At 68.9% G+C, this 112,913-nt stretch carries 114 protein-coding genes, 2 tRNA genes, 1 other RNA gene and 1 pseudogene (2 of these 118 only partly in view); 51 read left to right on the top strand and 67 right to left on the bottom strand.

The genetic code is table 11. The annotated features are described in order from the left end of the window. From ACIA58_RS09415 to ACIA58_RS09385, 7 genes are all read left to right on the top strand, one after another. Positions 1-265, top strand: partial view of a hypothetical protein gene (locus tag ACIA58_RS09415; RefSeq protein WP_396403099.1) — the final stretch only. 1,199 nt of this gene lie to the left of the window's left edge; 265 of the gene's 1,464 nt are visible here — the last part of the coding sequence; its start codon lies beyond the left edge, outside the window; the stop codon is at positions 263-265. Continuing rightward, positions 265-1,080 (top strand): hypothetical protein, encoded by an 816-nt coding sequence (locus ACIA58_RS09410; RefSeq protein WP_396403098.1) that lies wholly within the window; start codon positions 265-267, stop codon positions 1,078-1,080. Before ACIA58_RS09415 ends, ACIA58_RS09410 begins: the two co-directional genes overlap by 1 nt. Beyond that, positions 1,068-1,814 (top strand): cytidylyltransferase domain-containing protein, encoded by a 747-nt coding sequence (locus ACIA58_RS09405; protein WP_396403097.1) that lies wholly within the window; start codon positions 1,068-1,070, stop codon positions 1,812-1,814. Before ACIA58_RS09410 ends, ACIA58_RS09405 begins: the two co-directional genes overlap by 13 nt. Before the next feature lie 38 nt (positions 1,815-1,852). Beyond that, positions 1,853-2,689 (top strand): methyltransferase domain-containing protein, encoded by an 837-nt coding sequence (locus tag ACIA58_RS09400; protein WP_396403096.1) that lies wholly within the window; start codon positions 1,853-1,855, stop codon positions 2,687-2,689. 83 nt (positions 2,690-2,772) lie between these two features. After that, positions 2,773-3,117 carry a DUF485 domain-containing protein gene (locus ACIA58_RS09395; protein ID WP_396403095.1) on the top strand — a complete coding sequence of 115 codons (345 nt, stop codon included), beginning with the start codon at positions 2,773-2,775 and terminating at the stop codon, positions 3,115-3,117. Between the two features lie 29 nt (positions 3,118-3,146). Beyond that, on the top strand, positions 3,147-4,763 hold the full coding sequence (locus ACIA58_RS09390) for a cation acetate symporter (RefSeq protein WP_396403331.1): 1,617 nt from the start codon (positions 3,147-3,149) through the stop codon (positions 4,761-4,763). Positions 4,764-4,945: 182 nt separating this feature from the next. Further along, positions 4,946-8,524 (top strand): discoidin domain-containing protein, encoded by a 3,579-nt coding sequence (locus ACIA58_RS09385; protein ID WP_396403094.1) that lies wholly within the window; start codon positions 4,946-4,948, stop codon positions 8,522-8,524. A 789-nt stretch (positions 8,525-9,313) separates the two neighbouring features. Here ACIA58_RS09385 and ACIA58_RS09380 read toward each other — a convergent pair. The 4 genes from ACIA58_RS09380 to ACIA58_RS09365 form a co-directional block, all read right to left on the bottom strand. Continuing rightward, on the bottom strand, positions 9,314-11,038 hold the full coding sequence (locus ACIA58_RS09380; protein WP_396403093.1) for a DUF222 domain-containing protein: 1,725 nt from the start codon (positions 11,036-11,038) through the stop codon (positions 9,314-9,316). A gap of 133 nt (positions 11,039-11,171) precedes the next feature. Further along, positions 11,172-11,591 carry a MarR family winged helix-turn-helix transcriptional regulator gene (locus tag ACIA58_RS09375; protein ID WP_396403092.1) on the bottom strand — a complete coding sequence of 140 codons (420 nt, stop codon included), beginning with the start codon at positions 11,589-11,591 and terminating at the stop codon, positions 11,172-11,174. 53 nt (positions 11,592-11,644) lie between these two features. Then, a complete protein-coding gene (gene asnB, locus ACIA58_RS09370) occupies positions 11,645-13,486 on the bottom strand; it encodes an asparagine synthase (glutamine-hydrolyzing) (RefSeq protein ID WP_396403091.1) in 1,842 nt (613 codons plus the stop codon). Positions 13,487-13,614: 128 nt separating this feature from the next. Beyond that, the gene (locus ACIA58_RS09365; RefSeq protein WP_396403330.1) at positions 13,615-14,052 is read right to left on the bottom strand and encodes a hypothetical protein; all 438 of its coding nucleotides are present in this window, start codon (positions 14,050-14,052) and stop codon (positions 13,615-13,617) included. A 53-nt stretch (positions 14,053-14,105) separates the two neighbouring features. Between ACIA58_RS09365 and ACIA58_RS09360 the strand changes: the two genes are divergently transcribed. Together ACIA58_RS09360 and ACIA58_RS09355 are read left to right on the top strand one after the other, a co-directional pair. Then, positions 14,106-14,603 carry a hypothetical protein gene (locus ACIA58_RS09360; RefSeq protein WP_396403090.1) on the top strand — a complete coding sequence of 166 codons (498 nt, stop codon included), beginning with the start codon at positions 14,106-14,108 and terminating at the stop codon, positions 14,601-14,603. 157 nt (positions 14,604-14,760) lie between these two features. Further along, positions 14,761-15,345 (top strand): peptidase inhibitor family I36 protein, encoded by a 585-nt coding sequence (locus ACIA58_RS09355; RefSeq protein ID WP_396403089.1) that lies wholly within the window; start codon positions 14,761-14,763, stop codon positions 15,343-15,345. Positions 15,346-15,398: 53 nt separating this feature from the next. On the opposite strand, the gene acs is transcribed toward ACIA58_RS09355, so the two are convergent. After that, positions 15,399-17,333: an acetate--CoA ligase gene (gene acs, locus ACIA58_RS09350; protein WP_396403329.1), complete on the bottom strand. Its 1,935-nt coding sequence runs from the start codon at positions 17,331-17,333 to the stop codon at positions 15,399-15,401. Between the two features lie 262 nt (positions 17,334-17,595). Between acs and ACIA58_RS09345 the strand changes: the two genes are divergently transcribed. Then, entirely contained in the window at positions 17,596-17,739 is a 144-nt protein-coding gene (locus ACIA58_RS09345) for a hypothetical protein (protein WP_396403088.1), read from the top strand. Here ACIA58_RS09345 and ACIA58_RS09340 read toward each other — a convergent pair whose 3' ends face one another. Beyond that, a complete protein-coding gene (locus ACIA58_RS09340) occupies positions 17,740-18,183 on the bottom strand; it encodes a MarR family winged helix-turn-helix transcriptional regulator (protein WP_396403087.1) in 444 nt (147 codons plus the stop codon). It abuts the gene before it with no gap. A gap of 56 nt (positions 18,184-18,239) precedes the next feature. Next, positions 18,240-18,593 carry a winged helix-turn-helix transcriptional regulator gene (locus ACIA58_RS09335; protein ID WP_396403086.1) on the bottom strand — a complete coding sequence of 118 codons (354 nt, stop codon included), beginning with the start codon at positions 18,591-18,593 and terminating at the stop codon, positions 18,240-18,242. 71 nt (positions 18,594-18,664) lie between these two features. Here ACIA58_RS09335 and ACIA58_RS09330 point away from each other — a divergent pair, with 71 nt between their 5' ends. The 3 genes from ACIA58_RS09330 to ACIA58_RS09320 are packed head-to-tail and all read left to right on the top strand — an operon-like array spanning position 18,665 to position 20,545. Continuing rightward, complete coding sequence (locus tag ACIA58_RS09330; RefSeq protein WP_396403085.1) at positions 18,665-19,267, top strand: NAD(P)-dependent oxidoreductase; 603 nt, start codon at positions 18,665-18,667, stop codon at positions 19,265-19,267. A gap of 45 nt (positions 19,268-19,312) precedes the next feature. Further along, on the top strand, positions 19,313-19,987 hold the full coding sequence (locus ACIA58_RS09325) for an SIS domain-containing protein (RefSeq protein ID WP_396403084.1): 675 nt from the start codon (positions 19,313-19,315) through the stop codon (positions 19,985-19,987). Positions 19,988-19,993: 6 nt separating this feature from the next. Continuing rightward, positions 19,994-20,545 carry an AAA family ATPase gene (locus ACIA58_RS09320; protein WP_396403083.1) on the top strand — a complete coding sequence of 184 codons (552 nt, stop codon included), beginning with the start codon at positions 19,994-19,996 and terminating at the stop codon, positions 20,543-20,545. A 9-nt stretch (positions 20,546-20,554) separates the two neighbouring features. On the opposite strand, the gene ACIA58_RS09315 is transcribed toward ACIA58_RS09320, so the two are convergent. After that, positions 20,555-21,313 carry a GntR family transcriptional regulator gene (locus tag ACIA58_RS09315; protein ID WP_396403082.1) on the bottom strand — a complete coding sequence of 253 codons (759 nt, stop codon included), beginning with the start codon at positions 21,311-21,313 and terminating at the stop codon, positions 20,555-20,557. Positions 21,314-21,514: 201 nt separating this feature from the next. Between ACIA58_RS09315 and ACIA58_RS09310 the strand changes: the two genes are divergently transcribed. After that, entirely contained in the window at positions 21,515-22,462 is a 948-nt protein-coding gene (locus ACIA58_RS09310) for a glutathione S-transferase family protein (protein WP_396403081.1), read from the top strand. Here ACIA58_RS09310 and ACIA58_RS09305 read toward each other — a convergent pair. Next, entirely contained in the window at positions 22,459-23,040 is a 582-nt protein-coding gene (locus tag ACIA58_RS09305; RefSeq protein WP_396403080.1) for a TetR/AcrR family transcriptional regulator, read from the bottom strand. The genes ACIA58_RS09310 and ACIA58_RS09305 overlap by 4 nt on opposite strands. Before the next feature lie 49 nt (positions 23,041-23,089). Between ACIA58_RS09305 and ACIA58_RS09300 the strand changes: the two genes are divergently transcribed. Beyond that, positions 23,090-23,761, top strand: coding sequence for a haloacid dehalogenase type II (locus ACIA58_RS09300; RefSeq protein ID WP_396403079.1), 672 nt, complete (start codon positions 23,090-23,092; stop codon positions 23,759-23,761). On the opposite strand, the gene ACIA58_RS09295 is transcribed toward ACIA58_RS09300, so the two are convergent. Then, positions 23,743-25,032, bottom strand: coding sequence for an SLC13 family permease (locus ACIA58_RS09295; protein WP_396403078.1), 1,290 nt, complete (start codon positions 25,030-25,032; stop codon positions 23,743-23,745). The two genes, ACIA58_RS09300 and ACIA58_RS09295, sit on opposite strands and share 19 nt — an antisense overlap. Positions 25,033-25,048: 16 nt before the next feature. Beyond that, the gene (locus tag ACIA58_RS09290) at positions 25,049-25,495 is read right to left on the bottom strand and encodes a CBS domain-containing protein (RefSeq protein WP_396403077.1); all 447 of its coding nucleotides are present in this window, start codon (positions 25,493-25,495) and stop codon (positions 25,049-25,051) included. A gap of 250 nt (positions 25,496-25,745) precedes the next feature. On the opposite strand from ACIA58_RS09290, the gene nhaA reads away from it, so the two are divergent. The 3 genes from nhaA to ACIA58_RS09275 are packed head-to-tail and all read left to right on the top strand — an operon-like array spanning position 25,746 to position 28,385. After that, entirely contained in the window at positions 25,746-26,960 is a 1,215-nt protein-coding gene (gene nhaA, locus ACIA58_RS09285; RefSeq protein WP_396403076.1) for a Na+/H+ antiporter NhaA, read from the top strand. Positions 26,961-27,012: 52 nt separating this feature from the next. Beyond that, positions 27,013-27,456: a phage holin family protein gene (locus ACIA58_RS09280; protein WP_396403075.1), complete on the top strand. Its 444-nt coding sequence runs from the start codon at positions 27,013-27,015 to the stop codon at positions 27,454-27,456. Continuing rightward, positions 27,453-28,385, top strand: coding sequence for an alpha/beta fold hydrolase (locus ACIA58_RS09275; protein ID WP_396403328.1), 933 nt, complete (start codon positions 27,453-27,455; stop codon positions 28,383-28,385). The genes ACIA58_RS09280 and ACIA58_RS09275 overlap by 4 nt, the downstream gene beginning before the upstream one ends. On the opposite strand, the gene ACIA58_RS09270 is transcribed toward ACIA58_RS09275, so the two are convergent. The 6 genes from ACIA58_RS09270 to nth are packed head-to-tail and all read right to left on the bottom strand — an operon-like array spanning position 28,348 to position 32,845. Beyond that, on the bottom strand, positions 28,348-28,992 hold the full coding sequence (locus tag ACIA58_RS09270; RefSeq protein WP_396403074.1) for a hypothetical protein: 645 nt from the start codon (positions 28,990-28,992) through the stop codon (positions 28,348-28,350). The two genes, ACIA58_RS09275 and ACIA58_RS09270, sit on opposite strands and share 38 nt — an antisense overlap. A gap of 1 nt (position 28,993) precedes the next feature. Next, entirely contained in the window at positions 28,994-29,479 is a 486-nt protein-coding gene (locus ACIA58_RS09265; RefSeq protein ID WP_396403073.1) for a SigE family RNA polymerase sigma factor, read from the bottom strand. A 42-nt stretch (positions 29,480-29,521) separates the two neighbouring features. Further along, positions 29,522-30,694 (bottom strand): MarP family serine protease, encoded by a 1,173-nt coding sequence (locus ACIA58_RS09260; protein ID WP_396403072.1) that lies wholly within the window; start codon positions 30,692-30,694, stop codon positions 29,522-29,524. Further along, entirely contained in the window at positions 30,691-31,470 is a 780-nt protein-coding gene (locus tag ACIA58_RS09255; protein WP_396403071.1) for an NUDIX hydrolase, read from the bottom strand. The genes ACIA58_RS09260 and ACIA58_RS09255 overlap by 4 nt, the downstream gene beginning before the upstream one ends. After that, positions 31,467-32,072 carry a TlpA family protein disulfide reductase gene (locus tag ACIA58_RS09250; RefSeq protein ID WP_396403070.1) on the bottom strand — a complete coding sequence of 202 codons (606 nt, stop codon included), beginning with the start codon at positions 32,070-32,072 and terminating at the stop codon, positions 31,467-31,469. Before ACIA58_RS09250 ends, ACIA58_RS09255 begins: the two co-directional genes overlap by 4 nt. Continuing rightward, a complete protein-coding gene (gene nth, locus ACIA58_RS09245) occupies positions 32,069-32,845 on the bottom strand; it encodes an endonuclease III (protein ID WP_396403069.1) in 777 nt (258 codons plus the stop codon). Before nth ends, ACIA58_RS09250 begins: the two co-directional genes overlap by 4 nt. 248 nt (positions 32,846-33,093) lie before the next feature. Between nth and ACIA58_RS09240 the strand changes: the two genes are divergently transcribed. Next, positions 33,094-33,771 carry a Crp/Fnr family transcriptional regulator gene (locus tag ACIA58_RS09240; RefSeq protein WP_130386963.1) on the top strand — a complete coding sequence of 226 codons (678 nt, stop codon included), beginning with the start codon at positions 33,094-33,096 and terminating at the stop codon, positions 33,769-33,771. A 661-nt stretch (positions 33,772-34,432) separates the two neighbouring features. Here the strand turns inward: ACIA58_RS09240 and ACIA58_RS09235 are convergent. From ACIA58_RS09235 to ACIA58_RS09215, 5 genes are all read right to left on the bottom strand, one after another. Beyond that, the gene (locus tag ACIA58_RS09235; RefSeq protein ID WP_396403327.1) at positions 34,433-35,374 is read right to left on the bottom strand and encodes a type IV toxin-antitoxin system AbiEi family antitoxin domain-containing protein; all 942 of its coding nucleotides are present in this window, start codon (positions 35,372-35,374) and stop codon (positions 34,433-34,435) included. Between the two features lie 397 nt (positions 35,375-35,771). Next, on the bottom strand, positions 35,772-36,539 hold the full coding sequence (locus ACIA58_RS09230; protein ID WP_396403068.1) for an MBL fold metallo-hydrolase: 768 nt from the start codon (positions 36,537-36,539) through the stop codon (positions 35,772-35,774). Then, on the bottom strand, positions 36,536-37,441 hold the full coding sequence (locus ACIA58_RS09225; protein WP_396403067.1) for an NUDIX hydrolase: 906 nt from the start codon (positions 37,439-37,441) through the stop codon (positions 36,536-36,538). Before ACIA58_RS09225 ends, ACIA58_RS09230 begins: the two co-directional genes overlap by 4 nt. Positions 37,442-37,478: 37 nt before the next feature. Then, positions 37,479-37,940 (bottom strand): RidA family protein, encoded by a 462-nt coding sequence (locus ACIA58_RS09220; RefSeq protein ID WP_396403066.1) that lies wholly within the window; start codon positions 37,938-37,940, stop codon positions 37,479-37,481. Continuing rightward, on the bottom strand, positions 37,937-38,098 hold the full coding sequence (locus ACIA58_RS09215; RefSeq protein ID WP_165553378.1) for a DUF4177 domain-containing protein: 162 nt from the start codon (positions 38,096-38,098) through the stop codon (positions 37,937-37,939). The genes ACIA58_RS09220 and ACIA58_RS09215 overlap by 4 nt, the downstream gene beginning before the upstream one ends. A gap of 84 nt (positions 38,099-38,182) precedes the next feature. On the opposite strand from ACIA58_RS09215, the gene ACIA58_RS09210 reads away from it, so the two are divergent. From ACIA58_RS09210 to ACIA58_RS09195, 4 genes are all read left to right on the top strand, one after another. Next, positions 38,183-39,133 (top strand): ArsA-related P-loop ATPase, encoded by a 951-nt coding sequence (locus ACIA58_RS09210; protein WP_396403065.1) that lies wholly within the window; start codon positions 38,183-38,185, stop codon positions 39,131-39,133. Beyond that, complete coding sequence (locus tag ACIA58_RS09205; protein WP_396403064.1) at positions 39,130-40,251, top strand: ArsA family ATPase; 1,122 nt, start codon at positions 39,130-39,132, stop codon at positions 40,249-40,251. The genes ACIA58_RS09210 and ACIA58_RS09205 overlap by 4 nt, the downstream gene beginning before the upstream one ends. An 89-nt stretch (positions 40,252-40,340) precedes the next feature. Beyond that, the gene (gene lon / locus ACIA58_RS09200) at positions 40,341-42,692 is read left to right on the top strand and encodes an endopeptidase La (RefSeq protein ID WP_396403063.1); all 2,352 of its coding nucleotides are present in this window, start codon (positions 40,341-40,343) and stop codon (positions 42,690-42,692) included. 200 nt (positions 42,693-42,892) lie between these two features. Continuing rightward, a complete protein-coding gene (locus ACIA58_RS09195) occupies positions 42,893-45,229 on the top strand; it encodes a penicillin-binding protein (RefSeq protein ID WP_396403062.1) in 2,337 nt (778 codons plus the stop codon). 42 nt (positions 45,230-45,271) lie between these two features. Here the strand turns inward: ACIA58_RS09195 and ACIA58_RS09190 are convergent, their stop codons facing one another. After that, entirely contained in the window at positions 45,272-45,739 is a 468-nt protein-coding gene (locus tag ACIA58_RS09190; protein ID WP_396403061.1) for a GatB/YqeY domain-containing protein, read from the bottom strand. Between the two features lie 32 nt (positions 45,740-45,771). Between ACIA58_RS09190 and ACIA58_RS09185 the strand changes: the two genes are divergently transcribed. The 9 genes from ACIA58_RS09185 (at position 45,772) to ACIA58_RS09145 (ending at position 52,413) form a co-directional block, all read left to right on the top strand. Next, positions 45,772-46,725, top strand: coding sequence for a metallophosphoesterase (locus ACIA58_RS09185; protein WP_396403326.1), 954 nt, complete (start codon positions 45,772-45,774; stop codon positions 46,723-46,725). 9 nt (positions 46,726-46,734) lie between these two features. After that, a tRNA-Pro gene (locus tag ACIA58_RS09180) sits at positions 46,735-46,811 on the top strand. A gap of 67 nt (positions 46,812-46,878) precedes the next feature. Continuing rightward, positions 46,879-48,138: a J domain-containing protein gene (locus ACIA58_RS09175; RefSeq protein ID WP_396403060.1), complete on the top strand. Its 1,260-nt coding sequence runs from the start codon at positions 46,879-46,881 to the stop codon at positions 48,136-48,138. Positions 48,139-48,148: 10 nt separating this feature from the next. Next, positions 48,149-48,769 (top strand): lipoyl(octanoyl) transferase LipB, encoded by a 621-nt coding sequence (lipB, locus tag ACIA58_RS09170; protein WP_396403059.1) that lies wholly within the window; start codon positions 48,149-48,151, stop codon positions 48,767-48,769. A gap of 9 nt (positions 48,770-48,778) precedes the next feature. After that, entirely contained in the window at positions 48,779-49,258 is a 480-nt protein-coding gene (locus ACIA58_RS09165; protein ID WP_396403058.1) for a hypothetical protein, read from the top strand. Then, entirely contained in the window at positions 49,251-49,949 is a 699-nt protein-coding gene (locus ACIA58_RS09160; RefSeq protein ID WP_396403057.1) for a carbohydrate-binding family 9-like protein, read from the top strand. The genes ACIA58_RS09165 and ACIA58_RS09160 overlap by 8 nt, the downstream gene beginning before the upstream one ends. Positions 49,950-50,003: 54 nt before the next feature. Continuing rightward, positions 50,004-50,936, top strand: a complete 933-nt coding sequence (locus ACIA58_RS09155) for a hypothetical protein (RefSeq protein ID WP_396403056.1) — start codon at positions 50,004-50,006, stop codon at positions 50,934-50,936. A gap of 90 nt (positions 50,937-51,026) precedes the next feature. After that, positions 51,027-51,782 carry a CoA transferase subunit A gene (locus ACIA58_RS09150; RefSeq protein WP_396403055.1) on the top strand — a complete coding sequence of 252 codons (756 nt, stop codon included), beginning with the start codon at positions 51,027-51,029 and terminating at the stop codon, positions 51,780-51,782. A 1-nt stretch (position 51,783) separates the two neighbouring features. Next, the gene (locus ACIA58_RS09145; RefSeq protein WP_396403054.1) at positions 51,784-52,413 is read left to right on the top strand and encodes a CoA transferase subunit B; all 630 of its coding nucleotides are present in this window, start codon (positions 51,784-51,786) and stop codon (positions 52,411-52,413) included. Here the strand turns inward: ACIA58_RS09145 and ACIA58_RS09140 are convergent. Next, positions 52,403-53,611, bottom strand: a complete 1,209-nt coding sequence (locus ACIA58_RS09140) for an alpha/beta hydrolase family protein (protein WP_396403053.1) — start codon at positions 53,609-53,611, stop codon at positions 52,403-52,405. The two genes, ACIA58_RS09145 and ACIA58_RS09140, sit on opposite strands and share 11 nt — an antisense overlap. Before the next feature lie 87 nt (positions 53,612-53,698). Here ACIA58_RS09140 and ACIA58_RS09135 point away from each other — a divergent pair, with 87 nt between their 5' ends. Beyond that, positions 53,699-54,601 carry a carbohydrate kinase family protein gene (locus tag ACIA58_RS09135; RefSeq protein ID WP_396403052.1) on the top strand — a complete coding sequence of 301 codons (903 nt, stop codon included), beginning with the start codon at positions 53,699-53,701 and terminating at the stop codon, positions 54,599-54,601. 230 nt (positions 54,602-54,831) lie between these two features. Here ACIA58_RS09135 and ACIA58_RS09130 read toward each other — a convergent pair whose 3' ends face one another. After that, complete coding sequence (locus ACIA58_RS09130) at positions 54,832-55,509, bottom strand: NUDIX hydrolase (RefSeq protein ID WP_396403051.1); 678 nt, start codon at positions 55,507-55,509, stop codon at positions 54,832-54,834. Positions 55,510-55,586: 77 nt separating this feature from the next. Here ACIA58_RS09130 and ACIA58_RS09125 point away from each other — a divergent pair, with 77 nt between their 5' ends. Beyond that, the gene (locus tag ACIA58_RS09125; protein ID WP_396403050.1) at positions 55,587-56,585 is read left to right on the top strand and encodes an SPFH domain-containing protein; all 999 of its coding nucleotides are present in this window, start codon (positions 55,587-55,589) and stop codon (positions 56,583-56,585) included. A 58-nt stretch (positions 56,586-56,643) separates the two neighbouring features. Then, positions 56,644-57,519 carry a hypothetical protein gene (locus ACIA58_RS09120; protein WP_396403049.1) on the top strand — a complete coding sequence of 292 codons (876 nt, stop codon included), beginning with the start codon at positions 56,644-56,646 and terminating at the stop codon, positions 57,517-57,519. A gap of 17 nt (positions 57,520-57,536) precedes the next feature. Here ACIA58_RS09120 and ACIA58_RS09115 read toward each other — a convergent pair whose 3' ends face one another. Then, positions 57,537-58,283, bottom strand: coding sequence for an SDR family oxidoreductase (locus ACIA58_RS09115; protein ID WP_396403048.1), 747 nt, complete (start codon positions 58,281-58,283; stop codon positions 57,537-57,539). 102 nt (positions 58,284-58,385) lie between these two features. Between ACIA58_RS09115 and ACIA58_RS09110 the strand changes: the two genes are divergently transcribed. Next, on the top strand, positions 58,386-59,225 hold the full coding sequence (locus ACIA58_RS09110; protein ID WP_396403047.1) for a helix-turn-helix transcriptional regulator: 840 nt from the start codon (positions 58,386-58,388) through the stop codon (positions 59,223-59,225). Here the strand turns inward: ACIA58_RS09110 and ACIA58_RS09105 are convergent. From ACIA58_RS09105 to ACIA58_RS09030, 16 genes are read right to left on the bottom strand one after another with little or no spacing between them, the layout of a single operon-like run. Beyond that, the gene (locus ACIA58_RS09105) at positions 59,174-60,088 is read right to left on the bottom strand and encodes a hypothetical protein (RefSeq protein WP_396403046.1); all 915 of its coding nucleotides are present in this window, start codon (positions 60,086-60,088) and stop codon (positions 59,174-59,176) included. The two genes, ACIA58_RS09110 and ACIA58_RS09105, sit on opposite strands and share 52 nt — an antisense overlap. Then, positions 60,088-61,065 carry a hypothetical protein gene (locus tag ACIA58_RS09100; protein WP_396403045.1) on the bottom strand — a complete coding sequence of 326 codons (978 nt, stop codon included), beginning with the start codon at positions 61,063-61,065 and terminating at the stop codon, positions 60,088-60,090. The genes ACIA58_RS09105 and ACIA58_RS09100 overlap by 1 nt, the downstream gene beginning before the upstream one ends. A gap of 53 nt (positions 61,066-61,118) precedes the next feature. Next, complete coding sequence (locus ACIA58_RS09095) at positions 61,119-62,264, bottom strand: glycosyltransferase (RefSeq protein WP_396403044.1); 1,146 nt, start codon at positions 62,262-62,264, stop codon at positions 61,119-61,121. 12 nt (positions 62,265-62,276) lie between these two features. Continuing rightward, positions 62,277-64,925, bottom strand: coding sequence for a glycosyltransferase family 4 protein (locus ACIA58_RS09090; protein ID WP_396403043.1), 2,649 nt, complete (start codon positions 64,923-64,925; stop codon positions 62,277-62,279). Next, entirely contained in the window at positions 64,922-66,223 is a 1,302-nt protein-coding gene (locus tag ACIA58_RS09085) for a nucleotide sugar dehydrogenase (RefSeq protein WP_396403042.1), read from the bottom strand. Before ACIA58_RS09085 ends, ACIA58_RS09090 begins: the two co-directional genes overlap by 4 nt. Before the next feature lie 25 nt (positions 66,224-66,248). Further along, complete coding sequence (locus ACIA58_RS09080) at positions 66,249-67,457, bottom strand: acyltransferase family protein (RefSeq protein ID WP_396403041.1); 1,209 nt, start codon at positions 67,455-67,457, stop codon at positions 66,249-66,251. A gap of 4 nt (positions 67,458-67,461) precedes the next feature. Continuing rightward, positions 67,462-68,514 carry a non-hydrolyzing UDP-N-acetylglucosamine 2-epimerase gene (gene wecB, locus ACIA58_RS09075; protein WP_396403040.1) on the bottom strand — a complete coding sequence of 351 codons (1,053 nt, stop codon included), beginning with the start codon at positions 68,512-68,514 and terminating at the stop codon, positions 67,462-67,464. 2 nt (positions 68,515-68,516) lie between these two features. After that, the gene (locus ACIA58_RS09070) at positions 68,517-69,518 is read right to left on the bottom strand and encodes a Gfo/Idh/MocA family protein (protein ID WP_396403325.1); all 1,002 of its coding nucleotides are present in this window, start codon (positions 69,516-69,518) and stop codon (positions 68,517-68,519) included. A gap of 2 nt (positions 69,519-69,520) precedes the next feature. Continuing rightward, positions 69,521-70,612, bottom strand: a complete 1,092-nt coding sequence (locus ACIA58_RS09065) for a DegT/DnrJ/EryC1/StrS family aminotransferase (protein ID WP_396403324.1) — start codon at positions 70,610-70,612, stop codon at positions 69,521-69,523. Further along, a complete protein-coding gene (locus tag ACIA58_RS09060) occupies positions 70,609-71,220 on the bottom strand; it encodes an acyltransferase (RefSeq protein ID WP_396403039.1) in 612 nt (203 codons plus the stop codon). Before ACIA58_RS09060 ends, ACIA58_RS09065 begins: the two co-directional genes overlap by 4 nt. Continuing rightward, positions 71,217-72,410, bottom strand: a complete 1,194-nt coding sequence (locus ACIA58_RS09055; protein WP_396403038.1) for a hypothetical protein — start codon at positions 72,408-72,410, stop codon at positions 71,217-71,219. Before ACIA58_RS09055 ends, ACIA58_RS09060 begins: the two co-directional genes overlap by 4 nt. Beyond that, the gene (locus ACIA58_RS09050; protein WP_396403037.1) at positions 72,403-73,161 is read right to left on the bottom strand and encodes a hypothetical protein; all 759 of its coding nucleotides are present in this window, start codon (positions 73,159-73,161) and stop codon (positions 72,403-72,405) included. The genes ACIA58_RS09055 and ACIA58_RS09050 overlap by 8 nt, the downstream gene beginning before the upstream one ends. Further along, positions 73,158-74,480 (bottom strand): glycosyltransferase, encoded by a 1,323-nt coding sequence (locus tag ACIA58_RS09045; RefSeq protein ID WP_396403036.1) that lies wholly within the window; start codon positions 74,478-74,480, stop codon positions 73,158-73,160. Before ACIA58_RS09045 ends, ACIA58_RS09050 begins: the two co-directional genes overlap by 4 nt. After that, the gene (locus ACIA58_RS09040) at positions 74,477-75,571 is read right to left on the bottom strand and encodes a glycosyltransferase (RefSeq protein ID WP_396403035.1); all 1,095 of its coding nucleotides are present in this window, start codon (positions 75,569-75,571) and stop codon (positions 74,477-74,479) included. The genes ACIA58_RS09045 and ACIA58_RS09040 overlap by 4 nt, the downstream gene beginning before the upstream one ends. Before the next feature lie 3 nt (positions 75,572-75,574). Continuing rightward, a complete protein-coding gene (locus ACIA58_RS09035) occupies positions 75,575-76,393 on the bottom strand; it encodes an ABC transporter ATP-binding protein (protein ID WP_350853156.1) in 819 nt (272 codons plus the stop codon). Further along, the gene (locus ACIA58_RS09030) at positions 76,380-77,246 is read right to left on the bottom strand and encodes an ABC transporter permease (RefSeq protein WP_396403034.1); all 867 of its coding nucleotides are present in this window, start codon (positions 77,244-77,246) and stop codon (positions 76,380-76,382) included. Before ACIA58_RS09030 ends, ACIA58_RS09035 begins: the two co-directional genes overlap by 14 nt. Before the next feature lie 1,203 nt (positions 77,247-78,449). Here ACIA58_RS09030 and ACIA58_RS09025 point away from each other — a divergent pair. Next, a complete protein-coding gene (locus ACIA58_RS09025) occupies positions 78,450-79,439 on the top strand; it encodes a helix-turn-helix domain-containing protein (protein WP_396403033.1) in 990 nt (329 codons plus the stop codon). Positions 79,440-79,490: 51 nt separating this feature from the next. Here the strand turns inward: ACIA58_RS09025 and ACIA58_RS09020 are convergent, their stop codons facing one another. Continuing rightward, positions 79,491-80,597, bottom strand: a complete 1,107-nt coding sequence (locus ACIA58_RS09020; RefSeq protein WP_396403032.1) for an aspartate-semialdehyde dehydrogenase — start codon at positions 80,595-80,597, stop codon at positions 79,491-79,493. Continuing rightward, complete coding sequence (locus ACIA58_RS09015; RefSeq protein WP_371406551.1) at positions 80,594-81,862, bottom strand: aspartate kinase; 1,269 nt, start codon at positions 81,860-81,862, stop codon at positions 80,594-80,596. Before ACIA58_RS09015 ends, ACIA58_RS09020 begins: the two co-directional genes overlap by 4 nt. Positions 81,863-82,093: 231 nt before the next feature. On the opposite strand from ACIA58_RS09015, the gene ACIA58_RS09010 reads away from it, so the two are divergent. Further along, positions 82,094-82,417, top strand: coding sequence for a metalloregulator ArsR/SmtB family transcription factor (locus ACIA58_RS09010; RefSeq protein ID WP_363882823.1), 324 nt, complete (start codon positions 82,094-82,096; stop codon positions 82,415-82,417). Positions 82,418-82,451: 34 nt separating this feature from the next. Further along, entirely contained in the window at positions 82,452-83,045 is a 594-nt protein-coding gene (locus ACIA58_RS09005) for a dihydrofolate reductase family protein (RefSeq protein ID WP_396403031.1), read from the top strand. Here ACIA58_RS09005 and ACIA58_RS09000 read toward each other — a convergent pair. After that, the gene (locus tag ACIA58_RS09000; RefSeq protein ID WP_396403030.1) at positions 82,928-84,139 is read right to left on the bottom strand and encodes an MFS transporter; all 1,212 of its coding nucleotides are present in this window, start codon (positions 84,137-84,139) and stop codon (positions 82,928-82,930) included. The genes ACIA58_RS09005 and ACIA58_RS09000 overlap by 118 nt on opposite strands. 88 nt (positions 84,140-84,227) lie before the next feature. On the opposite strand from ACIA58_RS09000, the gene dinB reads away from it, so the two are divergent. Further along, a complete protein-coding gene (gene dinB, locus ACIA58_RS08995; RefSeq protein ID WP_396403029.1) occupies positions 84,228-85,421 on the top strand; it encodes a DNA polymerase IV in 1,194 nt (397 codons plus the stop codon). Here dinB and ACIA58_RS08990 read toward each other — a convergent pair. The 9 genes and pseudogenes from ACIA58_RS08990 to ACIA58_RS08950 form a co-directional block, all read right to left on the bottom strand. After that, positions 85,418-85,549, bottom strand: coding sequence for a hypothetical protein (locus ACIA58_RS08990; protein ID WP_396403340.1), 132 nt, complete (start codon positions 85,547-85,549; stop codon positions 85,418-85,420). The genes dinB and ACIA58_RS08990 overlap by 4 nt on opposite strands. Before the next feature lie 49 nt (positions 85,550-85,598). After that, positions 85,599-85,895: pseudogene (locus ACIA58_RS08985) on the bottom strand (GNAT family N-acetyltransferase); the annotation flags it as partial. Then, positions 85,895-87,310 (bottom strand): serine/threonine-protein kinase, encoded by a 1,416-nt coding sequence (locus tag ACIA58_RS08980; RefSeq protein WP_396403028.1) that lies wholly within the window; start codon positions 87,308-87,310, stop codon positions 85,895-85,897. The gene ACIA58_RS08980 and the pseudogene ACIA58_RS08985, both read right to left, overlap by 1 nt. 21 nt (positions 87,311-87,331) lie before the next feature. After that, positions 87,332-87,955, bottom strand: a complete 624-nt coding sequence (locus ACIA58_RS08975; RefSeq protein ID WP_396403027.1) for a hypothetical protein — start codon at positions 87,953-87,955, stop codon at positions 87,332-87,334. A gap of 33 nt (positions 87,956-87,988) precedes the next feature. Beyond that, positions 87,989-88,633, bottom strand: coding sequence for a DUF5063 domain-containing protein (locus ACIA58_RS08970; RefSeq protein WP_371406543.1), 645 nt, complete (start codon positions 88,631-88,633; stop codon positions 87,989-87,991). Then, positions 88,626-89,225: a recombination mediator RecR gene (gene recR / locus ACIA58_RS08965; RefSeq protein WP_360143871.1), complete on the bottom strand. Its 600-nt coding sequence runs from the start codon at positions 89,223-89,225 to the stop codon at positions 88,626-88,628. The genes ACIA58_RS08970 and recR overlap by 8 nt, the downstream gene beginning before the upstream one ends. A gap of 1 nt (position 89,226) precedes the next feature. Next, a complete protein-coding gene (locus tag ACIA58_RS08960) occupies positions 89,227-89,937 on the bottom strand; it encodes a YbaB/EbfC family nucleoid-associated protein (RefSeq protein ID WP_396403026.1) in 711 nt (236 codons plus the stop codon). A 260-nt stretch (positions 89,938-90,197) separates the two neighbouring features. Beyond that, complete coding sequence (locus ACIA58_RS08955; protein ID WP_396403025.1) at positions 90,198-93,386, bottom strand: DNA polymerase III subunit gamma and tau; 3,189 nt, start codon at positions 93,384-93,386, stop codon at positions 90,198-90,200. 104 nt (positions 93,387-93,490) lie between these two features. After that, complete coding sequence (locus ACIA58_RS08950; RefSeq protein ID WP_396403024.1) at positions 93,491-94,129, bottom strand: uridine kinase; 639 nt, start codon at positions 94,127-94,129, stop codon at positions 93,491-93,493. A gap of 57 nt (positions 94,130-94,186) precedes the next feature. Here ACIA58_RS08950 and ACIA58_RS08945 point away from each other — a divergent pair, with 57 nt between their 5' ends. Beyond that, complete coding sequence (locus tag ACIA58_RS08945; protein ID WP_396403023.1) at positions 94,187-95,002, top strand: nucleotidyltransferase domain-containing protein; 816 nt, start codon at positions 94,187-94,189, stop codon at positions 95,000-95,002. A 12-nt stretch (positions 95,003-95,014) separates the two neighbouring features. On the opposite strand, the gene ACIA58_RS08940 is transcribed toward ACIA58_RS08945, so the two are convergent. Together ACIA58_RS08940 and ACIA58_RS08935 are read right to left on the bottom strand one after the other, a co-directional pair. Further along, a complete protein-coding gene (locus tag ACIA58_RS08940; RefSeq protein ID WP_396403022.1) occupies positions 95,015-95,182 on the bottom strand; it encodes a hypothetical protein in 168 nt (55 codons plus the stop codon). 72 nt (positions 95,183-95,254) lie between these two features. Further along, on the bottom strand, positions 95,255-96,880 hold the full coding sequence (locus tag ACIA58_RS08935; RefSeq protein WP_396403021.1) for a long-chain fatty acid--CoA ligase: 1,626 nt from the start codon (positions 96,878-96,880) through the stop codon (positions 95,255-95,257). Between the two features lie 163 nt (positions 96,881-97,043). Here ACIA58_RS08935 and ACIA58_RS08930 point away from each other — a divergent pair, with 163 nt between their 5' ends. From ACIA58_RS08930 to ACIA58_RS08920, 3 genes are read left to right on the top strand one after another with little or no spacing between them, the layout of a single operon-like run. Next, the gene (locus tag ACIA58_RS08930) at positions 97,044-97,520 is read left to right on the top strand and encodes a MarR family winged helix-turn-helix transcriptional regulator (RefSeq protein ID WP_396403020.1); all 477 of its coding nucleotides are present in this window, start codon (positions 97,044-97,046) and stop codon (positions 97,518-97,520) included. 2 nt (positions 97,521-97,522) lie between these two features. Then, entirely contained in the window at positions 97,523-97,921 is a 399-nt protein-coding gene (locus ACIA58_RS08925) for an SRPBCC family protein (RefSeq protein WP_396403019.1), read from the top strand. 33 nt (positions 97,922-97,954) lie between these two features. Continuing rightward, positions 97,955-98,806 (top strand): alpha/beta fold hydrolase, encoded by an 852-nt coding sequence (locus ACIA58_RS08920; protein WP_396403018.1) that lies wholly within the window; start codon positions 97,955-97,957, stop codon positions 98,804-98,806. On the opposite strand, the gene nadE is transcribed toward ACIA58_RS08920, so the two are convergent. Together nadE and ffs are read right to left on the bottom strand one after the other, a co-directional pair. Beyond that, complete coding sequence (gene nadE / locus ACIA58_RS08915) at positions 98,799-99,617, bottom strand: ammonia-dependent NAD(+) synthetase (protein WP_396403017.1); 819 nt, start codon at positions 99,615-99,617, stop codon at positions 98,799-98,801. The genes ACIA58_RS08920 and nadE overlap by 8 nt on opposite strands. A 28-nt stretch (positions 99,618-99,645) precedes the next feature. Then, an RNA gene (ffs, locus tag ACIA58_RS08910) (signal recognition particle sRNA small type) lies at positions 99,646-99,742 on the bottom strand. A gap of 142 nt (positions 99,743-99,884) precedes the next feature. Here ffs and ACIA58_RS08905 point away from each other — a divergent pair. Then, positions 99,885-100,700, top strand: a complete 816-nt coding sequence (locus tag ACIA58_RS08905; RefSeq protein WP_396403016.1) for a TIGR03620 family F420-dependent LLM class oxidoreductase — start codon at positions 99,885-99,887, stop codon at positions 100,698-100,700. Here ACIA58_RS08905 and ACIA58_RS08900 read toward each other — a convergent pair. Then, on the bottom strand, positions 100,677-101,201 hold the full coding sequence (locus ACIA58_RS08900; protein ID WP_396403015.1) for a GNAT family N-acetyltransferase: 525 nt from the start codon (positions 101,199-101,201) through the stop codon (positions 100,677-100,679). The two genes, ACIA58_RS08905 and ACIA58_RS08900, sit on opposite strands and share 24 nt — an antisense overlap. A 67-nt stretch (positions 101,202-101,268) precedes the next feature. On the opposite strand from ACIA58_RS08900, the gene ACIA58_RS08895 reads away from it, so the two are divergent. Beyond that, positions 101,269-101,356 (top strand) — tRNA-Ser (locus tag ACIA58_RS08895). Between the two features lie 94 nt (positions 101,357-101,450). Here the strand turns inward: ACIA58_RS08895 and ACIA58_RS08890 are convergent. From ACIA58_RS08890 to ACIA58_RS08880, 3 genes are read right to left on the bottom strand one after another with little or no spacing between them, the layout of a single operon-like run. After that, positions 101,451-101,960 carry an AAA family ATPase gene (locus ACIA58_RS08890; protein WP_396403014.1) on the bottom strand — a complete coding sequence of 170 codons (510 nt, stop codon included), beginning with the start codon at positions 101,958-101,960 and terminating at the stop codon, positions 101,451-101,453. 22 nt (positions 101,961-101,982) lie between these two features. Next, positions 101,983-102,648: a response regulator gene (locus ACIA58_RS08885; RefSeq protein ID WP_396403013.1), complete on the bottom strand. Its 666-nt coding sequence runs from the start codon at positions 102,646-102,648 to the stop codon at positions 101,983-101,985. Then, a complete protein-coding gene (locus ACIA58_RS08880) occupies positions 102,645-103,448 on the bottom strand; it encodes a sensor histidine kinase (RefSeq protein WP_396403012.1) in 804 nt (267 codons plus the stop codon). The genes ACIA58_RS08885 and ACIA58_RS08880 overlap by 4 nt, the downstream gene beginning before the upstream one ends. 130 nt (positions 103,449-103,578) lie before the next feature. On the opposite strand from ACIA58_RS08880, the gene ACIA58_RS08875 reads away from it, so the two are divergent. From ACIA58_RS08875 to ACIA58_RS08855, 5 genes are read left to right on the top strand one after another with little or no spacing between them, the layout of a single operon-like run. Next, positions 103,579-104,286, top strand: coding sequence for an ABC transporter ATP-binding protein (locus tag ACIA58_RS08875; protein ID WP_396403011.1), 708 nt, complete (start codon positions 103,579-103,581; stop codon positions 104,284-104,286). A 44-nt stretch (positions 104,287-104,330) separates the two neighbouring features. After that, on the top strand, positions 104,331-106,613 hold the full coding sequence (locus tag ACIA58_RS08870; protein ID WP_396403010.1) for an FtsX-like permease family protein: 2,283 nt from the start codon (positions 104,331-104,333) through the stop codon (positions 106,611-106,613). A gap of 33 nt (positions 106,614-106,646) precedes the next feature. Beyond that, the gene (locus tag ACIA58_RS08865; RefSeq protein ID WP_396403009.1) at positions 106,647-107,399 is read left to right on the top strand and encodes a RibD family protein; all 753 of its coding nucleotides are present in this window, start codon (positions 106,647-106,649) and stop codon (positions 107,397-107,399) included. After that, a complete protein-coding gene (locus ACIA58_RS08860) occupies positions 107,396-107,869 on the top strand; it encodes a nucleotidyltransferase domain-containing protein (protein ID WP_396403008.1) in 474 nt (157 codons plus the stop codon). Before ACIA58_RS08865 ends, ACIA58_RS08860 begins: the two co-directional genes overlap by 4 nt. Before the next feature lie 4 nt (positions 107,870-107,873). Further along, positions 107,874-108,623, top strand: coding sequence for a class I SAM-dependent methyltransferase (locus ACIA58_RS08855; RefSeq protein ID WP_396403007.1), 750 nt, complete (start codon positions 107,874-107,876; stop codon positions 108,621-108,623). An 81-nt stretch (positions 108,624-108,704) separates the two neighbouring features. On the opposite strand, the gene ACIA58_RS08850 is transcribed toward ACIA58_RS08855, so the two are convergent. The 5 genes from ACIA58_RS08850 to ACIA58_RS08830 all read right to left on the bottom strand — a co-directional run. Then, positions 108,705-109,001 carry a hypothetical protein gene (locus tag ACIA58_RS08850; protein ID WP_396403006.1) on the bottom strand — a complete coding sequence of 99 codons (297 nt, stop codon included), beginning with the start codon at positions 108,999-109,001 and terminating at the stop codon, positions 108,705-108,707. 28 nt (positions 109,002-109,029) lie between these two features. After that, entirely contained in the window at positions 109,030-109,818 is a 789-nt protein-coding gene (locus ACIA58_RS08845; RefSeq protein ID WP_396403323.1) for a nitroreductase/quinone reductase family protein, read from the bottom strand. A gap of 604 nt (positions 109,819-110,422) precedes the next feature. Beyond that, entirely contained in the window at positions 110,423-111,334 is a 912-nt protein-coding gene (locus ACIA58_RS08840) for a carbohydrate ABC transporter permease (protein ID WP_396403005.1), read from the bottom strand. Next, entirely contained in the window at positions 111,327-112,265 is a 939-nt protein-coding gene (locus ACIA58_RS08835; protein ID WP_396403004.1) for a carbohydrate ABC transporter permease, read from the bottom strand. Before ACIA58_RS08835 ends, ACIA58_RS08840 begins: the two co-directional genes overlap by 8 nt. Beyond that, positions 112,262-112,913, bottom strand: partial view of an extracellular solute-binding protein gene (locus tag ACIA58_RS08830; RefSeq protein ID WP_396403003.1) — the 3' portion only. It continues 623 nt past the right edge of the window; only the last 652 of its 1,275 coding nucleotides appear in the window; its start codon lies beyond the right edge, outside the window — the gene reads right to left on this strand; the stop codon is at positions 112,262-112,264. The genes ACIA58_RS08835 and ACIA58_RS08830 overlap by 4 nt, the downstream gene beginning before the upstream one ends.

Here is a 112,913-nt window from a genome sequence, read left to right as displayed (position 1 = left end):
GGCGGCGATGGCCGGGATCACCCTGCCGGAGCAGGAGTTCTCGCCGGACGAGGTCGTCCGTCCGCGTGGCAGTGCCGAACAGTTGACCACCGTGGCCCGGCTCGCCGACGAACTGGCGCACGCGAGCGCTCGCGCGATCCTCTTCGAGGGCACCGTCAGCGGCATCCGCCGGTCGCTTCCGTACCGCGTCGGTCACGCCGTCCTCAACCCGGCTCGCGTCATCCGCCGTCGCCTCAAGCGGGTACTGCGCAAGGTGCGGCGCTGATGCACCACGCCAACCACTTCTACGGGCACGCCAACATCATGGCGGCGTACGCCGGGCTCTCGAAACCACCGCGGATCTGGGGCTACCTGCAGCACGGCTGGAACATCCTCGACGGCTTCGCCCACGGCACGAACTTCGCGCCGGGGATGCCGAAGTTCGTCTGGTCCGACAGCGTCCGCCGGCGCGGGCACGCGCTCGGCCTGCGCAACTACTCGGTGATCGGCTCGGTCTGGCTGTACCTGCTCAAGGTCCACCCCGAGCTGGCCACCCCGGCGAAGCGTGCCAAGGGCACCATCTTCTATCCGTTCCACGGCTGGGAAGGCCAGCACGTGCTCGGCGACCACGGCCGGATCGTTGCCTCGATCAACGAGCACGAGACCGGCCCGGTCACCGTCTGCCTGTACTGGAACGAGTACGACAAGCCCGCGATCCGCAACGTCTACAAGGACGCGGGGTTCCGGGTCATCACGCACGGCTACCGCGGCCTGCACTGGCGCCGTACCAACGCCAAGTTCCTGGTCAACCAGCTGCGCGAGCTTCGCAAGCACGAGCGGGTGGCGTCCAACCGGCTCAGCTCCGCCGTTCTGTACGGCGCCTCGCTCGGCCTGCAGCCGGGGGTCTACGGTGATCCCATGGTGCTGGAGAACGAGCACCCGTCGTTCGGCGGCCAGGCGCGGATCAAACGGCTGTGGCCGGAGCTCGACCAGCCGTTCGTCCCGCCGGCGGTCGCGCGCGAGTTCACCGACACGGAGCTGGGCGTCGACCATGTCGCCGGTCCGGCTGAGATCCGGGAGATGTTCCGATGGAACACCTGAAGATTGGCATCATCACGCAGGTCCGCGTGACCAGCACACGGCTACCGGCCAAGGTGCTGCTGAGCGTCGCCGGCCGTTCGTACCTCGAGCACCACCTCGACCGGCTGAGCCGCACCGGTCTGCCCGTGATCGTCGCGACCACCACGAACGTCCACGACGACCTCGTGGTCCAGGTGTGCCAGGAGGACGGCATCCCGGTGTTCCGCGGCAGCGAGGACGACGTACTGAGCCGGTTCGCCGGCGCTGCCCGGGAGCACGAGCTGGACGCGATCGTCCGGGTGACGTCGGACTGCCCGCTGATCGACCCGGAGATCGTTGCCGCGGGCGTCGACCGGTGGCGGGCCGAGAACGACCTCGACCTGTACATCTCGAACTGCCTGGAGCGGACCTACCCGCGCGGCATGGACTTCGAGATCTTCTCCACCGCCCGGTTGTACGACGCGGAGGCGAAGGCCACGCTCAAGGCGGACCGCGAGCACGTCACGCCGTACCTGCACCAGAACCGGTCCGGCGAGATGCGGTTGCTGAATCTGCCCTGGTCGGGCGGCTCCGAGAACGCGGCGCAGTACCGCCTCACGCTGGACACCGCCGACGACTGGAAGTTGCTCGACGCCCTCATCGAGGACTTCGACGCGCCCCGGCTCGGCTGCGCCGAACTGGTCGCGATCCTGGACGCACACCCGGAGCTGGCCGCGCTCAACGCACACATCGAGCAGAAGAAGCTCGGCGAGTGACAGCACGCAGCCCGCTCACTACGGCATGATTTACGGTGATGACCACCGATGATCCAGCTGGGGACGCCGCGGACACCCCGGCCAACGGCGCGCACGCGACGCGGGCGAAGTCGTTCGGCGCCGTCGCGTCGGCGTACGACGTGGGCCGGCCGACGTTCCCGCTCGAGGCGCTGACCTGGATCCTGGGCCCCGGGCGCGGACTCCAGGTGCTCGACCTGGGGGCCGGCACCGGCAAGCTGGCCGCGGTCGCGGCCGAACTCGGGCACGACGTGATCGCGGTGGACCCGTCGCAGGAGATGCTCGAGGTCTGCCGCCGGCGATCCGGCATCGACACGATGGTCGGCGCCGCGGAGTCGATCCCGCTCGCGCACGCCTCGGTGGACGCGGTGATCGTCGGGCAGGCGTTCCATTGGTTCGACCACGCCCGCGCGCTGCCGGAGATCGCCCGGGTCCTGCGGCCGAACGGCGTCCTGGGCCTGCTCTGGAACAACGCGGACACGGTCGTTCCGTGGGTCCGCCGGATCTTCCAGGTGATCCAGGGCGACGGCGTCGGCGGCAGCGACCGGTTCGACCCGGTCCCGATCCTCGACCAGTCGAGCCTGTTCACCCCGCCCGAGTTCGCCCGCTTCCGGCACTGGCACGACCTGAACCGCGAGGGCCTTCGGCAGCTGGCCCAGTCGCACTCGCGGGTCGCCGTACTCAAGGACACCCGGCGCGACCAGGTCCTGGACCAGATCGAGCTGATCTACGAGCACACCGCCCGGCCCCCCGAGGCCCTGCGGATGCCGTATTTCACCGACTGCTTCCGGGCTCATCCCAGCGAGTTCGCCAACTACCGCCGTACCGTCGACGGCCCGGTCGCACCGCATCTCTAGAAACGTTTTGATTGCGGTAGGTCACAAATCGGCGACTTGCGGCTAACGTGCACCTGTTCGTGTCGCGGGCAAAAGGGGATCTGATGGACGACCAGGCGGTGCGCGAGCGGGATGCCCGCGCGTACGAGGCTGTGCACGAGGCGGCCGATTTCACCGAGCTGAAACGGCGCTACCGGAACTTCGTGGTGCCGTGGACCATCGCCTTCATGGCCTGGTACCTGGCCTACGTCGCCTGCAACAACTGGGCCCGCGGCTTCATGAGCCACCGGATCGGCGACAGTCACATCAACGTCGCCCTGATCTTCGGGCTGCTGCAGTTCGTGTCGACGTTCGTGATCGCCGCCCTGTACGGCCGGTTCGCCAACCGCAAGCTCGATCCGCTGGCCCACGGCCTGAACGCCAAGTACAAGAGGGAGCGCCGCCGGTGAACTCGCTTCTCGTCCCCCTGGCCATTCCGATGGCAGCAGAGCCGGGCAACCGGGCGCTGACGATCTCGCTGTTCAGCGCGGTCGTTGCCGTGACGCTGTACATCACCTGGTGGGCGTCCCGGCAGAACAAGACCGCAGCCGACTACTACGCCGGCGGCCGCTCGTTCAGCGGCGCGCAGAACGGCCTGGCCGTCTCGGGTGACTACATGTCGGCCGCGTCGTTCCTCGGCATCTCCGGCCAGATCGCCCTCTACGGGTACGACGGCTTCCTGTACTCGATCGGGTTCCTCGTCGCCTGGCTGGTGGCACTGCTGCTCGTCGCCGAACTGCTGCGGAACTCGGGCCGCTTCACGATGGCCGACCAGCTCGCGTTCCGGATGAAGCAGCGTCCGGTCCGTACCGCGGCCGCCACGTCGACGATCGTGGTGTCGATCTTCTACCTGCTGGCCCAGATGGTCGGCGCCGGTTCGCTCGTCGGGCTGCTGCTCGGCGTGAAGAGCGAGGGCCTCAAGGCCGCCGTCATCGTCCTGGTCGGCGCGCTGATGATCATCTACGTGACCATCGGCGGTATGAAGGGCACCACGTGGGTTCAGATCGTGAAGGCCGTGCTGCTGATGGCCGGCACCGTCGTGATCACCTTCCTGGTGCTGCTGAAGTTCCACTTCAACCTCTCCGACCTGCTCGGCTCGGCCGCGGCCAAGTCGGGCCACGGCGAGTCGTTCCTGCAGCCCGGCCTGCTGTACGGCAAGGACCTCACCGGCCAGATCGACTTCCTGTCCCTCGGCCTGGCGCTGGTCCTCGGTACGGCGGGTCTGCCGCACATCCTGATCCGCTTCTACACCGTGCCCGACTCGCGGTCCGCGCGGCGCTCGGTGCAGTGGGCGATCGGCCTGATCGGCGTGTTCTACCTGATGACGCTGGCCCTCGGGTTCGGCGCGGCGGCGCTGCTCGACACCGGCAAGGGTTCGGCGGTGGCCGAGTCCAAGGGCAACGTCGCGTCGCCGCTGCTGGCCGAGTCCGTGGGTGGTGGCGCCGGATCCACCGGCGGGGCGATCCTGCTGGCGCTGATCGCGGCGGTCGCGTTCGCGACGATCCTCGCGGTGGTTGCCGGTCTGACGCTGACGTCGGCGTCGTCGTTCGCGCACGACCTCTACGCGAACGTGATCGCGAAGACCAAGCCGTCCGAGAAGAGCGAGCTGCGGGTGGCGCGGTTCGCGGCGATCGGGATCGGTGCGGTCGCGATCGCGCTGGCCATCCCGGCGCAAAAGCTGAACATCGCGTTCCTGGTCGCGCTGGCGTTCGCGGTCGCGGCCTCGGCGAACCTGCCGGCGCTGCTGTTCAACCTCTTCTGGAAGAAGTTCAACACCGCGGGCGCGACCTGGAGCATCTACGGCGGCCTGATCTCGGCCGTCGTACTGGTGGTGTTCTCGCCGGTCGTGTCCGGCAAGCCGACGTCGATGATCACGAGCACCGACTTCCACTGGTTCCCACTGTCGAACCCAGGCATCGTGTCGATCCCGCTCGGCTTCCTCTTCGGCGTTCTCGGCACGTATCTGGGCCGGGACAGGTCCAGCGAGCAGCGGTACAACGAGCTCTCGGTCCGCGCGCTCACCGGCGCCGGTGCGGAGGGCGTCGCCAAGCACTGACGTACCTCCGGAAGGCCCGGCTCGCATCGCGCGAGCCGGGCCTTTCGTCGTTTCCGAACCGTTGACGCCCGCGTAGTGGTGCCGTAACAATGAGCCATCGCCGCGCAAGAAATGAGCAACTCAGCGAAAGTTTTGAACTCCTGCGTGGTGGTTCTTCCCTGTCCCGCCCACCAGGAGAGCCCATGCGTATTCCGAGATGGCGGTTGCTGACCGCCCTGCTGGCTGCGAGTCTCGCGGCCGCACCACTCGTCCGGCCGGCGCCCGCCGCGCGGGCCGCCGTACTCGCCGGACCCAACCTCGCCGCCGGCAAAGCCGCCTCGGCCAGTAGCAGCACCCAGACCTACGCCGCGCCGAATGTGACGGACGGCAACCAGGGCAGCTACTGGGAGAGCGCGAGCAACGCGTTCCCGCAGTGGGTCCAGGTCGACCTCGGCTCGTCGGTCGCGACCAACCAGGTCGTGCTCAAGCTGCCGACCGCCGACTGGGCCGCCCGCGACGAGACCCTGGCGGTCCAGGGCAGCGTCGACGGGCAGAACTTCACCGACCTGTCCGCATCCGCGGCGCGCGCGTTCAGCCCGCCGAGCAACACCGTGACGGTCAACTACGGCACGGCGACCACGCGGTACGTCCGGATCCGCATCACCGCGAACACCGGCTGGCCGGCCGGGCAACTGTCCGAGCTCGAGGTCTACGGTCCGGCGACCGGTGACACCCAGGCTCCCACCGCCCCGGGCGGCCTGGCCTTCACCGAGCCCGGTGCCGGGCAGATCCGGCTGACCTGGAATGCGTCGAGCGACAACGTCGGCGTCACCGGGTACGACGTCTACGCGAACGGTCAGCTGCGCACCAGCGTGGCCGGCAACGTGCTCACGTACACCGACAACCAGCCGGCCAACGTGTCCGTGTCGTACTTCGTCCGCGCGAAGGATGCTGCGGGCAACCAATCGGCGAACAGCGGGGTCGTGACCCGGAACGGCAGCGGCGGTCCGGGCAGCAATCTTGCGCTGCACAAGCCGATCACTGCTTCCGGCTACACCTTCACCTACGTACCGGCGAACGCGAACGACGACGACGTGACGACGTACTGGGAGGGCAACGCCAACCCGGCGACGCTGACGACGCAGCTCGGCGCGAACGCGGACCTCAGCTCGATCGTCGTCCGGCTCAACCCCGACGCGGCATGGGGCGCCAGGACGCAGACGTTCTCGATCCTCGGTCGCGAGCAGAGCGCCTCCGGGTTCACCACGATCGTGCCGAGTGCGGCGTACAACTTCGCTCCGGGCTCCGGCAACAGCGTCACGATCCCGGTCAGCGCCCGCGTGGCCGACGTACGGCTGAACTTCACCGGGAACACCGGCGCCCCGGCCGGCCAGGTCGCTGAGCTACAGGTGCTCGGCGTACCGGCGCCGAATCCGGATCTCACCCTGTCGGGAGTCAGCTGGACGCCGACGTCGCCGGTCGAGACCGATGCGATCACGGTCCGCGCGACGGTCAACAACGGCGGTACAGCGGGCTCCGCGGCGACAGACGTGAACTTCTACCTCGGCGGGACGAAGGTCGGTACGGCGGCGGTCGGCGCACTCGCGGCCGGCGCGTCGACGACGGTCAGCGCATCGATCGGGACGCGGGACGCGGGGTCGTACGCGTTGAGCGCGAAGGTCGACGAGGCCAACTCGGTGATCGAGCAGAACGAGGGGAACAACACCGCCGCCGCTTCCGGACCCCTTGTGGTGACGCCGGTGGCGAGTTCGGACCTGGTCGCGTCGGCGGTCAACTGGACGCCGGGCAACCCGTCGGCGGGCAACTCCGTCGCCTTCTCCGTTGCTCTGCGCAACCAAGGCAGCGTCGCCTCTGCGTCTGGTGCGCACGGGATCACGCTGACGGTGCTGAACGGGTCGACCGTGGTCACGACGCTGACCGGTTCGTACAACGGCGCGATCGCCGCCGGTGCGACCACCCCTGCTGTTGCGCTGGGCAACTGGACGGCGGCGAACGGGCGCTACACGGTGCGGGTCGTGCTGGCCGACGACGCGAACGAGTTGCCGGTGAAGCGGACGAACAACACCAGTGAACGGCCGCTGTTCGTCGGTCGTGGCGCGAACATGCCGTACGACCACCTCGAGGCAGAGGACGCCTCGGTCGGCGGTGGCGCGGCCGTGATCGGACCGAACCGGACCATCGGCGACCTCGCCGGTGAGGCATCCGGGCGGCGGGCGGTGACGCTCAACTCGAACGGCGCGTACGTCGAGTTCACCACGCGGGCTTCGACGAACACGCTCGTCACGCGCTTCTCGATGCCGGACTCCGCCGGTGGCGGCGGCCAGAGCTCGTCGATCAGCGTGTACATCAACGGCACCTTCGCGAAGACGCTGCCGCTGACCTCGAAGTACGCCTGGCTGTACGGCGCGGAGGCGTCGCCGAACAACTCGCCCGGGTCGGGACCGGCGCGGCACATCTACGACGAAGCCAACCTGATGCTCGACCAGACCTATCCGGTCGGCACGAAGATCCGGCTGCAGAAGGATCCGTCGAACGGCACGACATACTCGATCGACTTCATCGACACCGAGGCGGTCTCGGCCATCGCGAATCCGGGTGCCGGGTTCGTGACGCCGGCCGGGTTCACCCAGCAGGACGTGCAGAGCGCGCTGGACCGAGTGCGGCAGGACACGACGCTGCAGGGCGTGTATCTGCCGGCCGGTGAGTACCAGACGTCGTCGAAGTTCAACGTCTACGGCCGGGCGATCCGCGTGGTCGGCGCCGGGCCCTGGTTCACGCGGTTCGTGGCGCCGCAGAACCAGTCGAACACCGATGTCGGGTTCGACTCGCAGTCGTCGGCGAACGGGTCGACGTTCAGCGGGTTCTCGTACTTCGGGAACTACGACAGCCGCAACGACGGGCCCGGGAAGGTGTTCAACTTCGCGGGTACGTCGAACATGACGATCGACAACATCTGGATCGAGCACCAGATGTGCCTGTACTGGGGCGCGAACACCGACAACTCGGTGATCAAGAACTCGCGCATCCGGGACACGTTCGCCGACGGCATCAACATGACGAACGGATCGGCCGGTAACACCGTCAGCAACAACGACGCACGCTCGACCGGAGACGACAGTTTCGCGCTCTTCAACGCCACCGACAACGGCGGCGGCGAGGTCCGGGACAACGTCTTCGAGAACCTGTCGGCGTCGCTGACGTGGCGGGCGGCAGGGTTCGCGGTGTACGGCGGGACGAACAACATCTTCCGGAACCTGTACGCCGCGGACATGCTCACGTATCCCGGGATCACCATCAGTTCGCTGGACTTCGGCATTCCGATGAACGGCTTCGGGGCGACACCGCCGACGGTCTTCGAGAATGCTTCGGTCGTGCGGTCCGGCGGGCATTTCTGGGGCAATCAAGCCTTCCCCGGCGTGTGGATCTTCTCGGCGTCGAAGATCTTCCAGGGAATTCGCGTCAATGATCTCGATGTCGTCGATCCGACCTACAGCGGAATCATGTTCCAGACGAACTACGTCGGCGGACAGCCGCAGTTCCCGGTCGCGGACACCGTCTTCACCGACACCACAATCTCCGGAGCCCACAAATCCGGCGACGCCTTCGACGCCAAGTCCGGCTTCGGAATCTGGGCCAACGAGCTCCCCGAACCCGGCCAAGGCCCAGCCGCAGGCTCCGCCACCTTCAACAACCTAACCCTCACCAACAACGCAGTAGACATCCAAAACACAACCACCACCTTCACCATCCACCGCAACTAGCCGCTCTCCGGCCACGACGGAAGCTCCCGGGAGTGCGCACCCCACCCCACGCGTGCGCACTCCCCCGGCGCCAGGCGTCCGCACCCCCGGAGCCCGAGCCCCGGCGCGGAGCCCGAAGCGGAGGCCCGGGCCCGGAGCCCGAAGCGGAGGCCCGGGCGCGGAGCCCGAAGCGGAGTCGTGGTTGCACGGTCAAGAGGCGCCGGGGTGGTCAGAGGGCTGCGAAGGCTGGGGGCCGGCGTCGGCTTCGCTTGTGTGTCGGGACCCCATACGGCCAACCGTGCCGCCTCCGCGAGCGTCACCTCCCCGCCCGTGGGTCCGACCCGAGGCGCGAGGCGCGAGGCGCGAAGCACGAAGCGCGAGGCGCGGACTCGGAAAAGCAGAACACAGGCACGCATCCCGGAACGCGGAGCAATCGCTGAACGCGAAGCGCGGAGCCCAGAACGCGGAACGCGGAACGTGGAACCAGGTGCGAGGCGCGGCGCCGACCGCCGGAACACCAAGCCCACAACGCACAGTCCGAACCGTCCAACCGACCAGCCCGCAGCACGGAACCCGGAACCCAGCGTGCGAGCCGTGCAGCCGGCCGACCGGAACACCGAGCACGGAGCCCGCGACCCCCGGAGTACCGCCCGCAACACCAAGCACGGAGCCCGCGACCCCCGGACTACAGCCCGCAACACCAAGCACGGAGTCCGCGGCCCCGGGAGTACGGCGCGGAACGCGAGGGTGGAGTCCGGGGCCTGGGGTGTGGCGCGGAGCGGGGCCGGGCTTGGGGTGCGGCGCCGTGGGTCAGAGGGTTGCGAAGGGTGGGGGGACATCGGCTTCGGTTGTGGTGTTGGGGCCCCAGACTGCGAACCGTGCTGCCTCCGCGAGGGTTACGTCGTCGGACTTCCAGCGACTGGGCCGCAATCCGCTCGCAGAGGCTGCGGGCATAGGTGTCCCGCCCCACGGCTCGGGTGTTCGCCGCGCAGTTCGGGGGTCTGGGGTGGCGGTGGACGCGAGCGCATCGCCTGGACGATGGGCCCGTGCGAAGCCGCGAGTCGATGGCTCAGGTGCTCGGGCTGATCGCCTAGGGCGGTGAACCAGTGGCGGATCGGGGCATGATGGATCCTCGACCGGCGGTTGGGGTGCGTCGGCGCGGGCCGGTGGTCGGAATACCCGAGGGGAGGGAGGGTCTGCCCAGCCGGGGCGGGCGACATTCACGACGCCGTCGAGGATCGTGATGCGCCAGTGGCCGGCGTGGAGGTCGGTGTGGTGGCGACGGCACAGCAGCACAAGGTTCGAAACCTTGGTCTCGCCGCCGTCGATCCAGGAGATCAGGTGGTGCGCGTCGCACATGACGGGCGGAGCTCCGCACACGACGCAGCCGCGGTCACGGGTGTTCAGAGCGCGGCGGATCCCCTTGGTCACAAGGCGTTCGGCGCGGCCGACGTCGAGCGGCTCCGATGTCGAGCCGAGGACGACCGGGATGACCTTCGCATCGCATGCCAGCCGCCGGATGGCGGCCGCGGACAGTCCGCTGTTGTAGACCGTCTGCCCGATCGCGTCCGCGGTGGCTGCCTTCAGGTCTTGCAGGTCGATGGTCACGGTGATGTTCGCCTTCGCCCCGAATCCAGGCACCACATCGTCACCCGCCCGATGATTGTTCGCGCCAGTCCCCGCGCCTTCGCCCGTGCCCGGCGCCGCGCTGTGCCCGGCGCTGTCCCCGGAGCCGGCCGCGGTGTTTTCGTTGGCGGACTTCGGTGCTGTCGGCCGGGGGATGGTGGGTGAGGAGACACCTGCGTCGAGGGCGGTTGCGGCGAGGGTCAACGCGGTGCTGAGAGCGTCCGCCTGACGCTTCTCGCGGGAGCGCGGGTCAGGGTCGCCCTCCAGGGTTTTGCGGGGACGGGCGCCGGCGACGATCAGGGCACGGAGGAGTTCGGCGTTCTCGTTGGCGAGGTAGCCCCTGAACTTCACGCCGCGGTCGGCGTTGGTCAGGGTGAGGGATTCGCGGGCGGAGGCCTTCTGCTCCTCGGGCTCGGGGCCGTCGGTGTCGAGGATGTCGCGTGCCTGGACGGCGGCCTTGCGGAGCTCGGCCGGCGGGAGGTAGCGGGCGAGGCGAACCAGCTCCTGTTCGGCGCACTCGAGGTCGGCGACTGGGACGGTTGACGGTGCTTTCTCGAGCTCTAGCACAATCGCTTCGGCTTGCGCAGGCCGCAACATCACCTCGGCCTGACTATCCTCCAGCGGTCCGTCCACTGGGAGGGCTGCGCTGACGGCGGCGTACTTCGGAAGGGCGTTGGCCAGTGCGACGTCCCGGCGGGCGCGCTGGTGGTCGAGGCGGTAGCGGTACTCGATGAACTGGACCGTGTCCCGCGCACCGACGCGCTCCGCGTGGCCGGTCTTGTCCAAGGCGGCGACCAATCGCAGCCGGTACGTCTCCTGGCGGGCGAGGTCTGCGTGGTTGTGGTCGAGGGCGAGCAGGAGCTCGTGCTCGCTCATCAGCTCGGGTGGCCGCTCGTCCAGCAGTTCCATGCACCAAAGCCTAGCCGCGGCCTCCGACAGTTTTCAAAGCCAGATCCCTTGAAAACAAGGGATCTGGCTATCCACACTATCGAACGGCCTGTGGATCTTGCCCTAGGCAACCAGAGCGCCGGTCGGGTCGGCGCTAAAGGTCCTTGGCCATGCGGGACAAGGCTTCGCCGGCCTTGAGGACCAGCGCTTGGTCTGCTTCGGGGAGGCGGTTGAGGAGGTTGGCCAGTTCGTCGGCGGCTTGCTGGCCGGAGGCTTGGACGGTGGCGGCGCCGGCCTCGGTGAGGACGACGGCGGTGGCGCGGCCGTCGACCGGGTCCGGCTCGCGGCGTACCAGGCCCGCCTCCTCCAGCGCCGCGACCGTCGTGGTCGCGGTGGGCTGCGAGCAGGGGACCCGGCTGGCGATCTCCCCGATCCGGATCGGTTGTTCGTCGGCGATCAGCATCAGCGCCAGGAACTGCGTCGGATGCATGACCGCGGTGGTCCTGCTCCGGCGCAGGTGCCTGACGATCCGGTGCATGCTCACCAGGAGTAGCAGAGTCTCCGCCGCCGCCATGTCGATCACCTCCGAGGGGAAGCGCCATCCTGGCACAGGCAGCCAAACAACTCCTACAGCGAGAGCCTGATGTCGGGCTGATACAGGTCGAGCCAGGTCGCCAGCGATAGCGTCTGCTCCAGCAGCCGCCGGGCGGTTCCGTCGGCTGATCGAGCCAGTCGATCGGCGTTCTCCCGGTCCACCAGCTCGAACACCGGGTGCCGATCCGCCTCCAGTTCAAGCACCTGCGCCGCCAGCGCCTCGACGTACGCCGGATCCTGGGTCTGCGGGTACGGCGACTTCCGCCGATCCACCACCGACTGCGGGAGTACGTCGCTGGTCGCCGCCCGCAGCAGGCTCTTCTCGTGCCCGTCGAACGTCTTCAGCGACCACGGAGTGTTGTACACGTACTCCACCAGCCGGTGATCGCAGAACGGGACCCGCACCTCCAGCCCGACCGCCATGCTCATCCGGTCCTTGCGGTCGAGCAGGATCCGCACCATCCGGGTGAGGTGCAGATAGCAGACCTTCCGCATCGCCCACTCGTCGTCGGACTCCCCGTCGAGCCGCCGGACCTCGCTCACCGCCTCGGCGTACCGGTCCCGCAGATGCCCGCCGAGATCAAGCTGCTTCAGCACGTCCTTGCGCAGTGCGTGAACCTGACCGCTCTCCCGCCGCGACAGCGCATAGGCGATCCACGGGAACATCGGCCGGTTCCGCACCTCGGGATCGTGGAACCACAGGTACCCGCCGAACACCTCGTCCGCCGACTCGCCCGACAGCGCGACCGTCGACTGTTCCCGGATCGCCGCGAACAGCAGGTACAGCGAATTGAAGATGTCACCGCCGAGCGGGGCATCGTTCGCGCGGATCACCTTCCGCCGGATGTCCGGATCGGTGAGTACGGCGTTGTCCAGCACGATGTCCGAGTGCTGCGAGTGCACCAGGTCCGCGACGTCATGCACGTACGGCGTGTCCGGCGTACCGCGGAGCTCCGTCGGCTGGAAGTTCTCCTCCTGCCCCACGAAGTCGACCGCGAAGCTGCGGACCTTCTTCCCCTCTTCCGCCAGCTGGCCCGCCGCGAGCGCCGTGATCGCGCTGGAGTCGAGCCCGCCCGACAGCAGCACGCACCGCGGCACGTCGGCGACGAGCTGCCGGCGGGTGATGTCGTCGAGCAGCTCCCGGATGTGCGCGACCGAGGTGTCCTGGTCGTCGGTGTGCTGCCTGGTCTCCAAGCGCCAGTACGTACTGCGGTGGATCCCGGCGCGGTCGACCGTGACGACGGTGCCCGGCTCGACCTCGAACATCCCGGCCCACAACGACTTGCCCGGCGACTTCGACACGGTGAGCAGCTCGCGCAGCCCTTCGACCTCGACGACGGCCGGTACCGCGGGATTCGCCAGGATCGCCTTCGGCTCGGAACCGAACAGCACGCCGTCCGCGGTCGGGTAGTAGAAGAACGGCTTGATGCCCATCCGGTCGCGGACCATCACCAGGGTCTCGGTCCGCGGGTCCCAGATCGCCAGCGCGTACATCCCGTTCAGCCGCTCCGCGAACGCGATGCCCCACTCGACGTACGCGCGGAGCACGACCTCGGTGTCCGAGTCGGTCGTGAACGCGTGCCCGCGGCGGCGGAGCTCGTCGCGCAGCTCGGTGTAGTTGTAGACCTCACCGCTGTAGACCATCCCGAGCGTGGTCGTCCGGCCGTCGTGGACGACCTCGGTGGTCATCGGCTGCTCGCCGCCTGGGAGGTCGATCACCGCGAGTCTGCGGTGCCCGAGCGCGACGTGCGGCGAGTACCAGGTGCCTCTCGCGTCCGGCCCGCGACACGACATCGTCTCGGTCATCGCGTCGACGACCTCCCGCTCCGCGCCGAGGTCCTGCCGGTACGCCACCCACCCGGTGATGCCACACATACGGTCGCTCCTCTCCTCGCGAGATGCATTCCACTCCAATGTATTTCTCGCGATGAGTGACACAAGCGATCGTTTCCGTGACCAAGCTCTCAGCCTCGTCCGCCGCTGTCGGGCCTAAGCTGGCCGGTTCAGAGATGTACCGCGAGCACGCCGAGCGCGAACGCTGATCCGGCCAGGCCGAGCATGGTCGTCGCGAGGACGATCAGGCGGCGTTGAAGCGCCGGCAGCTCCGCCGCGGTCGCGAACACACGCTGCGGCCAGTGGCGCCAGGACACGTACCAGAAGATCCCGCTCGCGATCAGCAGCAGCAGACCCTTGACCGCGTGGATCCACCAGTCGTCGTGGTCGATCACCAGCATCACCACCCCGGTGAGCGCGATCGCCCCGATCAGCCCGACCACCTTCCACCGGTTGCCCGAGGCAATCACCGCCGTGAGCTGCTCGCGGGCGTCCCCGTCCGCCCCGAAGTACCGCTTCAACTTCGGCTGCACCACGAACAACGAGTAGGCCATCCCGCCGACCCAAGCCGCAGCCAGCCCCGCATGAACAATCGCAAGCACGGCCATCACTCCACGACGGTAAGCCCCACCCGGGGTCCATTCCGTGAAAGGGTCGCGCGGTGGATGAGATACAGGTATTCCATCGCAGCGGCCAGTGGTGCCCCGGCCGGCGGGTCGGAGATGTTGTCGCCTACGACGTCAAGATCCTGCCCGAGTATCAGGTGCCCGGCCGACCCACCGTCGACCGCAGCTACCTCCTCCTCGACGACGGCATCCAACTGACCAAGCCGGCCGTCTTCGAGGGCCCGGTCGAGGGCTGGTGGTACGTCGACCTCGTCGAGATCGAGCACACCGACACCGGCCTGCTGGTCCACGACCTGTACGTCGACCTGCTGTTCCCACCCGCCGCCAACCGCTACCAAATCCTCGACCTCGACGAATTCGCCGACGCCCTCCGCACCGGCCAGATCACACCCGCCCAGTGCGCCACCGTCCTCGACCAGACCCAACGCTTCATCAACCGGTACCTCCGCGGCGAGGAGGAGGGCCCCGTCGGCGAGTCTCAGGCCTTCCCACCCCCGGAGATAGTCACCCTCGAACAGCTTCCGGCCTTCTGAGGAGGCCGGGCAGAGTTCGAACCGATTCGAAGTCATCTCGGTCGGCTCGAACCGCTGTTACGGTCACGTCCTTCCAGCAAGGCTTCGTCACCGTCCGGGCATTGCCTGCTGGTCAGGGTTTCTGACCATCGCGCACAACTCGAAGGACGAAGTACGCATGCGCAAGTTGATCGCAGGAATCGTGACGCTCGCTTCGGCCGCGGCACTGACAGTGGCGGCGGTGGCTGTCAGCGGGTCCGCTCAGGCGGACCAGCACCCGGCAGCCCAGCACCCGGGAGCCCAGTTCGCCGGCCAGGTAAGGGCGGCGGGACTGTCGGCGGACCAGGCCAGCGCCTTGCAGGCGACCGTCGACCGTGAGGTCGCCGCGACGGGCGGCAAGCAGGTGGCGGCCAACGAGGTCGAATGGAACGGCGGCAAGACCGTCGTCCCGCTCCCAGGCGAGTCGTCGGTACGCAACCTGGCAGCACCTCGCGGCACCATGTACCGGTGCCCGTACCACTACATGTGTGTCTACACCGGCGCGCGCTTCGCCGGGACGATGCACATGCTCTACCACTGCCGCGAGTACGCCACCCCCTACACGATCCAGTCCTGGGTGAACAACCAATCCAAGGGCACTCGGGCCGAGTTCCGGCACTATTACCACGCGCCGATCTATCAGACGCCAGGCGCGCCGTCGTACGACACCCTGATCGACAAGAACCTGACGCGCTCGACGTACTACATCAAGCCCTGCAACTGAGCACAGCGACAGAAACCCCCGGCTCGGCCGGGGGTTTCTGTCGTTCGGACGGGTCAGTCTTCGTCGGACTTGCCGGCTGCCAGGTTGGTTTTGATGAGGTCCATGACGGTGGAGTCGGCGAGGGTCGTGACGTCGCCCACCTCGCGGTTCTCGGCTACATCGCGCAGCAGGCGGCGCATGATCTTGCCGGAGCGGGTCTTGGGCAGCTCCGAGACGACCATGATCTGGCGTGGCTTGGCGATGGGCCCGATTTCCTTGGCCACGTGGTTGCGGAGCTCCTGGACCACGTCAGGCCCGCCGTCCCCGGCTTCGGAGCGCAGGATCACGAAGGCGGCGATCGCCTGGCCGGTGGTCGGGTCGGACGCGCCGACGACGGCGGCCTCAGCGACCTTCGGGTGCGAGACGAGGGCGGACTCGATCTCCGTCGTCGACAGGCGGTGACCCGACACGTTCATCACGTCGTCGACGCGGCCGAGCAGCCACAGGTCGCCGTCCTCGTCCTTCTTCGCGCCGTCGCCGGCGAAGTACACGCCCGGCCAACGCGACCAGTACGTGTCGATGAAGCGCTGGTCGTCGCCCCACAGCGTCCGCAGCATCGCCGGCCACGGCTTGGTGATCACGAGGTACCCGCCGGACCCGTCCGGCACCGAGTTGCCCGCGTCGTCCACCACGTCGACCGACACGCCCGGAATCGCCCTCATCGCGGCACCCGGCTTGCCCGCGGTCACGCCCGGCAGTGGCGAGATCATGTGCATCCCGGTCTCGGTCTGCCACCAGGTATCGACGACCGGCGCCTTGTTCCCGCCGATGTTCTCCCGGTACCAGACGTAGGCCTCCGGGTTGATCGGCTCGCCGACCGACCCGATCACCCGCAGCGTCGACAGGTCGAACTTCGCCGGGATGTCGGCGCCCCACTTCATGAAGGTGCGGATCGCGGTCGGAGCGCAGTACAGGATCGAGACCTTGTACTTCTGGACGATCTCCCACCAGCGGCCCTGGTGCGGGGTGTCCGGGGTGCCCTCGTACAGCACGGAGGTGGTCGCGTTCGCGAGGGCGCCGTACACGATGTAGCTGTGCCCGGTGACCCAGCCGATGTCGGCCGCGGTCCAGTACACGTCGGTGTCCGGCTTGAGGTCGAACACACCCCACTGCGTGTACGACGTGCCGACCAGGTAGCCGCCCGTCGTGTGCAGGATGCCCTTCGGCTTGCCCGTGCTGCCCGACGTGTACATCACGTACAGCGGGTGCTCGGCGTCGAAGGCCTCGGGCGTGTGGTCCGCCGACTGCTTGCCGACGAAGTCCTCCCACCAGAGGTCGCGGCCGTCGGCCATCGCGGTCTCCTGGCCGGTGCGCTTCACGACGAGCACGTTGCGCACGTCGGGGCAGTCCTCCAGCGCGGCGTCCACGGCGGGCTTGAGCGCGGCCGGCGCGCCGCGGCGGTAGCCACCGTCGGAGGTGATCACGACCCGCGCGTCGCAGTCCAGGATCCGGTCCTTCAGCGCCTCGGACGAGAAGCCGCCGAAGATGACCGTGTGCGGAGCGCCGATCCGGGCGCAGGCGAGCATCGCGACCACGGTCTCGGGAATCATCGGCATGTAGATGGCGACGATGTCGCCGGGCTGCACGTTCAGCTCGAGCAGCGCGTTGGCCGCCTTGCTGACCTCGTCCTTGAGCTGGGCGTAGGTGATCTCACGGGTGTCACCCGGCTCGCCCTCGAAGTAGTACGCGACCTTGTCGCCGAGACCGTTCTCGACGTGCCGGTCGACGCAGTTGTACGCCGCGTTGAGCTTGCCGTCGGCGTACCACTTCGCGAACGGCGGGTTGCTCCAGTCCAGCGTCTCGGTCGGCTCGGTGGCCCAGGTCAGCCGCTTGGCCTGCTCGGCCCAGAACCCCTCGAGGTCCGCGGCGGCCCGGTCGTACGCGTCCGCCTTGAGGTTCGCGCTGGCGGCGAGCTCGGCCGGCGGCTCGAACCTGCGCTCCTCGTGCATCAGGTTCGACAGCGCCTCAGACTGGGCCTCGGGCTTGGGTGACTCTGCATTCGTCACGTCGACGACTCCTCCTCGCTGGCTTCGGCGCGCTGGAGCGCCCGCTACCTTTCTACCAACGCCGACCCCCGACACGGAACCGCAGTATCGCCAAGACGCTTCGAATCTGCGCCGAAGACGCCCGATTCCGGGTCCGGCGGGCGAGAAATTCGTCGTCCGGCGGAACCACGGAGGCCGAGCGCGCATCGGAGCTGATGTGAATGCGATGGAGCCGAGCCGTCAGCTGCCGAGTCCTCTCAGCGAGGAGCCGCGGAAGATCTCCCGGGCCGCTCGGCGGCGGGTGCACGCTCGCGAGCTGCGGGTGCGGCGGACCCAGCAGGCGGCTCGCGCCCAGCTGCCGAACGGGTAGCTACTGCTCCTGGTGGTAGGCCAGGACCTTGGTGAGGATCGCGCTCAGACGGGACCGGTCGGTGGCCGAGAGCGGCGCGAAGATCTCCTCCTGCGCCTTGCCGACCAGATTCGTGAGCCGCTTGTACTGGCGCTTGCCGGCCGTGGTGATCGTGATGATGTTGCGCCGGGCATCGGCCGGGTCCGGGCTCCGTTCGACGTACCCGTCGCCCTCCAGCTCGTTGAGCGCGGCAACCACATCGCTGCGGTCGATACAGCTGCGCCGCCCGAGCGCCGCCTGGCTGGCCGGCCCGAACTCCACCAGCGTCGCGAGCAGCCGGAAGTGGTACGCCCGCGCACCTCCGGCAGCGAACGACTCGGTGACGATCCGGTGCGCCTGGGCCGCACTCTGGGTCAGCAACCAACTCGGCAACTGGGTCAGGGCGTTCGGAGTCTGCTCGTCCACCCGGGCAGTCTAAGCGCAGACAGGTTCGTCCCCGGTGACCCCAGCGTTGGCGCTCCCTACGATTCGCGGGCGTCCAGGAGCTCGTCCCAGTGGTCCTCGGCCCAAGTGCAGAACTCCCGCAACGGCTCGAGCAGGCTGCGGCCGAGGCCGGTCAACTCGTACGTGACACGCCGTACCGGCGCGGCGCACTCCGTCCGTCGGACGAACCCGTCACGCTCCAGCGAGCGCAGCGACTGGGTCAGCACCTTCGGGCTGACGCGGGCCAGCGGCACGCGCAACTCGGAGTACCGCCGCGGGCCGTCCTCCAGGCAGCGAAGGATCAGGCCCGCCCACTTGTCGCCGCCGACCCGGACAGGCAGCAGCGTCGACGGGCAGATCTCCTCGAACATATCCGCTCTGAGCGCCTCCACACCTACCAAGGTATCCAATCGGTAACCACGGTCCCGCCTACGGTCGCCGTACCTAATTCGAGGAGGTTGCGGTGAGCAAGATTCTGGTGATCGGCGCGCGGGGGCGGGCCGGGGCGGCAGCTGTGGAGGAGGCCTTGGCGCGGGGGCATGAGGTGGTCGGGGTCGCCCGCGCGGCGGCGGAAGGCGTGGTCGTCGGGGACGTGACCGACGCGGTGCGTGTCGCGGAGCTTGCGGTGGGGTACGACGCGGTGATCGCGGCCGTGTACGACGGTGGGAGCGACCCAGGCGTGTTCTTTCCGACGGCGGCGCACGCGCTGGTCGAGGGGCTCTCGAAGGCTGGTGTGAACCGGCTGGTGTGGGTCGGCCTCGCGTCGATCCTCCCGACTGCCGACGGGACGTTGCTGATGGATACCGAGGGATATCCACGGGAGTACCGGTCGTTCTTCCTCGCGCATCAGGCCGCGCTGGATGTGTTCGCGGCGTCCCCGCTCGATTGGGTCTCGATCGCTCCGGCCGGGGATTTCGACCGCGCCGATCCGGCCCGTCGCGGCCGGTACCGCGTCGTACCGGCGGACGCCGGCGGGCGGATCTCGTACGCCGATCTCGCGGTCGCGCTCGTCGACGAAGTGGATCACCCGGCGAATCACGGCACCGCGATCGGAGTAGTGGTCTAGACGGGGTCCTCGCGGGTTGCGGAGCGCGGGCGATAGGTTCGGCGTATGGCTGGGGCTGAGGAGTACTTCGGGAAGGCGCTGGCGATCGCGCATCAGGCAGCCGAGACGCAGCTGGGGGCGGTCCGGGTGGCGGCGGGGCTGGTCGTGGAGGCGCTCGCCGGCGGGAAGCGGTTCTGGGTGTTCGGTACCGGGCACAGCCACACGCTGGCCGAGGAGCTGTACGGGCGCGCCGGCGGGCTGGCCGACGTACGCGCGATCCTCGAGCCGGGGCTGATGCTGCACGAAGGGTTGCAGAAGAGCTCCCTGCTCGAACGGCTGCCCGGGCTGGCCGCAGTACTGCTGGAGATCAATCAGCTGGAGTCCGGCGATGTCGTACTCATCGCATCGAATTCCGGGCGGAACGCAGTACCCGTCGAGTTCGCTCTCGGTGCACGCGAGCGGGGTGCGCAGGTGATCGCGCTGACGTCGATGGCGCACACCACCTCGACCGCCTCGCGGGCTCCGGGTGGGCAGCGGTTGTTCGAGACCGCTGACGTGGTGATCGACAACTGCGGCGTACCGGGCGACGCGCTGATCGACGTCGACGGCAGCCCGGAACGGACCGGCGCCACCTCGACGATGGTCGGGGCGATGCTCGTGCAGGCGCTGACCGTCGAAGTTGTCACCCGCCTGGCCGAACGCGGCGAAACTCCGAACGTTCTGCGCAGTCTGAACGTCTAGGCAGCCATGAGGCAGTTCCTTCTGCAGATGTCCGGCGCTCCGGGATCCGGGAAGTCCACGATCGCGCGCCACGTCGGCTCGCGGTACGGCGCGGCCGTCGTGGATCTCGATGTCATCAGGAGCGCGGTGCTCGACGGCGGCGTGCCCGTCGAGGCAAGCGGCCGGGTCGCGTACCCGGTCGTGTACGCGCTCACACGAAGCTTCTTGGACCAGGGTTTGAGCGTGGTGATCGACAGCCCCTGCGGGTACGACGAGATCCTCGAGACCGGCCGTGCGATGGCCGATGAGCGGGGCGCCGCCTACAAGTACGTGGAATCCCACACGGACGACCTCACCCTGCTCGACCAGCGCCTCAACTCCCGAATCCCGTTACGGAGCCAACGCCGAGCCATCAACCTGCACGCCGTAGACGCAGGCGACACAGACACCGACGGCGAACAACTCTTCCAAACCTGGCTCCAACGAACCAAACGCCCCGCCGACGGCTACCTACAGGTCGACGCAGCCAAGCCGATAGACCTCATCATGACGGAGATCGAGACCTACCTGGAGCTCTAGGCGAGAGCCTCAGGTGGCGCGGTAGGCGACGGTGATGTCGTAGCGGTCCGAGCGGTAGACCGAGCGGCCGAATTCGATGACCTGGTCGGTGGCGGTGCGGGGGGCCGAGGTGATGATGAGGCAGGGGGTGGAGTTGTCGATCTCGAGGAGTTCGGCGTCGTGCGGCTCGGGTGGGGCGGCGACGATGGAGGCGGAGACCATGCCCAGCGTCACGCCGTACCGGCTGGAGAGCTCGGTATAGAGGGACTTCTCGGCGAAGTCGATCTCGTCGAGGCCGGGGTAGCGCTGCAGCGAGAGGGCGGTGCGCTCGATCGCCATCGGGTCGCCGTCGGCGGTGCGGAGGCGGACGAGGTGCAGGACAGGGGTGCCGATCGGCTCCTCGAGTTCGCGGGCGAGGCCCTCGTCGGCGGCGCCGACGCGATGCTCGAGGACCTTGGCGCCGGGCTGGATGCCGCGGTTCATCATGTCCTGGCTGAAGGACGAGGCGAGCATCCGCGACGGGCGGGGCTCGGCGACGAAGGTGCCGCCGCCGGGGCGCCGGTTGGCCAGGCCCTCGGCCACGACCCGGTCCACTTCCTGGCGGACGGTCATCCGGGCCACGCCGAAGCGCTCGGCCAGGACGCGCTCGGACGGCAGCACGGTGCCGACGGCCAGCGAGCGGGTGAGGTTCTCCAGAATCTCGCGAATCTGGTCACCCTTCGGACGGTCGGGCCGCAGCTCGGTAGGGAGCTCGGCGAGATCGCCGGGGTTGTTCCGTGGGCGGGCCATGAGGTCTCATTATCCCTGGGAATCTGCCCGGCAAACCGGTTGCCGGGGTACGCGGGCCGCGGCGAGTCGCACCGCGCAAGACGTCCGCGACCACTCTGTCATGAACGACCTTGTCAGCCCGACTGTAACGTCCAGTGCCGCCTCACGGCCAGTGACGATCCACAGCCTCAGCCAATTCCCAGCAGGGGTAGTTTTGTCGTTATGGCCCCGGGACAGATCGTGCAGCAGACGTCGTCGACCGGCGAGTGGAAGCGGCAGGGCAACAGATTCACCGGCCGGATCACCCGGGACTCCACATCGGCGCCGGGCGAGGGTCCGGACGAGCACGATCGCTGGCCGGTCGAGCCGGGACGGTACCGGTTGGTGGTGAGCCTGGCCTGCCCGTGGGCGCACCGCTCCGTCATCGTCCGCCGGCTGCTCGGCCTGGAGGACGCGATCAGCCTGGCGGTCGTCGACCCGATCCGTGACGAGCGCGGCTGGCGCTTCACCCTCGACGCGGACGACAGCGACCCCGTGCTCGGCATCAAGTTCCTCTCCGAGGCGTACCTGCGCACCGACCCGGCGTACGACGGCCGCGTGACCGTGCCCGCGATCATCGACACGTTGACCGGCGACGTCGTCACGAACGACTACCCCCAGATCACACTCGACCTATCCACCGAGTGGACCGACTTCCACAAGCCCGGCGCGCCGCAGCTGATCCCACCGGACCGCCAGGAGATGGATGTCCTGATCGACGAGATCTACCGCGACGTCAACAACGGCGTCTACCGCTGCGGATTCGCGACCGGCCAGGAGGCGTACGACGAGGCGTACGACGCCCTGTTCGCCCGCCTCGACGTACTGGAGGCACGGCTGCAGAACCGGGAGTACCTGCTCGGCGACACGCTCCGCGAGGTGGACATCCGGCTGTTCACCACGCTCGTCCGCTTCGACGCGGTGTACCACGGTCACTTCAAGTGCAACCGGCAGAAGCTGACCGAGTTCCCCAACCTGTGGGCGTACGCGCGCCGCCTGTACCAGCGCCCGGGCTTCGGTGAGACGGTCGACTTCGACCAGATCAAGCGGCACTACTACGCGACCCACAACAACATCAACCCGACCGGCATCGTCCCGAAGGGCCCCGATCCGCGGGTCTGGACCAGCTAGGCGGCGAGTGCGGCCATCGCGGCGCCGACCGCGGCCTTGAGCTGGGCCCGCGTCGCGCCCGACCGCGAGCGCAGGTTCACCGCGTAGGCGAGCAAGGTCATCAGCTCGGCCGCACCGTCGACGTCGGTCCCCGAGCGCAACTCACCGTTGCTCTGAGCAACCGTCAGCGCGGCCGCCAGGGAATCACGCAGTACGGCGTGATGCTCGGACAGCACGACCCGTACGGCGTCCGGCGGGCTCTCGGCGTTCGCGTTCGCCATCATGCAACCCCAGCCGGCGTACTCCCCCGACAGCCGCAACCGCAGCAGCCGGTCGAAGAACGCGCGCACCGCCGTCAGCCCGCGACCGTCCGCGGCCAACTGGTCGAACATCGGCCGCGACCGGTGCTCGAGGTAGCGCCGGGCCGCCGCCGCGTACAGCTCGTCCTTGCCGCCGAACGCGTTGTAGAGACTCGACCGGCTCAACCCGGTCGCGGCGACCACGTCCTGGATCCCGGTCGCCGCGCTCCCACGGCGCCAGAACAGCTGCTCGACGGTCGCCAGCGCTTCCGCCTCGTCGAAATGTTTGACATCGGGCATACCCGGCATCATATCTTGGAACGACCGATCCAAGATATGAGGAGTCCTGATGATCGACGTACTGGTGCTCGACGTCAACGAGACCCTGACGGACATGGAGCCGCTGCGGGACGGGTTCGAGGCCGTCGGCCTGCCCCGGCACAGCCTCGACGCCTGGTTCGCGGCAACCCTGCGGGACGGGTTCGCGCTGACCGCGGTCGACGCCTACGCCGACTTCCGCGCGCTCGCCGCCGAGCTCCTGGAGGCACAGCTGATCGCGGCCGGGATCGACCCCAACGACGAGACGATCGCGAGCGTGCTGTCCGGATTCACCCGGCTCCCGCTGCACCCCGACGTCGAACCAGGGCTGCGCCGGATCCACGAGGCCGGCATCCGCATCGTCACCCTGACCAACGGGTCGGCGGCGATGTCGAAGCAGGTCTTCGAGAAGGGCGGGATCATGCCGTTCCTCGAGCACCGCCTCGAGGTGGCCACACCGCAGCGCTGGAAGCCGCACCCGGGCGCCTACCGGTACGCCGCCGAGGTGTGCGGAGTTCCGGTGGAGCGGATGGGGCTCGCCGCGGTCCACCCGTGGGACATCGACGGCGCCCGCCGGGCCGGCCTGCAGGGGTTGTACGTCGACCGCCGCGGAACGCCGTACCCGAAGTCGTTCCTCGCACCGGACGTCGTCGCACCCGATTTCGAAGCGCTGGCAGATGCCCTTCAGGAGAAGGCGAAGTAGCGCAGCCAGAGGTACGGTGCGGCGACCAGGATCGTGATCGCGGTCATCACCACGCCCTTGCGGGTGAACGCCCAGAAGCTGATCGGGGACCCGGCCCGCAGCGCCAGACCGATCACGACCACGTTCGCGCTGGCGCCGACCGCGGTGGCATTGCCGCCGAAGTCGGCGCCGATCGCGAGCGCCCACCAGAGCGCGTGGGCCTGTCCCGGATCGGCGATGCCTTTGGTCAGCTCAAGTACGACGGGACTCATCGTCGCGACGTACGGGATGTTGTCGATCACGCCGGACAGGATCGCGGAGACGACCAGGATCAGCATCGTGGCCAGCAGGGCGTGCCCGGAGATGACCGAGCCGAGCCGATCCGCGAGGTTCGCGATCACGCCGGTCTTCACGAGGGCGCCGACCATCACGAACAACCCCGCGAAGAACAGCAAGGTCTGCCATTCGACCGCGGACATGTAGTGCCGGGTCGGCACCTTCGAGATCAGCACCAGCACACCGGCTCCGAGCAACGCCACGATCGACGGCTCGATATGCAGGAACGAATGCCCGACGAAGCCGACGAACACGACCAGCAGGACGGCTCCGCTCTTGATCAGCAGCCTCCGGTCCTCGATGGCCTCCCGCTCGTTGAGCCGCATCACGTCGTTCACCCGCTCGGGATCGACCGCGAACGAGCCCTTGAACAGCCACGGCAGCACCAGGCAGAACACGACCAGCTCGATCACGACCAGCGGCGTCAGGTTCAGCAGGAAGTCGTTGAAGGTCAGGCCCGACTTGCTGCCGATGATGATGTTCGGCGGATCACCGATCAGGGTCGCGGCGCCGCCGATGTTCGACGCCATCACCTCCGCGATCAGGAACGGGACCGGGTCGATGCCGAGTCGGTCGCAGACCAGCAGCGTGACCGGCGCGATCAGCAGCACCGTGGTCACGTTGTCCAGGAACGCGGATGCCGTCGCGGTGATCAGGGTCAGCAGGATCATGATCCGCAACGGCGATCCCTTGGCCCGCTTGGCCGCCCAGATCGCGACGTACTCGAAGACGCCGGTACGGCGCAGCACGCCGACGATCACCATCATCCCGAACAGCAGGAACACGACGTTCCAGTCGATGCCGGTGTCCGCGGAGTAGAACGCGTGCTCGGAATCGGTCACCCCGAGTGCGAACAGCACCCCGGCCGCACCGAGCACCGCGAGCAGTTTGTGCGTCCATTCGGTCGCGATCAGCACGTAGGCGATCACGAACACCGCGACGGCGACGACCGTCATCCGGCCGTCCCGCGCGTCAGTGCGGAGTGACAGCCAGCTCGAGCAGGCGGGACGCCGTGACCGCGCCGAGGATGTGCCGGTCCCGGACGACGACCACGAGCGGGCTGCGCAGCCGTGCCATCACGGCGGCGATCTCCAGGATCGTGTCGTCGTGGTTGACGACCGGGATCTCCCGCGGTTCGGCCGGGAGCAGCTTCCGGACGGTCAGCCCGGCCAGCTTGTCCGCGACCCGATCGGCCAGCGACTCGTCGATCACCCGGGCCAGCGAGGGGTCGTCCTGGACGTACGACGGAACCAGGAAGCGGACCACCTGCGAGGCCGGCAGCACACAGCACGGGCTTCCGTCGGCCTGCGCCACGATCAGCCCGGGCAGCCGGTGCGACGCGAGCAGCTCCACCGCCTGGCGGGCGTCGTCGTCCAGCCCGACCACCGGGAAGTCTTCGGCTATCTGCTCTCCGTGCACGCTCGCAGCGTACGCCGGGTCCGCGTGATCCGGTGATGTCTCTCACAGGGCTCTGGCACCTCTCAGGGCAACTGCAGCGGACTCGTGCCCGGCGAGGGCACGAGTTTGCCGACCAGACTTCCCGGCGCACCGCGCCCAACCCTGCCGCAACAAGCTGTCCGGGGCAAACACCACCCGTTAGAATGTGGGCTGGTGCGCCGGGAAGTCTGGTCGGCATTCCGACCGACCGACCCCGAATGAAGGGCCGTCCATGAGCGAGCACCCACGGATCCGGCAGCGCAAGCGCGCCTTCCCGCGCATTCTCGGCCGCGAGCGAGCCTTTCTCGCCGAGACGTTGCGCGCCGAGACGACCGGCGGGCTGTTGCTGCTCGCGGCGGCTGTGATCTCTCTCGTCTGGGCGAACTCGCCGTGGCAGGACGGGTACCACCACCTGCGCGACGCCCAGCTCGGTCCGCTGACCGTCGAGGCCTGGGCGTCGGACGGCGCGCTGGCGTTGTTCTTCTACCTGGCCGGCGTCGAGCTGAAGCGCGAGCTCGTGGTCGGCACGCTGTCGAAGCTCAACGAGGCCGTCGTGCCGGTGGTCGCCGCCGTCGCCGGAATGGTGCTTCCGGCAATCATCTACTTGATCACCAACCTGGTCGCGGCGGACGGCAAGCCGCACGGCTGGGCGGTGCCGACCGCGACCGACATCGCGTTCGCCCTGGCCGTGCTGGCAATCGTCGGGTCCTCGCTGCCGAGCGCGCTGCGCGCGTTCCTGCTCACGCTTGCGGTGGTGGACGACTTCGGCGCGATCCTCGTCATCGCGGTGTTCTTCTCGCACGGATTCCACCTGCTCTGGCTGCTCGCCGCGGTCGCCCTGATCGCGCTCTGGTACTTCCTCCAGCGGCGACGCGTCCGTACGCCGTTCCTGTACGTCCCGATCGCACTCGCGACCTGGTGGTTCATGCACGAGTCCGGGATCCACGCGACCATCGCCGGCGTCGCGCTCGGGCTCGTGACGCGCGTGGTCGCGGATCCGGGCGAGGAGCACGCGCCGGCGGAGCGGATCGAGCACAGGTTGCGCCCGTGGTCCGCGGGCGTCGCCGTGCCGGTGTTCGCGCTCTTCGCCGCGGGCGTGACGCTGAGCGGGACCGCCGTGCATCAGATGCTGACCGACCCGGTCGCGATCGGCGTGGTCGCCGGGCTGCTGGTCGGCAAGTCCATCGGAGTGTTCGGTGGGTCCTGGCTGACCGCACGATTCACGCGAGCCGAGCTGAACTCCGACCTGGCCTGGCGAGACGTCGCCGCGGTGTCGGTGCTGGCCGGCATCGGTTTCACCGTCGCGCTGCTGATCGCACAGCTCGCGTTCGGATCGGACGCTGCCCAGGTCGAGCGCGCCAAGGCCGCCGTACTGGTCGCCTCGGTGCTGGCCGCGCTGATCGCCGCGCTCCTGCTGGCTCGCCGAAACCGCGCGTACGCCGATTGACCACGGGTACGGACTGTAGTGTCGGGCTACGGACGTGTGGGAAGGAGTTGCGATGTCGATGGGGCAGAACGGGGACGAGCCCACGGTCGGCCAGCTCGTCGCGAATGCCAGCAAGGAACTGTCCAGCCTGGTCCGCAGCGAGCTCGAACTCGCCAAGACCGAGCTGAAGAAGACCGCGGTCGCGGCCGGGACCGGAGCCGGGATGTTCGCGGCGGCCGCGTTCCTGGCGCTGCTCGCAGTCATCCTGCTGTGCATCTCCGCGGCGTACGGCCTGACCGCGGCCGGACTGCACCCGGCCATCGCGTTCCTGATCGTGGCCGGCGCCTTCCTGCTGATCGGCGCGGTCCTGGTCTTCATCGGGATGCGGGCGCTGAAGAGCGCGAAAGGCCCGCAGCGGACGATCGAGACCTCGAAGGAGTCGGTCGAGGCGCTCAAGGCGATCGGCAAGGGCGACGACGAGCACGTGGCCCTGCCTGAGCCGGGCGTACGGCGCTGAGCCCGGCCGGTGTCGTCGACCTGCTGGTCGACGGCCCCTGGTCGCACTCGCTGGTCGCGGCCAACGGGGCCCGGTTCCATGTCGCGGAGTGCGGCGCGGCGGACGACCCGCTCGTCCTGTTCCTGCACGGCTTCCCGGAGTTCTGGTGGGCCTGGCGGCACCAACTGCCGGTGGTCGCGTCCGCCGGCTACCGCGCGGTGGCGATGGACCTGCGCGGGTACGGCGCCAGTGACAAGACGCCGCGTGGCTACGACCCGTACACCGCGGCGGCCGATGTCTCCGGTGTGATCCGCTCGCTCGGCGCCACCGATGCCGTGGTCGTCGGGCACGGCTGGGGAGGCTTCATCGGCTGGTCAGCCGCCGTACTGGCACCCCGGCAGATCCGCGGACTGGCCGCGGTCTCGGCGCCGCATCCGCTCGTGCTCGCCCGCGCGGGCAGGGCCAAGGCGTTGAGCCGGACGGCTTGGTTCCAGCTGCCGATCCTGCCGGAGCGTCGGTTGCTGGCTCAGGACGGCGCCCACATCGAGGGCCTTCTCCGCGCCTGGGCCGCGCCGGACGGCACGTTCCCCGACGCGGAGGCGTCTCGCCGCTATCGCGCCGCGCTCCAGGTGTGGCCGGCGCCGCACTGTGCCCTCGAGTACCACCGCTGGTTCGCCCGCTCACGACTCCGGCCGGACGGCCGCAAGTACTCGAGCCGGATGCGTACGCCGATCGCCGTACCCGTCCTGCAGGTCCACGGCGCACAGGACGCCGCGATCTCCCCCACAGCGACCACTCCGCCGCATCTGGTCACCGCACCACTGCGCTACGAACTCGTCGCGCCGGCCGGCCACTTCCCCCACGAGGAGACGCCGGAGCTGTTCAACAGCCTGGTCGTGGACTGGTTGAGCGCTACCAGCTCTCTGAATGCTCCGCCAGGGTCGCCGTGACCACCCAGTAGGTGCGCTCCTTCTCGACGCGGTACTTCGCGGTCTGCCAATGCTTGCAGTCGTGGAAGAGAGCTACGTCGGCCTCGGCATGGTCGCCCTTCTCGACCACGTCGAAGATCTGAACCACCCCGACCCGGCTGTCCCGGCAGGTCGGCGCGGCCGGTGGCATATCCCCGTGGAACTGGATCGGTGCGGCTGTGCGAACCAGCCGTGTCATCAGCGCCCGCTGAGCGGCGGAGATCGGCGGGCCTTTGCGCGCATGCTCCTTCCCGACGTCGGACAGGTCGAGCACGATCACCGATCGCCAGCCCGCCGGCGGCCTCACCGTCCGGAGCATGTGGTCAAGCGCGGCGCCCCAGATCTGTGCGTCGTCCTTGGCCGTCCGGGCCGCCGGGGTGGCAGCCGGCTGTTCGGGTGCAGCGGCCCCGATCCGGCTGACGCCGTACAGGACTCCGGCCAGGACCGCGAGGACGGCGGCCGCCGCCAGCAGCACCGGAAGCCGGCTGGGACGCTTCGTTGCTGCGGGCAAGCGATCGACCAAGGCCTCGCGGTCGGCGAAGGTTTCGCGGAGCAGCTCGCCGAGCTCGTCGTCGGTCAGCTTGGGCATGTCAGTTCGCCTCCTCGGAGGACAGGTTGTCGCGTAGGGTCGCCAGGGCGCGGGCGGCGTTCGAGCGGACGGTGGCGGGGGCGACGCCGAGGATCCTGGCAATTTCCTGGTCCGGAAGATCCTCGTAATACCGCAGGGCCAGGACCACGCGCTGTTTGCGCGGCAGCCTGGCGAGCAGTTGCCAGGTCGCGTCGCGCTGGGCCTGCCGAACACCGAGGTCGTCGTCTGTCGGTCGTTCGATCGGTTCGGCCAGTGGCACTTCACGGTTCTTCAGCAACCGACGCCAACCGAGGTACTCGTTGACCACCATGGTCCGCAGATACGCCTCAGGATGCTCGAGTTCGCCGATCCGGTCCCACTGCCGATGAGCCCGCGCCAGCACGGACTGGACGAGGTCCTCCGCGTTGTGCGTGCTGCCCGACAGCATCAGCCCGAGGCGCAGCAGCCGACGCTCGGTCGACCGCACCACCTCGTCCAGCGAAGTCACCGTCACACCCCTTCAATGCGGCGTACGGCGCTCAGTGTTGCATCAGGTGCAGGATTGGGTGGAGACCTCTTGGGTGGCGGTGGTGCCGTCGCGGGCGTCGTCGGAGACCTGTTCGGCGGTGAGGACGTAGCCGGTCCGGTTGTCCTCGACGGAGGCGGCGAAGACCACGCCGTACACCGTGCCCTTGGCCGACAGCAGCGGGCCGCCGGAGTTGCCCGGGCGGACCGACGCCCAGATCGAGAACGCGTCGCGGGTGACCGTCCTGTCGCCGTAGATGTCCGGGCCGCGGAGGCGTTCCTCGGACCGGATCCGGGCCGGCTCGGAGTCGAACGGACCGTTCTCCGGGTAGCCGAGCACGACCGCCGAGTCGTCCGCCTTACCGGCGAAGTCGAAGGTCAGCGGCTGCTCTTTCAGGTTGGGCACGTACAGCACCGCGATGTCGGTCTCGGGGTCGAACACGACGACCCTGGCGTCGTACTTCTTCCCGTTCACCTCGACCGATGGCGAGCTGACCCCGGCGACGACGTGCGCGTTCGTCATCACACGCTGCGGGGCGTACACGAACCCACTGCCCTCGAGGCCGCGCGAACAGCTCGCGACGCCGGTCACCTTGGCGATCCGGGTGTACGCCGATCGCACCGGCTGCTGCCGCGCGATCGCGCTGTCCGGGGGCTGCGTCTCCCGGATCCGCTCCGGCACGAACGGGTCGAGGAACCGCGGGAACAGGTCGGTGTTGACGACGTCGTTGAACGACTGCAGCGCCCGGTCGGCGCTGTTCGGCAGGAAGTCGTCGACCTTGGCCAGCACCTGCGACCCGCGGACCGCCGACGTCACGCTCGGGATCCGCGCCCCGCTCACCGCGACGCCGAGCACCCAGGCCACGATCAGCACCGACGCGGCCGCCAGCGCGGCGCCGCCGAGCGCGTCGAGGAACCGGATCGGTTTCCAGGACAGCCGGTTGCGCACCCTGGTGCCGAGCATCGCGCCGAGCATCCGTCCGAGCGCGGCCAGTCCGACCACGAGCACCAGCGCGGCGAACGACACCGTCACGCTCGGCGAGAAGTGGTCGAGCACCTTGGGCACTCCCCAGACGCCGATCGCGGCGCCGCCGAGCAGGCCGAGCGTGGCGCAGGCCCCGAGCACGAACCCTTCGACGTACCCCGAGATCGCCACCAGCGCCGCGGTGCCGAGCACCGCCCAGTCGAGCCAGCTCATTCCACGCCTTCCGACTTGTCACCGTGCGCCTTGTGCGCGCCGCCGAGATCGTGCTCGATGGCGGTCATCCGCCGCACGTCCTCGGGCCGTCGCCCCTCGCTCCGCCAGGCCGCCTCGACCAGTCGGTCGGGCAACGGTACGACGACCGAGGGGTCCCAGTCGCGGTGCCATCCACCGAGCAGGAGCAATTTATCCAGCAAACCGGCCGTGAACCCCCAGATGTAGAGGTCGCCGACGACGAACGCCGGGCCGGTGAACCCGGACGGGTGCAGGCAGCTGATCCGGTTCGCCGGGTCGGCGAGCGCGCTGATCGGCACCTCGTGCACCGACGCGACCTCGGCAGGGTCGACCACGGCGACCGGCGACGGCTGCTGCCACCAGGCCAGCACCGGCGACACGCCGAAGTTGCTCACCGGCACCCAGAGCGCCGGCCAGATCGCGAACGGCACGACGCCGGACGGGTCCAGCCCGGTCTCCTCCTCGGCCTCCCGCAACGCGGTCCGGACCAGACCTTCGTCGCCGGTCCCGTCCTCCGGATCGGCGCCGCCACCCGGGAAGGCCATCTGCCCGGCGTGCTTGCGCAGAGTCCAGGCCCGCTCGGTCAGCAGCACCTCAGGCCCATCGTTGCCATCGGCAAGCAAGATCAGGACCGCGGACTTCCGGACCGACGGATCGTCCGGCGGCAGGAACCGCGACAGCACGGTCGGGTCCACGTCCTCGGACGCCTTCGCCAACGGCCGCAGCCAGTCGGGGATCCCGACGTCGCCGAACATCATGACGTCAGTTCCTTCACCAGCTGGTCGAGCTGCTGCTGCGAGGTGAGTACGCCGCGATGGACGAACGCGACCGCGCCGTCCGTGTCGACGAACGCCGTCAGCGGCGGACCGCCGACCTTCAACGCGCGCTGGATCGCCTTGTCCCGATCGACGAGGTGCGGATACGTCAGCCCTTCGTCGGTCGCGAACTTCACCGCCAGCTCCGGCCGCGGGTCGTCGTAGTCGATGCCCAGCATCTGCACCTTGCCCGACTTCGCCAGGGCGGCCAGGTACGGCGCTTCGTCGCGGCACGGACCGCACCACTGCGCCCACACGTTGATCACGAGCGGACCCCGCAGGTCCGCGAGCCGGATGTCCGGACCGCTGCCCAGACACGGCAGGGTGACGTCCGGCAAGGCGCCGGTGGCCGGCGGTTTCGACGGCGTCGACGGGCAGGCCGGCAGCTTGTCCGCGCCTGCGACGGCACTCCGGCTCGTCGACGGCTGACCGCCGTCACCGGCTCGCTCCGATCCACACGCCGCCAGTGTCGCCGACAGCACCAACGCAACCGCCCCGGCGATCAACGGTGCGCGGCGGTACGGCGTACCGGATCGGGGCTTCACGCCGGGACCTTCACCAGCTTCGCGGCGACCTCGGGGTTGGTCGGGCCCGCGCCGTACGACGGGCACCACTGGGCGATCGGGCAGGCGCCGCAGGCCGGCTTCTTGGCGTGGCAGCGGCGGCGGCCGTGGAAGATCAGCCGGTGCGACAGCATCGTCCAGTCCTTCTTCGGGAACAGCTCGCCGATGATGTGCTCGACCTTGACCGGGTCGTCCTCGGTCGTCCAGCCGAACCGGCGGACCAGCCGGCCGAAGTGCGTGTCGACCGTGATCCCCGGGACGCCGAACGCGTTGCCGAGGACCACGTTGGCCGTCTTCCGCCCGGTGCCCGGCAGCTTCACTAGCTCGGCGAGCTTGCCCGGCACGACGCCGTCGTACTCGTCGACGAGGGCCTGGCCGAGCTTCATCACGCTGTTGGTCTTGGCGCGGAAGAAGCCGGTCGGCTTCAGGATCGCTTCCATCTCGTCGCGGTCGGCCTCGGCGTACGCGCTCGCGGTCGGGTACTTCGCGAACAGGGTCGGGGTCACCTTGTTCACCGTCACGTCGGTGGTCTGGGCCGACAGGATCGTGGCCACCAGCAACTCGAGCGGGGTGGTGAAGTCCAGCTCGCAGTGGGCGTCGGGGTAGGTGTCGGTGAGCACCTTGTGCATCTTCCGGGCCCGGCGGACGAGCTGGGTGTGGGTCTCGTCGACGAACACCGGGGCCTTGCGGGGGAGGTTCAGCGAGACCGTCGGGAGGGCTCCCGGGACTGGTTCCGCGACAAGCGGGAATGGCATGCAGGCCAGCCTACGTCCGCCCGCCGACAGCCGATCCGCCAGCACGAACCGGACCGTGCGAGCGGTGGGGTGACGGAGGGTGCCGAGGGACACACTGTGTGGTGCTCCGGCGAGTCGAGGCGAGCCTACGTGGCGGTGCCGACACCCGAGGGGCTACGGTTTTGGGGCGACCGGGTGTGAACGACCCGGTGCCGGACGGGGTCGATCCCCGGTCCGCAGTCGTGGTCGAAGGTCCTAGGAGGCCCAAAGTGGATGCCGCAGTGCTCCGACAGGCACCGCTGTTCAGTCAGCTCGACGACGAGGCGGCCGACGCCCTGGCCGCATCGATGACCGAGAGCCGGCTGCGCCGCGGCCAGGTGCTGTTCCACGAGGGCGATTCCGGTGACCGGCTGTTCGTCGTGGTCGAGGGCAAGGTCAAGCTCGGCCGGACCTCCGCCGACGGCCGGGAGAACCTGATCGCCGTCCTCGGGCCCGGCCAGATGTTCGGTGAGCTGTCGCTGTTCGACCCAGGACCGCGGTCCGCCACCGTCACCGCAGTCACCGACGCCCAGCTGATGTCGCTGACGCACGACGAGCTGCTCCGCTGGCTGGACGGCCGCCCCGCGGTCGCGCGCGGCCTGCTGCTGCAGCTGGCCGGCCGGCTGCGCAAGGTCTCCGACGTGGTGGCCGACCTCGTCTTCTCCGACGTACCGGGCCGCGTCGCCAAGGCCCTCCTGGACCTGGCCAGCCGCTTCGGCCGCACCGCCGACGACGGCGTCCACGTCCACCACGACCTCACCCAGGAGGAGCTGGCCCAACTGGTCGGCGCCTCCCGCGAGACCGTCAACAAGGCCCTCGCCGACTTCGCCTCCCGAGGCTGGGTCCGCCTCGAGCCACGCTCCGTAGTACTCCTGGACGTCGACCGCCTCCAACGCCGAGCCCGCTAACCCACCCCACCGCGACCCCCCGCCGTACCCACCCCGCCGTACCCACGCGCGGCACGCCCGGCACCCGCCGTACCCAGGCGCAGCACGCCCGGCACCCCGCCCGCGGGGCACCCCGCCGTACCCGTACCCGCCCCCGCCGTACCCACGCGCGCACCACCGGCCCCCGCCCTACCCACGCGCAGCACCCCCGGCACCCCGCCCGCGAGGCGCCCCGGCCCTACCCACGCGCAGCACGCCCGGCACCCTGCCCGCGGGCGCCCCGCCGCGCCCTCGGCCGCCGTAGCCGCCCCCGCCTCGCCCGCCGCCGCCGTACCCACGCGCAGCACGTCCGGCACCCCGGCCCGCGGGCGCCCGGCCGTACACACACCCGCTCGCCCGGCACACCGCCGTACCCACGCGCGGCACCGCCGGCCGCCGCCGTACCCGGGCGCGGCACGCCCGGCACCCCGGCCCCCGCCGTACCCGCCCGCCCTTCCCTCGCCCCCGGCCCAGACGTCCCCCCCCGTTTCCCGGCCCAGACGTCCCCGTTTCAGGGGCCAACCCCGGAGTTTGTGGGTTGCGGAGCCTGATTCTGGGTCCGCAACCCATCTGCTGAGGGGTTGGCCCCTCAGACGGGCGACCGAGCTGGTGAAGGTGGCGGGCGGGCGGTGTGATTGTGGGGTCAGGCGGTACGGCGGGAGCGGGCGAACGCGCCGCGGATCTGGGCGGCGGTGCGGGCCGGGTGGTCGAGATCGGCCCAGATAGTCCGGACGACCTGAAGACCGAGCCCCCGGAGCCGGTCCTCGCGGGCCTTCTCTCGGATGAGTGCGTCCGGCGTTCCCCCGGAGTACTTCGTCAGGCCGTCGAACTCGACCACGGTCTCGTACTCGGGGAACGCGAAGTCGACCCGCCCGATGAACCCCTGCGAGTCCTCGAAGACGAACTGCGGAACCGGCGCCGGCAGGCCGTGATTGTGCATGAGGACGCGGAGCCGCGACTCGCCGACCGACTCCGATCGGGCATCACTGAAGCTGATTGCCGCTCGGGCGGTCGGACTGCCGGGCCAGAACTCGGTCACTTTGAGGAGTCTCAGCAACTCGTCCTCGCCGATGCCGTGATCGCGCAGTGCGGCGTCGGTGACAACCACGGCCGCCTCGAAGGACGCCGTACATGCCGTTTCGAGCACCGAACGGGCGAGACGCGTGGCAACCAGACCGTCGAGCTCCGTGAGATCGTCCGCGGTTAGCCCGCCGCGGTGGTACCGGATGTCTGCCACCCGGCCGGTGTGCCTGCGCGCGTCCAGCCGAGTGACATGCACCTCCGACAGGTCGAGACCCCAGATCGGAAGCGCGTGCAGGACCAGGGCGGACTGGTGGCTGACGGCAACGGATCCGGGCCGCAACGAGTTCATCACCGCATGCACCAAGCGCCGGTACCGGACGAGTTGGGCATGCCATACCGGCAAACCGCTCAGATCCACGGCCTCGGCGTACTGGCCGTAGCGGATGCGCTCCCACTGACCGGCACGGGTCCGATCCCGCACCTCCTGCGGTGTGTATCCACAGGCCAACGCCTGGTTCCGCCCGAATACCCCGCCCTGTCGCGCGGCGACCAGCTTCAACATCGGATTCACCGCCCCAGGATCGCGCGCGCCGCCCTCCCCCGCTCCCCCCTCAACCCAACCTGTGGAAAACCTCCCCGCCCCATCCCCACGCAATCTGAGGGGCCGACCCTTCAGTTGATGGGTTGCGCAACGAGATCCTGGGTCCGCAACCCACAAACTCCGGGGTTGGCCCCTGAGACGGGCGCCGAGGGCGGGGCGAGTGGCGGGGCGCGCGGGGGCGAGTGGCGCGGGGGGCGGGGGGCGCGGGCGGGCGCGGGGGGGCGGGCGCGGGGGGGCGGGCGCGGGGGCGGGCGCGGGGGGCGGGCGCGGGGGGAGCGGGGGCGAGCGGCGGGCGCGCCGGGGGCCAGTGGCGGGGGCGGGCGCGGGCGGCGGGCGCAGGGGCGCAGGGGTGCGGGGGTTATCCGGTTAGGTAGTCGAGTTGGGCTTGGACTGAGCGGGTGGCGGCGGGCCAGAGGGATTGGTCTACGTCGGCGTAGACGTGTTCGACGATTGCCTCGGGGGTGGTGTGGCCTTCGGCGATGGCGGCGCGGACCTGGTTCAGGCGTTCCTGGCGGTGGTCGAGGTAGTAGGTGAGTACGGCGGCGGGGTCGTCGATGACGGGGCCGTGGCCGGGGAGTAGGCGGGCTACCCCGGCTGGGGAGTTGGCGAAGGCGCGGAGGCGGTCGAGGGAGTCGAGGTAGGGGCCTAGAGCACCGTCGGGGTGGGCGACGACCGACGTACCGCGGCCCAGGACGGTGTCGCCGGTGAGTAGGGAGCCGTCCTGGGGGAGCCAGAAGCAGACCGAGTCGAGGGTGTGGCCGGGCGTCGGGAGGACCTCGATGCGCAGGCCGTCGGCGGTGATCACGTCGCCCTCGCTCAGCCCGTGGGCGTGATCCGTCGGGATGCGGAAGGCGGGGTCCACCGCGCGTACGCCGCAGCCGGCCCGGTTGGCGAACCAGGCGGCGCCTTCGGAGTGGTCGGGGTGCTTGTGCGTCAGCAGTACGACGGCCACCTTGCCGGCGGCTTCCAGGACCGCGGTGAGGTGCTCCTCGAGCATCGGGCCGGGGTCGACGACGACCGAGCGCTCCCCGTCGGGCGCCTTCAGGATCCAGGTGTTGGTGCCGTCCAGCGTCATCGGGCCCGGGTTCGCGGCGAGGATCAGGCTCGCGTAGTCGGTGACTCTCATGTGGTCTCCAGATAGGCCTGGTCGCCGTCGACCCGGACCGTGGGCAGGATCGACCGCATCTCACGTCCGCCGGCCGCGGCCAGGATCGCCGGCACGTCGGCGTACTGCGAGAGGTCGTGGCAGCAGATGTACGTCGGGGGCAGCATCAGCATCTCGTCCGCGTCGACGGCGGCGACCGCGTCCGCCGGGCGGATCCAGGTGACCTGGTCGGACTCGCTCGTCACGTCGCGGGTGACCTGCCCCTTCGGGAGCGCCGCGACGAAGAACGCGGTGTCGTACCGCTTGGGCTCGAACTCCGGCGTGATCCAGTGCGCCCACGCGCCCAGCAGGTCGGCCCGGAGCAGCAGCCCGCGGCGCTGCAGGAAATCGGCGAACCCGAGCTGACCGGCTTCCAACGCCACCCGATCGGCTTCCCAGTCCGCGCCGGTGGTGTCGCCGACGACGGTCTCGACGGACGGGCCGGCGAGCAGGACGCCGGACTCCTCGAACGTCTCGCGTACCGCGGCGGCGACATAGGCGGCCGCCAGCTCCGCGGAACACCCGAGCCGGGCGGCGAAGTCCGCAGGCGGCGGACCTGACCAGGAGTCGGCGATCGCCGAGTCGGCCGGATCGACCCGCCCGCCCGGAAACACCGTCATTCCGGCGGCGAACGCCATGGTCCGCTGCCGCCGCAGGAGATAGACCTCCGGCCCACCGGCACCTTCCTGCCCGACGGGCGTCTCCGGCCCACCGGCCGCTCCCGCACCAGCCTCCTGCCCGACGGGCCTCTCAAGCGGTGCGTCGCGGAGGAGGATGACGGTGGAGGCGGGCCGGGGGTCGACCGCCGTACGGGTGCCGCGGGCGTACTCCAGTGCGACCTCGGCCATCCGGCCGGTCATCAGCTGCGACTTCAGGTCTCGCATCACCGGCCGGACCTCCGAGGTGCGCTCGGGCGGCGGATCAGCCGACCTCGACGATGAGTTCGACCTCGACCGGGGCGTCGAGGGGCAGGACGGGTACGCCGACCGCGCTGCGGGCGTGCTGCCCCGCCTCGCCGAACACCTGGCCGAACAGCTCGGAGGCGCCGTTCGCGACCTGGGGCTGACCGGTGAAGTCCGGCGTCGACGCGATGAACGCGACCGCCTTCACGATCCGCTTGACGTTCGCCAGGTCGCCGATCTCGGCCTTGACCGCGGCCAGGGCGTTCAGCGCGCACTGCTGGGCGCACTCGCTGGCGACCTCGGGGGTGACGGAGTCGCCGACCTTGCCGCTGGCGATCAGCGTGCCCTCGCGCAGCGGCAGCTGACCGGACGTGTAGACGAGGTCACCGGTCCGGACCGCCGGCACGTAGGCGGCGACCGGCTTGGCCACCTCGGGCAGCTTCAGGCCGAGCTCGGCGAGCTTCTCCTCGGGGTGGCTCATTTGTCCTCGATCTCCCGCTTGAAGTAGGCGACCAGGTTCTCCGGGTTCAGCCCCGGGACGACCTGGACCAGCTCCCAGCCGTCCTGGCCGAAGTTGTCCAGGATCTCCTTGGTCGAGTGGACCAGCAGCGGCGCGGTGAAGTACTCGAACTTCTTCATGCAGGGGACTCTACTGATCCCTTCCCCGCCCCACCGCCCCGGTCAGGAACGATGTGTCCTGGACCACGTCCTACCCTGGGACCTATGGCGCGACTGCACGTGGTCACCGGTAAAGGGGGGACCGGGAAGACGACTGTTGCGGCCGCGATGGCTCTTTCGCTGGCCGACGAAGGTAAGCGGGTGCTGCTCTGCGAGGTCGAGGGCCGCCAAGGGCTCGCCCAGCTCTTCGACGTACCTCCCCTGCCGTACGTCGAACGCCGGATCGCGCAAGGCCCCGGCGGTGGCGAGGTGTTCGCGCTGGCCGTGGACGCCGAGGCCGCGCTGCTGGAGTACCTGGACATGTACTACCACCTGGGCCGCGCCGGGAAGGCCCTCGAGAAGGTGGGCGCGATCGACTTCGTCACCACGATCGCGCCCGGGCTCCGCGACGTACTGCTCACCGGCAAGGTCTACGAGGCGACCCGCCGCAAGGCGCACGGGAAGCTCGCGTACGACGCCGTGGTGCTGGACGCCCCGCCGACCGGGCGGATCGGACGCTTCCTCAACGTGAACCACGAGGTCGCCGGACTGGCCAAGGTCGGACCGATCCGCAACCAGGCGGACGCGATCATGGGCATGCTGCGCTCGGACGTGACGCGGATCCACCTGGTCACGCTGCTCGAGGAGATGCCGGTCCAGGAGACGCTCGACGCGGTCGATCAGCTCGAGAAGCTCGACCTGCGCGTCGGCTCGATCGTGGTGAACATGGTCCGCAACAGCCCGCTCGACGACGATGCGCTCGCCCTTGCGGTGAAGGAGAAACTGCCCACCGCCGAGCTGACCAGGGGCCTCAAGGCAGCCGGGATCACGATCGGCGCCGACCTGGTCGAGACGCTCGCGACCGAGGCGCACGACCACGCCATCCGGGTCGGGCTCGAGCGCGAGAACCGCGACCGAATAGATGCCCTGGGCAAGAATGTGGTCGAGCTGGAGCTGCAGCCCGAGGGCATCGACCACGGCGCCCTGTTCGATCTGGCCGAGGAGTTGCGGGCATGACCGAGCTCGACCTGGATGCACTGATCGACGATCCCGACACGCGCATCATCGTCACCTGCGGCGCCGGCGGGGTCGGCAAGACGACCACGGCGGCAGCGCTGGGCCTTCGGGCCGCGGAGCGCGGGCGGAAGGTCGTCGTACTGACGATCGACCCGGCGCGGCGGCTGGCCCAGTCCCTCGGGCTGACCGAGCTGGACAACACCCCACGGGCCGTGGCCGAGGTCGACGCCGCGAACGGCGGGCGGCTGGACGCGATGATGCTCGACATGAAGCGGACGTTCGACGACGTCGTACTGCAGCACGCGACGCCGGACAAGGCGGAGCAGATCCTCGCGAACCCCTTCTACCAGGCGCTTTCGTCGTCGTTCGCGGGCACGCAGGAGTACATGGCGATGGAGAAGCTCGGGCAGCTGCACAAGCAGGCCGAGCAGTCCGGCGACTGGGACCTGATCGTCGTCGACACCCCGCCGTCGCGGTCCGCGCTGGACTTCCTGGACGCGCCGGAGCGGCTGGCCTCGCTGCTCGAAGGGCGCTTCCTCCGGTTGCTGCTGGCGCCGGCGCGCGGACCGTTCAAGCTGATGTCGGCCGGGGTGAACATGGCGATGTCGGTGCTCAACAAGGTGCTCGGCGCGCAGGTGCTGACCGACGTACAGACGTTCGTCGCGGCGTTCGACACGTTGTTCGGCGGCTTCCGGCAGCGGGCCGAGAAGACGGTCGCCCTGCTACGCGAGCCACACACGTCGTTCCTCGTCGTGGCCGCACCGCAGAACGATGCGCTGCGCGAGGCGTCGTACTTCGCCGAGCGGCTGCGGGCGGAGGGAATGCCGCTGGCCGGCGTCGTGCTGAACCGGGTGACGAACTCGGAGGCCACCGAATTGTCGGCGGAGCGGTCACTCGCTGCGGCCGAGAAGCTCGAGGAAGCGGACAAGTCGCCCCTCGCGGCCGCGGTACTGCGGTTGCACGCGGACAAGATGCAACAGGTCGTCGGCGAACACCGCCGGGCCGACCGCTTCCGCCGCGGGCACCGCGCGATCCGGACCGTCGAGGTGCCGGCGCTGGCCGACGACGTGCACGACCTGACTGGTCTACGCCAGATCGGCGAACTGCTCACCGCGTGATTCGTTTCACCCTCAGCGAACGCCGGGAATGACCTGGTCGGGTCCATGGTTGAGCCTGTCAGACTCAACTTGGAAAAGGGTGTGACAGCGTGACCGATACGTTGAATCTTCCGGTACTGCCGCTGGACGACGTCGTGGTCCTGCCGGGAATGGTCGTGCCGGTCCGACTCGCCGACAGCGAGGCCCGGGCGGCCATCGACGCCGCGCAGGCCGCGGGTCAGGACCAGGTCCTCCTGGTGCCGCGGCTGGACGGAAAATATGCCACTGCCGGGACGCTCGGTGAGATCGAGCAGATCGGCCGGCTGCCGGGCGGCGCCCAGGCGGCCGTGATCCGCGGGACCCAGCGGGTCCGCATCGGCGCCGGGACCACCGGCCCGGGTGCGGCGCTGTGGGTGGGCGCGACGGTGATGCACGAGATCACCGACGACCGCTCCGTCGAGCTGGCCCGCGAGTACAAGACCCTGACCACCTCCGTGCTGCAGCGACGCGGCGCGTACCAGGTCATCGACTCCATCAAGCAGGTGGACGACCCGTCCGAGCTGTCCGACCTGGCCGGCTACGCGTCGTACCTGAACAACGAGCAGAAGTCCTGGCTGGTCGAGAACGCGAACGTGTCCGAGCGGCTGGAGAAGCTGATCGGCTGGGTGAAGGACCACCTCGCCGAGCTCGAGGTCTCCGAGACGATCCAGAAGGACGTCCAGGAGGGCATGGAGAAGCAGCAGCGCGAGTTCCTGCTGCGCCAGCAGATGGCCGCGATCCGCAAGGAGCTGGCCGAGCTGGACGGCAAGGCCGAGTCCGAGGAGGAGGACTACCGGGCCCGCGTCGAGGCGGCCGACCTGCCGGAGCACGTCGCGAAGGCGGCGCTGGCCGAGGTCGACAAGCTGGAGCGGACCGCGGAGCAGTCCCCCGAGGTCGGCTGGATCCGCACGTGGCTGGACACCGTTCTCGAGCTGCCGTGGAACGAGCGGACCGAGGACAGCTACGACATCCGCGAGGCGCGGGCCGTGCTGGACGCGGACCACGCCGGTCTGGACGACGTGAAGCAGCGCATCACCGAGTACCTGGCCGTACGGCGTCGCCGCGCGGACCGTGGTCTCGGGGTGGTCGGTGGACGCCGCAGTGGCGCCGTACTGGCCCTGGTCGGTCCTCCTGGTGTGGGTAAGACCTCGCTGGGTGAGTCCGTGGCGCGTGCGATGGGCCGCAAGTTCGTCCGGGTCGCCCTGGGCGGTGTGCGGGACGAGGCCGAGATCCGCGGTCACCGGCGTACGTACGTCGGTGCGCTGCCGGGCCGGATCGTCCGGGCCATCACCGAGGCGGGTTCGATGAACCCCGTCGTGCTGCTGGACGAGATCGACAAGGTGGGTGCGGACTACCGGGGTGACCCGACGGCCGCCCTGCTGGAGGTCCTGGACCCGGCGCAGAACCACACCTTCCGGGACCACTACCTGGAGGTCGAGCTGGACCTGTCCGACGTGGTCTTCCTGGCCACGGCGAACGTGCTGGACTCCATCCCGGCGCCGTTGCTGGACCGGATGGAACTGGTGCAGCTGGACGGGTACACCGAGGACGAGAAGGTCATCATCGCCCGTGACCACCTGCTCCCGCGTCAGCTGGAGCGGGCGGGCCTGACGGCGGACGAGGTGGCGATCGAGGACTCGGCGCTGCGGGTGCTCGCGGGTGAGTACACCCGGGAGGCCGGCGTACGGCAGCTGGAGCGGTCGATCTCCCGCGTGCTGCGGAAGGTGACGGCGAAGCTGGCGCTGGGCGACGAGCTGGGCAACCTGACGATCGGCGGGACCGATCTGAAGGAGTACCTGGGTTCGCCGAAGTTCACTCCGGAGTCGGCCGAGCGTACGGCGCTTCCGGGTGTGGCGACCGGACTGGCGGTAACCGGTGCGGGTGGTGACGTGCTCTTCATCGAGGCGTCGCTGGCCGACAAGGAGACCGGCCCGACCGGGGTCACCTTGACCGGCCAATTGGGCGACGTGATGAAGGAGTCGGCGCAGATCGCCCTGTCGTACCTGCGCTCGCACGGTGCGGAGCTGGGTCTGCCGGTGAGCGACCTGGCCGAGCGCAACACTCACATCCACGTACCGGCCGGTGCTGTCCCGAAGGACGGACCGTCGGCGGGTGTGACGATGACGACCGCGCTGGCGTCGCTGCTGTCCGGACGGCCGGTCCGTTCGGAGGTCGCGATGACCGGTGAGGTGTCGCTGACCGGGCGGGTGCTCCCGATCGGCGGGGTGAAGCAGAAGCTGCTCGCCGCGCACCGGGCCGGGCTGACCACGATCCTGATCCCCAAGCGGAACGAGCCGGACTTGGAGGACGTGCCGGCGTCCGTGCTCGCGGAGCTGACCGTCCACCCGGTGAGCGACGTCCGTGAGGTGCTGGAGCTGGCCCTGGAGCCGGCCGAGGTACAGGCACACCAGTACGCCGCATAACGCAGTACGGCATCAAAGAGAAGGGCCCGGGCGAGATCGCTCGGGCCTTCCTCCTTTTGGATGAACTTTGTCCAGCCAGTGTGACCGATGTCATAAGCGCAGCGGTAACCCAAACAGGCGATCCCGTAGTCTCTATAACCATGCGCGTGAGGGAGAAGGGCGACCGGGGAGTCGTCCAATCTGTGGTTCTGTTTCTCGGGGTGAGCGTGTTGTCGGGGGCCTTGGCCGCCGGTCTCGCCATCCCCTTCGCCGGCCTCGCCGGGTTCACCACAGAACAGACCTCCAACACCCTGCAGGACCTGCCGCAGCAGTTCGACGAGGTGCCGCTCAAGCAGAAGAGCACCATCCTGGCCGCGGACGGATCGGTGATCGCGACGCTGGCCGAGCAGAACCGGGTGCCGGTCAAGCTGGCCCAGGTCGCGCCGATCATGCAGAAGGCGATCGTCGCGATCGAGGACGACCGGTTCTACGAGCACGGCGCGCTCGACCTCAAGGGCACGCTGCGCGCGCTGCTGCAGAACCAGTCCGCCGGCTCCGTGCAGCAGGGTGGTTCGAGCATCACCCAGCAGTACGTGAAGATCAGCCTGGTCGAGAAGGCGAAGACGCCGGAAGAGGTCGCGGCCGCGACCGCCGACAACTACCAGCGCAAGGTCGCCGAGCTGCGGTACGCGATCGCCGTCGAGAAGCAGTACTCGAAGCAGGAGATCCTGGAGAAGTACCTGAACCTCGCCAACTTCGGCGACGGCGCGTGGGGCATCCAGGCCGCGGCCCAGCACTACTTCTCGGTGAACGCCTCCCAGTTGACGCTGCCGCAGGCCGCGATGCTGGCCGGCCTGGTGAAGAACCCGACCGGCTACGACCCGACCAACGACGCCAAGCGGGCCAAGGACCGCCGCGACGTGGTGATCAAGCGGATGCTCGAGCTGCACGTCATCTCGGTCTCGCAGGCCAACTCGGCGCTGAAGACCCCGGTCATCGACCCCAACAAGGTCCGCTCGAACAAGCTCGGCTGCGGGAACGGGCCGTACCCGTTCTACTGCGAGTACGTCGTCTCCGAGCTCGAGAACAACACGGCGTTCGGGAAGACGAAGACCGACCGCGCGAACTACCTGAAGACCGCCGGCCTGACGATCCGGACGTCGCTCGACCCGAAGATCCAGGCGGACGCGCAGCGCTCGATCGACACCCACTCGAACCCGACCGACCAGGCGATCGCCGCGATCACGATCGTCGAGCCGGGCACCGGCCTGGTGAAGGCGATGGCGCAGAGCCGCAAGTACGGCAGCAAGCGCGGGCAGACGGCGTACAACTACAACGCTCCCAAGACGTACGCGGGCGGGTACGGCGGATTCCAGAACGGCTCGACGATGAAGGCGTTCACGATCGCCGCGGCGATCCAGAAGGGGATCCCCCTCACCTACAAGATCAACTCGCCGAGCCCGATCCACCTGGGCGGCAAGACGTTCAGCACCTGCAACGGCCCGTACAAGATCCAGGGCAGCTACGACCCGCAGAACTCGACCAGCAACGTCCCCGACCCGACGATGGTCCAGGCGGCGCAGAAGTCGACCAACACCTACTTCCTGCAGCTCTCGCAACGGACCGGTCTGTGCCCGATCGCCAAGATCGCGGCCTCACTGGGCATGTACAACGCCCAGTCGCTCCAGCCGCTTCAGCAGGTCCCGTCGATGACACTGGGCGTCGACCTGGTCACGCCGCTCCAGCTGGCCGGCGCGTACGCCGCCTTCGCCGCGCGCGGCATGTACTGCAACCCGTGGGTGGTCACCTCGGTCAAGGACTCGGCGGGGAAGTCGATCAACACTCGCGGCGCGGACTGCAAGCAGGCGTTGGCGCCCGAGGTCGCCGACGGCGTCAACGCGGTCCTCCACCAGGTCATGGAGACCGGGGGCACCGGCAGCAAGCTGAAGTTCGGGAAGAGCGACCTGGCCGGAAAGACCGGAACGATCAACGACGCCAAGGCGGTCTGGTACGCCGGCTACTCGACCAAGCTCGCCGCCGCCGCAACGGTGGCCGACGCATCGCTGCCGTACAGCCCACTGCAGGGCCAGACACTGAACGGCCACGGCATCAACGACCCGACGGGTTCCGGCACCGCCGGTCCGATCTGGGAGGCCGCGATGAAGGCCGCCCTGCAGGGTTACCCGACCACGCACTTCGTCGCACCGTCGGACAAGATCCAGCGCGGCGACGTGAAGAGCCTCCCGTTCGTCAACGGCATGAACCCCGACGACGCCGCGAACAAGCTCCGCCAGGCCGGCTTCGACGTCGCGATCGCCAACGGCACGGTCAACTCGGAGGAAACCGCCGGCACGGTCGCCTACACCGACCCCCGCCAACGCGACGGCGCCCCGGACGGCTCCCTGGTGACGATCTACGTCTCCAACGGCAGCAAGAAGGGCCAACCCGACAAGCCCCAGAACACAACCAAACCCCCGAACAGCCCCACCACCATCAACCCCAACTGCCCGCCCTGGAACCCGAAGTACCCCAACTGCGGCGGCCGCGGCCACGGCTGACAACAAAGGGCCTCGTCCGACCGGACGAGGCCCTTCTTGTTCTCAGGCGCCGAGTTGGCGCTTCACCTCGGCGGAGACGACGGAGCCGTCGGCCTTGCCTTTGACCTTGGGCTGGAGGGCGCCCATGACCTTGCCGATGCCGCGGGGGCCGAGTTCGGCGGCGCCGGTGGCGGCGATGGCTTCGATGACGAGGGTCTTGATCTCGTCCTCGGTCAGCTGCTCGGGGAGGTACTCGGCGAGGATGTCCGCCTCGGCCTGTTCCTTGTCGGCGAGTTCGGCGCGGCCGGCCTCGCGGTAGGCGACGACCGACTCGCGGCGCTTCTTCGCCTCGGAGCCCAGGACGTCGACGATCTCGGTGTCGCTGAGCTCGCGGGCCTCCTTGCCGGCCACCTCCGCCTTGGTGATCGCGGTGAGCGCCATCCGCAGCGTCGACTTGCGGATATCGTCGCGGGCCTTCAGGGCCGCGGTCATGTCGGCGTGCAGGCGCTGCTTCATTCCGGAGTTGGACATGACCATGATTGTGGCAGGCTGGAGCAATGAGCTTGCGCGGGATCGCCAGTACGACCCTCAAAACCACGGCCGTCGTGGGTGCCGTGGGTGCTGCCTGCGTCGCCTATGCGGCCGCGATCGAGGTGCGCTGGTTCACACTGCGCAGAGTCACCGTGCCGATGCTGCCGGCGGGGAGCGACCCGCTGAAGGTGCTGCACCTGTCCGACCTGCACCTGTGGCCGACGCAGGAGAAGAAGATCCGCTGGGTCAACGACCTCGCCGCGCTCGAGCCCGACCTGATCGTGAACACCGGCGACAACCTCTCGCACGAGGATTCGGTCCGCCCGCTGCTCCGTGCGTACGGCGATCTGCTCGACCTGCCCGGCGTGTTCGTGTTCGGCTCCAACGACTACTGGAAGCCGCACTTCAAGAACCCGGGCAAGTACTTGCTGCCGGCCCACAAGCAGCGCCACAAGCCGCACGGGCCCGACCTGCCGTACGAGGAGATGCGCCGTGCGTTCACCGGCTCCGGCTGGACCGACCTGAACAACGCCAAGGCCACCCTGAAGGTCAATGGCCTGCGCCTGGACTTCGCCGGCACCGACGACCCGCACATCAAGCGCGACCGGTACGACGAGGTCGCGGGCGAGATCGACCCGACGGCCGACCTGTCCGTCGGAGTCACCCACGCGCCGTACCAACGCGTGCTGAACGGGTTCGTCGGCGACGGGTATCCCCTGGTCCTGGCCGGCCACACGCACGGCGGTCAGCTGGCGGTGCCCTTGTACGGCGCGCTGGTGACCAACTGCGACCTCGACACGTCGCGGGTGAAGGGCCTGTCCACCTGGGGGTACGACGGCCGCCAGGCTGCCCTGCACGTGTCCGCCGGCCTCGGCACCTCGCCGTACGCGCCGGTGCGATTCGCCTGCCGGCCGGAGGCGACGCTGCTGACCCTCGTCCCGCGGAATAACCCGATTTCGTCCGGACGCTCGGCCCATGTAAGCTAACCGCGACTTCGGGCTGTGGCGCAGCTTGGTAGCGCGCTTCGTTCGGGACGAAGAGGTCGCAGGTTCAAATCCTGTCAGCCCGACCAACACTCAGGGCCAGTCACTTCGGTGACTGGCCCTGAGTGCGTTATGGCGTGTTGTGGAGGTGCTGGGGTGTCCGACCACTACGAGGTGCTGAGCGTCGAGAGATCCGCTACGACGGCGGAGATCAAGTCGGCGTACCGGCGCCTGGTTCGTCAGGTCCACCCGGACCAGGGCGGCAACGCGGCGCTGTTCCGGCTCGTGCAGGAGGCGTGGACGACGCTGGGCGATCCGGCGAAGCGGGCCGCGTACGACCGCACGCTCGGCGGGCCGAACGGACAGACTCCACCACGCCAGGACCCACCACGCCAAGATCCACCACGGGCCGATCCTCCGCGCGCCGATTCGCCGCCGGCCGATTCGCCGCAGGCGGCTCCGGACTCGAGCGTGGGGCCGATCCGCGTCGTGCCGCGGTTCGGGCGGTGGCGGGTGGTGGCGGGCGTCCTGATCACCGCCTGGCTCGTGATGGTCGTCGGCCCGCTGATCGTGGCGGCGATCGTCAGTCCGAAGTACCTCCTCGTCGGCGTCGCGCAGGTCATCCTCGGCGTCGCCGGGCTGCCGGCGCACTGGCGCCGACGGATCCCGTTCGGCCGCGCGATGAGCCGGCTCGGGATCCTGTTCGCGATCACGTTCCTGATCACGGTCGTGGTCGGCAGCCTCGACACCGGTCCGCGGACCGTGTTGTGGGTCGAGGTCGGCGGTCTGATCCTGGTCCGCCTGGTCGGCTGGCGATGGACGAAGGCACGCGACCTGGACCGGGCGATCGACGAGTACGCCGCGTACGACGCCAACGTCTGGGGCCGCCCCGGTGAGCCACTCGTCGACGACGGGCGCAGGCCTCCGCTACCGCCCTCCGAAGTACTGCGGACCCGCCGGACCGCACGCATCCTGGAAGGCGTGGTCGCCGCGCTCCCGGCCGCCAAGCTTGTGCACGGGCCGGTGATCGGAGGCCTGACAACCGACCACCTGGTCATCGCGGACAGCCGCGTCGCCGTGGTCACGTCGGTCGTCGCACCGCCCGGCACGTACTCGATCGACCTCTACGGCTCGGTCCTGCGCGACGGCCAGCCGTACGGCGGCGACCCGGGCCTGGGGGCCGCCGTGAACGCGTGGCAGGGCTTCCTCAGGCGAACCGAAGTACGTGGCTTCCTCGTCGTGCTCCCGATGGTCGACGGCCAGCACGGCATCACCACGGCCTCGAGTCCCGACGCCGCCATCACCTGCCTGTCCCCGCAATCCGCATTCACCGACCTCAACGCCTGGCTCCAACCGGGCAGCACCCTGGACCGCCGCCTCTTGTACGACGTCCTGTACCAAGCACCCGTCACCTAATCTGGAAGGCGTGCAGCGGGTTGAGCTTGGTGAGGTGGAGTACGACGTCGCCGCGAAGGACATGCGCGGCTGGGTCGAGGAGCGGATCGAAGGCGAGGCCGGGGACCGCCTGTTCCTGCTGAGTCATCCGGCGGTGATCACCTACGGCCCGCGGACGTCACCGGACGACCTGCCCGCCGGTACGCCGGCCGTCGCGGTGGATCGCGGCGGCTTCGCGACGTACCACGGACCGGGCCAGCTGGTCGGCTACCTGGTCATCGACCTGAAGCAGCGCGGTCCGGTCGACATCGTGCGCTGGGTGGAGAACGGCCTGATCGACGCGCTCGGGTCGCTCGGCTTCCCGCTGGTGCGCCGGGACACCCCGAAGGGCGCCAGCAGCCTGGTCGGGGTGTGGACCGAGGACGGCCGGAAGCTCTGCTCGATCGGGATGCGGATCCGGCGCGGCGTCACCAGCCACGGCTTCTCGGTCAACGTCGACCCGGACATGACCGTGTTTCACACGTTCACGAGTTGCGGGCTGCACGATGTCACGATGACGTCCCTGGCCGAGCTCGCGGCCGAACGCGGCGTACCCGCGCCGACCGACGCCGAGGTGCGTGACGCGATCGCGAACTCCCTGGGAGCCCGATAGCCTTCGGGAATGAGTCAGGACGACGACCGGATGCCGGACGACCTGGAAGCCGTTCTGGAGGCCGCCGACGAGGAAACCGACGAGGCCCGCCCGGGCCGGTTCGACGCCCCGCCGCTGCCGCCGGTGCTGATCCTGGCCGTCGTCGGTCTGCTCTGCGGATTCGCGACGATCGCGCTGATCTGGCTGAGTGAGCGCAGCTGCGACCGGTTCCGCGACACCACGAACTGCGGTGCGCTCGGCCTCCCGCTGCTGGTGCTCGTCGTGGTCGTCACGATGGTGCTCGGCGGCCTCGCCCTCAGCCGGCTCGCGATGCCGCACCCGCGACTGATCCCGTTCCTCGGGGTCGCGTTCATGGTGGCGCTCGTCGTCGCGTTCCTGACCGGCCACCTGGACTCGCCGTGGATCCTCGCCGTCGTACCGGCGCTGACCGCCATCACCTTCCTGCTCGCCAATCTCGTCGCCCGACTGCTGGAGCGTGCCGATGCCTGATCTGCCCGTCTACGAGTGCCCCCGGACCGCCACCACCCCGAACCTCGACGGCACCCTGACCGACCCCGCCTGGGCGGCCGTGCCCTGGACCACCGACTTCGTCCCGATCCACGACGGCCCCGCCCCGCGGTTCCGGACCCGGGCGAAGCTGATGTACGACGACCAGTACCTCTACGTCGGCGGCCTGCTGGAGGAGCCGCACATCTGGTCGACGATGACCGAGAAGAACAGCAAGCTGTTCCACGAGAACAACTTCGAGCTCTTCCTGGACCCGGACGGCGACGGGCTGAACTACTACGAGTTCGAGATCAACCCGCTCGGCACGATCTGGGAGCTGACGCTGCCCAAGCCGTACGTCGCCGGCGGGCTCCCGATCGACCCCACGAACCTGCCCGGTCTGCGGACCGCGATCCACGTCGACGGCACGGTCAACGACCCGTCCGACACGGACACCGCGTGGTCGGTGGAGCTCGCCGTGCCGTGGGCCGACCTGGCTGGGTACAACGCCGGCCGCGCGACCCCGCCGAACCCGGGTGACGAGTGGCGGATGAACCTGATGCGCTGCGAGTGGCCGCACGAGGTGGTCGACGGCGCGTACGTGAAGGGTGAACAGATCGAGTTCTGGGTCTGGTCGCCGCAGGGCATCGAGGACATGCACCGGCCGGACCGCTGGGGCGTCCTTCGTTTCTGACCGCGCGTGACCCCCGTGACCCGGCGTTAACAGGGCCGCGCAACAATGAGGTACGTGAACTTGGGGGGCTCCGGAGATCCACACAGTCTGGAGGCGGACCAGGTCGTCAGCGCGATCGAACGCGCTTGTGAGAGCGACCTGCGGACCGCCTTGCGGCTCGTTGCGCGCTACTCGGCGTACTGGTGGTCGCACGGACTTCAGGACGAGGCAGCGGCGGCGGCAGAGCGGGTGCTCAGCATGCTCGGCCGGACCGTCCCGGTCGGGCTGGACGAGGAGTACCTGCTCGCCGTCATCCACGGGGCCGCGTCGGCCGAGCAGGAGCAGGTGGAGCTGGCCCAGCAGGTCGTGCTGACCACGACAGGCCCGTTCCGGTACTCCGTGACCGTCCTGCTGTGGTCACTGGTGTTCGGGCCGTTCGAGCCCGCCGACGTGGTCGAGGACGTGCTGGAGCGGAACGAGAGCGGTGACGCGTGGACGCGGGCCGCCGTCGAGCTGTGCCGGGGCTACCCGGGGCTGACCACCGCCGCGCCGAGTGACGCGGCGCAGGCCTTGCGTACGGCGCTGGGCCGGTTCCGGATGCTCGAGGACCGCTGGGGCATGTTCCTGGCGCTGTGTGCGCTCCGTCAGGTCGTCGACGAGCCGCTGGACATCACTACGGAGGCGCTGGAGCTCGCGGAGCAGTTGTGTCTTGCTGCGGAGACCGCACAGCTGCTGTGCGACCGCGCCGACCTCTACCGGCGGATGGGGAAGCTCGAGGACGCTCACGCGGACTACAGCCGCGCACTGTCCATCGGAGAGCACGCGGACCTCACTGAGACGGTCGCGGTGGCCAGGCTGGGGCTGGCACGCACCGCGCGGCACTCCGGCAACGTACCCGCCGCCCGTGGGCACCTCTCGGCGGTCCTCACGCTCTCCAACCTCGAGGACGCTCATTTCGAGGCCCTGCACGAGCTCCGCGTGCTGAACGCCTCCGAGGCCTCGGCCTAGCCAGGTGTGGTGCCAGCCACATCGCGGCGGGCGGTGCTGCTGGTTAGAGTCGGGAGCAAATCGGCACCGACGACTGCAACGGAGCAGCTGATGGACAAGACGTACGGGTCGCCGCAGGAAGCGGTGGCGGACATCGGGGACGGCGCGAGCCTCGCGGTCGGGGGTTTCGGGTTGTGCGGCAACCCGATGCAGCTGATCAGCGCTCTGCACGACAGGGGGGTGAGCGGGCTCAGCGTGGTGTCGAACAACTGCGGCGTCGACGACTGGGGCCTGGGCATCCTGCTCGCGGACAAGCGCATCGCCAAGATGACCTCGTCGTACGTCGGGGAGAACAAGGAGTTCGCCCGGCAGTTCCTGACCGGCGAGCTGGAGGTCGAGCTGACCCCGCAGGGCACGCTGGCCGAGAAGCTGCGCGCCGGCGGCTGCGGGATCGCGGCGTTCTACACGCTGGCCGGTGTCGGCACGCAGGTCGCGGAGGGTGGGTTGCCGCAGAAGTACAACGCGGACGGCTCGGTCGCGAAGGCCTCGGAGCCGAAGGAGACGCGGGAGATCGACGGTACGACGTACGTGCTGGAGGACTCGATCACCACCGACTTCGGGCTGGTACACGCGCTCAAGGGCGACACCCACGGCAACCTGGTCTTCGACCGGAGCGCGCGCAACTTCAACCCGCTGGCCGCGATGGCCGGCCGGGTGACGATCGCGCAGGTCGAGGAGCTGGTCCAGCCTGGTGAGCTGGACCCGGACTCGATCCACCTGCCCGGTGTCTACGTCCAGCGTATTGTTGCCGTTGGCAAGGATATCGAGAAGCGGATCGAGAAGCTGACCGTACAGAAGGGAGCCTGACATGCCACTCACCCGTGAGCAGATGGCGGCGCGGGCAGCCGCGGAGCTGGACGACGGCTCGTACGTGAACCTCGGTATCGGTCTGCCGACGCTGGTCCCGAACTACATCCCCGACGGCGTCACCGTCGTACTGCAGTCCGAGAACGGCATCCTCGGCGTCGGGCCGTACCCGGTCGCGGGCGAGGAGGACCCGGATCTGATCAACGCCGGCAAGGAGACCGTCACCACGCTGCCCGGCGCGTCGTTCTTCGACTCGTCGCTGTCGTTCGGCATGATCCGCGGCGGGGCGATCGACGCGGCCATCCTCGGCGCGATGCAGGTGTCGGCCAAGGGCGACCTGTCGAACTGGATGATCCCCGGCAAGATGGTCAAGGGCATGGGCGGCGCGATGGACCTCGTGCACGGCGCCAAGCGGGTGATCGTGCTGATGGAACACGTCGCCAAGGACGGCTCGCACAAGATCCTCGAAGAGTGCGACCTGCCCTACACCGGCCGCGGCGTCGTCAACCGGATCATCACCGACCTCGCCGTCCTCGACATCACCGACGACGGCCTCCAGCTGGTCGAGCTCGCCGAAGGCGTCACCTTCGACGAGCTCCAGGAGAAGACCGGCGCCCCGATCAAGCAATGAAGGCGGTCTCCGGCAGCGCCCGCGACCACAGGCCGTGGTCCGGGCGGTGCCGGAGGTGCTGGTCGAAGAACCCGGGGATGTAGGCGCGCATGGCCCGCAGTACCTTCTCGGCGTTCGCTGTGCCGACGGTGTTCGCGATCAGGCCCGGCGGGACGGTGATGTAGCGCTCGAGCCACGGGATGATGGCCTGGTGGTCGACGAAGCTGTAGTGGCGGCCGTTGGGCAGGTTGAGGTCGCGTTTCCAGCCGGTCGAGTGGTCCCAGAACAGGGCCCACGACGGGTCGGTGTGGTGGTCGTGCGGACCCGGGCCGATGTTGCCGGAGCCCATCAGCAGGAACGGCCGATCGGTGCCCGTCGCGACGGCCGGGCAGTCGGCCGGGTCGTCGTACCCGTAGCCGAGGTCGCCGTCCAGGTCGATGGCCGCGCGGATCCTCGGGTCGGCGACGAGGAGGTCGATCGAGCTGAGGCCACCGGCGGAGTGGCCGTACGCGCCGATCCGGTCGAGGTCGAAGATCCTGCCGAGACCGGACGGGAGACGGCGGTGCTCGGCGTCGGGGTTCTCGCCGTGGGCCAGCCGGGTAATGCTGTTCAGGACGAACTGAAGGTCGGCGAACCGGGCGGAGCGGGCGAGCAGGGCGTACGGCGTGGTCGGCAGCGCCTGTACTTCGAGCCGTCCGCCGGGGAACTCGACACCCGCGACCTCGTACGTATGGTCGACCGTGACCACGACATACCCACGGCTGGCGAGCTCCGCGACGCTGATCGACGCAAGCCCACGCGGTACGCCGAACCCGGGCGAGAAGAGCACAACCGGCCGACGGCCATGGCTGACCGGGGCGAGCAGGCCGCCGTGGCTCTTGGCACCGGCCCAGTCGACGGTCCCGACCGGTTGCTCGAGCGCGACGGCGGCGCCTTCGCCGTACACCTCGGCGGTGAGCGGCGGCAGGTACGGCGCGGGCGGGGCGGGCCGGCTCGCCGGGTACCAGACGCTGATCATCAACTCCCGTGGCCGCCCGGGCACGTACGGGTCGTCCCGGCCGGCATCGACCAGATGCAACTCGGTCGTGCCGACCGGAAAGGGACCGGTGGGTCGCGGGAGACGAATCGAAACACTCCGCGTGGTGGCCCAGGCGGTTTGGGTGAGCGGGGCGAGCAGCGTCGCGCCTGCGGAGGCGAGGAGAACGCGTCGGGTCAGCATGGGGCTGACTCTGCCCGGATGCACAGGGTTTGTTCAGCTTGCGAAGACACCTGTGATCCCTGCCGAAAGTCGGGTATGACGGGACCCGTGGAGTTGGATGTGCTGGTGATCGGTGGAGTGGGGATCGACACGATCGTGCGGGTGCCGAGCCTGCCGTTGGCGGATATGGACTCGATCGCGGTCGACCCGATCGAGTCGTACCTGGCGCACACCGGGCACGGTGTCGCGCTGGGCTGCCACCTGCTCGGGCTGAACGCCGGTCTGGTGGACGTGATCGGCGACGATCCCGAGGGCGCCCGCATCCGACGGACGTACCAAGAGCTCGGGCTCCCGCTGCGCGTCGCACTGCACCCGAGCGGCACCCGCCGGTCGGTGAACCTGGTCGGCCCGGACGGCCGCCGGCTCTCGCTGTACGACGGACGCCACCCGCCCGGCCTGCGCGTCGACCCCGGCCTGTGGCGACCGGTCATCCGGCAGGCCCAGCACGTCCACGTCTCGATCATGGACTTCGCCCGCGACGCTCTGGGCGACGCGATCGCCGCCGACCGCTCGATCTCCACCGACCTGCACGACTGGGACGGCCGCAACGACCACCACAAGGACTTCGCGACCGCGTCGGACATCGTCTTCGTCTCCACCAGCGCCCTGCCGCCCGACGGCGTGGAGTGGATCCTCGCCAACGGCCGCGCCGAGGTCGTGGTCGCGATGGCCGGCGCGCAGGGCAGTTTCCTGCACGTCCGGGGCGAAGCGACGCAGCACTTCCCCGCGATCCGGTTCCCCGACCGCACCGTCGTCGACACCAACGGCGCCGGCGACGCGTACGTCGCCGCCTTCCTGGCCCGCTACCTCGACGGCGCCCCCTGGACCGATGCCGCCCTGGCCGGCACGATCGCCGGCGCCTGGGCCTGCGGCTCTCCCGGCACCCACACCGACCTGATCACGGCCGAGGAGCTAGCTCTTCGAAGCCGAACCACAACTGAAGCGACCTGACACCAGCACTGGCGACCTGACACCTGCACTGGTGACCTGACACCAGCACTGGTGACCTGACACCAGCACTGGTGACCTGAGACCTGCACTGGTGACCTGAGACCTGCTATTCCAGGTCCCAACCCACCATCCACCCTCCCAACCCACCACGCGCCGCCCAGGTTCGGCGTCCGTCTCAGGGGCCAACCCCTGAGACGGACGCTGGACAGGCAGGTCGGAGCGAGTGGAGGTCAACCTCGGGTCATCGGCGGGTGCAGGGTGGTCGCGGTCCCGCGGCGGAAGAGTTGGGCGGGGCGGCCGCCGTCGCGGGTTGTCGTACCGCCGGCGGGCTCGACGAAGTCGGCGGTCTTGGTGACCTTGCGGTGGAAGTTGCGCGGGTCGAGCGGCGTACCCCAGACCGCCTCGTAGATCCCGCGCAGCTCGGAGATCGTGAACTCCGGCGGGCAGAACGCGGTTGCGAGCGGCGAGTACTCGAGCTTGGCACGGGCTCGCTCGACCCCGTCCGCGAGGATCCGATGGTGGTCGAACGCCAACCGCCCGGCGTCGACCTCGGCGACGGCGACCCAGTGCGCCGACGCGGCGTCCGATCCGGCGACCGGCGCGGGCAGGTCCGGTACCAGGGCCAGGTACGCCACGCTGACCACCCGGCCGCGCGGGTCGCGATCAGGAGCGCCGTACGTCGCGACCTGCTCGAGGTGGATGCGCTCCGACGGCAGCCCGGTCTCCTCGGCGAGCTCGCGGCGCGCGGTCGTCTCCAGGTCCTCGTCCGGCCGGACGAACCCGCCGGGCAGCGCCCAGCGGCCCTGGTACGGCGCGATGCCCCGCTTGATCAGCAGCACCTCGAGGCGAGAGTCGCGCACGGTCAGGATGACCAGGTCGGCGGCCAGGCCGAGCGGCTCGAAATCCATGCTCCTACTCTAATTGTCATCTTGACGAGAAGTCATCCCTACCCTTATCGTCATAGTGACGACAAGGAGTAAGAGAGATGGCAGACATCACCCGGTTCCGGTTCATCAGCCACCTGCGCGCGAACCCGACCACCCACGTGCGGCACCTGCGCAACGGCAAGGTCGCGCACGACGGCGCCGGCCAGGCGTTCTGGTTCCGGGCGCTGAACTCGTCGCTGAGCGAGATCCCGATCGACGACCGCGAGCAGCCGCTGCTGTTCCACGGCCGCACGCAGGACCTCCAGGACGTCGCCGTGCAGGCGAGCGTGACGTACCGCATCACCGACCCGGCACTGGCTTCGAGCCGCCTCGACTTCGGGATCGACCCGGACACCGGGCTCTGGCGAGCCACTCCGCTGGAGCAGCTCGGCGGACTGTTGACGGAGCTCGCGCAGCAGACCGCGCTGGACCTGCTGGCCCGGATGACGCTGACCGAGGCATTGTCCGAGGGCATGACCTCGCTGCGGCAGGCGGTCGGCACCGGGCTGCGCGAAGACCATCGCCTGACCGGTCTCGGCATCGGGGTCGAGGACGTCCGCGTGGTCGCGGTCCGGGCCGAGCGGGACGTGGAGAAGGCGCTGCAGACTCCTACCCGCGAGATGGTGCAGCAGGCCGCCGACAAGGCGACGTACGAGCGTCGTGCGATAGCAGTCGAGCGGGAGCGGTCGATCGCGGAGAACGAGCTGCAGAACCAGATCGAGCTCGCCCGGCGCGAGGAGCAACTCGTCAGCCAGCGCGGTCAGAACGAGCGCCTGCGGGCGACCGAGGCCGTAGCGGCGGAGGCGATCACGACCGAGGCGGCGGCGAGCCAGCAACGGACGCTCAGCCAGGCCGAGGCCGACGCCAAGCGGGTCATCGGTGCTGCGGAGGCCGCTGCGGAGAAGGCGCTGCTGGACGCGTACGCCGAGCTGGACCAGGGCACGATCCTCGCGCTGGCGATCAAGCAGGGTGCGCTGCCGGACATCGGCACGCTGAATCTGACGCCGGACCTCCTGACTCCGCTCCTGACGAAGCTCACCTCCGGGCAGCCGGCATGACCCGGGGGCCACGGACGGGCGGGCCGCGCCGGGGGCGGCCCGCCACGGGAGGTTGCTGATGAGCCTCCCACCAAGAGCGGTGATCGTGCATCGGGCGACCGAGCTGACGGAGTTGATCGGCCGGCACGGGACGCGGCAGCAAGCCGGGTTCTTCCTGGCCGGGCGCGGCCGGGACCTGGCCGAGCTCGACGCGCGGCACCAGGCGCAGCAGGACGCGCTCGCCACGGTGTCGGCGGCGATCCCGCTCGACTGGCGCCGAGCTGTTGCTGAGCGCAACGATCTCGACCGGTTCGGGTTCGGCCCGGAGGATGTGGTGATCGCGGTCGGCCAGGACGGTCTGGTCGCCAACGTCGCGAAGTACCTCGACGGTCAGCCGGTGATCGGCATCAACCCCGAGCCGGCCCGCAACCCCGGCGTACTCGTGCCGCACGATCCGGACGCGATCTCGGACCTGCTCGTCACCCGGACCACGGTCGAGCGGACGATGGTTGCCGCGAGCACTGATGACGGTCAGCAACTCGTGGCGTTGAACGAGGTGTACGTCGGCCACCGTACGCATCAGTCCGCGCGCTACCGGCTGAGCTCGCCCGACGGGTTGCCCGAGCGGCAGTCGTCGTCCGGGATCCTGGTCGGGACCGGAACCGGATCGACCGGCTGGTGCCGATCGGCCTGGCAGGAACGGCGCAGCCCGCTCGGGCTGCCGGCGCCGACCGATCCCGTGCTGTGCTGGTTCGTGCGCGAGGCCTGGCCGTCGCCGGCGACCGGCACCGACAACACCGAGGGGTTGCTCAAGGCACCGGACTCGCTGACGATCACGGCCGAGTCGGACCTGGTCGTGTTCGGTGACGGGATGGAGTCCGACACTCTGGCCGTGAGCTGGGGTCAGCGGGTGGAGATCGGCGTCGCCGCGGTCAAGCTGCACCTGGTGGTCTGAACGGTCGTGAACAAGTGCTAGATCTCCTTCGACGGTTGGATGATCAGGTGCGGCAGATTCACCTCTCGCGGGCGGCTGACGACGTACGCGACGAGTTCGGCGACCTCGCTCACCGGGACGGCGGGGAGGGTACTGCGGAGGTCGTCGACCATCGACCGCAGTTCGTCCGGGAAGCTGTCGGCGAGTTCGGTGCCGTCGATCATGCCGGGTTCGAGGTTGGTCACCCGGATGCCTTCGTCGGCGAGCTCGGCCCGCAGCGTGCGGGTCAGATGGCTGACGCCCGCCTTCGAGGCGCCGTACGCCGCCATGCCCGGGTTGAATCGTGCGGCGGCCAGGGAGGACATGTTGATCAGGTCGGTTGTGCGACTCGCGGCCGCCCGCTTGAGCGCGGGAAGGAAGGCGTGGGTGACGGTGATGAGGCCGGTGAGATTGACCTCGACGGTACGACGCCAGTCGGCGAGCGGACCGTCCGCGAACGGGACCACCGACATCAGGCCGGCGTTGTTCACCAGCAGGTCGAGGTCACCGAAGCGTTCCTGCACCAAGGCGGCAGCCTCGGCCACGGATTCCTCGGACGTGACATCCGCCGGTACGACGAGCGCCGTACCGCCTGCTTCGGCGATCTGCGCCGCCACCTTCTCGAGGCGTTCTCGACGGCGGGCCAGGAGAGCGACAGAGGCGCCGTCGGCGGCGAGACGAGTGGCGACCGCGGCGCCGATTCCGCTGGCCGCGCCGGTGACTAGTGCGATGCGTGAAGTACTCATGGGTCCACGGTCTGCTCTGCGGAGCCGGCGCAGAAGATCCGCTTCGACCGTAGGTCTGGCAGTACCACCCAGTCCGTTGGATCGTCTGGGGATACTGGAGTGGTGAGTGCGTTGGGAGAGTTCCTGCAGACCAGGCGGGCCCGGGTGCGCCCTGAAGACGTCGGCTTGCGGCCCGGTCCGGATCGCCGGGTCTCCGGCCTTCGCCGGGAAGAGGTCGCGCTGCTGGCAAACGTGAGCGTCGACTACTACGTCCGGCTGGAGCAGGGCCGGGCCGGAAACCCTTCGGCCGCGGTTCTGTCCGCGGTCGCGGACGCACTGCGGATGGATCAGGCCGAGCGGGACCACCTGCGGTCGCTGTCATGTGCGGCGCCACCCGCCGTACCACCGAAGGCCGCCGTCCGCCCGCAGCTGAAGGCGATGATCGAGGCGGTGGACCTCCCAGCCATCGTCGTCGACCGCTTGAGCAATGTGCTCGCCTGGAACGCGGGCGCGCTCGAGGTGATCGCGGACTTCGAGGACCCGGCGCAGCGCAACCTGGCGACCCTCTATTTCCTGAATCCGGCGTCGCGGGACTTCTACGCGGACTGGGAGACGGTCGCGCAGGACGCGGTCGCGCTACTCCGCCGCGCTTCGGCCGAGTACGCCGACGATGCGGAGCTGGCGGCGCTGGTCAACAAGCTCCGCACCGCCAGCCCCGACTTCGAGCGGTTCTGGGCCTCCCAAGACGTCCAGAACCGCTCCCACTGCCCGAAGATCCTCAACCACCCCACCGCCGGCCGCCTGACCTTCACCCTGGAGTCCCTCCAACTCCCCGACGACAACCAGTTCGTCATCACCTACACCCCCACCGACACGACGACCCGGACTGCGCTGGAGGCCTTGCTCGTCGCTCAGTCGCCGTTGGCGGTGTCGAAGAGTGAGATCGGGGCCCAGCGGAAGTAGACCGGGTCGTCGAACGTGCCGGGGACCAGGCCGCGGGACTGGATGACGGTTGCCGTGCCGTTCGCGTGGCCGACGGCGTACAGGTAGGCGGTCTTGGTGTCCTTGTCGATGCCCAGCAGCAGCGTGCCGTTCTTGCCGCAGGCCATCGCCGACAGTGTCTCGAAGCCCTGCCAGGTGTGGGTTCGGACCGCTGTCACGATCGGCTTCATCGGCGACGCCGAGGGAATCCGGATCGTGTACAGCGCACCGCCGCGGGTGTTCGCCAGGAAGGTGTCGTACGTCGGCGTCTTCGCGATCAGCGCCATCGACTTGACCGACGCGAATCCCGGGTAGGAACCGCTGGCCCGCAGTCCGCCGCGCACCCGGTTCCAGCGGAACAGGACGCCGTCGTTGCGCAGTCCGTAGAACGCGGTGCGGTTGATCCTGCCGTCCGGGTAGCTCGCGTAGTCGGCGAGCTCGATCGCGGTGAAGTTCGTCCAGCCGCCGCCGATCCGGCCGAGGCTGGGCGGGTTCGACGGGTCGAGGCCGCCGGCCATGTCGGTGCGGTAGACGCTGTTGTAGAGCGCGTCACCGATGACGACGTACCCGTAGCGGTCGGTGCCTCCTGGTCCGGGCTCAGACGTCTGCCGGGCGCTCAGCCGGACCTGCCCGGGCTTGTACACAGCCAGGGCCTGTCCCTGCTGGATCGTCGGCGGGATGCTCGCGGTCACCGTGAGCTCCCGCTGGAGGCCGGTTGCCGTCACCGATCCCAGCCATACCTCGCACGCAGCGGTCGTGGTGGCGCCGGCCGCCTGGGCGTTGGCCGGCACCACCGCGGCCAGGACGAGTCCGGCCAGGCCGGCCAGTCCTGCCGCCTTACGCATCATTCACCGTTCGCAGTGTCGTAGACCGGGATCGTCACCCAGCGGAAGTCGACCGGGTCGCTGAACGTCGCCGGCACCTCGCCGCGGGACTGGATCACCGTGGAGAGGCCGTTGGCGTGGCCCACGGCGTACAGATAGCTCTTCTTGGTGTCCTTGTCGACGGCGAGCAGCAGTGAGCCGTACTGGCCGCAGCCCATCGCGGACAGCGTCTCGAAGCCCTGCCACGTCCGGGTCCGCACCTGCTTGACGATCGGCTTCATCGGGGACGCCGACGGGATCCGGATCGTGTAGAGCGCTCCGCCGCGGGTGTTCGCCAGGAACGTGTCGTACGTCGGGGTCTTGGCGATCAGCGTCATCGTCTTGACCGCGGAGAAGCCCGGGTACGACCCGCTGGCGCGCCAGCCCTTCTCGCCGACGTTCCACCGGAACAGCACGCCGTCGTTGCGCAACGCGTACGACGCCGAGCGGTAGATCTTCTTCGACCAGTCCGGGCTCTCGTAGTCGGAGGTCTCCAGGAAGGTGAAGTTGCCCCAGCCACCGCCGACCCGGCTCAGCGACCGGTTGTCGATAGTCCCGTCGCCGTACACCTGGTAGTAGCTGTAGTAGAGCGCGTCGCCGATCACGACGTACCCGTAGCGGTCGGTGCCGGAGATGTCCGGCTCGATGGTCTGACGGGCGCTCAACCGGATCTGCCCGGGCTTGAACGCCCCGGCGGTGGTCCAGTTGTCCGGCACCTGCGGAGGCACCGTCGCGGTCGGGTCCGCGAAGTGGTGGCCGCCGTCGGCGGTCACCCCGCCCTGCCAGACGAAGCAGGCCTGGGCCTGCGCCGCGGTGATCTTCTTGTTGGTGCCGGGCACTGTCGCCCCTGGCTTGGTCGGATCGGGCTTCGCACTCCCCTGTGCTTGCGCAGCCGCGGGCATCAACGCCGCCAGCGCGAGCACCGCGCCGGTGGCCAAGGCGATAAGTCGTCGATTCATGTGTGCACCCCTCTCATACCCTCTGATACAGCGCGGGCACGAAAGGTTGCAGGTCAGTCGGACAGGTCGGCGTACGCGGCTACCAGCGTCGCGGAATCCTTTGCCCAGTTGAGCTCTGCGGCCGCCGAACGGACGCCGTCGGTGTAGGTGCTGTAATTCTCGATCACCGTGCGGACCGCGGTCGCCAGGGAATTGGGGTTGCCGGGCTCGTAGAGGCCGCCGAGTTTGTACTGCGTGACGACCGCACGCAGTTCCGGCAGGTCGGCAGCGACCACCGGTACGCCGGCGCGCACGGCGTGGAAGAGCTTGTTGGGAAGAGCAAGCCGATGGTTCTCGCAGGTGTTCGTCAGCGTGACGAGGGAGATGCCGTACTCGCGCAGCGTGTCGTCGACCTCGTCGATCGAGCGTTCCGCGACGGTCTCCACCGGGCCCAGATCCAAGCGATAGTTGGGATCCACCGACCCCATCAGCACGGTCCGGAACGGCGCCAGCTGCCGCGCCGCCTCGACAACCGTCGGCAGATCCCGCCCAGCCCCGACGCGACCGGCGTACAGCAGTCCCTCCGGCCGATCCGGTGCCGGCGGTACGTCGTCAGCGCGCGGGAACGTGTTCCGTACGACGCGAACATCCGCGAGGCCCCGCGACCGCAACCGCTCCGCAATGCCATCGGAGACGGTGAAGACAACACGGGCCTTCGACGCAAGAGAAGCCTCGTACCGCCGCCCGCGAGCCCGCCACAACGGCGTCGGCCGCCCCGGCAACGCCCGGTCGAACCACAGCTCGTGGCTGTCGTACACCAGCGAGGCCGACCACTTCGCGGCGTACTCCGCCGCGAGTTCGAGCGTGTTGAAGTCGTGCGCATGCACAATGTCGAACGGCCCCGCCGCGGCCACCCGTGGCGTCGCGGCGGTCCGCCAATGCTTCTCGGTGCGGTTCCGGTGCTCCGGCAGCAGGAGCCACCGGCCGAAGCGCTGCACCAGCACCTTCGGCCCGTTACGCCCGTGCCCGACCGCGAGGCCGCCGTTGCCGCTCCGCAGACCGGAGGAGCGGGAGACGGACTCCACCGTGATGCCCGGACCGATCTCGAACCCGTCCGGGACGTCGCGGCCGATCACATGCAGCGTGTGACCGGCCGCGGCCAGCGCCGTGGCCTCCCGCAGGATCCGCGAGTCCCCGGCGATCGGGGACTGCGCGATCATCAGAATCCGCACTTACTCGCCGCCGGCCTCGGTCTCGTCGCCGAGCTCTTTGTCGAACGTGAGCTCGTTGTTCAAGAACGGCAGCAGTACCTCGACCGACTTCCGCCCGTCGTGCAGGTCGCGCACGAAGGACGGTCCCGCGTCGGCGATCTTGCGGGCCGTGTCGCGCTCGGCGACGAGCCGCTCGATCACCTCCGACAGATCGTCCGGGTTCGCCTCGGCGATCGGCAGGTCGGTCGGCAGCAGGTCCCGGACCGGGTCCGCGATGTGCCCGACGGTGACCCGGCCGGCCGCCATCGCCTCGCACGCGAAGACGCCGTACGAACCGAGCAGCAACTGGTCGACCACGATGTCGGCGCTCTTCACCATCTCGGCGAGCTCCGAATGCGGCACGCCCTGGACCCGCTGGTACTTGATCAGGCCCCGCGCGTCCAGATCGGTCAGCACCGGGTCGACGTACGCCGAACCCTTGAGCGCGCTGGCCGACGGTGCGTGCAGCACCACCGGGACCTCACGCTCGAGCACCGGCTGGGTCGACACGAAGCCGTCGATGTCGACCGCCAGCGGCAGCCAGTAGCCGTTCTCGACGAACTCCAGCAGGTCGGGCGTGGTGACGAAGACCGGGCCGTTGTAGCCGTCGAGGTGGCGGCGCATCAGGTTGTTCGCGGCCTGCAGGCGCTGGGTCAGCTCGTCGTCCGGGTTGCGGAACGGCGAGTAGCGGTACTGCGCCCGGTGCTGCTCGGGATCGCGGATCTCCGACCCGTGGAACACCAGACCGTGCTTGATCCCGGCCTGGTCCAGCATCGGTACGTCGGTCGTCCACATCTGCCCGCGTTGCTGGCCGAACATCGGCCGGCCCGCCTCGAACAGCACGTGGGTGACCTCGCGCAACGCGTACGCCGTCAGCTCCAGCTGCCAGCGCAGGTCGGAGCGGTACTGCCGGTAGGTGCCCGTGCGGTGCACGCGGAAGTCGAACGCGCCGCTGCCCGTGGTCAAGGACTCGGCCTTGATGTCCGGAACCTCGCGCTCGAGCGCCGTCGCCCACAACCACGCCTGCCCGGCGCTGTTGACCGGCCCCAGCAGCAGGCGCCGCCCGGTCTTCTTGATCCGGCCGCCCGGCCGGATCACCTCGAGCTGCCGCCCCGTCAGCTCGCCGTACACCTCACGCAGCTTGGCCGCCTGCCCGGACCAGGACACTTCCTGCTGGTACGTCGGGTCGACGACCCGCTCGCGGTAGTTGTCCAGGTCACCGAGCACCGCACGGACCTTCGTCGCCAGGTCGTGCGCGTTCGCCGCGGTGAAGACCTCGCCGATCCGGGTCCGGTCGACGAACTCCTTCATGCTCGGCATGTCGCTGACCACCACCGGCAGGCCGGCGAAGGCGTACTCGAACAGTTTGTTCGGCAGCGCCATCTCGTGGCTCGGGTAGCGCAGGATCGGGATCAGCCCGATATCGGCGGTCCGGAGGAACGCGACCACCTCGTCCGGCTTCACCGGGTCCAGGCAGTGCAGCCGGTCCTGCACCTCGAGCTGCACAGCCTGCGCCTGCAACTCCCGGACGGCGTCGGTCGCCACACCAGGCACGCACACGACGGCCAGGTGCACGTCCGGCAGGTCGACCAGCGCCTGTACGGCGGTGTGGATGCCACGCGCCCGCGTCACGCCGCCGCTGTAAACCAGCAGCGGCACGTCGGAGGCGAGACCGATCTGGCTGCGAATGTCGGACACCTCGACCGACACGTCAGCCGGGTTCGGCGTGTTCATCACCACGGTCGGCTCGTGGTCGAGCTTGTGCTCGGCCCGCAGCCGCGCCGCGATCGCCGGGCTGACCGTGATCACCCGGTCCGCCGCACCGATGTACTCACGCTCGTGGTTGGCCCAGGCCGCGATCGAACGACGGGTGCGCGCGCCGTACTGCGACAGGCCCGCGACGTACTCGTGCGCGTCGTAGACGACCTTCAGCGTGCGGCCGCGCAGCTTCGCCCGGCCGGCGGCGCGGGTCGCGACACCGATCACGTGCATGTCGTGCGCGTGCACCACGTCCGGTTCGAGCCGGTCGATCAGGTCGCCGAACGCGATCTCCAGGTCCAGCGCTTCCGGGTGCAGCTTGCGCCACGGCGCCGGCCAGGGCATCCGGTGCAGGACACCGTCGTACGCCCGCCAGCTGAACTTGAACGGCGCATCGGCCTTGTTGCCCACACCCTTGCGGACCCAGGTGGCCCGCTCGGCGGCCTTCCAGCGCGCCCGGCGGAGCAGCCGGGTGGCGACGCCGGCCTTGAACTTGAGCGGATTACCCTGCCCCGCCTTCGCCCGCGCGATCGCGTGCCCGGAGTCGGCCTTGAGCTCCTTCAGCTCGGCCGAGATCCGCTGGCTGCGCGACACGTAGGTCGTGCGGTGCTTGTACCCCACCAACGGCGGTCGCCAGTCGCGGCGTGCCGTCCGGCTTCGTTTCCGTTCCTCACGCAGTGCGAAGGGCACCGCCACCCGGACGATCAGCGCACCGTCGAGCATTTCTCTCGACGGCAGGCCGCTGGCCGAGACCCCGAGCACAGTTACCTCTGCTCCGGTCTCGGCCAGTGCTGCGGCCTCTTTGCGGACCCTACTGTCGTTGGTGACGTCGTTGGCGACCATCATCACGACCCGCAGGTCGGCATTTGTCACTGGCTGACCGACCTTCCGATCACAATCCGACGGACACCCGCCCAGCGAGCCGGGTCGGTGCGGTCACGACCGTCGACGAGCACCTTCACACCCGGCAGGTCGGCCGGGCTCAGCTGCGCGTAGTCGGCGTGGTCCGCCTGCAGCACCGCCGCGTCCACCGGGGTGCCCAGCGTGTACGGCGTGAAGCCGAGCCCCTGGAGCTCCTCGTCGGAGTACAGCGGGTCGTGCACGGACACCTCGGCGCCGCGCGCCTTCAGCGCCTCCACGGCCGGGAAGACCCCGGAGAACGCCGTCTCCTTCACGCCACCGCGGTACGCCGCGCCGAGCACGACCACCTTCGCGCCCTTCAGGTCGCCGAAGGCGCCCTCGAGCAGGCCGATGGTGTAGTCGGGCATGCCGGCGTTCGCCTCGCGGGCGGCCCGGACGACGGTTGCCTCCGGGTCGGTCCACAGGTACAGCCGCGGGTAGACCGGGATGCAGTGGCCGCCGACCGCGATACCCGGCCGGTGGATGTGGCTGTACGGCTGCGAGTTCGACGCCTCGATCACGGCGTGTACGTCGATGCCGTTCTGGCCGGCGAACCGGGCGAACTGGTTCGCCAGGCCGATGTTCACGTCGCGGTAGGTGGTCTCGGCCAGCTTCGCCAGCTCCGACGCCTCGGCCGAACCGAGGTCCCAGACGCCGTTCGCGCGCGGCAGGTCGGGGCGCTCGTCGAAGTCCAGGACCGCCTCGTAGAAGGCGATGGCGCGCTTGGCGCCCTCCTCGGACAGGCCGCCGACCAGCTTCGGGTACTTGCGCAGGTCCGCGAAGACGCGGCCGGTGAGCACCCGCTCCGGGGAGAACACCAGGTGGAAGTCGGTGCCCTCGGTCAGGCCGGAGATCTCCTCGATCATCGGCTTCCACCGGTTGCGGGTGGTGCCGACCGGGAGGGTGGTCTCGTAGCTGACCAGGGTGCCGGGGCTGAGGTGCTCGGACAGCGAACGGGTCGCGTTCTCCATCCAGCCGAACTCGGGCTCGCCGGTCTTCTCGTCCACGAACAGCGGCACGACCACGACGACCGCGTCGCTGTTCGGGATGGCGTCCGCGTAGTCCGTGGTCGCCCGCAGGCGGCCGTCGGCCACGGTCTCGGCGAGCAGCTCCTGCAGGTGGGCCTCACCCGGGAACGGCTCCTTGCCGGCGTTCACCATCTCGACGAACTTCTCGTTGATGTCGACGCCGACGACCTGATGGCCCTTGGCCGCGAACTGGACCGCCAGCGGCAGTCCGATCTTGCCTAAGGCAACAACACTGACACGCACAGGTTCTCCACTAGGTAGTGATTCTTCATCGGGGGCCTCGGAGCTTCCGTTCCAGCGGGTGCTCGACGAACTTGTAGAGCAGCCACGAGGCAAAGATCGACAGGACGAGGACACCGGCGTACCACGTCAGGTTGGACCAGCCGATCGGGCCGGCCACGCCGTGGTGCTCCTTGATCGCGTACAGGATCGTGGCGTGCACCAGGTAGAAGGCGTAGGACCACTGGCCGAGCGCGACCATCGGCTTGCTGCGCAGGATCGAGCGTCCGCCGCGGGTGTCGCGGGACGCGACCGCGAGGATCAGGAAGCCGTACAGGAACGTGAGGATCTCCTTCTGGCACAGACCCATCGTGACCGCGCCCGGGAAGTTCGCCGGGTGGGCACCGGAGTACCAGAGGATGTACAGACCGCCGCCGGTGACCAGGAACGCGAACCACACCGGGATCCGCGGCTTCCAGCCGGACCGCAGCGAGATCGCCAGGCCGATGCCGAACAGGAACGCCACCGAATGCAGGATCGGTTGCGGCAGGATCGGCACGACGTCCTTGTAGTGGAACAACGCCAGCCGATAGGCGCCGCCCGCCACGATCACCGTGACGCACAGGATCAGGCCGCCGGTCGTCTTCAGCCGCTGCGTGGCCCGCCAGACGAACGGGAAGTACGCGTAGAAGAACGCCTCCACCGACAGCGTCCAGCCCGCCGGGTTACCGCCGTACAGGATGGTCGGGTTGTTCGACCAGCCGTGCACCAGGAACAGCGACAGCACCAGCACGCCCACCGAGATCGGCTTGATCCACGACATCCCGGCCGGCGGGTCGGCCCGGTAGAAGACGAAGAACGCCGCGACCAGGGTGAGGAAGTACAGCGGGAAGATCCGGGCGAACCGGCGCCGGTAGAACGTCCGGATCTTCGTGCCCTTCTGGGCAGACCAGGTCAGCACGAAACCGGACAGTACGAAGAAGAACGTGACGCCGGAGGTGCCGTACTTCAGGAAGTCGTAGACCGGCAGCGGCGCCAGGTTGGTCATGTGGTGGCAGAACACGAAGAAGGCCGCCCACCAGCGCAGGCCGGTGAGCGACTCGACTCGTGGCAACCGTCCACTGCGGGACACCGGCGGTGCGCCGGACTCGCCCGGGAAGGCACTGACAGGCGCGCCGGGAGGCGGGGTCCCCACATCGGCCGACCCGGGGGCTTCCTGGGTCGGCGGCGTTTGGTTCTCTTCGGCGGCCTTCGTCATGTAGTTACTCCGCGAGAGTGGCGACGACACGCTCAGCAGCGTGCCCGTCGCCGTAGGGCATCGGGCGTTCCCCCGTGGGAGCCGGCCGTGCGGCCAACCCGGGCAGCTTACTCACGTCGGATGTCAACACGTTCCACCCGTCCTCCAGCGTCTCCACCCACTCGGTCTCGGTGCGCAGCGTGGTGCACACCCGGCCGAGCAGGAAGGCCTCCTTCTGGAGACCGCCGGAATCAGTCACCACGCCGGCCGAATTGAGCACGGCGGCGACCATCTCCGGGTACGCCAGCGGCTCCCGGACGTGCAGCGAACCGTCCGGGCGCTCCAGCTTGATGCCGTGCTCCGCACACTTCGCGACCAGGCGCGGGTGGGCCAGCAGCAGCACCGGAGTACCGGCCGCGGCGAGACCGTCGACGATCCCGGCCAGCCGCGCCGGGTCGTCGGTGTTCTCGGCCCGGTGGATGGTCGAGACGACGTACTCGCCGCGCTTGAACGGGAGATCCAGCGGCTTGTCCTGGACCGCGTCGCGGACCCGGAAGCAGACATCCGTCATGACGTCGCCGACCAGCCGCGACTTGTCCTTCAGGCCCTCGTTCGCCAGGTGGTCCATGGCGACCTGGGTCGGCGCGAGCAGAAGGTCGGCGGCGTGGTCGGTGAGCACCCGGTTGTGCTCTTCCGGCATCAGCCGGTTGAACGAACGCAGCCCGGCCTCGAGGTGCGCGACCGGCAGGTGCATCTTCACCGCCGACAGCGTGCCGGCCAGCGTCGAGTTCGTGTCGCCGTACACGAGCACCCAGTCCGGCTTGTGCTCGTCCAGTACGGCGTCCATCGCGGCCAGCATCGCGCCGGTCTGGACGCCGTGGCTGCCGGACCCGACGCCCAGGTGGACGTCCGGGTCCGGGATGCGCAGGTCGGCGAAGAACACGTCGGACATGTTCTTGTCGTAGTGCTGCCCGGTGTGCACGATCACGTGCTGGTGCTCGGTCGCGGCGAATGCCTCCGCCACCGGCGCCAGCTTCACGAACTGCGGGCGCGCACCGACAACGCTCAGAACCTTCATACCTACTGAGACTCCCCAGCGATCGGGATGGTTCGGGCCTCGGACGCGGACTGGAGCACGGCCTCGGCGACCTTGACCGTCGTCAGACCCTGCTGCAGCGTGACGATGTCCGCCTCCTTGCCGAGCACCGCGTCGCGGAACGCCTCGTGCTCGGTGCGCAGCGGCTCGGGCTTGCTGATCGCGTACCGGATCATGTCGCCCTCGCTGACACCGCGGAAGTGCGCGACGTCGTCCCAGGCGGTGGCAACCGTGCCGTTGGCGTGGAACGACAGGTCGGCGGTCAGGGTGTCGGCGATGAACGCGCCCTTCTCACCGGTGACGACGGTGAGCCGCTCCTTCATCGGGGACAGCCAGTTGACCAGGTGGCTGGTGACGGTGCCGTCGGCCAGCTTGCCGGTCACCGCGATCAGGTCCTCGTACTGCCGGCCCGACTTGTGGGCGCTCTGCGCGGCCACCGTGACGAACGGCGACTGCGTCACCCAGGCGGTCAGGTCGATGTCGTGGGTGGCCAGGTCGAGCACCACGCCGACGTCGGCGATCCGGGCCGGGAACGGGCCCTGACGACGCGTGGTGATCTGGTAGGTCTCACCCAGCTCGCCGGCCTCCAGCCGCACCCGCAGCGCCTGCAGCGCCGGGTTGTACCGCTCGATGTGACCGACCGCGCCGACCAGCCCGGCCGCCTCGAACGCCTTCGCGATCTCGGTCGCCTCGGACGAGGAGCCGGCCAGCGGCTTCTCGATCATCGCGTGCACGCCGGCCTCGGCCAGCGCCTTCGCGATCTCGGCGTGGTACTGCGTCGGCACCGCGACCATGCAGTAGTCGAGCTTCTCGGCGATCAGCTGCTCGATGTTCTCGTGCACCGGACGACCGCCGGCCACGTTGAACTTGTCACCGCCCGGGTCGGCGACCGCAACCAGGTCGACGCCCTCGAGGGAGGCCAGCACCCGCGCGTGGTGCCGCCCCATCATGCCCAGGCCGATCAGGCCCGCACGCAGGTTCGCCATGGTCACGCACCCGCCTTCGCCACGGTGTTCACCGCGGCCACGATCCGGTTCAGGTCATCCTCGGACAGCGAGGGGTGGACCGGCAGTGAGAGCACCTCGGCCGCGGCCTTCTCGGTCTCCGGCAGGTCCAGCTCACGCCGGAACGACGGGAGCCGGTGGTTCGGGATCGGGTAGTACACGCCGCAGCCGACGCCGTACTCGGTCCGCAGGGCGTTCGCGAAGCCGTCGCGGTCCTCGGTCACCCGGATCGTGTACTGGTGGTACACGTGGCTGGCCTCGGCGGCCACGGCCGGGACGCCGACACCGGCGAGGTTCGCGTCCAGGAAGGCCGCGTTCTCCTGCCGCTGCTTGGTCCAGCCGCCGACCTTGGTCAGCTGCACCCGGCCGATGGCGGCGTGCAGGTCGGTCATCCGGTTGTTCAGGCCGACGACCTCGTTCTCGTACTGCTTGAGCATGCCCTGGTTGCGGAACAGCCGCATCCGGCGCTCGAGGTCGGCGTTCGCGACCGAGTTCATGCCGCCCTCACCCGACGTCATGTTCTTGGTCGGGTACAGGCTGAACATCGCGAACTCGCCGAAGGTGCCGACGGGCGCGCCGTTCCAGGTGGCGCCATGAGCCTGCGCGGCGTCCTCGAAGATCTGGATGCCGTGCTTGTCGGCGATCGCCTGCAGCGCGGTCATGTTGGCCGGGTGACCGAACAGGTGCACCGGCATGACGGCCTTGGTCTTCTCGGTGATCGCTGCCTCGACCGCCTTCGGGTCCAGGCAGAAGTACGTCGGCTCGATGTCGACGAACACCGGGGTGGCGCCGGTCAGCGCGACGCTGTTCGCGGTCGCGGCGAAGGTGAACGACGGGACGATGACCTCGTCACCCGGACCGACGCCCGCGGCCAGCAGGCCGAGGTGGAGACCCGACGTGCCCGAGTTCGTCGCGACGCACGCACGGCCGGAGACCAGCGCTGCGCCGAACTCCTGCTCGAACGCCGCAACCTCGGGGCCCTGGGCCAGCATGCCGGACTGCATGACACGGTCGACGGCCTCGCGCTCCTCCTTCCCGATGATCGGCTTCGCGGCCGGAATCGGCTGCACCATCAGTTCTCCTCCTGGTTTTCGTCGGCCGGCCGCAGCCGCCCGTCGGTTTCGATGTACATCTCGCCCGTGTTCGGGCACTTCCACTCGCCGTTCCCGACGTCGAGCAGCGGAACACCGGCCTTGCCGACCCACTTGAGCCGACGAGCCGGAACCCCGGCGACCAGCGCGAAGTCTGGCACGTCCTTGGTCACCACCGCACCGGCGGCGACGGTCGCCCAGCGGCCGATGGTGACCGGCGCCACGCAGACGCTGCGCGCACCGAGCGAACAGCCTTCCTTCATCGTCACCCCGACCGGTTCCCAGTCGTGCCCGCTCTTCGGCGACCCGTCCGGGTTCACCGCGCGCGGGAAGTAGTCGTTGGTGAGTACGACGGCCGGCCCGATGAACACGCCGTCCTCGAGGGAAGCGGGCTCGTACACCAGCGCGTAGTTCTGGATCTTGCAGTTGTCGCCCATCCGGACCCCGGTCCCGACGTAGGCGCCGCGGCCGACGATGCAGTTCTTGCCGAGGACGGCGTTCTCGCGGATCTGCGCGAGGTGCCAGACCGACGAACCGTCGCCGATCTCGGCGCTGTCGTCGACGTCGGCGGACGGCGCGATGCGGGACGTCACAGGGTCTCCTTCTTGATGAGCCAGGTTTGCAGTACTTCGGCCGAGCGGCGTCCGTCGTGCAGCTCCGCCACGAAGGCAGGGCCCGCGGCCGCCCGCTCGGCGGCGGCGTCGCGGTCGACGATCAGGCCGGTGACGACATCACCCAGGGTGTCGGGATCTGCCTCCACGATCGGCACCTCTCGCCCGGCCAGACTACGCACCCGTTGGCGCACAGCCTCACCGACGTACGAAACGACGATCCGCCCGGCGGCCAGCGCTTCCGCGGCCGCCACGCCGTACAGGCCGATCCGGAGTTGGTCGACAACGATGTCGGCGTCGCCGATGACGGCCGGCATCCCGCTGTGCGGCACGCCGGTGATCCGCCGGTACTCGATCCGGCCGCTGTCGTGCAGGCCGGTGAGGACGGCGTCGATCTCCTCGGTGCCCTTGAGCTTCGCGTTCGACGGAACGTGAGCGACGACAGGCTTGTCGTGGCCGAACAGGGGCCGGGCCGCCTGCTGCCAGGGCGCCGGGTCGATCGCGACCGGGAGCCATTGCGCGTTCGGTACGTCGTCGAGCAGGTCGACCGTGGACACGAAGACGGGAAGCTGCAGCGACTCGACCAGCTCCGCGTGCCGGCGCGCTTGCGGCTCCAGGCGATCGGTGAGCTCGTCACCCGGGGAGAACGGCGACCAGCGCTCGCGCTTCAGGTGCCGGCTGGGCAGGCGGATGTCGGAGCCGTGGAAGAGCAACGAGACGTTGATGCCCTTCGCGAGCATCGCCTCGATGTCGGGGCCGGCGTCGGAGTGGCCGCGGGCGCCGAAGATCGGACGCAGCGACTCCACCATCACGTGCGTGTACGTCGACAGGACGTGCTGCTGCTGGGCGCGCTGCCAGCGCGGCTGACCGAACCACGCGAGCGGTACGCCGTAGTCGTTCTTGAACTCGAACTGACCTTTGCGTTGCAAGCTGAACGAGACGGCGCTGACGTCCGGCAGGGTCCGAGCGGCCTGTGCCCAGGCGTGGCCCTGCCCGGCGGAGTTGGTCGGGCCGACCAGCATCCGCACCGGGGTCGTCGCTGCCGGCGGGAAGGCCGGCAGTTGCGCGTATGAGTACCGCAAGCCACGCAGGCGCCGCCGGACCGCTCCCGCGGTCCGGGCCAACGGCGCCGGCAGGTGCTCGCGGATCGTCATCGTCGTCGTGTCACCCATTACCTGCTGGTGCCTTCAGCTGGTCGAACTCGCGGCGGGCGGCCGGCAGACCGAGCACCACCGGGGTGCTCGCCTTCCGCTGGCCGAGGTTCCAGCCGGCCCAGATCGCACCGGCGTCCAGCGCCACGACCACGTCGGCCTTGTCGATGGTCGCCATCACGTCACGACGGCTGAGCACGCGCTCCCAGTAGGTCTTGCCGAGATCACTCGTCGCCCGCTGCCCCCGCAGGAACTTCACCGGCGCCGACGTCTTAATTGCCTTAGGCAACATCCGCCCGGCAACCTTACGCGCCCTCCGGGCCCGCCACTCAACCGCCTTCACAACCCGCTTGGCCCCAGTTGGCCGTGGCTTCGCCGCGGCGGGCGGAGGAGGAGAAGCGGCGGCCGCACCAGCGGTAGTGGAGGCGGCGTCAGCCGCACCGGTGGCGGCGGCGACCTCGGAGGCGGCCGGGGCGATCTTTGCCTCGTCGGCGACGACGGTGTCCGGGTCGGCGACAGCCTCCGGCGCGATGACCGCGTCCGGGGCTTCCTCCGATGCCTCGGCTACCGGCTCCGGTTCGGGGGCCGGTTGGGCCGGCATGCGGCCGGGGCCGATGAGGGTGAAGGTGTTGACCTTGTCGGCGACCCACGCGGACGGGGCGACCCAGCCGACGACGTCGATGGTGATGTTCTGGTCGCCGAGGTCCTCGCGGACCTGGTCGAAGTACGTCGGCGGCAGCCGCCGCGTGGACAGCAGTACGACGGTGCTCATGCCGCAACCCCCTTCACAGACGCAGCCAGCGACTCGATCCGCGGATCCAGCTGCAGGTCCCGCCGGTACGACGCGCCGAACTCGCGCGCCTTCGCCCGGATCCCCTCGTCCGCGGTGCGGGCCGCGTGGGCCGCCTCGACCAGCGCCGCCGCGATCGCCTCCGGCGTCACGTCCGCCACCGGGAACCACAACGGATGACCACGCAGTACGTCGGACGCCGCGTTCTCCGGGTCGTGCACCGATACGACCGGCAACCCGGTCGCGAGGTACTCGAACACCTTGCCGCTGGTCACGTACCGCCCCTTGCCCAGCATCAGCAGCTGGGCGTCGAACTCGTCGTACGCCTTGGCGATCTCGGCCTTGCCGACCGGGCCCTCGTAGCTGACCCCCGCCTCGGACGCGCTGTTGATCGTCGCGAGCATGTCCGCCCGCGGCTGCGCGTAGTACCCGAGGTAGCCGTAGATCTTGGCCTTCGCGCCGGCCAGCTCCCCGGACTGCTCCTTGGCGAGCTTCCAGCCTTCGACGAAGTCGGCCAGCGGCACCTTCGGCGAGACGGTGCCGACGTACCCGAAGACCAGCGGGCGATCCGTGACCGCACCGCGGTCCTGGGTGTCCGGCACCAGGTCGGGGTCGAACCCGTTCGCGACCGTGTGCATCTTCGCCGCGTGCGCCGGGTAGAGCTTCTCGTGCCACTCCTTGATCGGGTCGTTGACGAACCAGACCTCGCGAGCGGACTCGACCAGCTTCTTCTCCCACTTGGCCGCGCGGCTGTTCGGCTCGTGCAGCCGGTCGCCGGTGAACACGTCCAGCAGCCACGCGTCGCGGTAGTCCATCACGTACGGCACCTGGAACTTCTTGTGCAGGTGGTACGCCGCGGTGAACGCGACATGCGGGTTCGCGGTGGCGACGGTGAGGTCGACCTTGCTGGTCTTGTGGATCTGCTCGGCGGCCTTCTCGATCACCGAGCGCCAGGGCCCGTACCCGGTCTCCGGGAACGGGATCTGGTCCTGCTTGGTGCGCCACTTGCTCCACAGCTTCGGGTTCTGCGCGCGGCGCTTGGACCACTTGCGCAAGTCGGCCTCGAGGATCGGCCACTCGAACGGGACGCGGACCACCTCGACGGACGGGTCGACCCGCTCCTCGAGGGTCAGGTCCGCACCGGTGAACCGGAAGAACGTGTCGCGGTCGGCCGTCAGCACGGTCACCTTCCAGCCGAGCGCGGCGAACCGGTTGGCCGTGGCCAGTGCCCGGTAGACACCGCCGCCCCGGCAGGGCGGAAAGCCCCAGGCGACGTACAACAGGTGAGGGCGGTCGGTCATGCACTTCCTCTTAAAAGATTGAGAATCGCGTCGGCCAGGTCGTCGTACGGCGTGTTGGTCGGCAGATGCTCAGCCGCCCACTGCAGTGCATGATCATGCAACTTCTCCAGCTCACCTGGGTCCGCGGACCAACGCCGCAAGGTCTCGGCGGCCTCCGCCACCGAGTCCACCAGGACTCCGCCGCCGGACTCCTCGATCACCCGGGTCTGCCGCGGCAGGCGGGTGGACAGCACGGGAAGACCGCTGGCGAGGTACTCGTAGATCTTGGACGGCATCGCTTCCACGAACGCCGGCGTCGGCTGCAGCATGGCCAGGCTCGCCCAGGCACCCTGTGCGATCCGCCAGGCGTCCGCAGGTGGCTGGCGCCCGTGCAGCCGGACCCGGCCGGCGAGCTCGGGCTCCGCGATCCGGGCCTCGAGCCGGTCCCGGTCCGACGGTGCGACCGGGCCGACCAGGTCGAGGGACCACTCCGGCGCCGCGGCGACGGTCTCGACCATGTCGAACAGCCCACGGCTGGCCCGGAGGTCACCGACGTACACCGCGCGCGGCGTGCCGGTCGCGGGAGCCGGGGCCAGGAAGCCGTGGTCAGGAAGGTTCTGCACCACGAGGCGGTGCTTTGCCTCGTGCGGGGCCAGGTGTGAGTCGGCGACCACGGTGAGGTCGGCGCCCGCGGCCAGCTTCGACCCGGCGCGGACGATCAGCCGGGCAGGCAGACCGGCCGGGCCCTTGGCCCAGGCGCGATCGGCGAGCAGGCGCTCGTAGTCCTCGTGGACGTCGACGACCAGCTTGCGCCGGCGCAGGCCGGTGACCAGACGGGCGATCGGGATCATGTCCGGATCGACCGTCATCACCACCTTCGCCTTGGTCCGCCACGGCAGTACGGCGGTCCGGGCCAGCCGCTGCACCATCGTGCCGCGGGGCCCGGCGTGCACGACCGCGCCCGCGGGCCCGCCGGCGGCCTCACCGAGGCCCCAGAGCTCGACCGTGAGGTCGCGGTGCTGCAGAGCCGCGGTGATCTTGTGCAGGCGCGCGTCGGCGACGTCGTGACCGGTCGTGATGATTCCCACGTCCGGCGCCGTGCTGCGTGACATCGGTCAGAGGTCCTCGAGTGAGACGGCTTCTTCTTCCCCGACCTGCAGGAACTTGGTGTAGGCCTGGATGACCTCGTTGGGCTCGCCGCGCATCATCAGCTTGCCCTTGTGCAGCCAGATGCAGTCGTTGCACATCTCGCGGACGCTGCTCATCGCGTGGCTGACCAGGAACATCGTCCGGCTGTTCGAGACCAGTTCGCCCATCTTGGCCGCGGCCTTGGTCTTGAAGGACGCGTCACCGGCGGACAGCGCCTCGTCGATCAGCAGGATGTCCGGGTCCATGTGCACCGCGACGGAGAACGCCAGCCGGCTGAACATGCCGGACGAGTACGTCCGCATCGGCATCTCCATGAAGTCACCGAGCTCGGCGAACTCGGCGATCTCCTCGTACCGCGCCTCGATCTCCTTGCGGCTCAGACCGGCCGCCAGACCGCCGAGGACGACGTTCTCCTTGCCGGACAGCGCGGCGTTGAACCCGACGCCCAGCGACAGCAGCGTGGAGACCCGGCCGTGCACCTCGATCCGGCCCGACGTCGGCGGCAGGATGCCGGCCACCGCGCGCATCAGCGTCGACTTGCCGGCGCCGTTCGCGCCGATGATGCCGATGGTGGTGCCGTGGTTGACGTCGAAGGACACGTTCTGGACGGCCTTGACCTCGCGCACGGCGCGCTCGCCGCGGCCGAGCCGGATGATCGCGCTCTTGAAGGTCGGCACCCGCTCGAACGTGGTCCGGTAGGTGATCGACACGTCCTGCACCTTGACGGCGGGGATGTCCGAGGGGCTCTTCTGCATCGGCTTCTTCTCGGTCTCAGAGACGGACAACGAACTCACGCTCCCTCGACATGAAGAACAACGAGCCGATCACGAACGCGGCGCCCGCGAACACCGCGGCGCCCGCCCACATCTTCCACTCCGGGATGTGGCCCTTGACCAGCAGGTCGGTCCAGCCGCCCAGCAGCGAGTAGAGCGGGTTGTACTGGATGAAGCCCTTGAACTTGGCCGGAGCCTGCTCGGCGAACCAGAGCACCGGCGACATGTACAGCCAGATGCGCACGAAGTACGGCAGGAAGCTGGTGGTGTCGCGGAAGTACACCTGCAGCGCGGCGAAGACCATCCCCATGCCGGCCGCGAAGATCGTCAGCAGCACCAGGAACACCGGCGCGAGCAGCATCTGCCAGTGCAGCTTCAGCCCCACGATGACGTGGATCGCGAGGTACACGACCAAGGTCGGCAGGAAGCGGAAGAACGCCGTCCGCACCGCGGACAGCGGGAGCAGCATCCGCGGGAACGACTGGTTCATCAGCAGCTTGCCGCCGCCGACCACACTGGCGGCACCGGCCGTCATCGCACCCGAGAAGTAGTAGAAGGCGAACAGGCCGCCGCACATGTGAGCGAACCGCAGACCGGCGTCCACCTTCGTCGCGCCACCGGCGATGATGTCGGTGAGCAGGTAGTACACCAAGGCCAGCAACAGCGGGTTCAGCACCAGCCACACCTGGCCGAAGAAGGTGTTCGTGTGCGCACCCCGGATGTTGGTCCGGGACATCTCCGCTGCGAACTCTCTCCGCTGCCACAGCGCCCTGAAGTACGGACGCAGGGCCGGCAGACCGACCTTGTGTGGTTCGTACACGTGCACCGACGGGTTGAACTCCTCGTCGACGCTAGTCGCGTTCATTCAGGCGACGCCTCTCTCTGCCGGAAAGTTGGATCCACGATGGCCGAGCACCTGGGTTTCGGCGACTGCCGCCCGGGGTACGGCGGCGTGCCACGCAGACCGGGAAGCAGAGTAGCGGATCGGCTTCAACGCCGACGACACAGCGGTCCTCCTTAGTGAGCAACGACGTACAGACGGCTACCAAACCCCGTACGCCACTGCATCAGCAACACCTGAGTCGTCCTTCGCCGATCGTTATCCGGAATATACATTTGACAGCCGGGGACGACCAAAACGCCTTCCAGCCAAGTCAAATCGCGGTCAATTCATGGGTACGACGCTACGCACCCGGGCGAAGTTGACGTGACCTGCCACACCGGTTCCGTGACTGCTGTGACGACGGGACACCGATGTTATGGGCGGGACCCCGGAAGATGCTTCCTGGCCGGAGCGAGCCGGGCGGCGGACGTGACGCGCAACATCACATCCACGCTCCCCATGGACAGCCTCACCATCCACGGAGCACCGGTCTGCACCTTCCGGGGTTCCACCGTCGATCCGGCGGCGCGTCCACGCTGGGCGGAAGCGGACGCAAGCCGTGCCGGACCAGCCGGCACGATGACCAGGGCGGCGGTCATCGCGCACCTCGAATCCGTCTCCAGAACTGCTGCGGACGCCGGCAGGTGCGCGCAGCAGGTGTGGAGGCGGACCGGAGGCCGGCGGAGGACAGCGGCACGTGGAATCCCTGCAAAGATGCCAGCGCGCTGGGGACGGCAGCATCGACACGTTCGGCTTCGGCACACGGCGGAACCGGTCGCATCGGGCTTCTCCTCCTCATCGGCCTCACGATTGGAGATGCCACAGTTTGTACACCCTTCGGCACAGCCGGTGATGGCACGGAAGTGCGAGGGCACCGATGCGCCGGGATCGAGACCCAACCGAAACAGGCTCCGCTGACGAGACAGCCAACTCGGGCCAGAATTGGAACAGCAGCCCGGCGGCGCTCAGGTGGTCCGTCGCCGGGCTGCTGGACCTCAATTCTCGCTCACAACTGCGCAGAAGTGGTGGCCAGATGGTGACACGGCACAAGAATGCTGACAGGACAACAAATCTCGCTGCACGAATACACGTCGACACGGAAAGTGCCGACGGCACTGGACCACCCCATCTACGCTTGAGGGACGGTAGCGGACGGTGACAGCACTGGGAAGGGAGGGGAGCATCGTGAGCACAACCGACACGGAGCGTGCCGGCCATTTGAAGGTGCTCGGGCTCAACGACGACGAGATCGAGGTCTACCAGCACCTGCTGCGGACCGGCCCGTCGTCGATCACCGAACTGGACGACGCGGTCCCCGACCGGGAACGCTCGATCGACTCGATCCTGAGCGGGCTCGTGCAGGCCGGCCTGGCCCGGCGATCGGGCTCGGACCGCTCCCGCTACCTGCCGGTCCCCCCGGACGCGGGCCTGGAGGCGATGACGCTGCGCCGGGAGTCCGAGCTGAAGCAGGCCCGGATCGAGGTGCTGAACGCGTACGACGAGTTCCGCCGGACGGTGCACAACGAGTCGACCACGCACCTGATCGAGGTCGTCACCGGCAGCGCGATCGTCGAGCGGATCCACCAGATCAAGAGCGGTGTGCAGCGCGAGATCCTGGCGATCGACTCCCCGCCGTACTACATCGGCGGCCCGAACCAGGAGGAGATCGACCACCTCAAGCGCGGTGTCTCCTACCGCGTCGTGTACTCACCGGAGTCCGTCGAGGTGCCCGGCTACCTGACGGAGAACATCCTCCCGTGTGTGGAGGCCGGTGAGCAGGCGCGGGTGCTGCCCGACGTACCGGCGAAGCTGACGATCATCGACGGCTCGATCGCGTTCGTGTCGATGTCGGCGCGCGACACCGACGTGAACCGGTCGCTGCTGATCATCCGGCCGAGCAGCCTGCTGTCGGCGCTGATCGGGATGTTCGAGCTGTGCTGGCGCAACGCGCTGCCGCTGCACGCATCCGTCGGCACCGAGGACGACCGGCTGGAGCCCATCGAGCGCCGCCTGCTCGCCCTCCTGGCGACCGGCGCCGCGGACGACACCATCGCCCGCACGCTCGGCATCAGCCGCCGTACGTTCTTCCGCTACCTCGAACGCCTGATGAACCGCACCGGGGCCAGCACCCGCTTCCAACTGGCCCTCCACGCCGCCCGCGAAAACTGGCTCTAGCACACACCAAAAGGCCCGCACACGATCCGTGTGCGGGCCTGTCCTTGTCCGTCAGGCCTGCGCCGGAGAGAACTCCTTCGCCACGACCTCGGCGATCTGGGCCGTGTTGAGGGCGGCACCCTTGCGCAGGTTGTCGCCGCAGACGAAGAGCTCCAGCTCGTTCGGGTCGTCGAGCGACTTGCGGATCCGGCCCACCCACGTCGGGTCGGTGCCGACGACATCCGCCGGCGTCGGGAACTCACCCTCCGCCGGGTTGTCGAACAGCAGCACGCCCGGAGCGTCCCGCAGTACCTCACGAGCGCCGTCGGCGTCGACTTCCTGCACGAACCGCGCGTGCACCGACAACGAGTGCGTGGTGACGACCGGCACGCGCACACAGGTCGCGGAGACCTTCAGATCCGGCAGGCCGAGGATCTTGCGCGACTCGTTCCTGACCTTCAGCTCCTCGGACGACCAGCCTTCGTCCTTCAGCGAGCCGGCCCACGGTACGACGTTCAGCGCGAGCGGAGCCGGGAACGGACCGAGATCGTTGCCGACCACCCGTCGTACGTCGCCCGGCGAGCTGCCCAGCTCGCGATTGCCCGACACCTTGGTCAGCTGGTCGTACAGCGCGTCGATACCGGCCTGCCCGGCACCCGAGGCGGCCTGGTACGACGCGACGACGAGCTGCTCGAGCTCGTAGCGGTGGTGCAGCGCGCCCATCGCCACGATCATCGACAGCGTCGTGCAGTTCGGGTTGGAGATGATGCCCTTCGGCCGGTTCCGGGCCGCTTCGGCGTTCACCTCCGGCACCACCAGCGGTACGTCGGGATCCATCCGGAACGCACCGGAGTTGTCCACCACGACCGCGCCCTTGGCGGCCGCGATCGGCGCCCAGTGCGCGGACACCTCGTCCGGTACGTCGAACATCGCCACGTCGATACCGTCGAAGGCGTCCTCGCTGATCGCGACGACCTCGACCTCCTCGCCGCGGACCTTCAATCGTTTGCCCGCGGAGCGCTCGGACGCGATCAGCCGGATCTCTCCCCAGACGTTCTGCCGGGTCGAGAGCAGGGTCAGCATCACCGACCCGACGGCCCCGGTCGCACCGACCACCGCCAGCGATGGCAGGCCCGCCCGGTCCTCGATCGTGTTCTCCACAGCGCTCACAGGGGTCACCGTCCAGTTCCTCCGTACACGACAGCCTGGGTGTGCTCGTCGTCCAGATCGAATGCGGTGTGCGCCGCGGTCACGGCAGCATCCACCAGGTTCTCGTCCACCACCACCGAGATCCGGATCTCCGAGGTGGAGATCATCTCGATGTTCACGCCGGCGTCGGCCAGCGCGGAGAAGAACTTCGCCGAAACGCCCGGGTGCGAGCGCATTCCGACGCCGACGACCGAGACCTTGCCGATCTGGTCGTCGTACAGCAACTGCTCGTAGCCCACCTCGTCCTTCATCCGGGCCAGGGCGGACATCGCCCGGGCGCCGTCGACGCGGGGCAGCGTGAAGGAGATGTCGGTGCGGTTGGTGGCGACCGCCGAGACGTTCTGCACGATCATGTCGATGTTGGTCTCGGCACCGGCGACCGTCTCGAAGATCCGGGCCGCCTCACCGGGCTTGTCCGGTACGCCGACGACCGTGATCTTGGCCTCGTTGCGGTCCTGGACCACGCCGGAGATTATTGCCTGTTCCATCTCATCCAGTTCCTTAGCATCGACGACCCAGGTGCCTTCCTTCTGCGAGAAGGAGGAACGCACATGGACGGGGACGTTGTAGCGCCGCGCGTACTCGACGCAGCGCAGGTGGAGCACCTTGGCGCCGCAGGCGGCCATCTCGAGCATCTCCTCGTAGGAGATCTTCGGGATGTGCTTGGCGGCCGGCACGATCCGCGGGTCCGCGGTGAAGATGCCGTCCACGTCGGTGTAGATCTCGCAGTAGTCCGCCTCGAGCGCGGCGGCCAGCGCCACCGCGGTGGTGTCGGAGGCGCCGCGGCCCATCGTGGTGATGTCCTTGGTGTCCTGGGCGACGCCCTGGAACCCGGCCACGATCGCGATGTGGCCCTCGCCGAGGGCGCCCTCGATCCGGCCCGGCGTGATGTCGATGATGCGCGCGTTGCCGTGCGCGGACGTCGTGATCACGCCGGCCTGCGAGCCGGTGAAGCTGCGGGCTTCGTACCCCAGGTTGGCGATCGCCATCGCCAGCAGCGCGGCGGAGATCCGCTCACCCGAGGTGAGCAGCATGTCCAGCTCGCGCGGCGGCGGCAGCGGTGAGACCTGCTGGGCCAGGTCCATCAGTTCGTCGGTCGTGTCGCCCATGGCGGAGATGACCACCACGACGTCGTTCCCGGCCTTCTTTGTCGCGACGATCCGTTGGGCCACGCGCTTGATGCAATCGGCGTCGGCGACCGAAGAACCGCCGTACTTGTGTACGACGCGTCCCACAGTGTTTCTCCTCAAAGCACTGGTTGCGGTACGCCGTGCGGCGTTGCACCAGGCGTAGTCTCACCGGTCATTCTAGCCGTGACCTCACCGTTGCCTACCGCCTGACCAGGACCCGGGCGAGCTGTCCGGTGGATCACTGCGGGTACCGGAAGGTTCCCCGCGCCGGGTCGTCGCGAACCGGAAACCGTCCGGTGACTTGTTCATATAAGTCTTCGCTGAAATACTGGTCCGGTGCACGCGTTCGACATCCTCGGCGACCCGGTCCGGCGCCGGATCCTGGAGCTGCTCGCCGACGGGGAGCTGCCGGCCGGCAGCATCGCCGGCACGATCGGCACGGAGTTCGGCATCAGCCAGCCGGCCGTCTCGCAGCATCTGCGGGTCCTGCGCGACAACGGCTTCGCGACCGTGACCGTCGACGGCACCCGCCGGCTGTACGCCGTCGACCCCGGCCCGCTGCGCGAGATCGACACCTGGCTGGACCGCTATCGCAAGTTCTGGATCAACCGGCTCGACGCGCTCGAGACCGAACTGCACCGCGGCCGCCGAAAGGACTGACAACCTTCGGGGCGTTGCGTGCATCAGGTTTGGTATGCGGAACATCGTCGCCAGGCTGTGTATGTCCGAAGACGGCATCGTCGAACGGCCGGAGCAGTGGCTGACCGACGCCCGGCCGGCGCTCGCCGAGCTGGTCGCCGGGGCGGAGACCGTCCTGCTCGGCCGCAAGACGTTCGAGCGGTACGCCGCGACGCTGACCGGCCTCGAGCACACCCGGAACCTGGTGATCGGGTCCCGCCCGGTGGTCGCCCGCCCCGGCACCGAGATGCTGCAGGGGGATACCCGCCGGGTGCTCGCCGCACTGAAGGCAGTGCCCGGCGACGACCTGCAGGTGATCGGCAGCCTGTCGCTGGTGCGCTCGTTGCTGCGGTGGCGACTGATCGACGAGGTCTCGTTGCTCATCCACCCGGTCGCCGCGGGCCGCGGCATGTTGCTGGACCGCCGGCCGCTGCGGCTGATCTCGATGTGCGCCCGCGACGGCGGCGTACTCGAGGCGAACTACCGCGTGCGCTACGCCGCGACCGCCGTACCGTCGACGACACTTGTGTCCGCCGGCCGATGGGGCGGCACGCGCAGCAGGGACAGGGTCGCGAGTCCGGCGAGGACGGCCGTCAGGACCCACGCGTAGCGAACGCCGAACGCCTCGACCACCGCACCGGCGACCGCTGAGCCGATCGCGGATCCGACCATCCCACCGCTCTGCGCCCAGCCGAAGATCTCGGTGTGCGCCGCGGTCGGCGTGAGGGCGCCGATCCGTTCGTAGAGGGCCGCGACCGTCGGTGCGATCATGCAGCCCGTCGCGAACATCCCCACTGCGAGTGCGACGACGGACGACGTGGCGAGGACGCAGACGGCCACCAGCACGGCGAACACCAACATCCGGCGCCAGACGGCCGACGTACGACCGCCGGGAAGCGCACCGTTGATCACACCTCCGGTCACACTGCCCACCGCTGCCACCGTCTCGAGGATGCCTGCGATCAGCCGGTTGCCGTGCTCATCGGCGACGGCGACCATGCCGAGCGACATCGACGCGAATCCCATCACCAGGCAGGCCCAGGCGAGCAGGATCGGCGTGCGATGCGCATGGAAGACCAGCTGCCAGGCAGTCGGACGCGGACCGGCCGACTCGTCGTGAGGTACGTCGGTCCGCTGGTTGAGTCCGAACCACCAGATGGCGCCGGCAGCCGTGACGGCACACACCAGCAGTCCAGCGCGCGGACTGGCGAAGCTGACCATCACTGCACCGAGCATCGGGCCGAAAACGAACAGGAGCTCCTGCGCGGTGGCGTCCAACGAGTAGACGGCGCGCAGCCGGGAGCCGTGTACAAGTCGCGGCCAGTTGGCGCGCAGCGCTGAGGTGACCGGCGCGACGAACACACCTGCGAGCACAGCGGCGACCGGGAGCAGCCGGTACCAGCTGTAGGGCAGCAGGGCGAGCACTGCCATCCACAGCCCCCAGGCCATGCCGGTGCCGATGACCACCTTCCGTGCACCCCTACGGTCGGCCATCCGCGACCAGACCACGCTGGCTACCGCAGTACCGACCGAGTAGGCGCCCGCGACCACACCGGCCCAGCCGAAGTTGCCGGCCGCGTCCTTCGCCAGGAACGCCAACGGGACCATCGTCGCCAGCACCGGCATCCGGGCGATCAGCGCCGAGGCCAACAGGGCCACGACGCCATGGGTCTTCCAGAGATCGCGATACGCCGACAGGTCCATAAGCTGCATTCTTTCCTGACATCGTCGGCCACCGCGTCGGGAATTCTCCCTATCTCATTTTGTCGGTGGTATATGCGAACATGTGTTCGTGTCCTTGGGCGGTGCAACCATCCTGCATGCCGATCTCGACGCGTTCTACGCGTCGGTCGAGCAGCGGGACGACCCGCGCCTGCGCGGCCGGCCGGTGATCGTCGGCGCCGGGGTCGTCCTCGCCTGCAGCTACGAGGCCAAGGCGTTCGGCGTCCGGACGGCGATGAACGGTGGACAGGCGTTGCGCCGCTGCCCCGGCGCGATCATCGTCGAGCCGCGCATGTCGGCGTACTCCGAGGCCAGCAAGGCGGTGTTCAAGGTCTTCGAGGACACGACGCCGCTGGTCGAGGGACTGTCGATCGACGAGGCTTTCCTGGATGTGGGCGGTCTGCGCAAGATCCGCGGTACGCCGGTGGAGATCGCGCGACGTCTGCGCGCCGAGGTGCTGTCCCGGGTGGGGCTGCCGATCACGGTCGGAGTGGCGCGGACGAAGTTCCTGGCCAAGGTGGCGAGCGGGGTCGCGAAGCCTGACGGGCTGCTCGAGGTCGCGCCGGACCGGGAGCTGGAGTTCCTTCATCCGTTGGACGTTTCGCGACTGTGGGGCGTCGGTGAAGTGACGGCGGAGAAGCTGCGCAGCCGCGGGCTCACCAAGGTCGGCGATGTCGCGATCCTGCCCGAGGCGGCGTTGATCGCGATGCTCGGGCGGGCGTCCGGGCGGCACTTGCATGCGCTCGCCCACAACCGCGATCCACGGCCGATCGAGGTCGGCCGGAGACGCCGGTCGATCGGTTCGCAGCGGGCGCTGGGCCGTTCGCCGAAGTCGCCGGCGACGCTTGATGCCGTGCTGGCAGGCCTGGTGGATCGAGTCAGCCGCCGGATGCGCACCGCGGGCCGGTCGGGCCGGACGGTCACCCTACGGCTGCGCTTCGACGACTTCACCCGCGCCACCCGGTCGCATACATTGCCCCAGGCAACAGATCAGACGCGGGCGATCCTGATCACCGCGCGCGCCCTGCTCCGGACGGCGCATCCGTTGATCGCCGCCCAGGGAATCACGATGATCGGGATCTCCGTCGGCAACCTGGAGAACGAAGCTGCTCTCCAGCTCGCACTGCCCTTCGACAAGGCGGCGAACAACGAGCTCGACTCGGCGCTCGACCAAGTCAAGGACAAGTTCGGCACCGACGCCATCACCCGGGGCATCTTGCTCGGCAAGCGCCAAGGGCTGGAGATGCCGATGCTGCCGGACTAGTCGGTCAGCTTCAGCTCAAGGACGAGTTCGTCGTGGAGCGGGATGTCGTAGGCGCCGGTCGGCGGGATCGTCGGTTTGAGCTTGCGGGACTCGTCGACGGCGCCGCGCGAGACGGCGACGATGCGCAACCCCCGGCGTTGGTAGAAGCGGAGGGCGTCGAGGTTCGTTGGTCGTGATCAGCCAGAGTCGGCGTGCCCCAGCCGCGCGTGCGGTCTCGGCGGCGGCGTCCAGAAGCGCAGTGCCCACGCCGAGGTGCGGCACCGGGGCGTCGATCGTGACGACCTCCAACTCCTGGTCCTGCAGGGTGTAGGTGAGCAGTCCGACGATCCGGTCGTCGTCCTCGGCGACGATTGCCGGCAGGGTTGTCGCGTCGTACGCAACTCCGTGTGCGACTGCGATGTGGCTGCCCCACGACTGGATGAGTAGTTCGCTGATCGCGGCGCTGTCCGCTGCGGTGGCCGGCCTGGTCTTCATCAGTACGAATTGTCGTGGCGGTGACCGGCGTACCAGTTGAGCGCCGCGCGGAGTTCGTTGACCTGAGTCTGGCGGCGCGTCTGGGGTGCGCCGTGGGCGACCGGGTAGATGCGCAGGCCGCCGTGGTGACGGCGGTTCGAGACGGGCAGTTGGTTCTGGTACGGCGGCTCGAGCCAGGCGATCAGCCACGGGCGTTTGCTGTCTCCGCCGACACGGATCCGGATGACGCCGGACCAGGGGACGGTGGCTTCGCGGTACGCGCGGTCGATGGTCAATCCCTGTGGAGACAGGCGAAGGACGACTTTTGGTCTCAGTGCGAGGATCCAGTGGCGGATCGCGAAGTACAGGAAGGTGAGCGAGACCAGGCCGGAGAGCGTCGAGAGGGCGGGGTGCAAGGCCTGCAGTTGCGGGTCGCCCGGGACGAACGCGAGACAGAAGAACGTGGTGATCGCCGCGAACACGGCCGGTCGCATCCGGCTGGTCGCGAAAGTCGCGCCAACTACTTGCGGCGCGACGACGGCCGGCTCAGCTTGGATCGGTGGATGCGGCAGAACCTTCGTCGGTGGCGGCGCGACTTGTGTCGTGGGTTGCATCGGCCTGGTGGGCGGGTTGAAGACGGCGGGCGGTCCGAGCAGGTGCAGGATCTCCAGCGGTGACGGTCTGTGGGCCGGATCGCGGGCGAGGCAGCGGCGTACGACGTCGTGCAGGGGACCCGGCAGTGGCGGGATGTGCGGTTGTTCGTTGACGATCCGGTGCAGCATCGATGCCGGGCTCCCGGTCGCGAACGGGCCACGCCCGGAGGCCGCGAACACCAGCACCGCGCCGAGCGCGAACAGATCGCTCTCCGGCCCGATGCCCGTCCCCGTGATCTGCTCCGGCGACAGATACCCCGGCGTACCGATCACCATCCCGGTCGCCGTCAGGCTCGCCTCTTCCAGCGCCCGCGCGATGCCGAAGTCGATCACGCGCGGGCCGTTGTCGGTCAGCACGATGTTCGACGGCTTGAGATCACGATGGACGACACCGCTCGCGTGGATCGCCATCAACGCCTCGGCCAGCCCGCTCGCGAGCGCCTGCACCCCGGCGGGTGCCAATGGCCCGGACGTCTCGATCGCCTTCTGCAGCGTGGGTCCCGGCAGATACTCCGTCGCCAGCCACGGCCGGTCCGCGTCCGGATCCGCGTCCACCACCGCCGCCGTGAACGCGCCGCTCACCTTCCGCGCGGCGTCGATCTCGCGGGCGAACCGGGCCCGGAAGGCCGAGTCACCGGCGAGCTCGTCGCGTACCACCTTCACCGCGACCAAGCGCCCGCCCGGCGAACGAGCCAGATAGACCGCACCCATCGCCCCACGGCCGAGCCGGCCCTGGATCGCGAACGACCCGACCACGGCCGGATCCTGAGGATGCGTTGTCATCGGGCGTCACGCTAACGCGCTTCAGGATCGCGGGTAACCGATCTCGGCGATCCCCTCGGCCAGATCGCTCAATCGCCGCTGCCGGTTCAGCGAGGTGACGACGTACTCCGTCAGCGGCATCAGCGCGTACACGTGCCGGATCGGCTCGAGGTCGAGCGCGACTTCGTAGTAGTCCTCGGCAAACGTCAGATACGCCTCGGGCCGGCCGTCGGCGAGGAGCTCGAAGAGCCAGTCGGCGCCGTCGCGGTCCACGTTCTCAACCGGGCCGCAGGACCAGGCCGCGTCGTCCGTCGTACGCCAGAAGCACACGGTCGCCCGCGGCACCCCGTCGTCGCTGAACGCCTTCTCGTCCCGCGCGGCGTGGAACTCCTGCGGCACACCGTCGAGCAGACCGGGCCACGACTTGCGATCATTCACGTACGGCGACATCGGCGACTCATGGTCGAACCCGTACGCGAATGCGCCAGCCGGCGAGAACACGATCGAGTACTCACCGCCCGACCCGTCCCGCATCAGGGCCGCTTCCTCGGTCCCGGACCAGCGCGCGTCGAACTCGTAGTACCTGGTGCTCTCGTCCTCGTTGAGCACCAGGTCAAGCACCGCCAACGCCCGACTGACCCGCCGAACCACACCGACGTCCGGCATCCGCCGGATCACCTCATGAACAGACACCTTTGCCTAGCGGCGCTGGACGGCCTCTTCGGCGACCTCGACGAGCTCGCGGTCGGTCGCCTCGGTCTCCGCGTCGTGGGCCGGCTCCAACCGGTCGTGCGCGATCAGCGACTGGATGGCCCGCAGTACGGCGCTCGCGGCAGCACCCCACGTGGAGACGTAGGAGAACTGCCACCACCACAGCGCCTCGACGACGCGGCCGTCCTCGTAGTGCGCGAGGCCGTGCACGAGGTCGGTCGCGATCGCGGTGAGGTCGTCGGAGAGCCGGTTCACGGTGATCTCCGGCGGGGCCGCGTACGGGTCGAAGACCTCGGCGTACTCGTCCAGGCCCTCGAACAGCACCGCGAGACGGTCCCGCATCGCGTCGAGGTCCGGATCCGGGCCCGCGTCGCTCTCGAATCGCTCCTCGGGGACGAAGTCCTCGAAGGCACCGAGCCGGCCGCCGGCGAGCAGCAACTGGCTCACCTCGAGCAGCAGGTACGGCAGCGAGGCGAGGCCCTCGTCGACCCCGTCCTCGTCCGGCTGCGCGGCGATGTCCCGCACCGAGATCAGGAAGCTCCGGACCTGGTCGGCGATCTGTTCGGCGAACTCGGTCAGGTCCTCCGAGTCCGTGGTCAATGCGCGCTCCGCAATATCTGTTGGTTCAGTCATCGATCGATCGTCGCCCTTCAAACGCCCGTCCGAGTGTGACCTCGTCGGCATACTCGAGGTCACCGCCTACAGGAAGTCCACTAGCCAAACGGGTGACGCGCAACCCCATGGGCCGCAGCAGGCGGCTCAGGTAGGTGGCCGTCGCCTCACCCTCCAGGTTCGGATCGGTGGCCAGAATGATCTCCATCACTTCACCACTGGCCAGCCGTTGCATCAGTTCCTTGATCCGCAGCTCGTCCGGCCCGATGCCCTCGATCGGCGAGATCGCCCCGCCGAGCACGTGGTACCGGCCGCGGAACTCGCGGGTGCGCTCGATCGCGACCACGTCCTTGGCCTCTTCGACCACACAGATCAGGCTCAGGTCCCGGCGCGGGTCACGGCAGATCCGGCACTGCGGCTCCTCCGCGACGTTGCCGCAGATCTCGCAGAACTTGACCTTCTCCTTGACCTGCACCAGCACGTGCGCGAGCCGCCGTACGTCGGTCTCGTCGGCCGCGAGCAGGTGGAACGCGATCCGCTGCGCGGACTTCGGTCCCACTCCGGGCAACCGCCCCAGCTCGTCGATGAGATCCTGAACGGCCCCCTCGTACACGTCAGCCCGGGTTCTGACCGGATGCGCCGGCCCCGCTCCCCGGGTTCACGAACCCGACGCCACCACGATTCTCGTCAGCCGCGCGGCCACTGTTGTCCGCCTGCCCGCCGTCCGCCTGGCTGCCGTCCGCCTGGCTGAGGTCGCCCTGCCGGGTCTCACCGGCGGGGGCGTCGCCTGCCTGGCTGCCACTGGCCTGGCTGCCACTCGCCTGGCTGCCACTCGCCTGGCCGCCGGGCCGGGGCTCATCGGGCTCGCTCGCGCTGCCGGGGGCGTCGTCGTCGCCTGGTCCGACCGCGGGCGGCGTCGCGCCCGGCAACCCGAATCCGGCGGGCGCGGACTGTGCCGGCGCCCCACCACCGAAGCCGGGGAACCCGCCCTCGCCACCGAACGCCCCGCCCAGCCCACCGGCCAGCGGTCCCATCGCGGCGGCCGCGGCCTGCTTCGCGTTCTCAGAGGCGTCGCGGACCGCGGCGACGACCAGGTCGGCGAGCGTCTCGGTGTCGTCCGGGTCGACTGCTTCCTTCTTGATGTTCAGGCTGAGCAGCTCGCCCGTGCCGGACACCAGGGCAGTCACCAGACCACCGCCGGCCGACCCCTCGATCTCCTGACCCTCGAGGTCTGCCTGCGCTTCCATCAGCTGGCTCTGCATCGCCTGCGCCTGCGCGAGCAGGTTGGACATGTCGAAGCCCCCAGCACCGCCACCGTCGAACACTGCGATCTCCTCGTCCGAACCGCTCTCCCGAGCCCCGAAGCTTGCCTACCCGGTCCCCGACACGCCGCCGACGACCGGAGCCTCAACACTAGCCGGTCCCTCGGACAACCCCACCCACGCCTAAAAACCGACCAGTCTCCCCAAAGTTATCCACAGCCTTGTGGACAGCTTTTCCCACAGGCTTGTGGATCGTGTGGACACCCGCCGCGACCGGGCGGTCGCGGCTGTGGACAGGCTGTGGGAGCGAATTTCAGCTGAACTCAGTTGGGCTCTTCGGTGATGATGTGGGCGCCGAGGGTCTCCCGCAGCAGCTCCGTATGCGTCCGCGGATCGTCATCCAGCACCACGTCGTCCTCGCCGATCGAGGCCGCTTCCTCCTCCGGCGTCAACGGCACCTCAGGCACCACCGGCGCCCGAGCCGCCATCCGAGCCTGCTCAGCCGCCACCGCAGCCTCCGCAGCCCGCCGCTTACTAGCAGCCTGCTCCCGCCGATCCACCGGAGCCTTACCCGCACCGGCGTTGCCTGCTCCGGGAGCCTGCTCCCGTCGGCTCACCTCCGGCTGCCTGGCCTGCCTGTCATCCCACGGATCGGGCTCCGGCGCCTCGTCAAAGTCCGGCGGCTCCCGAAGAGCCACACCCCCAGCACCAGCCCAAGCCCCGCTCTCGTCCCCAGCCACTCCGGGCCTACCGCCCCCAGCCGGCCCAGACCCAGCACCCCGCCCCCCAGCCCCACCACGAGCCGCCGACCCCGCGCCACCACCCGCCGAACCACCAGCGCCACCAGCGCCACCAGCAGCAGTCATACGTGCGCCGGTACCACCTGCCGCACCCGCACCACCTGCAGCACCCGAGCCGTCGGCAGTACCACTGACGCCACCTCCCGCGCCTGCACCGCCGCCGTCCGCACCGCCACCGCCGAGCCCGGCACCAGCCGCGTCGCCACCGCCTGGACCGGCCGCTGGTTCAGCTACACCGCCGCCGGCCACGAACCCACCATGGCCAGCGCCAGCCGCGCCACCCACACCGGGACCACCTGCACCGGGACCACCTGCACCGGAGCGATCCGCACTCGGACCAGATCCGCCCGGACCACCTGCATCCGAGCTACCAGGATCGACGCTACCTGCCCCCAGTGCACCCCCGGCACCACCCGGCGCGCCACCAGAACCACCCTGGGCACCTCCGACAGGGCCGCCCTGGGCACCTCCGCCTGAGCCGCCCGGCACGCCGCCACCACCTGGCACGCCACTTGTCCCGCCCTGGCCGCCTCCACCGGATCCGGCCGGCGTACCTCCGCCACCTGCGCCAGGTGCGCCGCCGCCGCCAGATACGCCGCCTCCGCCAGATACGCCGCCTCCGCCAGATACGCCGCCTCCGCCAGATACGCCGCCTCCGCCGGGTGCGCCGCCACCTTGGCCGCCGCCGGGGCGACCGGCCGGGCCGCCTGCACCTGGGTCGCTCGACGGGTCTACGACGGCTTCGACGCGGCGGTCGACGCCGATGGTGTCGACCATCGCCTGCCGAAGGATCTCGTCACTCCCGGAGCGCGCGAAACTCTCCCGCGCCCCAGCGTTCACCAGCCCGAGCGTCAATGTCTGATCATCGATGGCAATGACCTGCGCGTTCTGACTCAGCATGATCCAGGCAAACCGCCGCTTGGCCTTCACAGCTTCCAGAACCTCAGGCCACAACCGCCGAATATCCGCCAGCCCAACCGCCCCACCGGACGCCCCAGCACCGCCCGCCGCAGCACCGCCCCCCGCGGAAACCGCATCACCAGCAGCTACGTCACTCGGAGCCGCACCGCCAGGCGAAGAGTCAGGACCGTCACCCCAGGCACCCGTACGCCCCCCACCAACCGAACCCACACCAGAACCCGCGCCACCACTCGCCGCGGAACTGCTCGCGCCACCCACCGGCTCCGAGCTCGCCGACCTCGCCGGACGCGTGGCTGCAGGCGTAGGCACCGGAGAGCCAGCCTCTGCTCCACCTGCACCTGCTCGACCACCTGCACCAGCTGGATCCGTCGAGCCGGCCGGAGCATCGTCGACTGAGCTGTCTGCAGGCGCCGCTTGGGGCGTACCCCCACCGGTTGCGGCTGCTCGTGCGGCCGCTCGACTGGTTGTGATGTCTGCTCCGGATGCGCCTGATGCCGTGTAGTCCGACGCACCGCCCGGAGCGCCGGCGCCCGGCGTACCTCCACCGGATGCGGGCGGCTGGGCTGTGGGCGCAGGTCCTGTGGCGGCTGGTTGCGCGCCGTCCGGCGTACCGGCTGGGGCGCCGATGGCCAGGCGGCGTTCCATGCGGTCGAGGCGGGCTTGGATGCCGTTGGTGGAATCGTCGGCGCCGGGCAGGAGCACCTTGGCGCAGATCAGCTCGAGCTGAAGCCGGGGGGCGGTCGCGCCGCGCATCTCCAACAGACCGGCAGCGACGATGTCCGCCGCCCGCGTCAGCTCTGCCGGACCGATGCCGGCGGCCTGCGTCTGCAGTCGCTCGCCCTGGTCCTCGGCCGCTTCGATCAGACCGGACACGACGGCATTCGGCACGGCGGAGAGCACGACGAGGTCCCGCAACCGCCGCAGCAGGTCCTCGGCGAACCGCTTCGGGTCCTGGCCGGTCTCGATGACCTTCTCGATCGTCTCGAACACGGCCGCACTGTCATGCGCCGCGAACCCATCCACACACGCATCGAGCAACGAGTCCGGAGTGAACCCGAGCAGCGCGACCGCCAGCTCGTACGTCACCCCTTCGGGCCCGGCACCACCGATCAGCTGGTCCAGCACGCTCAGCGAGTCACGCACCGAACCCGCACCGGCACGCACCACCAGCGGCAGCGCGGCAGACTCGATCGCCACGCCCTCCGACTCGCACAGCGTGGCCATGTAGTCGGCCAGCACCTTCGGCGGGACCAGCCGGAACGGATAGTGGTGCGTCCGGGACCGGATCGTCCCGATCACCTTGTCGGGCTCGGTGGTGGCGAAGATGAACTTGAGATGCGGCGGCGGCTCCTCGACCAGCTTCAGCAGGGCGTTGAAGCCCTGCGTGGTCACCATGTGCGCCTCGTCGATGATGTAGATCTTGTAGCGGCTCTCGACCGGCGCGAAGAACGCGCGCTCGCGCAGATCGCGGGCGTCGTCCACACCACCGTGCGACGCCGCGTCGATCTCGATCACGTCGATGCTGCCGGGCCCGCCACGCGCCAGGTCGGTGCATGACTTGCACACCCCGCACGGCTCGGCGATCGGGCCCTTCTCGCAGTTGATCGCGCGGGCGAGGATCCGCGCGCTGGTGGTCTTTCCGCACCCGCGCGGCCCGGAGAACAGGTAGGCGTGGTTGACCCGGTTGTTGCTCAACGCGTTTCGCAACGGCGCCGTGACATGGTCCTGCCCGATCACCTCCGCGAAGGTCTCCGGGCGGTACCGGCGATACAAGGCAAGGGGCGCTTCCACGCTCGCAACCCTAGCGCTGACGCCGGACATTTCCTCGCCCGCGCACTGCGACCCGACCCGCCGCGTCCGGCGCTCACAATCGCACAACCGCGGCACGGGCCTGATCAGGTACTGCGGGACCGGATCACCGGGTGCGCCGGGTCCTCGTGGTCGATGACGACGGTGGCGGCCGCCGCCGGATCGCATTGAGCCTGATACGCGCGCCATCCGGGCACGAACTGCGTCGCGAACAGTTCCCGCGTGGCGTCGTCGCCGCCGTAGCGCTCGCGATCGCGGAGCAGACCACGCCGAAGCATCTCGTCTTCGCTGACGTGGAGGTAAATGCCGACGTCCCAGTACGGGCGTAGCGCGGTCTGCAGCAGAAACACACCGTCGACGATCAGCACCGCGTCGTACGGCGCAGTACCGGTCGCGTCGCCCGCGGCTCGATAGTGGCGCTCGCCGCCCGGCCCCAGCGGGATCAGCAGCCCGGCAATCAACGCAGCCAAGTCGAAGTTGTCGTCGAAGTACCCCGTGGCCGGCACGCCCGGCGACTGCGGGCGGTCCTCGGGCGGCCGGATGTAGTCGTCGATGCTCGCACGGATCACCGGGCGCAGACCGGACAATGCGTCAGCCAACTCGTTGGCCATCGTCGTCTTGCCGGCCGCATCCGGCCCGTCCACCGCGAGCCGCACCGGACGATCCCGGGAAATACCGTCGATGACGCCGATCAACTGCGCAAGAACAGCCTGCCGGGTCGCCACCTCGCGACCGTAGGCCCCCGACCTGAGGGAACGCCAGAGACGGTCTAGCGTGAGGTCGTGGCGACTGGGGATGTGCGGCAGCAGGCTGTTATTGCGCGGGCTCGTGAGGTGCTACCCGGCAATGAGCGGGTGCTCGGGGTCTATCTGATCGGGAGCTACGCAACCGGGGCGGCCGACAGGTACAGCGACGTCGACGTACACCTGGTGGTGACGGACGACAGTGTCGAGTGGTTCAGGGAGCACTGGGACGACGTACTGCGGGAGCTGACCGGGCCGACCGTGCTGACGGACGTCGTGCCTGGGCTGATCGGTGGGCTGGGGATCACGGCGGACTGGCTGCACGTGGATCTGTTCATGCATCCGTTGGAGTCGTTCGACCGACTGCAGTACGACGGGGTGCGGGTGCTGTTCGACCGGGACGGTACGCTGTTCCCGGACGGTGACATCGCTCCGAAGGGCGGTCAGGCCGGCGAACCGTATTGGCCCGCGGCCAACGTCAACCTCTTCTTCTACTTCCTGGGGAACCTGGTCACAGTCCTCGGCCGCGACGAGCGGATCGTCGGCAATCAGGGCGTCGGCGCCATCCGCGACCAACTCGTCGCGCTCATGCTGGCCGAACGCGGCGTACGCCGTACCAGCGGAGCCAAGCGCCTCAACGCCCTACTCTCCGCCGAGCAACGCGCCGCACTCGAAGCCATGCCTGCCGCCGGCACCGATCCGGCCGACATCATCGCGGCGAATCAATACATCTGCCGCCAGTTCATCGCCCGCGGCACCGCTCTGGCCAAGCTGACCGACAACCCCTGGCCGACCGAATTCGTCGAGGCGACCCTTGCGCACCTGCGCAATCATTTCCAGGTCACCTTTGACTGACCTCAGCCCGGGCTACTCCTCGTCGGCCTCGTCCTTCTTCGGCAAGTGCTCGGCTGCCTTCTGACCGGCCGAGCCGAGCTTGTTGAGGACCTTGCGAACGCCGTCCACGACCGCATCGCCGACCGGGTTCTCGTTGTTGTCGTCGGGGTCGCCGATCGCGCCGCTCGAGCTGGAATCCATGGAAGCTCCCGATGGTTGCCGGAGGCATACACCTCGCATGCCCACGGCAACCAATCTACGACCGGCGCCGACTCACTCCAGGTGGTAGTTGGCGAAGCGGGTGCGGAGATCCTTCTTCGAGAACTTGCCGACCGACGTCTTCGGCACCTCCTCGATGAACTCGACCGCATCCGGGACCCACCACTTCGCGACCAGCGGGCGCAGGTACTCGAGGATGTCCTCGCTGGTCGCGGTCGCGCCCTCCTGGAGGACGATGCACGCGAGCGGCCGCTCGTCCCACTTCGGATGTGGCACACCGATGACTGCGGCTTCCTTCACCGCCGGATGGGCCATCAGCAGGTTCTCGAGCTCGACCGAGCTGATCCACTCGCCGCCGGACTTCACCAGATCCTTGGTCCGGTCGACGATCCGGACCGACCCGTACTGATCGATCGCGGCCACGTCGCCGGTCTTCATCCAGCCGTCCTCGGTGTTCAGCTGGACGCCGTCGTCGGGACGGTAGTACTCCGCGGCGATCCACGGGCCGCGGACCTGCAGCTCCCCGGTGGCCTCGTCGTCCCAGGGCAGCGCCTCGATCGAGCCTGGCTCGACGATGCGAACCTCGACGCCGGGCAGCGGCAGACCAGCCCGTGCGCGCAGGTGCGCCTGCTCCTCCTGGGGAAGATCCTCGTTCCTCGCGGGCACGTGGGACGCGGTCGCGACCGGGCTGGTCTCCGTCATCCCCCAGGCCTGCAGAATCGGCCGGCCGAGCTTCAGCCGGAACGCCTCTGACAGAGCCTCGGGCACGGCGGAACCGCCACACGGGATCCGCCGCAGCTTCGGCAGCTCCACGCCGTCGAGCAACGGCAGCAGCCCCTGCCAGATCGTCGGCACCCCCGCCGACAACGTGACCTCCTGCTCCTGGAGCAGCTTGAGAATCCCCGCCGGGCTCATGTCCGGACCCGGGAACACCAGCGACGCGCCGGCCATCGGTGCGGCGTGCGCCAGACCCCAGGCGTTCGCATGGAACATCGGCACGACCGGCATCACCGTGTCCGTCTCGGTCAGCCCGATCCCGGCGTTGGTCAGGACGCCGATCGAGTGCAGCCAGGTCGACCGGTGCGAGTACACAACGCCCTTCGGATTTCCCGTCGTACCGCTCGTGTAGCACATCGCGGCGGCCTGATTCTCGTCCTCGACGTGGAACTCCACGGGCTCGGCCGCGGCCAGCAGCTCCTCGTAGTCGTGGAACCGCGGGTCGTCCGGGACCTCCGCACCCGGCGCCCCTGGCGGCAGGTCGTCCATCACGACGACATGTCTCAGCTGTGGCAGCCGCTCCAGCAGCGGCAGGAACAGGCCCAGGAGCGACCGGTCGACGAAAACGACCTCGTCCTCGGCGTGATTGGCGATGTAGACGATCTGGTCCGGGAAGAGTCTGATGTTGAGCGTGTGCAGCACCCGGCCGGTGCAGGGCGCGGCGAAGTACAGCTCGAGGTGGCGACCTGAATTCCACGCGAACGTCCCGACCCGGCCGTCCGCGCTGATCCCGAGCGTGTCCAGGACGCCACCCAGACGTCTGGTCCGCTCCGCCCACTCGGCGTACGTCCGCGTGGTTGGCGCGGGACCGCCCGTGTGGACGGTCTTGTCCGGGTAGAACTGCTCGGCCCGGCGGAAGATCGTGTCCAGCGACAGCTGGTAGTTCTGCATCAGACCCTTCATGCAGACACTGTGCCAGTCGCGGTGTCGCCTTGACCATGACCTCAACCGGACTTTCTCCGGCACTTTTCCGGAACCCGTCGCCTCAGGCAACAGCTACCACCTCGCACCGCAAGACTCGCCGCAAATAGATGTCATGACACACGTGTCGTGTAATATATCGGTCATGAAGGTTGTCGAGGAGCTTCGCTACCTCGTGCTGGCGATCCAGCGCGAGGGCAATCGGCTGCTCGCCAACGAGCTGCGTCCGCTGGGCATAACGCCTTCCCAGGCAGAGGTTCTGCGAGTGCTGCGGGACCACGGCCCCCTCACGCTGAACGCGCTGGGCGGCCTCCTGGTCTGCGAGACCGGCAACAGCCCGAGCCGCCTCGTCGATCGCCTCGTCGCCCAAGGTCTGGTGAAGCGCGGCATCGACAAGGTCGACCGGCGTTACCTCACGCTCAGCCTGACCACGCAAGGCCGGGCGCTGCACCGCCGCATCGTCACCGCGGAAAACAGGCTGCACCGCACGATGCACGACCTCGTCGCCGGCCAGGCCCTCGACGAGACCATCACCACGCTCCGCACGCTCGCCGGCGCCTTTCCGGCCGGCGCGGCCCTGGCCCGCCGCCGGGATCCCGAACTCGCCACTCAGGAGAACTAGTCATGGAACAGGCCACCGAGACCATCAACGCCGGTCCCGCAGCGATCCGTCACGTCCTGCTCGACGCCCTCGCGCTCCCGGAGTGGAACGAAGCGTTCCTGGCCATCGACGGACCCGACGAGGCGGATCGCGGCGCCCACTACGCGCTGCGGGTCCGGCCGGGCTTCGCCGGCGAGCTGGAGTACACGGTGGTCGAGCCGGACCGGATCGAGATCAGCTGGCAGGTGCCCGGGTTCCGCGAGGTCGGGACTTGGACGATCTCGCCGGACAGCCAGGTCACCCACACGTTCGAGCAGTCCGGCCCGCTCGCGACCGTTCTCCGCCCCGCCTATCGGGACATCGCCACCATCCGGCTGGCTCGCCTGGCCAACCGCGTCCGCCAGTTCAGCCACGCTGCCTGACGAGTCACCCTTTCCCGCCGTACGCTCCGTGCCATGCTCATGGAGATCCGTGGCACCAGGCTGTACGTCGAGCAGCGAGGCGCTGAGGACGCGCCACCACTGCTGTTCATTCACGGCGGCCCCGGCGCGGGCTCGTACGACTTCCTGGCCTTCCAGGGCGATCGGCTGAGCAGGAGCTTCCGGCTGACCACAGTGGACCAGCGCGGCGTGCAGCAGTCCGACCCGCTGATCGGACCGGTGAGCGAGCAGGACCTGATCGCCGACTTCGAGGCTCTTCGCGAGACGCTCGACATCCAGCAGTGGGCGATCCTCGGTCATTCGTACGGCGGTCGCTTGGCGCTCCGGTACGCCGCCGCACACCCGGACGCCGTGACGAAGGTCGTCTTCGAGAACCCGGGCTGGGACATGGTGCTGGCCAGCGACGCGCTTCTCAAGGCAGCACTCCCCCTGCTCCCAGGTGTCGAGGCCCGGCCCCACACCGGTCCGGCGACGAAGGCCATGTGGGACGAGCGGATCGCACTGCTCGCCCAGCTCGGCGACCGCAGGATGGAGATCTACACAGGCCCGGACTTCCGGGACCTCCAACTCCCGGCGGACACGGCCATCTCCGACGAGTACCACGCGCGCTCGGGCCACTTCCACGAGCAGATCACCAGCTCGGCCAGCTTCGGCGAGCAGGTCCTGCAGTACTTCGCTCAGCTGAGCCAGCCCGCACTACTCATCAAGGGCGAGTACGACCCGGCCACCAGCGCACAGGAGATTGAGCTCTTCCGGTCCGACGTACCGAACGGCACCTACTACTACGCGTCCGGCGCCGGCCACTTCCTCCATGCCGAGCAGCCGGAGCTCTATGCCCAGCTGGTGACGGACTTCCTGCTCAGCTGAACGCGAGCGGCACTGCGCGCTTGTGAGCGGTACGGCGGTGGGTCGCGATGATCGTGCTCGCCGCCTTCTCGTCCACGTCGAGGCCTTCGAGGAAGTCGTCGATCTCGTCGTACGTGACGCCCAGCACGGCCTCGTCGGGTACGCCGGGGTTGTTGGTCTCCAGGTCCGCAGTAGGGACCTTGCCGGTGGTCTCCGGCTCCGCACCGAGCCGTTCCCCGACCGCACGGACGCGGCGCTTGTTGAGGCCGGACAGGGGCGTCAGGTCGCACGCGCCGTCGCCGTACTTGGTGAAGAAGCCCATCACGGCCTCGGCCGCGTGGTCCGTGCCGATCACCAGCGCGCCGCGTGCCCCGGCCACGACGTACTGCGCGACCATGCGCTGGCGTGCCTTGATGTTGCCGACGTGGAAGTCCTCACGGTCGCCGAGCCCGGCGTGCCGCACTGACTCGACCATGGCGTCGGTAGCCGGCTTGATGTTCACGTCGAGCGTCTCGTCCGGCTTGATGAACTGCAGTGCGCGCTGTGCGTCCGCCTCGTCGGCCTGCACGCCGTACGGCAACCGCATCGCGACGAACGTCGCCTGACCGCCCTCGGACCGGATCCGCTCGACCGCGAGCTGGCCGAGGCGCCCGCCGACGGCGGAGTCGACGCCGCCGCTGATGGCGAGCACGTACCCCGCGGCGCCGGTCTGCCGGAGCCGGTCGGCCAGGAACTCCACCCGCTGCTCGATCTCGGTGTCCACGTCGAACGCCGCGGGCACGCCGAGCTCGGCGATGATCAGTTCCTGCAGGTATCGGCTCTCGGGGTTCATCGGACTCCTCACCGCGCCAGGCCCTGGACATAAGGATTCCCCGCGCACCCGGAAGAGCTCACTTACCCTTGCTGCCTTCCGGCCCTGGGGGGTTTGGGCGAGATACCGCCACGCGGGGAACCAGCCACGAGTGTACGGGATCCCTCTCCGCAACCGGGAATCGGACTGCCGTCACCTGTTGAGTCATCTGTTGAGTCACCGGTTGGCCGCGCACGCTCTGAGCGAACAGGGTGGTCAACGGGTCCGGTCCGGGCTCACTCTGGATGGGTGACGGATCATCAATTTGGCGCGTTCGGGATCACGACGGGGCTTGACGGCAGTGCGGAGTCTCTTGACGCGGCGCGGGCGGCGGAGGAGCTCGGGTACCCGGCGATCTGGTTGTCCGGCGGTCCGCTGCCCGGGTTGCAGACGATCGTCGACCTGGTCGGAGCGACGACGGCGATCAAGTTCGTCAGCGGCATTCTGGGGGTGACGAAGTACAGCGCGGCCGAGGTGAGTACGACGTACGCCTCGCTGGAGGCCACTGCGCCGGGACGGTTCACTGCTGGTCTGGGTGGTGCGCACGGCCCTAAGCCGATTGCCACGCTCAACGGGTACCTGGACGAGCTCGACGTACCCGTGGAGCGCCGAGTGCTCGCTGCGCTGGGTCCGCGGATGATGAAGCTGGCTGGCGAGCGGACTGCCGGTGCGTACCCGTTCCTGACTGGTGCGGCGTACTCCGCCGAGGCGCGGAAGGTCCTGGGTCCGGAGAAGCTGCTGGCCGTCAGCCACCTCGTCGTACTCGAGACGGACGCGGACCGAGCGCGGGCGATCGCGCGGGACACGCTCAGCTTCTTCACTCGCATCCCGGGGTACGTCGCGTCGTTCGAGCGGCAGGGGTTCAGTGCGGCCGATCAGGCCGAGCTGCCCGACCACATGGTCGACGCGCTCGCCGCATGGGGCAGTCCAGCCGACATCAAGGCCAAGCTGACCGAGCACCTGGACGCCGGCGCCGACCACGTCGCGGTCAACGTCATCACCGGCGAGACCGGTCCGCAGCCGATCGAACAGTGGCGAGCGCTAGCTCCCACTCTCCTGGGGTAGCGGCTTCTCGTAGAGCCGGGCGACCGACTCGAGCTTGTCGTACCGGTACGGGCGCTCCTCACCCGTCGGCTCGAACCCCTGCCGCTCCCAGAACCCGGTGGCGACCTGCGCATTGGTATCCACGACCGCGAGCCGCAGCGTCCGGATCTCGCGCCACGTGCTCCCGACGTACCTCTCAACGAGGCCGTACGTCGTCCCGCCACAGCCCAGCCCCTGGTACTTCGCGTGGACCTCGAGCAGACCGATGAAGGCAGTGTGGTCGTTCGGAAACCCTCTGAGCACGTCGACGACTGCAACCAGCCGATCCGCCGCAAAGGCCCCCAACACAACCTTCGACTCCTCCGGGAGCCCCTCCGGCCTCATCATCAACAGACTCTGCGCGTCGGATGCGCCAGGCGGGTAGCCGGTGATCCGCTCGGTATACCCAGGATCAGACTCGACCAACTCTTGCAGCGCATCCACATCCCCAGGCGCGATCGCCCGCAGCACCACCTCGTCCACAGACCCGACCCTAGATGAGCAGGCCCGATTTCGGATTCCCCCGCCCCCTTCGGTATCCTCTCCGCTTGGAGGATTCGCCTAGAGGCCTAGGGCGCACGCTTGGAAAGCGTGTTGGGGGCAACCCCTCACGAGTTCGAATCTCGTATCCTCCGCCAGGCTTTGGTGGTGAACGTGGGAGAGGTCGGTCGCGCGAGCGATCGGCCTCTTGTCGTTCTGGGGTGGGGCGAGTTGAGGCGACCGGGAGCTGGGTCAGTTCACGCGCGCGCGGTGGGGGGCCTCGGTGAGGATTTGGGTGGCGGTTTGGGTGGGGGTTTGGGAGGAGGTGTCGAGCCACCAGCCGAGGTGGCCGAAGGCGTGTTTCATGGTGGATTCGAGGGTTTCGTAGTTGTCGAAGTCGAAGTGGTCGGCGGGGTTTCGGGTTTTGTTGCGGTGGCGGCAGGTGTCGGGGCCTGGGGCCAGGATTATGAAGAGGACTTCGCGGGGGGCGAGGAGGTCGAGGAAGAAGTCGAGCCTCTCGCGGGACGCGACCATGGCGTCGATGAGGGGTGTGAAGCCGGCGTCGATGAAGTTGTTGGCTACTGCGCACAGGTTGCGGTGGAGGAGCTCGACCTGGCGGGCGGCTTCGTCGGCAGGCTCGCCCAGCGCGAAGACGAAGCCGTTGACGATCAATTGGTTGAACTCGTCGCCGCCTAGCCGGGCGGAGCGCGGCAGCTGTTCGGCGACCAGCCTGGTGACAGTGGACTTGCCGGCTCCGGGCATGCCGGTCACCAAGTAGCACGGGTCAGGCATCGCGGTTTCCTGGGGAGACGAGGCCGGTTTCGTAGGCGAGGACAACGGCTTGGGCTCGGTCGCGGAGGGTCAGTTTGGCGAAGATGCGGGCGACGTGGGTCTTCACCGTCGCCTCGCTCAGGGCGAGCTCGGTCGCCAGTTCGGCGTTGGACAGGCCTTGGCCCATCAGAGTGAGCACCTCCAGTTCGCGGGGAGTGAGGCTGGTCAGGTCGCGGTGGATCGCAGGTTGGGGCGCGGCCGGTGTCGCGAAGCGTTCCACCAGGCGGCGGGTGATCGAAGGCGCCAGGAGCGCGTCGCCGGTCGTCACGAGGCGGACTGCCGCGGCCAGGTGCTCGGGCGTGACGTCCTTGAGCAGGAAGCCGCTCGCGCCGGCGGCCAGTGCGGCGTACACGTAGCGGTCGAGGTCGAAGGTCGTGAGGATCAGCACGCGGCAGTCGGTCGGGCCCGCGAGGATCCGGCGGGTCGCCTCCAGACCGTCCATGGTCGGCATGCGGATGTCCATCAGCACGACGTCCGGGCGCAGGCGTCGTACGGCCTCCACCGCCTCGGCGCCGTCCGCGGCCTCGCCGACGACCTCGATGCCGCGGGCGTTGAGGATCATCTGGAAACCGGTTCGAACCAGGGCCTGGTCGTCCGCGATCACCACTCGGGTCGTCATGGGCGCTCCAGCGGCAGCTTGGCGCGGACCCGGAAGCCGCCGCCCAGCCGACGGCGCGCGTCCAGATCTCCCCCATACACAGCCACCCGCTGCTTGAGACCGAGCAGACCGCGTCCGTCGCCGCCTGGAGCGGGCGGTCGGCCACCGGTCAGGAAGCTGGGCCCGGTGTTGAGGATCTCCACCCGCAGGGCGTGGGGTGCGTAGCGGACTGTCACTTCGGCCTTGACGCCGTCGCCGTGCTTCAGCGCGTTCGTCAGAGCCTCCTGGATGATGCGGTACGCCGTGACGTCGAGCCCAGTGGGGAGCGGTCGCGGGTCCCCCGACACACGCACTTCCACAGGTAATCCAGCAAAGGCAATCCGGTCGATCAGCTCACTGAGACGGCTCAGAGTCGGCTGCGGGGACAGGGGTTCGTCGTCCTCACCCGAAGCCTTCGGTGCGAGCAGACCGAGCAGATGGCGCAGTTCGGCCATGGTGTCGCGGCCTGCGGCCTCTACTGCGAGCAGAGCCGCCTCCGCGTCACCAGGCGACGTCGCCAGGACCTGCCGCGCCGCACCGGTCTGGATGACCATGACGCTGACGTTGTGGCTCACTATGTCGTGCAGATCGTGCGCTATCCGCGCGCGCTCGGCGTCGACCGCGCTGCGAGCGGCTGTCGCCCGTTCGCGCTCCAGCAACCACCCCCGCTCCTCCAGCGCCCGGGTGTGGGCACGCCGGGCCCGGACGAGCGCGAACGCGAGCAGACCGGCCAGCACGGCGAGTGCCGCGACAAGCAGCCACAGGGTGATCACAACATCCACTCTCCCAAAGCTGTTCGCAAAAGCGCATCATCCGCCCGGCGCACGCCGTACATCGGCAGGATGACGGCGGGCGGGGATTACGTCGGCAGGCTGACGTCGGCGGAGGCTGACCGGCTCTAGCGTGAGCAGCATGACGGAGGACGCAGGCAACGGACAGGCGGTCGTACGGCTCACCGCCGTACGCAAGGAGTACGGCGAATCGGTCGCGCTCGACGGAGTGTCGCTGGAGATCCGCGCCGGTGAGGCGGTCGCGGTGATGGGACCGTCCGGCAGCGGCAAGTCGACGCTCCTCAGCATGGTGGCCGGACTCGACCGGCCGACATCAGGGGACGTTGTAGTGCACGGCGACGACCTGGGCTCGCTGAACGAGAAGGGGCTGGCGTTGTTCCGCCGCCGCCGGATCGGCATGATCTTCCAGTTCTTCAACCTGCTGGACGACCTGTCCGCCCTCGACAACGTCGCATTGGCCGCACAGCTCACCGGTACGTCGGCCTCGCACGCACGCAAGCGCGCACTCGAGCTCTTCGAGGAGCTGGGCATCGGTGGGCGGCGCAACACGTACCCGGCGCAGCTGAGTGGCGGTGAACGGCAGCGTGTCGCAGTCGCTCGCGCACTGATGAACCGCCCGGCGGTTCTGCTCGCCGACGAACCCACAGGCGCACTGGACACCCGGGCCGGCGAGCAGGTGATGGACCTCCTGCTGGACCTCAACCAGATCGGTCAGACGCTGCTCCTGGTCACCCACGACCAGCAACTCGCGACGCGGTGCGCCAGCCGCGTCATCGACTTCGTCGACGGACAGATCGCCGACGAGCGCAGTCTGGAGCGTACGTCGTGAGCGCCGTGTGGCCAGTGTCCCGAGCAGCGGTACGCCGACGCCGTGTGCAGACGGTGGTTATCGGTGTCGTCGTACTGCTGTCCACCACGATGATCGTGGTGGCAGTGGGGTTGCTGGCCGCCTCGAGCGCTCCTTTCGACAGCGCGTACGCGCGGCAGAGCGGTGCGCACCTGGTGGCGTCGTACGACCCGAGCAAGGTCAGCGACAGCCAGCTGACCAACGCGGCGTCGGCCGCGAAGGCGTCGGCCGGACCGTTCGCGATGGCGACGCTCGATCTGGGCTCCAGTGGGAAGTCCGGCGTACCGCAGTCTCTGGTCACGGTGGGACGCGCGGACCCGGGCGGAGCGGTCGACCGCCTCAACCTGTGGAAGGGGCGCTGGGCGGACAAACCGGGTGAGATCGTACTGAACCGGAATCCCACCGCGTCCGAGGGGCGTGGGGCGCCGACGCTGACGTCGACTGTCGAGGTGGCGGGACAGCGGCTCACGATCGTCGGGTTCGCGTACAGCGTGAGTCAATCGGCGGATGCGTGGGTCACACCGGCACAGATGACGTCGGTGAAGCCGACGGCCACGCAGATGCTCTACCGCTTCGCTCAGGCAGGGACCAATGCGCAGGTGTCCGCCGGTCAGGCTGCTGTGACGGCCGGACTGCCGTCAGGCGCGTTGGTGGGCACACAGTCGTACCTCGGGCTGCGTGCACTCGCTACCGGTGAGCCGAACACGTTTGTGCCGTTCTTGATGGTGTTTGGCTGGCTGGGGCTGGCGGTAGCGGTACTGATCGTGGCGAACGTGGTCAGTGGTGCGGTGGTCGCCGGCTTCAAGCACATCGGCGTACTGAAGGCTCTGGGGTTCACGCCGACACAGGTCATGGCGGTCTACCTGACGATGATCTCCATCCCGGCCATCATCGGGTGTGCGGGCGGGACCGTGCTGGGCAATGTGCTCGCAGAGTCCTTGCTGACAAGGGCCTTCGAGAACTACGGCGCCGACGGCATCACAGTTCCGATCTGGGTAGACGTCGTGGTTGTGCTCGGCGTACCCGTGCTGGTGGCCCTGTCTGCTCTACTGCCTGCGCTGCGAGCGCGGAGTCTGTCGGCGTCCCAGGCCATCAGTGCCGGCAGCGCGCCGCGAGCCGGGCGTGGTCTGCGGGCGCAGCGCTGGCTGAGCGGTACCCGGCTGCCGCGGGCGGTGTCTCTTGGGCTGGGCCTTCCGTTCGCTCGGCCCGCACGTACCGCGTTGACGCTGGCGGCCGTCGTACTCGGGGTCACCAGCGTGACGCTGGCGGTGGGGCTGGGGAAGTCGCTGACGGAGTACCAGACTGCATCAAGTCGGGTCGACGCCGTTGACGTGGCGCTGTTCGCAGCCCCGGAGGACGAGGGACCACCGCCCGGCGACCCTGCTGCACCACCGAGGCCCAAGCTGAGCGATGCGGCGGACGAGGCACTGATCCGGTCTACTCCGGGCGTGACGTCGGTGACAGTGAGCGCGAACCTTCCGATGCGGCTTGCCGGGACCAGTACTGACCTGCAGGTGTCCTTCTATCGCGGGGACTTCGAGCAGGTCGGCTATCGGCTCCTCGAGGGGCGGTGGTTCGACGGTCCGGGGCAGGTGGTCGTGTCACAGCGGTTCCTGCTGCAGCGTGGGCTGGATGTCGGCGACACCATCACTTTGCAGTCACAGGGAAGGAACGTCCGGGCGAAGATCGTCGGGAAGGCGATGTACAACTCGGGTGACGAGGTGCTGTCGAACTGGCAGACCCTGGCGCTGGCGGCGCCGACAGTGCGGGCCTCGCTGTACGAGATCACCGTCAAGCCCGGCACGAACCTGGACGCGTTCGTAGCGGCGGTACAGAAGGGGGACCCGGGGTTGATCGAGACCGACGGGCAGGCTGCGGGCAGCTTCGTGGCGATCGTGCTGGCGACCGTCGTACTGCTCACCCTGATGTTGGGAACTGTGGCTGCGCTGGGCGTCTTCAACACCGTCATCCTCAACACCCGCGAGCGCCGCCGCGACCTCGGCATGCTCAAGTCGATCGGTATGACGCCGTCCCAGGTCACCGTCATGGTCGTCACCTCGATGGCTGCCCTGGGCGCCGTCGGCGGCCTGCTGGGCATCCCGCTCGGCATGCTCGCGCACCGTCTGGTCGTCCCTGCGATGGCCAACGCCGCCCAGGTGGAAATCCCGGCTGCCATGATCGCTGTCTACCCCTGGACCCTCCTGGCGCTCCTGACCCTCGCCGGCATCTTCATCGCCGCCGCCGGCGCCTACCTCCCCGCCCGCACCGCGGCCCACACCACCATCGCCAAAGTCCTCCACAACGAATGAAAACTGTCGGAACGCCTTGATAGGAAGGCGTTCATGAGCGACAGACCGCGATTGGTGGTATCGGTGACGGCCTCGGTGGACGGACGGGTGACCGTCGGCCGAGACCGTCTCCTGCTGTCCGACGAGGCCGGACAGGTGTGGCGATCGTTGTGGCCGGACGGGTTCACGGCGGCGAATGGTGCGCGTACTGCGTTGCTGGAGGAGTTGTATGCGCCGACGGCGATCCTGGAAGGCAGCGGGACGTTCGTCACCGCGGACACCGGTCCATTGGAGTTGCCTCAGGAAACTTGCTCGTACGACGACTTCCTGCCCGATGACGTGGTGAACGATCCGGCGCATCGCAAGTGGTTCACCGTGGTGGACGGTCGTGGGCGGGTGCCGTGGACCGAGAAAGGCGGCGAGGGCATCGACCTGCTGCTTCTCACCTGCCGAGCCACGCCGTCGGCGTACCTGGCTTATCTGCGCCGGAAGAACATCCCGTACCTTGTCGCCGGTGAGAAGCGCGTGGATCTGGATCTTGCGCTACGGCGGATGGGCGAGCGCCTCGGTGTGACCTGTGTCGTGTCTGAGGCCGGTGGCGGGCTGAACGGCGCTCTGCTGCGGGCTGACCTGATCGACGAGCTGCATCTCATCCTCTTTCCGGCCGCGATCGGAGGTGCTGGTGTGCCGTCGGTGTTCGACGGACCTGAGCTCGAGCGTGAGGCGCTCCCGACCCGGCTGCGGCTCTTGTCCAGCAGCACCACGGCCGACGGCGTGGTGAGCCTCCGCTACGAGGTTGTCCGATGACGGAGATGACCGCGGAGCGGGTGCTCGAGTTGCTGGATGCCTTGGCCGGGTTGGAGGTCTGGGTGGATGGCGGGTGGGGCGTGGATGCGCTGGTTGGGCGGCAGACGCGGCCGCATGGGGATCTGGACCTGGGAGTGGCTCGGCCGGAGTTGGATCGGGTGGTGGAGAGGTTGGGTGACCTGGGGTACGACGTCACCGATGCGCGGTACGTGGAGGTCACCGTCCAGCTGACGCACGCTGTGGAAGGACATCGAGTAGATCTGCATCCGAGTACGCCGCTGGCGGGTGGCGGGACCGAGCAGCTCGACTTCGACGGCCACACGCACTTCATCCCGCCGCCAACCTCGGGACGCATCGACGGGCGGCTCGTGCGGTGCATGCCTGCCAGCGCGCAACGGCAGTCCCACCAGGGGTACGAGTTCAGACCGCAGGACCTGCACGATATGGACTTGCTTGATGGGCTTGACTGAGGACATGGATGAGGTGGTGGCTGGAAATCGGGTGGTTTGGGAGCGGGCCTCGGGCAAGCACGTGCGCGAGTACGACGAGTTGCTCGAGGCGGCTCGGGGGGATGGGTTGTTGCTGGAGCGGGAGTTGGAGTTGCTGGCACCCGTGTTGGCTGAGCGGCCGGTCGTGGTGCATCTGCAGAGTGGGCATGGGCTGGATGACGTCGGGCTGGTGAAGGCGGGCGCGGAGCGGGTCGTCGGCATCGACTACAGCTCGGTAGCTGCGGGTGCGGCGCAGCGGCGTGCTGACGAGCTGGGCATGGCTTGTCGCTACGTGGTGGCCGAAGTGCCCGGCGTGCCGGTGCGGGATGCGTCCGCTGACCTCGTCTACACCGGCAAAGGCGCGCTGATCTGGATGCGCGACATCGATGCGTGGGCGCGGGACATCGCGAGAGTACTGCGACCTGGTGGGCGCCTGTTCATGTACGAAGGGCACCCGGCCGTCCCCTTGTGGACCTGGGACAACGACGAACCGCGGATTCGGCCGGACCGCAGCTACTTCGCCGAGTCGCACGTCAACGACACGTTCCCCGGCAACGGCGCCCGCGAATGGCAGTGGAACCTCGGCCAGATCGTCACCGCGATCACCAGAGCCGGCCTGCACCTCGAGGCCCTGGAGGAGTACGCCGAGCCGTTCTGGCGACCGCAGGACGACACGAACGCCGCCGCGTGGTCCGGCCGCCTCCCCAACTCCTACGCCTTGCTGGCCCGCAGCTGACCCCGGACCACCAGGTACCCCGCCGGCAGCAGGAGACGAGCAGACCCAGACGTGTTGTGCCGCTCGAAGAGGTCGATCAGATCATCGCGAAGCGCCGGCCATCTGGCCCCCAACGCCTCGCGAGCAAGCACCACCGGGCCGAACTGCGTGGCGTAGCACTCCACCGCCTCGACGACCGACGGGTGGTGGATCACGCCCCGCGCGGTTGAACCAGCCCTCGGCCACCGCATCGGCGCCACGGAACTCGTTGTGGTCATCGCCGAGCCACAACGCCAGCCTGGCCGGCCGCTCGAACTGGCCACGAGCAGCCGGCCAGGCTCCGCGGGTCAGCGCGGCCCGGTCGGCCGCCAGGAGCTCGTCGTACGTCGGCCGGGTCATGATCCCGACCGTAGTCCCGACGCGCCCCTCAGAGGTACGGCAGGAGCTCTGCCTCCTCGCGGTCCAGATGGGCGTTGAGCTGGGCGATCAACTCGTCGACCTGGGGCAGGACCTCCGGTGTCGGAGTCGCGGCCAGTTGCTCCAGCTCCTCCAGCAGTACGGCGATCTTGTCGTGCTCGGTCTGCAGTACGGCGATCAGGTCGGTCAGCTCGGGGTGCTGCTGGAGCAACGCCGGGAACAGGCCGGTCGACTCGCCGGTGTGGTGGTAGTGCAGGCCCTGGCAGACGGTTAGGCAGTTGATGCGGAGTTGCGCGCCCAGTCCGGCGCCGGATGCGGCGACCTCGCTCCGGATCAGCGAAAGCTCGCGCCGGAACGCCGCGTGGATGACCTTCAAGGCCTCGGCAAAGGACCCGCGCTCGGCGCCCGGTGGTGGCCCCGGGCGCTGGACGAGGGCGACGACCGGGATGGTCCGGGTGGTGCGAGCCTGGTAGTCGCCCCACCCTGGATCGGCCTCGACGAGGCGGGCGAAGACCTCGTCGCGTTCGGCGCCACGCAGTACGACTGCTGTGGCCGGATAGGTGAACAGGCCGAGGTCGACGGTGACCTCGGGCTGGGCGAGGAGGTTGTGGTACCAGGCCGGGTGTCTGGGACTGCCGCCGGCCGAGCCGACGACGAGCACCCGGTCGCGGTCCGGGTAGTACCCCAGGATCGCGGTGCGCGGCTGCCCGGAGCGCGCGCCAGTTGTTGTCAGGAGCAACAACCTTGAGTTCTCGAAGGGCCCGCCGACCTGGCCGGCGTTGGCCCGGAACTCGTCAATGAGCTGTGCGGTGAAATCGTTCAGGATTCGCTTCTCTCGGTGTCGTGGAAAGGAAATGCAGACGGGGAGAGAAACGCCCGGTGGAGCCCGCGCGGCGTTCAGAACGCAGCCGGGACCCCAACTCGTGAATGGCTGGAAGCAGCCGACCCGGCAGTCACGCCGCGATCGTACCCAGGCCGGCCGGTCAACCCAAGCAGGAGACAACGAATCTTCCGGCACGACCTGCCCGCCGGAGCGGGCGACAACCTGCGGGCGACCTCACTCCCCCCGTTCCAGACCTTCGTCGACCGCGAACTCCTCGGCACAACCGACCTCGACCCGATGATCAGGTACGTCGTCAGCGCCCACGTGGGCTGATCGCCTACTGACCGTCGCCACACGCGTGCAATACGTCGTACTTGACCCGGAGTTCGGCAAATCATTTCAAGCAGTAGCGAAAAAACCTCACGAATGCTGTAACGGCGGGCACACTGCGCCGATAAACCGGACGAGTGACCCAGTGGGGGGACTACGTGGGAAGCTCCGGTGTTTCTTCGGGACCACCGCATGTGGAGGGGGCCTCGCAGGTGCTCACCCGGGGCGGGGTGAGCACCTGTTCGAGGATCTAGCCCTTGATTCCCACGTTCGCCATTCCTTCGACGAAGCGTTTCTGGGCGAACACGAACAGCACGATCATCGGCAGCGTCGCCAGCGCCGTACCGGCCATCAGGTACGGCCACTGAATCTCGGCCGGGTTCTGCGAGAAGATCGCCAGCCCGAGCTGCAGCGGACGCATCTCGTCCGACGTCGTGATCATCAGCGGCCAGAGGAACCCGTTCCAGGCCGCCTCGATCTGGAACACCGCGATCGTGATCAGGGCCGGCTTGATCAGCGGGGTCATGATCCGCAGGAAGATCCCGAACTCGCTGAGCCCGTCCACCCGGGCCGCCTGGGCGAGCTCGTCCGGCAGCGACACGTAGAACTGCCGGGCCAGGAACGTGAACAGCGGCGCCGCGCCGAGCGGGATGATCAGGCCCCACCACGAGTTCAGCCACCCGATCCCGCCGTGGCCGAGGATGTTGTTGCCGCCGAACAGCGGGATCGACTTCACGATCATGAACAGCGGCACCAGGATGATCTGGAACGGCACGAGCAGCAGCACGATGAAGTAGTTCAGCAGCGACTTGCCGCCCCGGATCGGCGCCTTGGCCAGCGCGTAGCCGGCCATCGTGCAGACGACGAGCGTGAACGCGGTCTCGCCGACCGCGATGAACAGGCTGTTGCGGAAGTACCGCAGGAACGGCGCGGTGTTCATCGCCTCGACGAAGTTGTGCCAGCGCAGCTCACCGGGCAGCCAGTTGAACTGCTGCACCTCGAGATCGCTCTTGAACGACGTCAGCAGCATCCACAGGAACGGCACGATCATCAGCAGCGCGCCGACGATGAGTACGACGTACAACGCGATCCGCCCCGGCCGGAGCGACGACGGCCGGCGGCTCACGCTCGTACCGGTCGAAGGCAATGCAGCGCTAGTCATTGGTGTCCGCCCTCTGGAGCAGGCGCCCGACTCCGATGAAGGCCGCGATCACGATCATCATGATCACGGTCTCGGCGGACGCATAGCCGAGTTTCAGGTCCTGGAACGCGTTCTGGTAGATGTCGAGCACCAGCACGCGGGTGTCACTGCCGGGTCCGCCGCGCGTCATCACGTACACCAGGTCGAACACCTGGAAGGTGCCGACGATCGACGTGATCAGCACGAAGAACTGCACCGGGCCGAGCGAGGGCCAGGTGACGTTGACGAACCGCTGCCAGCGGCTGGCGCCGTCCAGGTCGGCCGACTCGAGCAGGTCGCGGGATACGCCCTGCAGCGCGGCCAGGTAGATGATGATCTTGGTACCGAGGCCCTGCCAGATGCCGACCACCATCAGCGACGGCAGCGCGGTCGCCGGGTCGGCCAGCCAGCGGTTCGGCGCGAACCCGAACAGGCTGAGGAACCCGTTCGCCAGGCCGGAGCCCGGGTTGTAGATCCACAGCCAGATGGTCGCGATGGCCACGGTCGCGGTCACCGTCGGGATGTAGAACGCGGTCCGGAAGAAGCCGAGGCCGCGGATCTTCTGGTTCAGCCCGACCGCGACCGCGAGGGCGATCGCCATCGAGATCGGGATCACCACGATCGCGTACAGCACCGTGTGCCACAGCGAGGCCAGGAAGTCGACGTCGCGGGCGAGGTCCGCGTAGTTGCCGAACCCGACCCAGGCCCAGGTGTCACCGAAGCTGTAGTTGGTGAGGCTGAGGACCAGGACCGCGACCACCGGGATGACGATGAAGATGCCGGAGTGCAGCAGGGCCGGCGCGAGCAAGGCCCAACCGGTGCGCTTCTGGCCCTTGAGCAGCGTGCCGGTGTCCTTGGCCGTGGGTACCTTGCGCGTGGCGTCCAGTGCTGGACGTTCAAGAGTTGTGCTCATCGTGACTGTCCTGCCAGGTTGTGCAGCACTTTGGCGGGATCCTTCTGACCGAGGACCGCCTGGGTGAGCTGGATGTCGAAGTTGCCACGCATCTCGAGCCAGTTGGACGGCACTTCGTTCTCGTTCGCGGCGTACTGCAGACCGTTCGCGGTGAAGTTGCTCAACGGGTTCGACTGCGCCTGCGGCGAGTTGCCGGCGTCCTTGTAGGCGGGGATCTTCTTGTTCAGCTTGGCGATCGCGTCGAGCGTCGGCTTGTTGACCATGGTCTGGATGAAGGCCCAGGCCGCGTCCTTGTGATGGCTGCGGGAGCCGATCGAGGCCAGGTCACCGCCGACGTACTCGATCTCCTTGCCGCTGTTGAAGCGGAAGAACTCCAGGTCGTCGCAGTTCTTCTTGCCGATGCCCTTGTCCGAGCAGTCGACGGCGCCGTTGACGATGCCCATCGCAGCCTCACCGGTCAGGACCAGCGGCTGCTGGGCCGCGTTGGTCTGCCCGTACGGCTGGACGTTGTTGATCATCGACTTGATCCACAGCAGCGTGTCCAGGCCGGCCTTGTTGTCGAAGTTCGGCTCGCCGCCGACGTACAGCGGGGTGCCGGTCGAGGCGAGGAAGGTGACGAACGACTGCCGGAAACCGGTCGCGGACGCG

It is taken from the genome of Kribbella sp. NPDC051586 (assembly GCF_044453965.1).
Lineage (GTDB): Bacteria > Actinomycetota > Actinomycetes > Propionibacteriales > Kribbellaceae > Kribbella.
Note: the sequence above shows the minus strand (reverse complement) of the source record. Positions and strands in the feature narration are given on the sequence as shown.

Bases quoted from the DNA above. Each gene is read 5' to 3' on its own strand.
- ACIA58_RS08855 (WP_396403007.1), top strand. From the start codon at position 107,874: ATGGATGAGGTGGTGGCTGGAAATCGGGTGGTTTGGGAGCGGGCCTCG.
- ACIA58_RS09040 (WP_396403035.1), bottom strand. From the start codon at position 75,571: ATGTCACGCAGCACGGCGCCGGACGTGGGAATCATCACGACCGGTCAC.
- ACIA58_RS09295 (WP_396403078.1), bottom strand. From the start codon at position 25,032: ATGACGGTCGTCGCCGTCGCGGTGTTCGTGATCGCCTACGTGCTGATC.
- ACIA58_RS09000 (WP_396403030.1), bottom strand. From the start codon at position 84,139: ATGGACCTGTCGGCGTATCGCGATCTCTGGAAGACCCATGGCGTCGTG.
- ACIA58_RS09030 (WP_396403034.1), bottom strand. From the start codon at position 77,246: ATGAACGCGACTAGCGTCGACGAGGAGTTCAACCCGTCGGTGCACGTG.
- ACIA58_RS09300 (WP_396403079.1), top strand. From the start codon at position 23,090: ATGATCGACGTACTGGTGCTCGACGTCAACGAGACCCTGACGGACATG.
- ACIA58_RS08970 (WP_371406543.1), bottom strand. From the start codon at position 88,633: ATGACTGAACCAACAGATATTGCGGAGCGCGCATTGACCACGGACTCG.
- ACIA58_RS09375 (WP_396403092.1), bottom strand. From the start codon at position 11,591: ATGGCGGCGGCGGAGACTCTGCTACTCCTGGTGAGCATGCACCGGATC.
- ACIA58_RS09005 (WP_396403031.1), top strand. From the start codon at position 82,452: ATGCGGAACATCGTCGCCAGGCTGTGTATGTCCGAAGACGGCATCGTC.
- ACIA58_RS08860 (WP_396403008.1), top strand. From the start codon at position 107,396: ATGACGGAGATGACCGCGGAGCGGGTGCTCGAGTTGCTGGATGCCTTG.
- ACIA58_RS09150 (WP_396403055.1), top strand. From the start codon at position 51,027: ATGGACAAGACGTACGGGTCGCCGCAGGAAGCGGTGGCGGACATCGGG.
- ACIA58_RS09215 (WP_165553378.1), bottom strand. From the start codon at position 38,098: ATGAAGAAGTTCGAGTACTTCACCGCGCCGCTGCTGGTCCACTCGACC.
- ACIA58_RS08935 (WP_396403021.1), bottom strand. From the start codon at position 96,880: ATGAAGGGTCTGATGCAGAACTACCAGCTGTCGCTGGACACGATCTTC.
- ACIA58_RS09355 (WP_396403089.1), top strand. From the start codon at position 14,761: ATGCGCAAGTTGATCGCAGGAATCGTGACGCTCGCTTCGGCCGCGGCA.
- ACIA58_RS09405 (WP_396403097.1), top strand. From the start codon at position 1,068: ATGGAACACCTGAAGATTGGCATCATCACGCAGGTCCGCGTGACCAGC.
- ACIA58_RS09255 (WP_396403071.1), bottom strand. From the start codon at position 31,470: ATGATGTTCGGCGACGTCGGGATCCCCGACTGGCTGCGGCCGTTGGCG.
- ACIA58_RS08835 (WP_396403004.1), bottom strand. From the start codon at position 112,265: ATGAGCACAACTCTTGAACGTCCAGCACTGGACGCCACGCGCAAGGTA.
- ACIA58_RS08980 (WP_396403028.1), bottom strand. From the start codon at position 87,310: ATGACAACGCATCCTCAGGATCCGGCCGTGGTCGGGTCGTTCGCGATC.
- ACIA58_RS09165 (WP_396403058.1), top strand. From the start codon at position 48,779: ATGAGTCAGGACGACGACCGGATGCCGGACGACCTGGAAGCCGTTCTG.
- ACIA58_RS09235 (WP_396403327.1), bottom strand. From the start codon at position 35,374: ATGTTGAAGCTGGTCGCCGCGCGACAGGGCGGGGTATTCGGGCGGAAC.
- ACIA58_RS08925 (WP_396403019.1), top strand. From the start codon at position 97,523: ATGGAACAGGCCACCGAGACCATCAACGCCGGTCCCGCAGCGATCCGT.
- ACIA58_RS09045 (WP_396403036.1), bottom strand. From the start codon at position 74,480: ATGACCGACCGCCCTCACCTGTTGTACGTCGCCTGGGGCTTTCCGCCC.
- ACIA58_RS09230 (WP_396403068.1), bottom strand. From the start codon at position 36,539: ATGAGAGTCACCGACTACGCGAGCCTGATCCTCGCCGCGAACCCGGGC.
- ACIA58_RS09400 (WP_396403096.1), top strand. From the start codon at position 1,853: ATGACCACCGATGATCCAGCTGGGGACGCCGCGGACACCCCGGCCAAC.
- ACIA58_RS08890 (WP_396403014.1), bottom strand. From the start codon at position 101,960: ATGCCCGGAGCCGGCAAGTCCACTGTCACCAGGCTGGTCGCCGAACAG.
- ACIA58_RS09305 (WP_396403080.1), bottom strand. From the start codon at position 23,040: ATGCCCGATGTCAAACATTTCGACGAGGCGGAAGCGCTGGCGACCGTC.
- ACIA58_RS09105 (WP_396403046.1), bottom strand. From the start codon at position 60,088: ATGCGTAAGGCGGCAGGACTGGCCGGCCTGGCCGGACTCGTCCTGGCC.
- asnB (WP_396403091.1), bottom strand. From the start codon at position 13,486: ATGTGTGGCATCACCGGGTGGGTGGCGTACCGGCAGGACCTCGGCGCG.
- ACIA58_RS09115 (WP_396403048.1), bottom strand. From the start codon at position 58,283: ATGAGTACTTCACGCATCGCACTAGTCACCGGCGCGGCCAGCGGAATC.
- ACIA58_RS09320 (WP_396403083.1), top strand. From the start codon at position 19,994: ATGAGGCAGTTCCTTCTGCAGATGTCCGGCGCTCCGGGATCCGGGAAG.
- ACIA58_RS09315 (WP_396403082.1), bottom strand. From the start codon at position 21,313: ATGGCCCGCCCACGGAACAACCCCGGCGATCTCGCCGAGCTCCCTACC.
- ACIA58_RS09120 (WP_396403049.1), top strand. From the start codon at position 56,644: ATGAGCCTCCCACCAAGAGCGGTGATCGTGCATCGGGCGACCGAGCTG.
- acs (WP_396403329.1), bottom strand. From the start codon at position 17,333: ATGCACGAGGAGCGCAGGTTCGAGCCGCCGGCCGAGCTCGCCGCCAGC.
- ACIA58_RS08930 (WP_396403020.1), top strand. From the start codon at position 97,044: ATGAAGGTTGTCGAGGAGCTTCGCTACCTCGTGCTGGCGATCCAGCGC.
- ACIA58_RS08850 (WP_396403006.1), bottom strand. From the start codon at position 109,001: ATGACCCGGCCGACGTACGACGAGCTCCTGGCGGCCGACCGGGCCGCG.
- ACIA58_RS09220 (WP_396403066.1), bottom strand. From the start codon at position 37,940: ATGAGCCACCCCGAGGAGAAGCTCGCCGAGCTCGGCCTGAAGCTGCCC.
- ACIA58_RS09100 (WP_396403045.1), bottom strand. From the start codon at position 61,065: ATGAATCGACGACTTATCGCCTTGGCCACCGGCGCGGTGCTCGCGCTG.
- ACIA58_RS09125 (WP_396403050.1), top strand. From the start codon at position 55,587: ATGGCAGACATCACCCGGTTCCGGTTCATCAGCCACCTGCGCGCGAAC.
- ACIA58_RS09130 (WP_396403051.1), bottom strand. From the start codon at position 55,509: ATGGATTTCGAGCCGCTCGGCCTGGCCGCCGACCTGGTCATCCTGACC.
- ACIA58_RS09365 (WP_396403330.1), bottom strand. From the start codon at position 14,052: ATGGCCGTGCTTGCGATTGTTCATGCGGGGCTGGCTGCGGCTTGGGTC.
- nth (WP_396403069.1), bottom strand. From the start codon at position 32,845: ATGCCATTCCCGCTTGTCGCGGAACCAGTCCCGGGAGCCCTCCCGACG.
- ACIA58_RS08840 (WP_396403005.1), bottom strand. From the start codon at position 111,334: ATGACTAGCGCTGCATTGCCTTCGACCGGTACGAGCGTGAGCCGCCGG.
- ACIA58_RS09050 (WP_396403037.1), bottom strand. From the start codon at position 73,161: ATGAGCACCGTCGTACTGCTGTCCACGCGGCGGCTGCCGCCGACGTAC.
- ACIA58_RS09225 (WP_396403067.1), bottom strand. From the start codon at position 37,441: ATGCGAGACCTGAAGTCGCAGCTGATGACCGGCCGGATGGCCGAGGTC.
- ACIA58_RS08920 (WP_396403018.1), top strand. From the start codon at position 97,955: ATGCTCATGGAGATCCGTGGCACCAGGCTGTACGTCGAGCAGCGAGGC.
- ACIA58_RS08975 (WP_396403027.1), bottom strand. From the start codon at position 87,955: ATGCCGGACGTCGGTGTGGTTCGGCGGGTCAGTCGGGCGTTGGCGGTG.
- ACIA58_RS09325 (WP_396403084.1), top strand. From the start codon at position 19,313: ATGGCTGGGGCTGAGGAGTACTTCGGGAAGGCGCTGGCGATCGCGCAT.
- ACIA58_RS08875 (WP_396403011.1), top strand. From the start codon at position 103,579: ATGACGGAGGACGCAGGCAACGGACAGGCGGTCGTACGGCTCACCGCC.
- ACIA58_RS09160 (WP_396403057.1), top strand. From the start codon at position 49,251: ATGCCTGATCTGCCCGTCTACGAGTGCCCCCGGACCGCCACCACCCCG.
- ACIA58_RS08865 (WP_396403009.1), top strand. From the start codon at position 106,647: ATGAGCGACAGACCGCGATTGGTGGTATCGGTGACGGCCTCGGTGGAC.
- ACIA58_RS09310 (WP_396403081.1), top strand. From the start codon at position 21,515: ATGGCCCCGGGACAGATCGTGCAGCAGACGTCGTCGACCGGCGAGTGG.
- wecB (WP_396403040.1), bottom strand. From the start codon at position 68,514: ATGAAGGTTCTGAGCGTTGTCGGTGCGCGCCCGCAGTTCGTGAAGCTG.
- ACIA58_RS09270 (WP_396403074.1), bottom strand. From the start codon at position 28,992: ATGCCCAAGCTGACCGACGACGAGCTCGGCGAGCTGCTCCGCGAAACC.
- ACIA58_RS09410 (WP_396403098.1), top strand. From the start codon at position 265: ATGCACCACGCCAACCACTTCTACGGGCACGCCAACATCATGGCGGCG.
- ACIA58_RS09395 (WP_396403095.1), top strand. From the start codon at position 2,773: ATGGACGACCAGGCGGTGCGCGAGCGGGATGCCCGCGCGTACGAGGCT.
- ACIA58_RS09210 (WP_396403065.1), top strand. From the start codon at position 38,183: ATGGCGCGACTGCACGTGGTCACCGGTAAAGGGGGGACCGGGAAGACG.
- ACIA58_RS09095 (WP_396403044.1), bottom strand. From the start codon at position 62,264: ATGATCGCGCAGTCCCCGATCGCCGGGGACTCGCGGATCCTGCGGGAG.
- ACIA58_RS09190 (WP_396403061.1), bottom strand. From the start codon at position 45,739: ATGTCCAACTCCGGAATGAAGCAGCGCCTGCACGCCGACATGACCGCG.
- ACIA58_RS09260 (WP_396403072.1), bottom strand. From the start codon at position 30,694: ATGAGCTGGCTCGACTGGGCGGTGCTCGGCACCGCGGCGCTGGTGGCG.
- ACIA58_RS08940 (WP_396403022.1), bottom strand. From the start codon at position 95,182: ATGGATTCCAGCTCGAGCGGCGCGATCGGCGACCCCGACGACAACAAC.
- ACIA58_RS09345 (WP_396403088.1), top strand. From the start codon at position 17,596: ATGGAGCCGAGCCGTCAGCTGCCGAGTCCTCTCAGCGAGGAGCCGCGG.
- ACIA58_RS09080 (WP_396403041.1), bottom strand. From the start codon at position 67,457: ATGACGAAGGCCGCCGAAGAGAACCAAACGCCGCCGACCCAGGAAGCC.
- nhaA (WP_396403076.1), top strand. From the start codon at position 25,746: ATGAGCGAGCACCCACGGATCCGGCAGCGCAAGCGCGCCTTCCCGCGC.
- ACIA58_RS09385 (WP_396403094.1), top strand. From the start codon at position 4,946: ATGCGTATTCCGAGATGGCGGTTGCTGACCGCCCTGCTGGCTGCGAGT.
- ACIA58_RS09145 (WP_396403054.1), top strand. From the start codon at position 51,784: ATGCCACTCACCCGTGAGCAGATGGCGGCGCGGGCAGCCGCGGAGCTG.
- ACIA58_RS09280 (WP_396403075.1), top strand. From the start codon at position 27,013: ATGTCGATGGGGCAGAACGGGGACGAGCCCACGGTCGGCCAGCTCGTC.
- ACIA58_RS08885 (WP_396403013.1), bottom strand. From the start codon at position 102,648: ATGACGACCCGAGTGGTGATCGCGGACGACCAGGCCCTGGTTCGAACC.
- ACIA58_RS09070 (WP_396403325.1), bottom strand. From the start codon at position 69,518: ATGGCGAACCTGCGTGCGGGCCTGATCGGCCTGGGCATGATGGGGCGG.
- ACIA58_RS09140 (WP_396403053.1), bottom strand. From the start codon at position 53,611: ATGCTGACCCGACGCGTTCTCCTCGCCTCCGCAGGCGCGACGCTGCTC.
- ACIA58_RS09380 (WP_396403093.1), bottom strand. From the start codon at position 11,038: ATGGAACTGCTGGACGAGCGGCCACCCGAGCTGATGAGCGAGCACGAG.
- nadE (WP_396403017.1), bottom strand. From the start codon at position 99,617: ATGAACCCCGAGAGCCGATACCTGCAGGAACTGATCATCGCCGAGCTC.
- ACIA58_RS09390 (WP_396403331.1), top strand. From the start codon at position 3,147: ATGGCAGCAGAGCCGGGCAACCGGGCGCTGACGATCTCGCTGTTCAGC.
- ACIA58_RS09205 (WP_396403064.1), top strand. From the start codon at position 39,130: ATGACCGAGCTCGACCTGGATGCACTGATCGACGATCCCGACACGCGC.
- ACIA58_RS09055 (WP_396403038.1), bottom strand. From the start codon at position 72,410: ATGGGTGACACGACGACGATGACGATCCGCGAGCACCTGCCGGCGCCG.